Here is a 90,794-nt window from a genome sequence, read left to right as displayed (position 1 = left end):
ACGCGCCCGTCCTAAGGACGGCGATAGCCGTTTATCCTTGTCCCATATCCTCAAAGTTTGCTGCGTAACGCCAATCAACTTCGAAAAGTCGCCAATTCCGTACAGCTTTATTACATCACCTCTATATCATTTGGTATAGAGTATACTAAAGGTTTATAGATATTGAGTAGCGTATGTTCCCTCCTCCAGCCGTTAACGGCAATCTATAATAACGTGATGCGTACATAATGGGAACGTACATTCCCCTTTCATGAAATTGTAGCATAGTTTTGTGCGAAACGGCAATGAAATAAAACCGGTAAACAATGCCAGCAGGCCGGTTAAACTGCCGAGATGATACTCAATACATAATAAACGAGGGGAAGGGTACCCAGAGACAGTAATGCGGTCAGGCAGACGGTCATCGAAGCGAAACGCTCGTCTCTGCCGTATTGCCGGGCATAGAGGGATATGGTCGGAGCGGAGGGCATGGCTGACAACAGGACAGCGGCTGCCAGCACTTCGGCCCGAATCGGCAGCACAACAGCGGGAATGAGAAGGAGGGGGACAATCAGCAAGCGGGCTGTGGCGGCGATAAGCAGGTCCTTGTTCCCGAAATACTCACGCATCTCTTTCAGAGACATGTTCGCGACCATACTGCCGACCAGCAGCATGGACAGGGGAGTTGTCGAGGAGCCTATCGTCCAAAGCATATCGTGGATGATTCCCGGGAGGTTAAACGGAAGCAGGAAAATAAGAACCCCTGCGGCTGTGGAAACAATTCCGGGATTCAGCAGAAATTGTTTTCGGTTTGATTGGGGAGGCCGTCCGGCCACCAGATAGATGGCGTAGGTCCAGATTAGCAGAAGGTAGGGAATATTAAAAACGGCGGCATAGATTACTCCATTATCGGGCAGAACAGTCAGGCAAACAGCCAGCCCCAGGAAGCCTTGATTTCCAAATATGACGGCCCCTTGAAAGACGCCGCTGCGTACAGGAAGCAATTTTCTCCAACGGGCTAATAGATAGGCCAGCCATGCCGCCGCTCCCAGGACTGAACAAGAAAGCAGCAGCAGCCAGCCAAAATCCCCGAATAGTTCTGCCGAATATGGCAAGTCCAAAGAAACGATGATCAGGGAAGGGAGGGTGATCTGAAGCAGCAGCCGGACCACTGCCAGATCGACAGAATCGTTGATGATTCCCTTCCGTTTGGCGGCATAGCCTACAGCCGCAATTAAGTAAAGCATGGCCAATGACTCCCAGAACCCGCTCATACTCCCGACCTCCCGATGCTCCAGCATATGTCGGGGGCGGCTGGCAGGTGTCTGGTGCAGCCGGTTTATTCATTCCGGTCGGTCGTTTCTTCCGCGGCTTCTTCCTCCTGCCCATCATTGTTGTCCATGTCTTCGGATTCGGGGGCTTCCTTAAGGAGAAGAGCTTTAAGCAGCCATTCCTGCTTCAACTCGGCCCCTCCCTGTAAGGCGGGGAGAGGGGAAGTCCACGGCTCGTCCCAATTGCTCGAGAAAGCTTTCAGAATATGGAGCAGAGCCGCTCCCCATTCGTCTATCTCGTTAATAATCGGGGCAACCCGAGGATAGTAGTGAAGATAGGTTTCCCTCATGATCGATTCCGCAGCGGCCACAATATTAGGGTTCATTTGAGCTTCAATCTTCTGCCTCTGCTCCTTGGTGAGCTCTCTCGTTTCCGCGGCTCCCCCCTCCTGGGTTTCGATAAGGCCGTGATTTTCACCCCACCATAGAATAACCCATTCGATCAGAGACTCATAAGGCTTGGGCAGGTTCAAGTCTAATTTGGGCTCCGGCTTCTGGAGATTAACGACGAAGGAATCGCCGAATTTGATCAATTTGACATTTCCGGTCGTACCGTGCCAATGAAGGGCGATCAAGGCCCGGGTCTTCGTTTTGTTAGAGGCTGCTTCACTGCGGCATACCCGTCTCAGCATCTTCTCGGCCCGCAAACCTGGAAAGTAGGTTAGCATACGGACGCCCAATTCCATAGACTTGGGCTGATTCATCAACGGTTCTATCAGGTCGTAAATCTCATCCGGTTTCTTCTCCATGATCCAGTCCAAATAAATTTTATGGTCCGCGATCTCGGCTACGGTAGGGGGCTTGGGCTGCTCTTCCTTCGTACCCTTGGATTCATTCTTGGCGATCATTTCCTCCAGGTCGGAGATCATATGCATAAGCATCTCGCGGTCCTTCTCTTCCGCCTTCTCGGAATAAAGCTGCAGCCATTCGGCCAGTGCATACGGATTATGCCTGTAGGCGCTGAGAGCGGAGCCAATCAGCTCCTTCACAAACGGCAGGTCCCGCTTGACGTATCGGGCCAACAAAACTTGCTGCTCGGCCGTTTCCTTCATAATTCCCAGTCCAAATATGAGACTCACCCATGATTGGTAATGTCCGGGATCAAGCAGTATCGTCCGGTAGAACAAATTAGATGCCGCACCCAGTGCACCGCGGCCTATATAGTCCACAGCCAGATTAAAATGAAAGCTGATCGGATTTTCTCCCATGATTAAATTCCCTCCATCAACGAATAAACTGTGCAAGTCTACTTTACCAGATGAACCTTAATAACAAAAGTAAAATAACCTCCCACCGTCGGAGACCGTCACCCAAATAACAGAAACGGATGCTCTTCGGATCTGCAAATCTCACACTCCGAACAGGGGCAAGAAGATATAAAAACAAGCGGCCGCTGCGACCTATCCGATGTCGTACAGGAGCCTTTGGCACACGTTACCCCAATTTTGGATCATGACAGTAACGGAATTTGCGAAAATTTTACAAAAATATGAATGGGCAATGTGTTTCGCTGCATATGATTTGGGGTAACTTCTTATTGGAAGTATAACTCCTATAAAGGCGGTGTTAAAAATGACGTGGTTATGGATACTGCTAATTGTGGCCATTATCGCTGTAGTCATTTGGAAATCGCGGACCGGATGGACAACGGTATTTGTTGGAACCGGTGCACAGATGGAGGATGCGGAGTACAAGTACAATTTGCTCAAGGAACAAGGAATACGCTGCAAACTGAGATCAACGGATCCGCAAGGAGCCGCAGTCGGGATGGCCGGACCGGCAGGGCCGTCAAGTCAGGGACAGTATAAAATATTAGTCCACCCGGACGATGTGGAGAAGGCAAGGGAGCTGCTGCAGCGCAAAGCCGGCGCCATTGTCTGATGTTTTCCACAGGAAACAAGTGTGCCCGCATTTCGTCCACTGGCCGGAATGCGGGCATCTCTATGAAATTCCCAGTTTTACTAATGAAAGCGAATTATTTAGGTAAAATGGTAGATTTATTTAAAAAAATAGTATAAAATAGCAAAAAAAGCAAGTTTTTAGAACAGGACATTGGCATGATCCGACAAACTCGGACATGTTCAAGAGCTTTTCGCTAGAAAAACATGGATTTCTCTATAGCTGATAGAAGGAAATAGTCATTCTGTGACGAAATATGTTAGGAAGGACATGCGGCAGTGACTAATCCTTTGCTATTGAGGTAATTAACTTATGCGAAAAGGTCTTTTACATGACACACTCAACCATCAAGAACGTCAAACGGTCAAGCTGTTTCTGTTCTTATTTTATTTAATCAATATTTCTTATGATGCTTCCTATTATTATCTTCTTCCTATGATTATTAAAGACCCGAAATTCGGATTTGAGAATTATTGGGTCGGATTTGGAGATTATTTCGTCCAGATTGTTCTTCTTGTGATCGCCATTTATCTGCTGCGGCGGAATGAACCGGAGAAGATCAAGTACATATTTTTTATTGCTTACATGTTAAGTGCAGTGATTGGCGAAATCATTATTTTCTCAGACTCTGAAGCAGAGTATACCAGCGGCAATGTCGTAGAGCTCTTTCTGGTCTTGTTCTCTCCAGTATTCATCAACAAGACCTTCTGTTGGGTTGTTTCGGTCGGCACGATTATGAAATATCTTGTCGTCGGGGTTATCCTTGGAAATCCTGAAGTTCTGCTTCCCATTCTGTTGGTTGTCTGTTTAACGGTCATTGCGTTCATTCTGCTCAACCGTTTCGAAGGGTACGTTCAAGCGATCAGGCAATCTTACAATAACCAGTTGGAAGAGATCGTCAAAGGAATTATAGCTGCACTGGAATTGAAGGATCCCTATACCCGAGGACATAGCGAACGGGTTGCCCAGTACGCCAACCTGTTTGCACGCAAGATGGAAATTTTCAGCGAGGAAGAGCTGAAGAGTTATTATTATGCTTGCTTGCTGCACGATGTCGGCAAGGTACATATACGCGATGATATCTTGATGAAGCCGTCCAATCTGACGAATGAGGAATACGAGATTATTAAGAAACATCCCATTGTTGGAGCAGAGGCTGTCAAGAATATAGAGGGCTTGCAGGAGAGTATTGACGTCATCCGGTATCATCACGAGAGATGGGATGGCAAGGGATACCCCGATCGTCTCAAAGGCGAAGAGATTCCGCTGCTGGCACGCATTGCTTCGATTGCGGACGCATTCGACGCGATGACAACCGACCGCTCATATCGGCCGGCCTTATCCTTGGATATGGCTTATCAGAGAATATTGCAAGGTAAAGGCTCTCAATTCGATCCGGGACTTATCGATATATTCGTTGAGGTTTATCCTTCGTGGGCGTCTCATTACTACGCCCAGACGAAGATGAACATAAAGTAAGCCTTCTTATGTATAGGCTTCCAATAGGAACCATTTCGAGGAGGTGAAGCAAAGTGAAAATCCGTAAGCTTTCCAGAATCAAGTTGACTTGTTGGTGGTGCGGTTGGAGAAGATAAGGGATCATTGTGAAAAAGGATGCTTCTGTTGCAGCGGCATCCTTTTTCTAATTCATAGAGGATAAGGTTTCAGGGGAAAGGAGCGGGAGCATGGAGCTGACTCCGGATAGCCGGATGAAACTACGGGCGATCACCATTCATGAAAAACGCAAAAATTATACCGTGGAGGAGCCGGAAAGCGGGGATTTCTACGAGATGCCCGTTGTCTGTGTAGAGGCTATACAACTATTGGGAGAAAATAGGGCGCTGGGAGACATAGAACAGCTGCTGCAGAGCAAATATCCTTCCGAGGAAGTGGATATGATCGCCTTTGCCAATCAGTTGCTGGAGCTCGGGCTGGTTCAAGAGGTGGATGGCCGGCAGATTGAATCAAGCCGCAGGATTGATGATACGGGTCAACGGTTAATGATTTCCGACAAGGTGGGGAAGCTTTTTTTTAACCCGTTCTCGCTTGCCCTATATGCTGTGCTGTTCGTAGCCGTTATCGCGATATTCGTGATTCGGCCCGATTTGTTCCCCCACTACAGAGATTTTTTCGTCAGTGATTGGATGCTGGTGAACTCCGTTGTATGGCTTGTCATGTCTTTACTGGTCGTGTTATTCCATGAACTTGGGCATTTTCTCGCGGTAAGGGCGGAAGGGCTGAGTTCCCGACTTGGAGTAGGGCATCGCTTGTTTCTCGTCGTCTTTGAAACCGACATGAATGCGGTTTGGAGGCTGCCTGCCCGCAGGAGATATGTCCCTTACTTGGGCGGGATATGCTTCGATACCGTGTTATTGTTTGCCGCTCTAATGGTTCGCCTGCTGTCGGGAGACAGCTTGCAATGGCTTTCTGCCGTCATGGGCACCGTGGCGTTCTACATTTTCATTACTATCGTATATCAGTGCCTGTTCTTCATGAAGACGGACTTGTATTATGTCATTGAGAATGCATTAGGCACCTATAATTTAATGGAGAACAGCCGCGCATGGCTAAGCCGTTACCTTCCTTTCCTGAAGGAGGACAAGTCGGTCGTTTACGGAGACGAGGAGAAGGTGGTGAAGGGCTATGCCTGCTTCTATGTTGCCGGATTAGCCGTTAGCCTTCTTCTGTTTGCCGTCTATTTTTTCCCGCAATTCATTTTTGCTTTTGCACTAAGCTTGCCCAAGTTGGGCGAACCGTTCACCAGCGCCGCATTTTGGGATGGAGTATTCTTCATGGCCGAGGCCGGCCTGATGGGCGGGCTGCTGCTCTTCTCCTGGATACGCAAGTACGCCCCTCTGCAGCGATCCGGTTAGAAACGGGTGAAATAGGGTATTACAAAGTATAGAAAAAATAAACAAATCATAATACCTTAGCAGAGGAGGATGAGCAATGGCCAGAAGAATCCAGGCGTATTTCAGAACAGAGGACGACGCGGAGAGTGCAAGAACGAAGCTGCAAACCTATTCCGTCTCCGAAATGGAAATCGGAGAGCTTCCGGAAGGGAGGGAGAATAGTGCGCGATTGCTTGCCCCATTCGCACTAGGCGCAGGAACGACAGACGGCACGGTTATGGGGTCGGGAGCCGGAGTATCCGGTGCTGATCGAGGGATTGGCGCGGCCATCGTCTGGAAGGAATTGGGCCGGAATAACGAGATAGATTCAACTGCGGAAGCTAACGGCACAGATGAAAATTCCTTGGAAGGTTACAAATATGTCCTCTCCTGTCTGGCGGCGGAGGAGGATTATGATGAGGTTATCGATGTGATTCGGCGAAATGAGGGCGCAGTAGAGATAATGGAGTAAGAGTGCCTATCTGCCGGAGTGAGTACGTATATCCGTAGAGCCATTGTCCGGCAGAGAAGAAGGAATGACGTCAGCGAAGAAGGCATCCGGGGATGCCTTCTTTTTGCGTATAAGTTTCACCTTATCGGTAAACGCGACTCTCCAAAGGCGGCGATAGCCGTTTATCCTTGGAGGGATTATTCAGCTGTTTCCGTACGATGATCATCGGCAACTTTATTAAACAGTGTAAATGCATAGATCGCTGCAATCCCTACAATCACGTAAATGATTCTGGATAAGACGCTATCCATGCCGCCGAAGATTCCCCCAACCAGGTCCCATTGGAAAAGTCCGAAAAGCAGCCAGTTCAACCCTCCGACGATCAGCAAAATTAAGGACAATATATTTAATGTTCTCATGGTCAGACCTCCATTTCATTGATATGTCCGGAAATAGTTAGATGGATCTATACTTATATTGGTAATGATTTTGTTTTTTTATACATGAAAGGAAATTTAATGAACTTTGGTAAAAAACAGTTATACTCAAATATTCCGGCTTAATTAGCGGGCAGGTATGCTAGAATAATAAATCTCTCTGTAGGGAGCATTTCAATTTTGAAACGCAAATATAACTATAAGATCAAGAGGATGCCTGAATTCGATGTCCGAAGGCATAAGTTTATTGCGTGCTGAATAACTTCAAATTCTATTGGCGATAAAAACATCCTTTAAACGCGGTCGCTCATCCATGAAATACTCCAATAAGTTTTTCTCATACGCTAGATTAAAGGAACATATGTTTGTTATAATGAAATTCTAACAGACTTTTTTATGCAAAAGGCCCGGAATCAGGGTTGTTTGGGACTCCGGGGAAATTCGCCTGTCTATTTATGATATGAGGTGAGGGAATGTCGTTCGTTATTAAATTGCAATGGTTTTTTAAGCAGCAATGGATGAAGTATGTGACGGCTATCTCTTTAATGGCTTTAATCAGCCTGGGAAGTATGATTCCGCCTAGACTGGTCGGCCAGCTGATTGACTCGATCCGTGTCTCGTCATTAACCCGCGAGGGGCTCGTCACCATGGTCGGCCTACTGCTGGGGCTGGCCGTTATTACCTATGTGGTCAATTATATTTGGATGACCACCTTGTTCGGCAATTCGATTCTGTTGGAGAAGACGATGCGCAGCCGATTGATGAGGCATTGGACACGAATGACCCCATCCTTCTTCCAGCGCAACCGGACGGGAGATTTGATGGCGCTGGCAACGAACGATGTCTTGGCCGTCAGCCAAACAGCGGGCTTCGGTGTCCTTACTCTGGTTAATACCGTTGTGGGAATAACGGTAGTCCTGGGAACGATGATCCTTTTTACCAGCTATAAGCTTATGCTGGCAGCACTTATTCCGATGCCGTTCCTGGCGTTTGCGATCAGTCGGCTGGGGAAGGCTATGAGGAAGCGGTTTCTTGCCTCGCAGGAAGCTTTCGGAAGGATGAACGATCAAGCGCTTGAATCGATTTCGGGTATGAGGGTTATCCGTTCCTATGTGCAGGAGACGCATGATGCCGCCTCCTTCCACCAGGTTACGACAGACGTTATGAACAAGAACCGCAAGGTCGCTTTCATTGGCGCCATGTTCCAGCCGGTCATTTCGACCATTGTCGGGATCAGCTATTCGATTGGGATCGGTTATGGCTCCTATCTTGTTTTTCACGGAGAGCTGTCACTGGGGCAGCTGGTGACGTTCAATATTTATTTGGGGCAGCTTGTCTGGCCGATGATTGCGTTCGGTGAGTTCATTAACATTCTTCAGCGCGGCAATGCTTCCGTAGACCGTCTGGAAGCCTCCCTCGGGCAGAAAGCCGATGTCCGCGAACCGGATCAGCCGCTTGAAGTTGCGCAGCCTCTCGGTTTGGAGATTCGGGGTCTGACCTTTCGTTATCCGGACTCGAATGCCGACAGTCTGAAAGGGATATCCCTTCGGGTGGAACGGGGAGCGACGCTGGGTGTGGTAGGCCGTACAGGAAGCGGCAAGAGCACCTTGCTGAAGCAGCTGCTTCGCCTTTATCCCGTGGATCCGCATAAGGTATTCATCTCCGGGGTGCCCATAGAACAAATATCGATAGAGCGGATTCGCAGCTGGATCGGTTATGTGCCGCAAGAGCATATGCTGCTTTCCAAGACGATAGCGGAAAATATTGCGTTGGGCAAGACGGAGGCGACGGAGGAGGAAATTCGCAGAGCCGTTGAGATGGCCTCATTCGCGGGCGATGTGGAACAGATGAAGGACGGGCTCCAAACCATTGTAGGAGAGAACGGGGTTATGCTCTCAGGAGGACAGAAGCAGCGGTTGGCGATTGCCAGGGCTCTGCTTGTAAATCCGGAAATTCTGCTCTTGGATGATTCCTTGTCGGCTGTCGACGCCAGGACGGAAAGCGCTATTCTTAACAATCTGCGCAGGGAAAGAGCAGGCAAAACGACCTGGATCTCCACCCATCGCCTTTCGGCCGTTAGCCATGCCAATTGGATTATTGTTCTGGAGGAAGGGCGTATTGTGGAGGAAGGAACACATGAACAGCTCATGAATCTGGGGGGCTGGTATAGACAGCAGTACGACAAGCAGCAGTTGGAAGCCAGTTTGATGGGGGAAGGGAGAGAGGCAGATGGCGAATAAACCGAAGCCGGCTTTGGCCAGGCGGCTATTCCGGTATGCCCTTCTTTACAAGAAAACCATTCTGTTCGCTTTATTGATTCTGTTTGCGGCCACGGCGGCGCAATTAGCAGGGCCCTACATTGCCAAGGTTATAATCGACCAGCACATTCAGGGGATTGAGAAGCCTTGGTATGCGGCAGATCCCGCCACGGTTCCGGAAGGAGTCCAGGTTGTCCAATACCAGGATCGTTCCTTCGTGCGGAGCGATTGGCTTGAGAACGGGCAAGAAATTCCGCAGCAATGGGAGAAAGCCAGCATATCGGCCATAGGGGCTTCCTTCTATCTCATCGTCGGGGACATTCCGCCGGGTGCCGCGTGGAGTCCGGTATCCGATGATCGCGTCGAGGTGGTTAGCGACGGTCAGACACAGTCTTATCCCGCCGCGAAGCTAACGAAGGAGGAAATTATACAATTCTACAGCTACGACTTCAAACCGGTTCTATGGCTGATCGGTCTGTATGTTATCCTGCTGCTGGCTTCGAGCGGCTTTACCTTTATCCAGTCCTATCTGCTGCAATCGGCCGCTCTTGGCATTATCCAAAAAATGCGCACCGATGTCATGAATCATATCCAGCGGATTCCTATTCGTTATTTTGATAATACTCCTATCGGTGCCGTCGTATCTCGGATAGCCAACGACACGGAAGCGATTAAGGAATTGTTCATGAGCTTCATGGCAACGTTCGTTGTCAGCGGCGTCAATATGATTGGAATTATTGTGGCTCTCTTCATTCTGGATATGAAGCTCGCTCTGCTTACGCTGCTGCTTATCCCGGTCTTTGTCGTCATCATGGTTGTTCATCTGCGCTTCTCCAAGATTTACGTAACGATCATGCGGGCGCGGTTAAGCGATATGAACGCCAAGCTGAACGAATCGATTCATGTGATGCCGATCATTCAGGCCTTTCGCCGGGAGAAGAAGACCATTGAAGAGTTTGAGGTACTGAATGAGGACCGCTACGTCAATCAGAAGAAGCAGTTCCGGGTATTCTCTTTGTCGTCCAGAAATGCCGTCAGCCTGATCATCGGTTTGGTTACAGCCGGAGTGATCTGGAAGTTTGGAGGCGATTCGCTGCAGGCTGCTATTTCATTCGGGGTGCTGTACGCCTTCATCGATTACTTGAGCCGCTTCGCCCAGCCGATTATCGGTATCTTCGATCAATTGCTCAACGCCCAACGCGCCTTCGTCTCCGCCGAACGGGTATTTCACCTGATGGACCAGCCGGCCGAGAATGAAATTGTAGAAACGAGTAAAGAGACCGTCAAGAGGCCGGAAGGCCATGTGGAGTTTGATCGCGTGTCCTTCGCATACACCGGAGAGGAATATGTGCTCAAAGAGATTTCGTTCGAAGCGAAGAAAGGCGAGACGGTCGCTCTAGTTGGACATACCGGCTCGGGTAAGAGCTCGATCATGAACCTTCTGCTCGGTTTCTACGAGGTGAATTCGGGGTCGATTCGGATTGACGGCCGGGAAATTAGCGAGTACTCGAAGCAGGAATTGCGTAAGCATATGGGAATTGTGCTGCAGGACCCGTTCTTGTTCACCGGCGATATTAAATTCAATGTGAGCTTATATGACTCTTCGATCGGGCCGGAGCAGGTGAAGCAGGCTCTAAAGGATGTCGGGGCGGCCCCCTTCATCGAGCAGCTTCCGCAAGCCTATGACACACCTGTTGTAGAGCGGGGAAGCACTTTGTCGGCCGGTCAGCGGCAGTTGATCTCGTTCGCGCGGGCTCTCGCTTATAATCCGGCTATCCTCATTTTGGATGAGGCCACCGCAAGCATTGACAGCGAAACGGAAGGGCTGATTCAGCAAGCGCTCAAGGTATTGAGCGAAGGAAGAACGACCTTCATCATCGCTCACCGGTTGTCTACGATCAAGGATGCCGATCAGATACTGGTCCTGCACCGCGGAGAAATAGTCGAACGCGGTACACACGACGAACTGATGAGTAAGCAGGGGCGCTATTACCGAATGTATCAGCTGCAAACCGGCGAGACGGGAACGGCCCGCTCCGGTTCACTTACTTCCGTTCAAGCACAGGGAATTTAACGGCTTTATGGAATTATGAAAGAGATCCTAATAGTCTTGCATAATAGATAATTTTTATGTTCGTCCAATTTAATCAAGCTCCTTTTACACGCGCCCGCAAGGGCGCGTGTTTTTTCGTTGTAGACGAACTGCCCAAAACGGTTTGCGAGAAATACTTGTCGTGGCTTTCTCCGTCTGACGTAGGGGAGAGCTTTGTTTATGTTTGGAAATGTCCATAAGAGCAGAATCGGTTAACCATTTGCTAATTTAGGCTAAAGCCACTCCTTATTTTATCCATTACTATTTGAAGCATAACGATATGGATAGAGGAGGATTTTAATGCAGCCATTTAACGGTCTTGGAATGGGGATGGGCAATTTGTCGAGGTTATCGCCGGCGAAGACAAGATCCATCAGCGCGGAGAACTTTACCGGTGACAAAGGAAAGGGAGGTATGGCAACCGAGGGAACCGGAAAGGATTTCGCGCGGGATTTGGGCCAGGGGTGGAAAATTTCCCCGTCCGTACATATTCCGGCTAACACTACATTTACGGTGGCGGAGATCGAAGGGCCGGGCGCTATTCAGCATATTTGGATGACCAGCTTTCCGACGACCTGGAGAACGTGGATTCTTAGAATGTATTGGGACGGTGAAGATAAGCCTTCCGTGGAGGTTCCTCTTGGCGACTTCTTCTGCAATGGGTGGTGCGAGCGCAGCAACGTGATTTCGCTCCCGGTTGCCGTTAATCCGGCTGGAGGCTTCAATTGTTATTGGGAAATGCCGTTTAAAAAGTTGGCCAAAATTACGATGGAGAACCGGTCGAATGAGACGGCGATTTTATTTTACCAAATTGACTATACACTGACCGAAGTACCGGAGGATGCCGGATACTTCCATGCGCAGTGGCGCCGGAGCAATCCTCTGCCTTACAAGGAAGTCCATACGCTGCTGGATGGCGTGCAGGGGCAGGGGCATTATGTAGGAACCTATTTAGCCTGGCAATCCAATAACACCGGCTGGTTCGGGGAAGGGGAAATCAAATTTTACTTGGATGGGGATGAAGAATACCCGACCATTTGTGGAACGGGAACGGAGGATTATTTCGGAGGTGCCTGGAACTGGGAGCAGCCGCAGGGGGAGTACGGCATTTACTCCACGCCGTTCCTTGGAATGCATCAGGTCATCAAGCCGGACGGCCTGTATCGCAGCCAGCAGCGATTCGGCATGTACCGCTGGCATGTGCTCGATCCTATCCGGTTTGAGCAGGATTTGCGGGTAACTATACAGGCGCTGGGCTGGCGCTCCGAAGGAAGATATCTTCCGCTTAAGGATGATATTGCATCCACGGTATTTTGGTATCAGTCGAAACCATTTACGAACTTCCCGCCTCTTCCGGGGAAAGACGAGCTGGAGGTTATTTAACCACATTAGAAAGTTTAAGTTCATTAAAGCATTAAAATAGAACAACTTTCTAATTGGCATAAAAAGCTACCTCTAATACCGGGTTATTCATCTTCGAAGAGTCTTCGTTAGGAGTTTTTTTTATTTCTTGATGCTGAGACGCCATGAAAGTGAATTTAACATTGGAAGGGTGGGATGTGTGATCACGCCATCTTCCTACCCGAGCCGCAAGCGCGCCTGTCGGCGCGCCTTGCGAAACTGAAAGCTTAGCGCGAGTAAGTAGGAGGTTCACTTATGCGACCACTCGCCAAAACTGAAAGTGAAACAAACGATTACGGATGGCACGCGTGTCTCATCCCGAACCTCCTTTTCTTAAGGTCGATCCTATCAATTGCCGGTTCCGCAGGCTTTTCTCCATTCAATTATGCCTTTTAGAGCCGGGAAGGACATGAACAACAAGGGAAGGAGGTGATCATTGACGTTTTCCCGTTTGCTTTGAAAGCGAATACAAAACAAGGAGGTTTTGCAATGCGAATAAAAAAAGGATGGTATTCTGCCGTAGTTTGTTGTTTGGCAATAGTGTTATGGTGGGGAGGCAATCTGCCGGCTTCCGCACAGGAGGGGCCGACTTCAGGACCGATTAACCTCGCTCACGGACGAATTCCCGAGGTGGTGAAACCCGACGCCAATATCATGTATCAAATGAACATCCCGGACTACGGTTCCCCGTTGAATGAATTGTACAAGCTGACGGACGAGATCCCCGCCAATAGGAATGACTGGGGAGATTCCACCTGGTTTAAATTTTACCGGGATTCCAAGCGGGAACTAATCTTTGACCTGGAGCAGCTCAGCACGATTAACGAGCTATCGATAGGCTTCGGGCAAAGAAGCGATGTCGGGATTGCTCCTCCGCTTAATGTCAGATATTATGCTTCCGGCGATGGGGAAAATTACGTCTTTCTGGGCAAGGCGGAAGCCGATGTTCCGCTGTACTTTGAGAATGTGAAGCCGGCCCCTGATAAAGATATTCATCTGAAAAAATACAAGCTTGATAAAGTAGGCACAGAGCCTATGAATATCCAGGCGAGATTTATTAAAATCACCTTCGTGGTCGATGTGAACTGTTGGGCTGACGAAGTCGAGATTTCGGGGTATGAGGGAATTGTGAACGGAGCTCAACCCCCCAAGGCTCAGCCCGATCCGGACAATCCTGAAGTGAACCGCTTTCCGGCTCCGGGATCACAGGAAACCGCCTATATGTCCGATCAATTTCTGTTCCCTACAGGTGCTTATAAAGATCCGGAAATTACTAATTGGACCAAAGAAAAGGTGCTCAGCGTCCTGGGATACCAGGATCTGAAGGGGAATTATACCGATTGGCTGTTCGATGATATTCTTTTTTCGACGGTGGCTGCGATCATCACGCCTTCCGGGTTTGATTCCAACGGCTTCGGCATCTTTGCAACTCAGGCCGATTACCGTTCATACTTGGATTTCGTTTTTCAGGAAGACACCCAGCTCGGAGCCATTAACAAGGCGGCCGGCGAATTAAACGCCCTTCTGGGCACGGATAAAAAAGTAAGAATAAACTTTGCCATTCCGAAATTGACAGCCAGCTCCGATTTTGGAGATCTATACGGAGACGGTCGTCAAGTCAGCCTTAAACCACAGGATTTTGCCGATCAGGTGAGCGATCCCGATAGCGAAGCAGGCAAGATGGAAATGGCGCGGCTCGCACTGGAGAACAAAAAAGCGGCCATTCGCTGGTATATTGACGAAGTCGAGAAAAGGTTTGCACAGGCAGGCTATAACAATCTGACCTTAAACAGCTATTACTGGGTCCCTGAAAAAATATTTGACATGGGAGATTTTGAAGTGATTAGGGGCACGGCAGATTACTTGAAGAGCAAAAATTACTTTTTCACATGGGTGCCCTATCTGCAGTCGCAATCCCCTTATCTGTGGAGAGAGCTTGGTTTCACGGCTGCATCCATTCAGCCCAACTATGCCTTTAACTTTTACAAAAAGGGGGTTCTGCCGGCCACGGCCGATATTGCCCGCAAGGTCGGCGCTTCCGTTGAGGTAGAATATAATGATTATCATACTCTGGCCCAATATTTGAACTATGGCATTACAGAAGGGCATATGAAAGATACGTTCAACGTATATTATTTGGCTACGACGCCGATCGTGGACGGGGCCAACGCCTATCTTCCGCTCCAACCGGACAAAGCGGCCGATGCGACATCGATCATTAAGCGGACCGTCTATGATCGAATCTATGAATATGTGAAGGATTCGTATGTTAGAAGGTTTACTATGACGCTTGCAGCAGATCTAAGCCAGCCGAATCGATTGTCGGTTGTGCCGAAGATCACGCTCGCCGATCATTTCACAGAGGGCCATTTTACCGTTATATTTGATCCGGATAAAGTCGATTTTCAATCGTATGAGCTTCCCGCTTCTCTTGTCGATAAAGCACAGGTCACTGTGACAACCGACGTTCCCGGAGAGGTGAGGGTGGCATTTAAAATGAATCGGCCGGAGGATGCGCTCTACAGCGATTTGGCCAAAAAACAAGACCCTGTCTCGAGTGCCATAGAGATGGCCAAGCTGTATTTCAGTGCCAAGGACGGAGTTCCCGGAGAAGAGATCAAACGAGGCTTCCGGAGACATCCGCGAACCGCTGCTGCACAAGCTTCGCAACCGACTTGAGCAAGCGGAACATCATGACAGTAAAGGGCATGGGCCGCAGGCGGTCAAGTCGTTAAATGATTTGGTAAAACACCTGGATATGAATTCTAATCGCAATCAAGTCTCTTCTGATGCTAAAGAAACACTGGATACGGAGGTTCAACAATTGATCAGTCTCTGGTCCGGCTTGACTCCTTAACGTTTGTTATATCGATTACAAATAAAGGCTGGATTACGACAATCGAGACTAGATACAACAAACGAAGATAGCTTGAACTGACATCAGAAACGTACTAGAAGAATCAGCTGAATAGCACGTACTAGGCGCTTTCTCATATGAAGGCGTCTGTTTTTGTTTTTACAAAAGTATCGAAATAATTTTCATAGCCAATTGATGCCCTTGAAGACGTTCTGTTATCGTTTTCTGGGGTAATTGCTTAGGATGTCAGTTCATGTTCTAAATTTGATCAGCATTTGTTTTCATGATGCTTTTGACTATTATCCCATAGACTCAGATTATGAAAAATGCATCCCTTTGTTGCGCATGTTGTTGCAATCATCTTTAGATATGTAACTATGCGCTCGCATTTTTGTGTCATACACGAGCTTATATTATGTTGTCGCATATAAGGTTTTCATTTTTGTTACCGTAACCTAACCCGCAATATTCCTTCCCTCATGCTTTTGATTGTTATCCCCTTAGCTCAGAAATAAGAAAAAACCGGAATTTCATGGATTTGGGGGGATTTTCAATTCGCTAACTGATTTCGTAATATCCTTATACAAGCACGGGCGAGACGATCAAAAATCGGGACGTTCTGCAATTGTAAATTCAGACGAAAACAGAATTCATCCAGGTAATGCTGTAAATACTTCGGTCCGATCCCGTTAAATACTCGATTGGTCCAGGCTCTCGCTTTGCGCAAATAATTCCGCAGGGAAGGAACGCGTTGATAATGGTAGCGCCTTGTCTCGATATCCACGTCTATTGCATCCGGGCTGACATGCTCCTTGATGAAGTGCTCGCCCGCAGACCGATAGATTCTGCCATCCTCTATATCTTCCGGACGAACGGTTTTGATTTTGACCTGCTGAGGTACAGTTCCATTGCCCAAGGAAGCAACGACGAATACAGGCCTCTGTTCGGGATAGAGCCCTAAGACCGATGCAGCGCTGCGGAAAGGGCGATGAAAGGCTGTGCCTCCCTTCACTACACCGGTTAACGGATTAGCGTTATCAGCCTGAGACAAAGCTTGGCGAATCTTGTGAAGGATCGCCCAGGCGGTTTTATAAGTGACCTGCAGGAACGAACTGAGCTGAACGGCATTCGTGCCTTGCTCGGTATTGGCAACGAGATGAAAAGCGAGAAACCATTTGCACAGTGAAGTCCGGCTTCCTTCCATCACTGTACCAGTGATCAGGGAAGTCTGGTGTCGGCAGCTTCGGCACTCATAGAGCGGCAGCCGGCGGGAGCGGATGACATACGCCTGCCTATGCCCACAACGAGGGCAGGAAAAGCCATCCGGCCATTTCGCTTGATAGATGAACTGCATACAGTCCTCCTCGGTTTTAAAGCGATCCTGAAAAGCTTTTTCCTCTTGCCGAAAAGCCTCCTCGTCCCATTTAGAGTACCGATCCATAGACAGATTTAACAATAGATCCTGAATAATCTTCGAATCTACACTTCGACTCACATTCGCTTCTGGCTCTCGGTGCAAATCCGAACGGCAGCCTACCATATTTCCATGCAAAGCTGATTGTAAATTTATATCTATCATTCCACGTAAATTTGAACGGAAGCTTTCATTTGTCTTTACATGTAAATCCGAACCGAAACCCTCTTCATACTTTCCATAATGATCAGAGCCAACATTGCTGGCCAGATTTCGATCCAAACCTGAATTGAAATTCATACGTCGATTTGTATACAAAGCCTCTGAAGCAAATGTCGACACAGCATTCACCCCGAAACAGAACGTTTGTTTGCTATTATTATACAGAATGTATGTTCCTATTTCAAGCTGTATTAAAGAGTGGTGAGAAGTACTGATCGAAAGGGATAACAGTCAAAAGGTGTGGGGAAGAGATACAGGCGCGGCCGCAGAGGAACAGAGTGTAAGGGATGGCAGTCGAAGGATGTGGGAATGGAAGAAACTGATCCAAAGGGATAACAGTCAAAAGGTGTGGGGAAGAGATACCGGCGCGGCCGCAGAGGAACAGAGTGTGAGGGAAGGCATTCGAAGGATGTGGGAATAGAAGAAACTGATCGAAAGGGATAACAGTCAAAAGGTGTAGGGAAGAGATACCGGCGCGGCCGCAGAGGAACAGAGTTTAAGGGACGGCAGTCGAAGGATGTGGGAATAGAAGGAACTGATCGAAAGGGATAACAGTCAAAAGGTGTGGGGCAGAGATACCGGCGCGGCCGCAGAGGAACAGAGTATAGGGGATGTCAGTCGAAGGATGTAGGAATAGAAGGAACTGATCGGGGGATCGTCAGACAATAATTGGAATGCTGGTGAATCCCCTTATGTAAGAGAATTTATTGAATATAAACTATTTTTCATGATCGGACCATACGTTGTCTCAAGTGGATTATATACGGCTGCTTCATTGTTTTTGACTGCGGTAGAAGGACGGGGGAACGCCCTCCAATTGCTTGAAGGCCCGGCTAAATGCATGGATGCTCTGAAAACCGACCTCTTCCGCAATTTCGGTTAGCGGGATGGAGGTGAATTGGATCATTTCCTTCGCTTTCTCTATCCTCACCATCTGATGATATTTGATAGGAGAGCTTCCGAAGGCTTTTTTGAACAGGCGGATAAAGTGGTTATTGCTCAGGTTTGCCATCTCCGCCAGCTTGTCCACGTTCACCTCTTCGTTGAAATGATGGTTCAGAAATTGCTTGACCTTGGTCAATTGCTCCCAGTTGGAGTGGATGTGGCTGTTCTGATTCCAATGGTGTTCTCTCAACAGGAAAATCCAAAGCTGAATGAACAAGCCCTTGACCGACGCCTGACTGAAGGGCAGTCCCATATTGAATTCGCGAATGAGATCGAGCAGCAGCTTCTCGAAAACAAGCGGGTTCCGCAGCCGAAAATGATTCGGTAGATCAAATGGAGGCACGGAACAGTCGTCTTCCCGAAACCAGGCGTGTTCCTGTGGGGACATTTCTTCAATGGGTTTAAAAGAGACTTTGACCTCCGGGCTGTCGGGCCGGTAGAACAAATCAAAATGGATATGGGGTTGACGGAGAGGGATGCTTCCTTTCACGGCAATGGAGTGTCTTTGTCTCGGCTTAAATAGAAAGATATCGCCCGGCTGGCCGTTGTACACCTGATCCAAAACCGTAATGATGGCTTCACCTTCCTTAATATACAGCAGCTCGTAGTCAAAAAGGTCCCTCTCTTTAACTTTCCAGGTTGGAACAATGACGTTATCCAACGCTACCCGGATATAAGGAGATAAGGCGTTCAAATCCATGGAGCAACCCCCGTTTTCGCTGATTAAAAACATTGTAGGGGACAGGCGCCAAATTGGCAATATGCGTTAAATGATTAATATTCCAAGATAAATACCTCTGAATCCGGGGGCGTTATGATGATAGAGAAGGATGATCAGGAGATGTGAATAAATGGTGCGAGGGGAATCGATGCGTGAGAAACCGGTGCTAAGGAATTAATGCGTCGAAAATCGGGTGAAAGAATCAACCTGGCCAAGGGATCAAGAGAAGGGGATTTTTGTAAGTCAAGCTAATTGAAGAATGATGTGAAGAGAGTTGAAGCGTTAGATGTGAGTAAAACGAATGGCAGAGAACGATGTGGAACGAAGGGCGGGAGAAATCGGTGAATGAAAAATTAGAATGGCTGAGGTCCTGGGTTCAGATAAAGAATTTGCCGGATGGTTATGAACTTATAATAAACGGGGAAGAGACAGAAATCGCCGCAGAGGAGGGTAGAACCAAAGCGGCTTCACTGGAGCTCATTCGAAAAGGAGCGGCCATCACCACAGACCGGGCGGGGGTGGAAATGATGTTGGCCGATCCGCAAATGGAATGCATCTGGAAGCCTCATTTGGCGCCGGAGGAGGATTTAGTGATCGGGGACATGGTATTTCGTTCTCCGGCGATTGTTTTTGTCTGCGGAAGCCGGATGTTTGCTCTTATTCCGGATCTTGACGAAATAGAGAGAGAAAGGCGCGTTCCTCATAGGATGGACTATGTGGAGCCCGACCGCACCCTGTATTACGAGCTGGGGTATTATGTAAAAATAGAGCATGTGTATCACCGGAAGATACAGGAACGGTTTAGGCTGGAGCAGGGTCAACGCTTGTTTCGCTTCTATTTGGTGGAATGGGACGGCGTGAACGGAAAACGGAACTTGGCCCCGGTGGCGGACTTTATGTGGGAGAAATTTGCCAAACGACGCATGTTAGCGGAATCCTCCATAGTGTCCGATGATAAAGCCTTGCTGTCCGGAATGGAAAAGTACGCGGAATACACTTATGATTGGGCTTTTAACCGATGGGGGAGCATCGTTTGGCAGCAGTTCAGGCTGAAGGACGAGGAGGTGGGCGGATGTGTATTTATTGTACGTGCGGCCCAGACACCCGGCGGCGGTCTGGAGAATCATTGGCGGGAACGCAAAAGTCTGTGGAACCAGGCTTGGTTCTGCAGTCTGAGAAGCGCCTACGGTTACCGTTTGTGGGGGGAGCACTGGCGATCCTGTGGCGGGCGTTTGCCTTCCTGCGATTTAGTGGCCAAGGCCGCTTTGGCTAAAGCCTTTGCCTTGTCTGCACCTCAGCGGGACGGATTATTTCCCAATGTTTATTCGGCGGATAGTTCGTACCGGTGGGAGAACGGAGAATGGGGCTTCTCCAATCGGAGGCCTCCCGGCCATGAGCATTATGCCCATTTGCTGGATATGTCCTGGACCTGTTATTGGATGCTGAAATGGTATGAGGATCTGGAAAGGGATGAACGGCTCCTTGGCTATACGATTAATTATGTAGAGAGGCTCCTGCGGTTGCAGGCGCCGGACGGAAGCTTCCCGGCCTGGGTTCATATCGATAGCGGAGAACCTTCGCCTTATCTGCTGAACAGCCCGGAGACGTCTATGCATGTCTTGCTGTTAGCCAGGCTCTACAGAATAACCGGCAACAAGATGTACCTGGATTCGGCGGAGAGAGCAATGGCTTTTGTAAAGAGAGAGATTATGCCTTGCGGAAGGTGGGAGGACTTCGAAACGTACTGGTCCTGCTCGGCGGCTTGGGAAGGCAAGCAGCCCGGGGTGAAGGATAAAAGAAGCGGATTATACAATCAATGCACCTTCTCCATCTATTGGACGGCCGAGGCACTGAAGGAGCTGTATTGGGCCACCGAACATCGTCCTTATCTGGAGGACGGGGAAGCCGTGCTGGGAGAGCTTTCCCTGTATCAGGCGGTATGGGAGCCTCCATATATGACGGTCCCCACTCTCGGCGGGTTCGGTGTCATGAATTCCGACGATGAGTGGAATGATGCCCGCCAGAGCTTGTTCGCATTGACTTATTACGATTACTACAAGATCACCGGCAAAGAACAGTACCGGGCGCGAGGATTGTGGGCGATGCGGGCTTCCTTTTACATGATGTATTGCCCTGAGAATGCTGTCGTGAAGAAGCTTTACGAGAACCGTTTCCCTTATTTTGGGGCCAAGGAATACGGGTTCTCGATGGAAAATGTGCACCATGGCCCGGACAGCGAGCATATTGTAGGCGAGTTCACCATCTTCGATTGGGGAAATGGTGCGGCTTGCGCTTCTTTGGCCGAGCTACTGTTCAGAAAATAACGTCCGCAACATTATAGGCAACAAGTGAGCGAAACGGCCATGCAGAGCGGTACCATACGATGGCGTACGATTTGGCAAACGCATAGCCTAACTCTCTCGAATTATCGCAGCAACAGCGGGCCTAGTCGTGGACAAGCCCCGGCACATACGGCCGGGGCGTACTTTCAGCAATTGATTTTGCTAAGCTCCATCCTCACGAGGCTGGTCAATTCTTCTTCATAGCCTCCGGAAACTCTGTATTTTCGCATAAAGGTTTTAACAAACTTCGCAGGATCCTTCGGTTTGTAGATTCGGGTCAGTTCAGCCAGGCTCTGCTTCACTTCGTTGTTCCCCTTTGCTGCCATATCCCATCCCTCCAAATTGTCCGATTTATACAGCATACACAGTCTAAATGGTATTTAGTCCTGTTTTGCCCGCAGTATGGGCCTAAAACCTATATAAACCAAAAATCGGAGAGTTAAACATGAAATATGCTTCCTGGCCTCGACCCGGTTAGAGCAGCTTAATGCTTCTTCAGATCGGACTGGTCGGCTTCGGATTGTAATTGGCTGGCTTCCTTCTTGTTCCGGCCGGTCCGGTCGGCTACCGATTGCGCTTGCCGTGCTTTAAGCTGTTTGGCGGAAGGCTGTTCCCCTGACATTCAAACCCCTCCTTTCATCTTCATAAGCAGGAATTATTTTAAATCGGTGGAGTTTCCCGTATATAGATTTATTTATCGCCGCGATCCACATGAGCCCGGGGAGGCTGATGGTCGTGATGCTCCTCTTTAGCCGGTTCTTGCTCGGCTTTATAGCTGACCAGCTTCCACTCGGTAGTTCCCAACATAGGATCGGCGGGGAAAATATCTCCCCGGTTAAGAGATTCTATCCGTCCCCATTCGTTAGCGTACATCCCGTCCACCTCGATAGGTTCTCCGGATATCGGCTTCATATCTTTATCCTTCGCCATGTATACCCCTCCTTAAGAGTCGATTCATCCCATAGGTTGCCCCGGGACAGCCCATTCCATAATAAAACAGATGAAACTTATCGGGTGAGTTTTAAACTGCCGAGACAAAAAAAGACCGCCCCGGTCCATGATGACCTGCGGGACAGCCTTACATGGGTATATGGTTATGCAGAGCTTTCCTGTGTACCGGGTTGGGCGGACGAGGAAGGAATAGGGTCAGTTGACTGCCCCGATTTTTGGCGACCGCGTCCCATGTTGAATAATCCGTTCAAAAGAATGGCGGTGAAGCTTCCGGCTACGATGCCGTTGCTCGTTAAAATTTGGATGCCGGCAGGAAGATCCGAGAATAAATCCGGGGCAACAGTAACGCCGAGGCCAACTCCGATGGAGCAAGCTACAATCAGCATGTTCTCCTGCCGGTTCAGATCGACGGTGCCGAGAAGCTTGATGCCCGAGGAGACAACCATTCCGAACATAGCCAGCATCGCTCCTCCAAGAACGGGAGTCGGAATGATCGTGGTGGCGGCCGCCACTTTCGGCACCAAACCGAGCACGATAAGAATTCCGCCTGCCGCTACGATCACCTTGCCGGTTTTTACCTTCGTCAACTGGATCAGCCCTACATTTTGCGAGAAGGCGGTATAGGGCAGGGCGTTAAACAGTCCGCCAAGTACAGTGGCCAATCCTTCAGCCCGGTACCCTCCGGTAAAATCTTTCGAATTCAGATCCTTATCGCAAATTTTTCCGAGAGCCAGATAAACCCCGGTAGATTCGATCAGGCTGACAATGGCTACCAGAATCATCGTGATGATAGCCGAAATTTCAAAGGTAGGCCAACCGAAATAGAACGGCTTGACCATATGGAACCACTCTGCCTCCCCGACAGAGGAGAAGTCGACCAGGCCCAGGAACCAGCCTGCAACCGTGCCTGCGATAAGGCCGAGAAGAATCGAGATCGCCCGCAGGAACCCGGTGACAAACCGGTTCAGCAGCAAAATAAAGATCAGGACCCCGAAGGAGAGGAGCAGACTGACGGTTCGTTCGAATGCTGTTTCTCCTCCTCCCATGTCGGTAATCGCTACCGGAATCAGCGTAAGTCCTATGATGGTTACGACCGAGCCGGTAACAACCGGCGGGAAGAATCGGATCAGCTTCCCGAAGAACGAGGCAAACAGGAAGACAAAGAGGCCGGATGCAAGAATAGCCCCGTAAATAGCGGTGATGCCGTATTGCGAGCCGATGGCGATCATCGGACCGACCGCAGTAAATGTGCAGCCCAGCATGACGGGAAGGCCGATGCCGAAGAAACGGTTTTTCCAAACCTGGAGAAGGGTGGCCACCCCGCAGGTGAGCAAATCGATCGATATCAGATAAGATAATTGGGTAGTCGTGAGGCCGAGCTTGCTTGCAATGATAATGGGCACTATGACTGCGCCGGCGTACATAGCCAGTACGTGCTGGAGGCCGAGAGACAGCAATTTGGTCGGATTACGCATGACTGCCGTTCCCCTCCGCAGTCAATACGGCGGAATCTTCTACGAACCGGACCTGTCCGTCGGTCAGGGACTTGATTCGGGCAAGCGATTCTACGCGGAAGCCCGCATCATCGAGCTTCGCTCTGCCATTCTGGAACGATTTTTCAATCACGATCCCGATGCCCGCCACCTCGGCCCCGGCTTGCCGAACAATCTTCGCCAGACCGAAAGCGGCCTCCCCATGAGCCAGGAAATCATCGATAATAAGAACTTTGTCGCCTTCTTCAAGAAATTTCTTGGAGACCGTAATTTCATTGGTCATTTGCTTGGTGAAGGAGTGAACCTGCTCGACATAAACATTGTTCTGCAGGGTAAGCGACTTCTGTTTGCGGGCAAACAGAAGGGGCACGTTTAACAGCATAGCGGTCATGATAGCGGGAGCGATACCTGACGACTCGATGGTCAGCACTTTAGTAATCTGGTCCTGAGCGAACCGGCTGACGAATTCTTTGCCAATGGCCAGCATAAGCTGCGGATCAATCTGATGATTCAGGAACGAGTCCACCTTAAGCACCTGATCGGACAGGACGATTCCTTCGGCCTGAATTTTTTCCTGAAGCAGTTTCATGGAGAACCTCCTATAGTTAGCATTATTCCCAACGAAAAATAAAAACTCGAGCGAACGAAGCCTGACTCCGATGAGTCCGGCTTGTCCCTCGAGTGAATGACAAATAAACGACGCAAACGCCAATAGACGCATTCACTCGTAGTCCAGTCATTTCCGGTGACCGGGTAGAGACTCGCAGGCCAATTCCTGCCATTATACGAGGAATCATTCAATTTTTTATGGTGCTAGTATACTCTATCTTCGCAGAAAAAGGAAGAGGAATTTCATTGAAAACCGAACTATAGAAAATGAGCGAAACAAGAACGTTCGTTTTATTTTTATCGACATGTAATTGGTAGAAATGATTACGGGTGGCCGGACGTTTATACTTCGACCTTCGGAAATAATCGTGGTCGTTTCCAGAACTGCCTCTCGGAGGAAATCCTTCTGCGATACAAACCGGTTGTTCGGTCCTATTAGGCTGACCGAGGCTATCGCTTGGACAGCGGTGTCAAAAAACGGTACCACAATCGTGGGTGAAAGTGCCGGATGAGGCGAAATAGAAGTAGGAATGTATTTATTTCATGGTGAAAGTGCTAGATGGATCACCCGCGAAAATTCAGGTCTTCTAAGCGGGAAACCGCCAAACGTAGTAAAAGACGAGCAAAAGTGCAGGTCTTTAAGCGCGAATCCACCAAATGTGGTAAAGGACGAGCAAAAGTGCAGGTCTTTCACCGTAAAATCGCGAAAATTAGCAAAATGGGGTAATTTACCTGCACAATTGCTGGTCTTTGGCCGATTTCCACCAAAACCATGAAAAAAGACCTGCACAATTGCTGGTCTTTTTCAAAATATAAGTAAGTATAAACCTTACACCTGTTGTTATATTCCATCGGTTAACACGCCTGTCCAAAGGACGGCGATTGCCGTTTTTCCTTGACTTTAACACCTCTCGAGGACAAGACTGTCCAATTGTACGAACGGTTCGGCCACATTTACCGAACCGGATCTAAAGAAAGGGACGTTGTTGTCTCTGTCTAAGTCCCTATACGAACCACAACTGGCTATCGACTTGCAGCCGTGTAGGTTGTCTCCGACGGGAGCGCCGTGCTCGTGCTCGGGACATAGGATCGCTCGGGGAAATCGGGCCGCTCGGAGGCGATGCCGGTCGCAAGGTGATGTTGTCCAAGCAATTGGCGTTCGTCAGACACCTTTCCAGAAAGGGTGTTTTTTCCATATGCATGATTCTAAAGCAACTAATCAGGTTAAAAATTAAGTACTTAAACAAGCGGTTCAGCGAGGGAACGGTGACCGTTGATTACCGGCTTTACCGTTAGGATTCAACCAGCGCCCTCCGCCGGTATGGGCAAGGCTCCGAATAATCTTATTCCGGGAGGTAGTTAGTATGCCCCGATTTTATGACCATGAAGATTTAAAAACATTAAATCGTGTTCATCTGAATAAGCGGAAGGATGCTTCAAGCGCAACGGATGACGTGCTGAATGGGTCAATGGCCCCCGATATGGAAGAGATGAAGCGGCACGGACAAGCGATGGAACGGATGAAAACCAATACCCAGCTTCAGAAGGAAGGGCTGATTCCCGACCCTATTCAAAGGGAAGAGTAGCCTCTTCCGATATCCCGCCAATAAGGGTAACCCACCGGGCAGCCTATTTGGCCGCCGTCTGTGGATTCGTTTTAGAACATCCAGCATTCTTTTGGAGTGATTCTTCAGCGATGCGTAACTTTTGGAGGGCGGCATATTGAACTGAGCCAGACTCTATGGCGAGAAGCGATAAGAACGGTCTTTCTATAAATAGTATTATGGTCTTTAAATAACCGGGAGTAAAGCACTGGACGAGCTTCCAGGGACGGGAACGGCATCACACCTGAGTCAAGGGTATAACAGACAAAGGGGGATCGCACCTGAGTCAAGGGTATAACAGACAAAAGAGGCATCACACCCATAGTCACAGTAATACAAAGGAGGGGCATAAGTGTCTTTCCCTAACCCGGGATACCCAGGGAAGGAGATACGTACCATAGTCCCGGTGTTCTGCGGGAGGCGCTGATGCCTGCGAGGATCCCGACTTATCTATCAGGAAAAGTAACCCCTTTCAAGGTCCCGGTATGCGGGACGAAGGACGCTATGCCTAAAGCCCCTTTTGCCAAATGCACTCCAAACCGTGTAATATGAGGAGAGACGAATCAAGGAGGCAAGCTTGATGGAACTGGGGGCGCGGGTGCTTAAAACCGGTGTAGCGGTTACTCTTGCTCTATACATCTGTGCGCTGTTAGGTCTGACCCCGGCGATAATCGGGGCGGTTGCGGCTATATTTACGATGCAGCCCTCGATCTACCGGTCCTGGAGGCATATTCTGGATCAGGTGCAGACGAATGTGCTGGGCGCCGGACTTGCTCTTTTGGCAGGAATGTTCTTTAGCAACGAACCGATAGCAATCGGTTTGATTTGTATTGTCGTGATTATGGTTTGCATAAAGCTGAAGATGGAGTCGACGATAGGCTTGACGCTGGTGACCGTTATAGCGGTGATGGACGTTGCGGGTGACGCATCTGTTCACTGGCTGTTCGCCGTCAATCGTTTTCTGGTGATTATGATCGGGATCGGCTCGGCCTTTCTCGTCAATATCGCCTTTTTTCCGCCACAGCATGAGAAGCATTTTCTCAAGCAGGTTCGATTTGTATTTGGCCAGCTTTCGCTTCTGCTGCGCACCTCCATCTCTGTGGAGATGAAGGAATCGGTGTTTAAGAAGCAGCGGGAAGAGCTGCTTAAGGCGCTTCATAAGCTGGAGGACATCTACGAGATGTTCGAGGAAGAGCGCAAGAAGCTGGGGAAGCGTGGGAAGCGCACGCTCAGCGGGGTCCGTCTGCTCGTCGTTTATAAGCAAATGCTTAGAACATTGAGAAAAGGCTTGGACGTTCAAGAGACCGTCGGCCGTTACTATTTCCATGCCGACGATGGCAGGATGGATGACCGGTTTGACCGGCAATTGGAGGAGCTTATTAAGCATCACGAGCTCGTGCTGTTGAAATTTGAAGGCAAGCTGAAAGCGCACGGAACGGTTCCGAACCGGTCGGAAGAGAGCAGCGAGGCCTTTTTACAGGAAATGATGAGAAACCGAACATTGGATGAAGAGCACTCCTCCCGATTAATTCTCGTGGCCGCAACCATATATGATTACGGCTGTCAGATTACGAGGCTTGATCGGGTGGTCAACAATTATTTGGACAAGAACCAGTCGGGCCGCTCTAATCGGCCTAACCGGCGGAGGACTGCAGAGCGGGCATGATTACTGATGGGGTTGGACGGTTTTCTTGGAACGGAGGAAATCGTCGGCACCGGAACCGATAGGAGGATGATTATGGAATACGCCCAACGGACTGAGGCGGGCTTGTCACCCGGAAGATGGCTGCAGGAACGGTATAGAGATGTTCGGGAAACTACGGAACGGCTGGCCGACCCGCTGGAAGCGGAGGACTATGTGGTACAAGCCATGGAGGATGTATGTCCTCCCAAGTGGCATCTGGCGCATACGACCTGGTTTCTGGAGGCGGCCGTGCTGCAAAGATACGCCCCACGTTACGAATGGTACGACCATAATTACGCAGCTTTGTTTGCCTCCGGCGAATTCGGCGGGGAGTTTCATGCTTCCGTGCCGCGCGGTGTCGGCTTGCGGCCGACTATTGAGGAAATTTACAGATACCGCAGACATGTGGATGAAAGAATACTGGAGCTGCTGGAAAATGCCGACGAGGAGCGGCTCGCCCGGGTAACCCCTTATTTTGAGCTGAGCTTGAATCATGAACTGCAGCACCAGGAACAGCTTGTGGCGGATATCAAATACAATTACTTTGCCGATCCGCTTAAGCCCGTCTATCGGGAGCGCAAGGAGAGCGGACTGCATGTGCTTCCCTATTTGACCTGGCACAAGTTTGCTGAAGGCCAGGCCGAAATCGGCCATCAGGGCCCCGGCTTTGCCTTTGACAACGAGATGCCGAGACATAAAGTATGGATCGGGGGCTTCCGCTTGGCTTCCCAGCCGGTTACGAACGGGGAATATCTGCAATTTGTGGAGGACGGCGGTTACAGGCAGCCCCGGCTTTGGCTCGCGGAAGGCTGGAACTGCGTGCAAAAATACGGCTGGGAAGCGCCGCTTTATTGGGAGAAAAGGGACGGTAACTGGTGGTATTATACATTGTCCGGCATGAGAGAGCTGGAGCTGGACGAGCCCGTTTGTCATGTGAGCTATTATGAGGCGGACGCGTACGCCCGTTGGGCAGGCAGACGGCTGCCGACAGAGGCGGAATGGGAGGTAGCCTTCTCAGCGATCCGGCCGGAGGGCAACTTTGCGGAGTCCGGCTGGTTCCATCCGGCACCATCCGGAAGCTCGCATGGAGAACTGCTGCTGCAAGGATATGGGGATATCTGGGAATGGACGATGAGCCCGTATTTGCCGTATCCCGGCAATAGAAGGACCGAAGGTCCGTTCGGGGAATACCATGGGAAATATATGAGCAACCGAATGGTTTTGCGCGGAGGTTCCTGCATTACGCCGCGGGGCCTTATTCGCCCGACCACTCGACATTACCTGCTGCCGGAGAAAAGATGGCAGTTCAGCGGCATCCGTCTCGCAGACGATCTGGAGGAGTAACCCTTGAGCAAACGCCACGACAGGTGGCGTTTTTTTGATCCACCCGATTGGCTTATCAAAGGATCGCCTTTCCTCTATTCACTTTCAGATAACGGTCTATCCAGGCATAGAGTAAACCGGCCAGGCCAAAAATCAAAATGGCGCTGTTCAAGTTTAAATTATATCCTTCTATAAAGTAACCATCGTGCCAGCCATATAATTTCTTAAAAATTAACATCCCACCAATTCCGCCTGCCACGGAAAAGATGATGGCCCTTCCAATAAAAGGAATGAATAACTTGCATAAAATTATAGTTAGGGGCAAAAAGGATACGGGATATAAAAGAAAGGCGAACGGCATCACTACGAGAAAATAAATTAAGCCCAAATCAAGCAGTCCCATATACTCTGTTGTCGTGATTTTATTGCCTTCCACCAATTCCAAACTAAAGGTTGCAAAAATAAACAATACCATAAAAGGAATCCACATAATGAAGTAATGCTTAAACCATTTCATCTGAATACCCCGCATATAAAAATGAATTAGTCAAGCTTGGAAAACCGCACTTGATTAGTGAGCGGACACTGAAAAATATCTGGCGAAGGCGATAGTCCTCCTCTGCCCCCTCACACATCCCCTTCAAAACGGATATCGGCAATGACCGTATCGGTTCCTTCACATTGGGCGGGAAGCCGGACGGTTTCGTGGAGTGAAGCCAACAGCAGCCGCATTCCGATGGGGGAAAGAAAGGACAGGCGTCCCGAATCCGGATCCGCGTCCTGGGGGAAGCAAATTTTGTAGGTTTTCGTCTCTGCCGGCTGCTGCAATGTGACCGTGCTTCCGATCAGCACTTTGTCGGGCAAGCAGGGAGATTCCCCCGCAAGCCCGGACACAATGTGCTCCAGCTCCGCTACGTAATGCTCCATCCAGGCAGCGGTGGATGAACGTTCCTCGGGCTCCGTGCAATAGGCCGGGAAGTAGGTATCCAGAACATTAAGCTGCTGCTCGTCAAAAAAAAGAAGCTGTCGGATCAAGCTTGTCCGAATTTGCTCCACGGTTTGGCCGTCCATCGATAAACTCGGCGTGAAAAACCCGTGCCTGCCAGGCATACGAGGAAACGCCTCTCCTTTCTAAAATATTATAAAGAGTGCATATCTTCTTCTATATTGAATTACCCGGAACCGGATCTAGTGATTCACCAATCAAGCGCCAAAGAGGCGTACAGCCTGCGTTTTTTTTCATCATACCACCTTTTGATATTCTGGTCGATAGTCCCGTTATTTGAAAAATATCAGGTGCAATAGTCTCGTTGTTGCGCCTTGTTTCGAGTTATTCCGCGCGAATATCTTCCCGCGGCTGATAGGAATATGGTAAACTGCAAGAGGGTCCTGCCAACGGATGGCGGGGGCCCTTAAATTTTGTCTGATTTCAAATTATACTGACCGTTTTATGGCTGACGGGGCCTGTTCGGGCTCTTCAATTTATGGAACGGACGGATCCGAATAAGGATTTTCTTAACGATGTGGGAGGAAATTTTACTTGAGTTCGCAGATGTTAGTTACTCTAGTCCTGTTAGGGGCAGCCTCTATCCTCTTTATTACGGGCAAAGTACGCTCCGATCTGGTCGCGCTCTGCGCTTTGGTCGCGTTGGTGCTCCTCGGCATTTTGACTCCGGGCGAAGCTTTATCGGGCTTCTCCAATTCCGTGGTGGTCATGATGATCGGTCTGTTTGTGGTCGGGGGAGGAATTTTCCAGACCGGGTTGGCCAAGATGGCCAGCCGGCAGCTCTTAAGAATGGGCGGGCGCCACGAAACCCGCTTGCTGTGGATGGTGATGGCGGTTACCGCCCTGCTCAGCGCATTTATCAGCAATACGGGGACGGTAGCGGTCATGCTGCCGATCGTGGTCAGCCTGGCCGCCCAGATCGGAATGAGCCCGGCCCGATTGTTGATGCCGCTTGCATTTGCCAGCAGCTTGGGCGGGACCTTGACTCTGATCGGAACCCCGCCCAATCTGGTTATCAGCGAGACGCTATCACAAAACGGCTATGAGAAGCTGTCCTTCTTTGCCTTCACGCCGGTCGGGCTGGTCGCTTTAATCGGCGGGATGCTTCTGCTCGTGGTTCTGACCAAGTGGCTTTTGAAAACGCAGAGCTCCAAGGCGGAAGGTGGAGAGCCGCGGCGCCGTTCGATGCAGGAGCTGGCGCAGCAATACCAAATCGCCCGGAATTTGTACCGGGTTAAGGTCGGAGAACATTCCGGCCTGAAGGATAAATCGCTGCTGGAGCTTGAGATTCCGGGGCGGTTCGGGATACATATTCTGGAGGTCCGGCGCCGGCAGTCGCGCAGAAACCCGTTCTTCAAATCGCTTGCCCAGGAGCTTCCCGGCCCTTCGACGATCATTAAGGAGAATGATATTTTGTATGTCCAGGGGTCGATGGAGCAGGTCAAGTTATTTGCCGATTCCTGCGGTCTGGAGCTGATGAACCCGCAGCATACGGAGCGGATGAACGGGCAGGATTCCGAACCTCTGTTTTCCCGTGAAGTAGGGATTGCGGAAGTGCTGCTGACCCCGGACTCCAAATTTATAAATCAACGAATTCAGGAATCCGGCTTTCGCGAGAAGTACGGTTTGAACATATTAGGTATTCTGCGGAAAGGAAAATATATTCTTCACCATCTGCATGAGGAGAAAATGCGTTTCGGCGATGCCCTGCTTGTGCAGGGAGCATGGGAAAAAATCCATTTGCTGTCCCGGGAAACGGCCGATTTTGTCGTCGTCGGGCAGCCTCTGGAAGAAGCGGGCAAGGTGACTTTAGATCACAAGGCACCTATCGCTGCGGGAATCATGGTGATGATGCTCGTTCTAATGACGCTGGAGGTCTTTCCGGCGGTCATTACCGTCATGCTGGCAGCCATTCTGATGGTGGCGACCGGATGTTTGAAGAATATGCAGGAAGCTTACCAGACCATTAATTGGGAAAGTATAGTCCTGATCGCAGGAATGATCCCGATGTCGAGCGCATTGGAGAAAACAGGCGCCGCCCAGTACATTTCCGAAGCTCTCGTTAGCGGAATCGGCGGCTCGGGGCCGCTCGTCCTGCTGGCGGGCATCTACTTTGTCACATCGTTTCTGAGCTTGTTTATCAGCAATACGGCGACGGCCGTGCTTTTTGCCCCGATAGCGTTTACGGCTGCGGTGCAAATGGGAGTCAGTCCTTATCCGTTCTTGTTCGCGGTTTCCTTGGCGGCCAGCCTGGCCTTCGCCACTCCGGTCGCTTCACCGGCCAATGCTCTGGTCATGGCTTCCGGCGGATATGCCTTCGGCGACTATGTCAAAGTCGGATTGCCCCTGCAGCTTCTGATCGGCATTCTTATGGTGCTGCTGCTTCCCGTCTTTTTTCCTTTCTGACGATGCGGTGGAATGGATGCTGTCGGACAATGCCTGGCCAATAATGCAGCTCGATATTGTTAACACGATGCCCTTATCCTGAGCTATTGAATTTAATAACGTTTTCAGTGATAATGGTCGCGGAGGGAATTGCCGTGAACATCATTCGTTTGTACCGATCCCGAAAATATTTGCGCCGGATTTTGCTGGCGGTGCTCACCATTCCTTTCGTTTTGGTGACGATTTTCTCTATGATTTTGTATATGAATTCCCGGGATACCGCTCTGAAAATTCAATCTGAAGCCGATCGGAAAATATTGGCACAGATTAACTATAATATTATGTCCATGAATGAAATGGTGGAGAATCTGGCCAAATCCGTTTATTTGGATACCGATATGGTAGCTTTGTTATACGGGCGGGATGAGAACATCTTCGAGCTGCCCTCCAAGATGCTGAAGCTGGAGAAGCTGGTTTCTTCCACCTCCTTTTTGCATTCGATTATTATCTATAACGCTAATACGGGAAAATATTATTCGACGGATTCCTTGTTCCAGCAGAATGCCAATGGGGAGAGAGAACGGCTCGATCGGTTCCTGCATACGAGCGATTCCGTCAGCCGCCTTCAGCTCATTCCTATAAGCTACGACCAGGATTCCAGCACGGAAGGCAACGTATCCAGCATCGATTTGTTCGGCTATTTAATGTACGGTTCGGAAGAATCCCCGGCGGACCACTCCTCCAGCATGGTTATCCTGGCCGTCAAGCCGGAATGGCTGTTCGATAATCTGCAGATGCTGAACGGATTAAGCGGCTACGGGGAGAACAGCATTGTGATCGTCAACGGCAAGGGCGAATATTATACCCGCAATCAACTTCCGCCGGCAATCGATCCGGATGAATTGGAGGAAGCCCTGCTGACCGATCAGCCGGGGAGCTTCGGGCAATTTGTCCGCAAGATCCAGGACAGCTCCCACCTGGTCAGCTACATGCATACGGACGTATACGGCTGGACCATTGTCAGCATACGGCCCTATGAGGCTGTGCTCGGCAGCATTTATCAAATGCGCGGGCATTTCATCCTCATCACCGTTCTTTTCCTGCTGCTATCGCTCATTGCCGCGTTTCCGGTTTCAAGGAAGCTCTACGGGCCTCTGGAGAACATTCTGAAGCAATTAAAGCAGGTTCCGCAGTCGATGTTTGCCGGAATGCGGACGGGGGTCCAGGACGAGATGAAGTATCTTTCTCAACTGCATACCCATGTTTTCCGGAAAATGGATGAGTATGAACGGGACCGGGATGCCAAACGATCGATCGTTATCAACTATCAACTGCGGAAGCTTATCCTGGACAGCACGGCCGAGAATGAGCAAACCTTCCGGCAATGGATCGCCGACGGCCGGCTTCGAATTGCCGAGTCCGGGCCTTATGTGCTTATCGTAATGAAAATCGACGATTACAAGCAATATATGCAGTTGTCTTCCGCCGACAGAAGGCTGCTTTCGTTCGCGGTCGGCAATATTTCGGAAGAATTGCTGTCGGTTCTGGCGCCGGTGGAATTCGTGGATATGAAGAACGATCAATTCACTCTGCTCGTCAGCGGGGCAGGAATCGAGCCTGAGCTTATGGACAGGCTGGTCCCTGTTCTCGAAGAGGTTCAAGAGACCCTGTACCGTCTGTACCGCTTGTCTCTGACCGTGGCGATAAGCCAGCCTGCCGCCGATTATAGGGAGTGGACTTCGCGGTATGGGGAAGCTTTGCGCAGTTCGGCCTACCGGATGGTATTCGGCAAGCGCTCAGTAATCACTCCGGAGCTGATCAGGGAGAAGGCGGGCAGCGATACCTTCCCGAATACGGCCGAATTGGAGAAGAGGCTTGCGGAAAACCTGAAGGCAATGCGAACAGAAGCTCTTGCCGCCGATTTGGATGGGCTGCTGGACCAGGCGGCCCGCTCCAACATCGAGAACATCCAGCACTGGATTCTTCACCTTCTTGTTGTCATTCGCGGCACAATTATGGAGATTAACAATAACCGTCTGCTTCCCTTCGATATGGACTGGCAGGACGGATATCGCCGGGTACTCGAGGCCGAAACGCTGGAGGAAGTCCGGGACCAGTTCCTTAAGATGTTCGCCAATCTGGAGGAGCATCGGCAATCCTCCAGTGAGGAGAAGAAGGATGCGCTGGTGGATACGATTTGCGAACTGATAGATATCCATTATATGGATATGGATCTCAGCCTGCAGAGCATCTCCTCCATGCTTAAGATGTCGTCGGCGTACGTCGGGAGGCTGTTCAAAGCCAATACATCCGTCACCGTAACGGAGTATATCCATAACGTGAGGCTGAACAAGGCTCTGGAACTGCTGGAAGGGGAAGATTACAGCATCAACGAAGTGATGGAGCGTGTCGGGTATCGCACCCAAAGTCATTTCTTCAAGCTGTTCAAAAGCAAATACGGAACGACACCGCGGGAATACCGCTTGAAGAGAAGCCTGCCCGGGCACCATTGAAGCCAGTTCCGTTAAATAGAATAAGAAGCCGTCCGGCCGTTTCGCCGGACGGCTGTTCCGGTTTCCAAGGTGCGATCAGGGGGCCGAATCAACATTAAAGGCTGAACATCGTCAGCCTTTAATGTCGATTGGTTTCGGGGCTCCCCGCAAAGTACCCGGAATACGCTTCGAAGGCTGTGCGTCACTTTGTGGGGTATTTTTTCCGGGCTGATTTGCTGCGCTAACGGTATATGACAAGCCGGTAAATTCCCTTGATATAGCTGGCTTTAAGCCCTTAATTGTTGCAATTGAGCAGTAAAGTACAAAATGAGCAGTCGTCTTCAGAACAAAAGTACGATCTTTCCAGTTTCGTTTTTCGGGCGGCTCCGATATAGTTCGTACAGAAGCTGAAATTTTGCTTATGACTTGGGGTGAAATTATGGATAAACCAACATCAGGCGGAACGCCGCAAGCGGTACCCATGCGTTCCCGACCCCGCGGCAAGCTGGCCCGAGAGTGGGAGCAGTTCAAGAGAAATAAAGAACTGTTTTTTCTTTCCTTGCCCGGAATTCTAATCAAGCTTGTGATCAATTATTTGCCGCTCATCGGCTTGATCGTTGCTTTTAAACAGTATCGCTTTGATCTCGGGATTTTTGGAAGCGAATGGAACGGCTTAAACAATTTCAAATTTTTCTTCTCCTCGGAGGCCGCCTTCCAAATTACCCGGAATACGGTTCTCTATAATCTCGGGTTCATCATTATTACAACCACGGCCGCACTTATTCTCGCCGTGCTGATGAACGAGGTGTCCGGACGGTTTGTGAAAGTGTATCAAACGGCTTTGTTCTTCCCGTATTTCTTGTCCTGGGTAGTTGTCGGATACATTACCCTGGCTTTTCTGGAGCATGAGAAAGGGTTCCTGTACCATCTGTTCCTATCCTTCGGGTGGGATCCGGTCCAATGGTATCAGGAGGCGGACAAATGGCCGTATCTGCTTAACGGAGTCCAGCTGTGGAAGGCGGTAGGCTTCTCCACGCTCATCTATTATGCGGGCATTATAGGTATCAATCCTACCTATTATGAGGCGGCGAAAATCGATGGAGCCTCCAAGTTCCAGATGGTCTTCCGCATTACGCTGCCGCTGCTGACGCCGCTCATTATCATTTTGTTTATCATCGCCGTAGGCGGGATGTTCCGGGCCGATTTCGGACTGTTCTATTTCATTCCGAACAACTCCAGCTTCCTGTATACGACGACCGATGTTATCGACACTTATGTTTATCGTTCGCTGCGTGATCTAGGCGATGTCGGAATGAGCGCCGCCGTTGGTCTGTATCAATCCGTCGTCGGGTTTATTCTCGTACTGTCGACCAACTATATCATCAAAAAAATCAACAGCGAAAACGCATTGTGGTAGAGGGGGGCTCGTGAATGTCGACTGACAACCCGAAATGGGCACAAGGAATCATACATTTGTTTTTTATCATCATTACCTTGTGCATGGTGGTGCCGCTCCTGCTTGTTGTCTCTATTTCATTCTCGGATGAAGAAGCTTTGATTCGCGGCGGCTATAAGCTGTTTCCCGAGCAGTTCAGCTTGACGGCCTATCAAACCGTCTTTAAATACCCGGCGCAGCTTCTTATGTCTTACGGCGTGACGATTTTCGTCACGGTCGTAGGTACGGCCGCGGGCTTGCTGCTGACCGCGATGATCGGTTATACGATTTCCCGCCGGGATTACCGTTACCGCCGGATTACGACGTTCTATGTGTTCTTCACCATGCTGTTTAGCGGCGGGCTGGTCCCGTTCTATATTATGATGACGAAGTACCTGCAGTTGAAAGACACGATATGGGTGCTGATCATCCCATACTTGCTTAATCCGTTCTATGTCATGATCATGAAGGGATTCATGGACAAGATGCCGCTCGAAGTGATCGAATCGGCCAAAATCGACGGGGCCAACGAATGGAAAATATTTTTCCGCATTATTCTGCCGTTGGCTACACCGGCGCTGGCTACCGTGGGGCTCTTTATCGGCTTCACCTACTGGAACGACTGGTGGCTGGGTCTGCTGTTCATCGACGACGAGAAGCTGGTGCCTCTGCAGCTGCTGCTGTATCGGACGATGAATTCGATCGAGTTCTTTGCAACGAATGCCCAATACATCAGCGGCAATATCGATTTGTCCCAATTCCCCAGCCTGTCCACGCGGATGGCCTTGGCGCTTCTTGGAGCCGGTCCTATGCTCTTCGTCTTCCCTTTCTGTCAGAAATACTTTGTCAAAGGGATGACGGTCGGATCGTTGAAGGAGTAGTGTTTCGAGGATGCTTTAAGTAACCGTAGGGGAAGCAGGAGCGGAGTCCGCGACAAGCCAAGGAGGTGATGATCGGAGACCGGATTCCGCTCGCAAGCTTCACTTTCCCAAACGGTATAAAAATATATAATTATTCAAGGAGGTCATAAGTATGTCTAACAGAAATAAATGGACTTCGGGATTGACTTTGCTGCTCTCCTCGGCTCTTGTGTTGAGTGCATGCGGAGGCGGAAAGCAGGAAGGAGGGGCTTCTTCCGGATCGGGCTCCGATTCGTCGGACCAGGAATTGAAACCGGTTGAATTGAGCTGGTACTATCCCCAATGGAGCACCCAGCCGGATCTTAAATCGGTAGAGGACGCCGTGAATAAAATTACTCAGGAAAAAATTAATGCCACCATCCGCATGAAGCCGATTGATGGCGGCAGCTATGGACAAAAGCTGAACACGATGGTCGCATCGAACGAGAAGTTCGATATTGCCTGGACATCGTTCTGGATGTTCGACTATGCGCAGAATGCCCGGAAGGGAGCTTTTACCGAGCTTGACGACAGCATGCTGGACAAATATGCTCCGAATTTAAGGAAGGCGCTTCCGGATGTCGTCTGGCAGGCACTGAAGGTGGATGGCAAAACCTACGGCATTCTCAACTACCAGACGATTACGAACAGAGAAGGATTCTTGATTCAGAAGAAATATGTCGACAAGTACGGCATCGATCCCGAAGCTATTAAAGAAGTGAAGGATATGGAGCCGTTCTTCGAGAAAATCAAGGCAGACGAGCCGGGAACGATTCCTTTCTCCATGACGCGCGGCGGCAAATTTGAAGTAATGAAAACATCCTTCAACAATCTGGAGTTTATCTCCAACCAAGCGCTCATTGGCATTTATCGCGACGACGCCGATCTGCGTGTCGTGGACATCGCGACGACACCGGAGTACAAAGAATATCTCGAATTGATGCACAGCTGGTATAAGAAAGGGCTGATCAATCAGGACGCCCCGATGCTCAAGAGCGACAAAGAAAACCTGAAGGTAGGCAAAGTGGCTTCCTTCTTCCATAACGTGCTGAAACCGGGTCGGGAGCAGGAGGAGAAGACGTCATTCGGCGGCAACGATGTAGTGGCGATTCCAATTACGGAGCCGTTCGTCGGAACGAATACGATCATCCAATCCATGCAGGCCATCAGCAAAACATCGGCCAATCCGGAAAGGGCGCTGATGTTCCTGGATCTGCTTAATTCCGATCCGGAGCTGCTGAATCTCGTCGCCTTCGGAATCGAGGGCAAGCACTATACGAAAGTGAACGAGAATACAGTTAAACCGATTCCTGACGGCGGGTACGATCCTAACCAAACCTGGGTGTTCGGGAACGGATTTATCGCCTACCTGAGGGAAGGACAAGAACAGGCGATTCGCGACCAGACGCTGAAGGAGAACGAGGCTGCCCAGCCGTCCCCGATACTCGGATTTACCTTCGATCCTCAGTCGGTGTTGACGGAGATCGCCAACATCCAGGCAGTAGCCGATCAGTTCGGACCTCCTCTGAATACGGGTGCGGTAGATCCGAATGAGAAGCTGGAGGAATTCATCAGCAAGCGTAAAACCGCCGGCATCGACAAGGTCATTGAGGAAGTTCAGAAGCAGCTCGACGAGTGGAAAAAGCAGAACAAACAATAAGGCGATAAGCAAAGCATAGCCTCAAGCAAGCAAGGGTAGTACCACACCGCAGTCGGCGGACAACCGCCGCTGCGGTTTTTTCATCGCAACGGGGTGAAAAAGAGGAAGACTCCCCAGTTCCCTAAATGAAAGTCATCCTGACCACACCATGGACAATAGTCGCGCTGTCTGGCGTATAATGACTACCCGGCAGTGACGGGATTATGGTAAACTTCATGCAGGTCCCCCTTCCAAATCGTGGGAAGCGGGGCTTTTTTACCGTATTATAAAAATTTGCGGCTCCCATCAATTCAATGCAATGGAGTGGAAGCAACATGAGAGGCATGAAGCCATTGTCGGTTAAGCAGAAATTAACCCTTTATTTTATAGTGTTCTTCTGCTTGCCGTTTCTACTGATTGGATTTATATGGAATTTCGAATCGACCAGGACGATCGAACAAAGTGCAATTTATTTTAACGAGCAGTTGGTCCAGCGGTTGAACAATCAATTGGACGATTATTTTAGAGAAATCAAAGAGGATACGCAGAATCTCCCGGGCCATCCGTTGATTCAACAGTTTATAAAGCTGGACCCAAACAATTCCTATGAAATGTATCAGATCAAAAAACGGATTAGTGATGAATTATACCCGGATATTAATTATAAGCGCAAAGATATCGTTTCTTTTCACATGTATTCTGTCAAAGGAGGCGTTTTTGGGGAGTCCGCTCGCTACAATCTGGATAAAAAAATTGTTGACCATTTGCAGGAAAGCAGTTTTATTATAAACGGCATTGTAAGCACGAACTGGAGTGTAGTGCCGGCTTTTGTTACGGTTTCCCGCCTCATATATGACAATGTCACGTATCAGCCTGCCGGTGTTATAGTGTTCGTATTAAAGATGGATCCGCTATTATCCATTGCAGATGTAGAAACATTCGGCAAGGAAGGCTATATTACTATAGTTGATGCCGAGAGCAAAATGGGGGGAAACCATTTCAGAAGAACGATTGGCTAAATTAACGTCTCCGCGAGGGCAATTTGTCGAGCATTCGAGCAATGGGAAGAAGAACATTGTTTATAACGTCTCCCGCTTTACTAAGCTGACCATAATATCCGAAGTATCACTAAAACATTTGATTGGAAATTTGGCGGATTTAAGGACGATTACTCTGTTGATCGCCGCCGTTATTTTAGTCTTGGCCTTTATTAACTTCAATAAGATGCTTCTCGAAGTTAAACGGCTTGTAGAAGTCATTCATATCTCCCGGTTGAAGGAAAAGGAGAGCGAGCTTAAGCATAGAGATGCGACTCTGCAGGCTCTTCAATCACAAATCAATCCTCATTTCTTATACAATACATTGGAAGTCATTAACTCCCTTGCCGTTATTGCCAGAAATCGCTCCATCAGCAGTATGACGGTGCGGCTCGCCAATCTGTTAAGATACAGAGTCGGAAACCCCCGGCAAATTATTCATCTGCGGGAAGAGATCGATCACGTAAGCAATTATATTAAAATACAGCAGGAACGTTATGAAAAGCTCGAATTCAGTCTGGAGATAGACGAGGAAATGCTGGATAGAGTGGCGTTGTTCCGCCTAACGATTCAACCGATTGTGGAAAATTCATTCTTGCATGGATATGAAAATCATGGACTTCCTTCTACGGGGATATATATAACCGGAAAAGCCCATGAGGACTATTATTCCCTGATCGTTGCGGATAAAGGTCGCGGAATGAGCCCTGAATGGATGGCAAAATACAACGAAGCTTTCGAATCGGTTTCGGAGCAGCAAATGCTGGATGGCCGGGTCAAGTTATTCTCGAATATTGGACTCTGGAATGTTCATAGCCGGTTGCGGCTAAGTTTCGGTGCTCCCTTCGGGTTGACGATCGTTCGTTCCGACGAGACGGGGACTGAAATAGAAATCAAGCTTCCATATTATTCTCATGCGAATCTTCAACAAAGAGGCGATAATCATGCTTAAAATTATGATCGCCGACGATGAGCGGCTGGTCAAAAAAAGTTTGCGGGTATTGATTGAAACGGAAAGCGAAGGCTTTGAAGTGGTGGCCGAGGCGGATAACGGGCTGGAAGCGCTCCGACTGGCAGAGCAATTCTCCCCGGATCTAATCATTACAGATATTCGTATGCCGAGTATGGATGGGCTCGAATTGATCCAACAGGTGGGAGCGCGCCGAATGAATGCCGAATTCATCATCATTTCGGGTTATAGCGATTTCGCGTATGCACAATCTGCCCTGCGCTACGGCGTCACGGACTATATTCTTAAACCGGTCGATTCCGATTATTTTCTTACGGTTCTGCAGAACGTTCGAAACAAGCTGCAGGACAAGCTTCCTACCCATACGGATGCGCTCCGGCTGGAAATAGAAGACCATCACTATCAGTCCATGATTAAGGAAGCCTTGGCATTCTTGGAGCAGCATTATGCGGAGCCGGAATTTTCCGTGAAGGATGCTGCCGCTTATTTTGGGATCTCTTCCAATTACTTCAGCACGTTATTCAAGAAGCTTACCGGAATATCCTTCACACAGTGCTTGACCCAGCTTCGCATTGAACAGGCCAAGAAGCATCTGCAAAAACCATTCATTAAAGTGTACGAAATCGGTCAGCTTGTAGGCTATGAGGATTACACCCATTTCTCCAAAACGTTCAAGAAATTAACGGGATGTTCCCCCTCTGAATACAGGAAAAGGTGGAAGGAGCATTAGGCTAAGAGCAAAACCCATAACTTCGGTATTAATTCCATGTTCACTGGTTCGACGGGTTGCTACAATTATTTCTACAAGGGCCTTTGCGATAATAGATGACATGGGAGGGGCATACAGAAGATATGGGACGTCGATCGAAATATATGCTGGTTACCGGATTGCTATCCGCTATGACTGTAGTGGCGGCTTGCGGCGGAGGATCCAACGGCCAGGCGGAAGGCAATACACAAGCAGGCAAAGAAGTGCCGGAGGGCACAAGCGAGAAAAGAGAAATCAGCATTCTGCTGTCTCATAACAATTATCAATTCGCGTCCAGAGCGCCGGAAAGTGAGAAAGAGCTTTATTATAAAGAGCTCGAAAGATTATCGGGATACAAACTATCGTTTGAATTTTTAGGCCATGCGGACGACTACAGACAACAGCTGGCTCTCCGCTTCGCTTCAGGCGAATTGGCTGATCTCGTACGCACAGCGAGTATCGATTGGGATGTGCATGCGGGCGCCGTGGACCAGGGGGTCTTCCTGGAACTAGGTCCGTTAATTGACCAGTACGCTCCAAATTTAAAGAAAAGCATCCCGGAAGTAGCGTGGAACAGTCCCAAAGTTTCGAAAAACGGAAAAATATACGGGATTCCTTTATCCATCGGAGTGCCGGCCGACCGCATCATCATGTACCGCCAAGACTGGCTGGACAAACTGAATATGGAAGTGCCGGAGACGCTGGAAGATTTCTTGAAATTTGCCGAGGCTGTCAAACAGAACGATATGAACGGAGACGGAGACCCCAACAACGAATATGCGGTTTCCCTTACGGATAACTTGGCCTGGAACGATGTTTTCAGCGGATCGTTCGGAGTACGACCAGGCGCATGGCATATGCGGGACGGTCGTCTGGAGCCGGATATCATTCAGCCGGAAATGAAAGAAGCGATCGCTTTTTATAAACAAATGTATGATGCCGGTTACATTCATAAAGATTTTATAACGAAAAAGCAAGCGGATCGCACAGGCGATGCCTACAAAGGGTTATATGGAACATGGGGAGCCGCAGTCTATCAGTACCCTGGAAACAGCAAGAAGGAGAACTACATTGATCAACCGGATGCCAAATTGACGATGGCCGCGCCGCCTAAAGGTCCGCGTGGAGAAAATTATCTGCAATTGGAAAACGATCAGATTTTTTTCGTGTTCGTCATTCCCTCTACTACGAAAAATCCGGAAGAAGTCATCAAGTTTCTGGAGTGGACCTACACGGACCCGGAAGCCGACAAGTTTTTTACCTACGGAATAAAAGATCATAACTATACAGAAGTAGACGGAAAAATTGTATTGGACCCGGAGGCGGAGGCTAATCAGGGAGGAACACTTGGTTTTGTCCGGGTTTCGCTCAATATGCGTGAACTCGGGGAAAACAGCGAGTCCGTTATTGCGATGCAGCCGGATAGCGATGTTTTAATGGCAGGGTACAAGCTATCGGAAGAAACAACTATTACGAATGATGCCTTGTACTTATCGAAACTGGACGCTTTTGACGGACGCCCAGAGCTGTCTGTAGGATTCTCGCCGGGCAATTTGTTCTATGATACGTTCGTCAAGATCGTTATGGGAAGAGAACCGCTTGATTCCGGATTTGATAATTTTGTAAAGGAATGGAAGAGCCGGGGCGGGGAAGCAGCGATTCAAGAAGCGACAGAATGGTATAACGAATTTCATAAAAAGTAATAGCAGTTTAAGGGAGGTCCTGGCCGAAGCAGAAAGTCGAGGCGGGGCTTCTTTTTATTTCCGTCATGAGAAAGGAGATTGGCAGATTGATTCGTAAACCTAAATCGTTGGATCCTTATGTATTATTCTTAATCGCACTCCCGGGCTTGCTGCATTTTATCGTTTTTAAGTATATTCCCATAGCCGGAAATGTAATCGCTTTTCAGGATTATAACTTATTCCAAGGTTTTATCCATAGCAAGTGGGTCGGGTTAAAGCATTTCATCTTTATGTTCGATTACCCTGAATTTGCCATGGTGTTTAGAAACTCGCTGAAGCTGGGCCTATACTCGATTCTGTTCGGGTTCCCGGCGCCGCTCATTCTAGCTCTGCTGCTGAATGAGATCAGAGTCAGTTGGTTTAAACGGACGACCCAAACGCTGCTCTACCTTCCGCATTTCTTGTCGTGGGTTATAGTAGGAGGAATTTTTACGGAAATTCTCGCCAACGGCGGAACTATAAATTCGTTGTTAAGCCGTTTTGGTTATGAACCTATTTCGTTCCTGACCGAACCGAAATATTTTCTCGGCATTCTGATCTCGTCCGGTATTTGGAAAGAAGTCGGTTGGTCGACGATTATTTATTTAGCCGCGCTTACCGGCATTAATCCAAATCTATACGAAGCCGCGATGGTGGATGGAGCGGGACGGTGGCGCCAAATGTGGAGCATTACGCTGCCCTTGTTAGTGCCCGCCATAATCGTTCTGCTGATGCTTCGCATTGGGAATTTGTTAGATGCAAACGTGGAGCAGGTGCTGTTTTTCCTCAATCCGTTAGTCAGAGAAGTAGGAGAAGTGTTTGATACTTACGTGTATCGGGCCGGATTGGCGGGCGGACAGTACAGTTATACGACGGCGATAGGTATTTTCAAAGCGGTCATTGGCATCATCCTCGTCGTTACTCTCAACCAGTTCAGCAAGAAGACGACTGGCGAAAGCATATATTAGGAGCGGAGGGATAGAACGTGAACCTGCATAAATCGGAAAAATCTTTTCAATTCACAAACGGAGTGTTTATGATCCTGCTCTGCTTAAGTATGATCGCTCCCATGATTCATTTGCTCGCCATTTCGTTAAGCAATCCTATCTATGCGGAGGCCAAGCTGGTTTATTTATGGCCTAAAGGATTTAATTTAGAGGTCTATAAAAAGCTTTTTCAAATGAATGACATGTGGCGGGCGATGGGGGTAAGTGTCCTTATAACGGTAATGGGGACCTTACTCTGCCTGTTGCTTACTTCTACTCTTGCATTTACATTGACCCGGCCGCAGATGCCGGGACGCAAATGGATTTTACGGCTCATCCTGTTAACGTTCATCTTTCCGGTGCCTCTGATTCCGAGCTTTCTAGTTGTCAAGTCGCTGGGAATGATGGACACGTTATGGGCATTAATCGTGCCTGGGGCTCTGGGCGCTTACTTCATCTTTATTACGAAAACGTTCTTCCAGGGAATATCATCGGAATTGATCGATGCAGCCAAGATTGATGGAAGCGGTGAATTGGGTATTCTTACACGCATCATCCTTCCCTTATCCACGCCTGTTCTCGCCACCATTGCGTTGTTTCATGCGGTAGGCCAGTGGAATGCGTATTTCGGCGCTTTGATCTACATTCGATCGGTGCACTTGTATCCGCTGCAGTTAAAGCTGCGCAATATGGTGCAGAACAGCGTGGCTGATTCCGGCTTGGACGGCGGCGGTTATCAGTTGGACACAAGTATGATGCAAACTCCGGAAATGATGAAAGCAGGCGCTATTATTTTTTCTACCATCCCCATCCTGCTTGTCTATCCATTTTTGCAAAAGTATTTTGTGAAGGGAGCTTTCCTGGGATCATTGAAAGAGTAGCGGCATAGAGCAGCCGGGGCAGAATAGGTGCCCGTTGTGGCGCTATGACGTTCTACGATGGTCGACTGTAATGCAAGTGAAGCCCACCGCGCAAGGTTTCCGCACCTCGCGAGACTCCCGGCGGCCGGTGATTGGCGTCGGATGACGTTGGCGGTCAACCACATGCCTAGCGGTGGCGGAAAGGTAGCGTGGCTCATGGGCGGGGAAAGCTTTTGGCGGAAAGAGGGCTTTTGACTCAAAGACGAGCAAAAGTACATTTGAATCCGGCCTATATTCAAAAAAACCGCGAAAGACGCTCAAAAGTGCATGTCTTTTTGACAAAATGGAGCGATTTCTCCCGAAATCGCTCCGAAGACCTGCACAATTGCTTTAGAATAAGGCATGACGGCGCTTTTTCGTAAAAAGACCTGCACAATTGCTTTAGAATAAGGCGTGACGGCGTTTTTCCGAAAAAGACCTGCACAATTGCTTTAGAATAGGGCATCGCGCCGTTCGGGGCTTCATTCGACCGCCTAACAGTAGGCGACGCTTGGTGCGATATTTAGGCATGCGATGGTCATATTTTCCAAGTTGTCATGTTCGGCCGCAGCTCGCTGAGTCCATTCATATATTTGCGGAGCGCCTTGGGAAGGTAGACGCTGCCGTCCGCTCTTTGATGATTTTCCAAAAGCGGGATGAGAATGCGCGGCGAGGCAACCGCCGTATTGTTTAGGGTATGGCAGTAGCGCGCCTTCCCATCATCGTCGCGATACCGGATATTCGAGCGCCGCGCTTGGAAGTCCAGCAGGCTCGAGGACGAGTGTGTCTCCCCATAGCTGCCGCGGCTAGGCATCCACGATTCAATGTCGTACTGCTTATAATTTTTCTGGCTCATATCCCCGGTGCAAACAGCCACGACCCGGTACGGAATTTCCAGCAGATCCAATAAATCCCCCGCATTCTTCGTCAATTCCTCTAACAGCTGTTCCGAAAGCTCCGGATCGTTGCGGCATAGGATGACCTGCTCCACCTTGGCGAACTGATGAACGCGGTACAGCCCTCTGACATCTCTGCCTGCAGAGCCCGCCTCCTTACGGAAGCAGACCGAGACTCCGGCAAGCCGAATCGGCTCCGTCACATCGATAATCTCATCGCTGTAGTACGAAATGAGAGGAACCTCCGAGGTGCCGACCAGCCATTTGCCCTCCGATGGGATTTCGTAGGTCTGATCCTGACCGAGTGGAAAAAATCCCGTATTCCGCATCGTCTCCTCCCGGACGATAAGCGGTACGTCCATAACCGTGAAGCCGCGCTCCATCAGCAAATCAACGGCAAGCTGCTGAACGGCCCGATGCAGCAGAAGCCCCGCGCCTTTGAGAAAATAATTGCGGGTTCCCGCCACTTTAACCCCTCTGGGCAAGTCGAATAAATCCAGTTCTTCTCCAAGCGCGACATGGTCCTTCATTTCAAAGTCAAAAGCAGGAGGGCTTCCCACTCTTCTAAGCTCCACATTGTCCGCATCGGACAGGCCGTGCGGCGTATCGGGCGATACCGGATTCGGGACGAGCATCAGCAGCGATTGATACCGCCGGTCGAGCTCCGACCAGACGGCTTCCAGCTGCTTTAACTCGAGATTGATCTGTCTGACTTCCTCTTTCAACCGCTCTGCCTTCACTTGATCGCCTGCTTTCATGCAGACGGCGATTAGTTGGGAGCGTTCATTTCTTTCCTTCCGGTTATTTTCAAGTTCCAGCAGCTTTTGCAGCCTCTGGCGGTCTACGTCCAACAACTCGTCCAGGGAAAGCTTAATCCCTTTCTGGTCTGCGACTTGCTGAAGCTGGGCGGCATTGTCCCTAATGTAACGAATGTCCAACATCATTCATCTCTCCTTTCGAAAAAAAACAAAAAGCGCCCTCATCTTTTTGGGACGAGGAGCGCTGCTCGCGGTGCCACCCAACTTGACCGGCGTCCAGGGACGGCCGATCCGCTTGGTTCCGCGGTAACGGCGCGGGAGCCGGTTTACTTAGAGAGGACAAGAAGCGGCTTCTTGCAGCTAGCGGGTTGGCTTCTAGCGGCTAGGTGACAGCGGGTGAAGCCCGAATCTTCAAGCGAGTGGCTCGGCCTTAACGGCTTTGCCTTCGAGTGAAGCACTGCCCGACGCTCATAGATCTTGTCGCTCCGGTCATAAACGCCTCCGAGTTGGATGCTCTTCATTGGCATGATTCCGATCTTGAATTTTTTCTATTATATAGCATAACCAGTTTCCTTGACAATATAGCTAAGTAAAACGTCAGAAGACAGCCATAAATCATAGACCGATCGAAATATATTTCGTCTCCAAGTATTCTTCGATTCCTTCCCGGCCCCCTTCGCGGCCGAGCCCGCTTTCCTTGAACCCGCCGAATGGGGCTTGCGCGGTGGAAGGAGCTCCGTCATTGATGCCGACAATCCCGTATTCCAGTTGCTCGGCGGTCCGGATGGCACGGGTAATATTGGAAGTGAACAAATAGGCGGCCAGTCCGAACCGGGAGTCGTTAGCCTGGGCAATGGCCTCCTCGTCCGCTGTGAACCGGATTAAAGGGGCGACCGGACCAAACGTCTCCTCCTGCATAATCTTCATGTCCGGAGTCACCTCGCCGAGCAGGGTGGGCTCATAGAAGAAGCCGCGGGTCTGATCCGGTTGAACGGGCCGTCCGCCGGAAACGAGCCGGGCTCCTTTGGCAACGGCCTCCTCGACCTGCTCCTTCACTTTGTGCATAGCGTGCTCGTCAATTAAAGGGCCGATGCTTGTTCCCGGCTCCCGCCCGGAGCCAACCTTCAAAGCGGCGATCCGCTCCGCAAGCTCCCGCTCGAAAGCGTCATAGATGCCGTCCTGTACGTAAATCCGGTTAGCGCAGACGCAGGTTTGTCCGGCATTGCGGAACTTGGACGCGATCGTCTGCTCTGCGGCGAGCCGAAGGTCGGCATCGTCGTAGACGATCACCGGCGCATGGCCCCCCAGCTCGAGCGACACCGCCTTGACCGTATCGGCCGCACCTCGCATGATTTGCTTGCCGATTTCGGTCGAGCCGGTGAAGGTCACCTTGCGCACGCGGCTGTCCTGCATGAAAGCATCGCTGATCTCGCGGGCGTCGCCTGTGACCACGTTGAACACGCCGGCCGGCAAGCCCGCTTCCTCGGCGAGCTCGGCCAGCAGCAGCGCGGTCAGCGGCGTCTGGCTCGCCGGCTTGACGATGCAGGTGCAGCCGGAAGCGAGCGCGGGGGCCGCTTTGCGCGTGATCATCGCGGCGGGGAAGTTCCACGGAGTGATGGCGGCAACGACCCCGATCGGCTGGCGAAGAACGAGGATTCTCTTCGCCGAGCTTCTGGCCGGGATAGTTTCGCCATAGATCCGCTTCCCCTCCTCCGCGTACCAGCGCACGAAATCGGCCGCGTACTCCGCTTCCCCCCGCGCTTCCGCCAGCGGCTTGCCCTGCTCCATCGTCATCGTCTCGGCGATCCGCTCCCGGTTGTCCATCATGAGCTGATGCCAATGGAGGAGAAGCTCCGAGCGTTCGTAAGCGGAGCGGTCTCTCCAGGCGGGGAACGCTTGGCTGGCAGCATCGACCGCGGTAGATGCGTCTGCGCGGCCGCCCCTGGGCACGGAGGCGACAATTTCCATCGTCGCCGGATCGGTTACTTCGATTGTGTCGCCTGTCATGGACGGAACCCACTGGCCTCCGATGTAATTTAGCTTATGTTCCATAGCGCAATTCCTCCAGGTTTAGGTTTCTTACCGCAATAGAATAAATGAGCTTATGCTCCCTGAACAGTATCTGATTGACGAGCAAGGAGTTTTCCCCCATCCAGCGTTTCAGCAGCGCTTTAACCGGGTAATCATCAGAGATTATGGACACCGCGCGAAGGGTGAGGTGCCTCGCGGCATGGCGCGCCGCATCGTTATCGTTCGAGCAGGTGGCGGTGAATAAAACTTCTCACTCGCTGGCTGTTATGGCGGTTGACGTTATGCCCTCCGAACGGATACACTCCGATCTCCTTATCGGTAGAGGCAATCCGGTTATAGGCGGCGAAGATCGTCTCCGGAGGGCAGATGGTGTCCTTCAGTCCGACGCTCATGAAGACAGGCATCGTCAGCCGCTCCGCGAAATGGACGATATCGAAATAGCTTAACGTTGCAAGGATAGAATCCAGCTTCTCCGGGAACAGATCGGCGAAAGCCGCCAACTCGGTAAGCGAACCGGTAGAATACATGATGCCGTAATCCATGTGGCACATATTGGGGACGCTCGCCGCGCATACGGCCGCCTTGCCGCTCAAGGCCGCCGTGATTAGTGCAAGTCCTCCGCCTTGGCTGGCTCCGGCAACGGCAATTCTCGAGCGGTCGATTTCCGGCTGCTCGGCGACCCAATCGACCGCTCGGATGCTGTCCACGGTGATGGCCTTATAGTAGCTCCGATCCCGGTCTGCGACCCCTTGGCTCACCCAACCGCTGGTCATTCCCGTGTCGCTGGGAAGAGTGTTGCCGGTCTCTCCACCTTGCCCCCGGACATCGACTGCGAAGACGGCCAGCCCCATCATTAACCATATGGCGTACTCCTCCGGCATGCCCTTGCTTCCGTGATACCCGTGGAATAAGACGACACAGGGAACCGGCTTGGTATCCCGAAACGGGGGAAGCAGGTACCAGCCGTGAATAGGGGTATCATCGAATCCGTTATATTTGACTTTATATACTTCACAATGAGGCATGAAGGGAGAATCCATTCTGGTCTTCTGTTCGTTAAACGGCTTGCTGCGAACTTGCTCCAGCGTATTCTCCCAATAATCATTAAGATCGGAAGGGGCATAAGGCTCCGATAAATATTGGTGGAGATCATTAAGTCTTCTGTTCAGGGCATTCATACAAAATCTATCACCTTTCTTATCATTTATCATTAGTGCTATTTACCATTCATCCTAATAATTTCTTTACACCTTAAAGAATTCCTTCCCGCAGCAGTAAAAGGGCGAAATTAGCCGAAGGAGCGAGCGTGGACAGAGGCTTGCAACCTGAGTTACACTTTACATAATACCGAAACCGGACTCTATTAACGTACAGGAGTGCGGCGCTTCGGGGTCCAACAGGATCTTGAATGGAAGTCTGATCACGCGATAAAGGAGTTTTCACCTTATGAGCATTCTGATCGTAGACGATAATCCGATCAACCTGATTGTGATTGAGAAAATATTAAAGAACGAGGGCTATCCGGATTGTATTAAAGCCCATTCCGCTCAGGAATTGTTCGATTATTTGCGGATCGATTCCGACGAGCCGATGGAATCGGAGGTCGATCTGATTCTGCTTGATTTGATGATGCCGGAAATCGATGGTCTGGAAGCATGCCGGCGGATCAAGCAGGTGGACCGGCTTAAAGACATCCCAATCATTATCGTGACCGCTCTCGGTGATTCGAATAAGCTGGCTAAGGCCCTGGATCTGGGGGCCAGCGACTATGTCATGAAGCCCATTAACAAGGTGGAGCTGATGGCACGCATTCGGGTAGCTCTGCGGCTGAAATATGAGATGGATTGGCACATTGAGAGAGACCGCAAGATCCGTTATGAGCTGGATTTGGCGAAGCAGGTTCAGCAGAGCGTTCTCAGTCAGCCCATTAACGACGAGAAGATCGATATTCGGGCCAATTATTACCCTTCCTCGGAACTGGCGGGGGACATGTATTCCTGGTTCAAAATCGATGAACACCGCTACGGCATCATTTTGTTGGATACGATGGGCCACGGTATTTCCTCTTCTCTGGTCTGTATGTACATTTCATCCGTTCTGCAGGATACGATCACCGAGCTGACGGATCCGGAGAAGGTCATTCATGAGCTTAATCGCTATATGAGCCAGCTTCATAATAAGGAACATTTTATCCATTACTATTTCACTGCGATTTATATGGTGATCGATACGAAGAACAAGCAGATCGAATATGTCAATGCGGGGCACCCGCCTGCCGTAGTGTTCCGCGATTCCGGACAGGTGACGATGATGGACCGGGGCTGTTGTGCCGTCGGTTTTTTCGAGAAGATCGACATCCGGAAATCCGTCATCCGGTATGAGGAGCAGGCGCGTATTTTTATGTTTACCGACGGATTGGCGGAGGTTCTCGACACGGAAGGGACAGACGGGCTGCAGGAGTTGACCGGGAAGCTCAAGCGGCTCCGGAATCACGAGGTGGAAGATTATGTACCTCTGCTGGTGCCGGAAGAGCTTCGCGCGGATCACGAGGATGATATGTGCCTGGTGATCGTGACAACGAAGTAGCCGTAGGAGATCCGACAGAAGGGGGTAGGGCCATGAAGATAAGGACGAAATTATTCCTCGGGGTAGGGGCTATTATTATATTAATGTTCTCTTTGGCCGGGATCGGCATTAACCGGCTTTCATCGATCAATCAGAACATGAATGAAATATATCAAAACCGTTACAGCAAGGTGAAAGTGACCTCCAGCACCCGTAACGAAGTGTCCAAGATCAACAATTTGCTGGTGAACCTGATTCTGAACGAACCCCGGGACCGGGAGGGCCTGATCCGGCAAATTGATGAATCCTCGAACAGAGCGCTGGTTTATTTGCAAGAGCTGGAAGAGCGCTCCGAACTGGCGGAGGAGAAGCAGCTGCTGGAGGAGGCGGCCGGGAGCTTCGATGCTTATTCAGGCTACAAGAAGGAGGCGATCAACCTCGTCACTTCCGGCAAACGGGGAGATGCGGCGCAATTGCGCGAAGCGGAAGGCAACCTTATGCTGGATACCCTTCAACAGAAGCTGGATGCCTTGGCCAAGTATCATGAACAGAGGATGGATGAACATTTTCTGGCTTCCCGGGCCAGCAATCGTTCCACACTCACCTTCACCTTGATTCTAAGCATAACCGGCTTATTACTGGGCCTTGTCATCATGTACTGGATCATCTCCAGTATAACGGGCGGCCTGAATATGTTGTCGCGGATGATAGCCGGCTTTGCCAATGGGACCGTCGATGCGAAGGAGCTTAAGCGCATCACTCCGAAAGGCGAAATCGGGGAAGTGGCCGATGCCTTTACCACGATGGCGTTAGATTTGCAGGAGAAGACGAAGCGGGAGAGGGAGATGAACCGGGCGAATGAAGAGCAGGCTTGGTTAAAAACGAACCTGGCCCAGATGACTACGCATCTAAGGGGGCTCGGCGAGCTGGAGGAGGTGGCCCAGAAATTTATCGGCGAGGTGACCCCCATGCTCGGAGCCAGCTACGGGGTCGTCTATTTGCTGGAGGGGGAGGAATCCGACAGACGATTGCGAAGGGGCGGCGCTTATGCCTATAAGGAAGGGCTTCATCCGAGCGGAAGCATCCGGATAGGGGAAGGGCTGGTCGGACAATGCGCTCTGGATAACGAAACGATCCTTCTTAAAGATGTTCCGGCCAATTATATTAAGATCAACTCCGGACTCGGCGAGATTACTCCGGTCAGCCTCGTCTGCCATCCCATCCGTTACGAGAATGAACTGATCGCCGTTGTCGAACTGGCGTCCCTGGGGGAGTTCACTCCCATACAGCTGCATCTGCTGGAGCAGTTGGCAGACCATGTCGGAACGGTGCTTAAAGATATTATCGGACGGAAGAAAGTGGAGGAATTGCTCCGGGTGTCCCAGAGCTTGACGGAGGAGCTTCAGGCTCAGTCCGAGGAGCTGCTTTCCCAGCAGGAGGAATTAAGGGCGTCCAACGAACGGCTGGAGGAGAAAACACGGTCGCTGCAGCGCTCCGAGGAAATGCTGCAGCGGCAGCAGGAGGAGCTGGAGCAGGCCAACGACGAACTGCTTCAGAAGACCCGCCAGCTGGAGCAGCAGATCGAGCAAACCGAGCAGGTGAACAGGCAAATTCAACAGACGAAAACCGAGCTTGAGCGGCAGGCGCTGCAGCTGGCGCTCACCTCCAAATATAAATCGGAATTTCTCGCCAACATGTCCCATGAGCTGCGCACTCCGCTGAACAGCATGCTCATTCTGTCGCAGCTGCTGGCGGATAACCGGGAAGGAAATCTGCATGAGAAGCAGGTGGAATTCGCAGACACGATTCATTCCTCGGGAACCGACCTGCTGCGGATGATAGACGAAATCCTCGACTTGTCCAAAGTGGAGGCAGGACGGATGGAGGTTCAGATCGAGCCTTATCGGGTACGGGATCTGGAGGATTTCGTCCGCCGCAATTTCGCTCCAATGGCCAGGGAGAATGGACTGGGACTGCATATTGTGGTGGAAGAGGATGTTCCGGAACGGATGAACACAGATCATTACCGGTTGGAGCAAATATTGCGCAACTTGCTCTCCAATGCGTTCAAATTCACCAAGAAAGGGAGCATCAGCCTGCATGTCAAAATGGAGGAGAATCATCCTCTTGTTGAATCCGGACAGTCCGGGGAGCCGATGATCGCCTTTGCGGTGACCGATACGGGGATCGGAATTTCCGAGGAGAAGCAGGAGTTCATCTTCGATGCTTTCCGGCAAGCGGACGGTACAACGAGCCGTAAATATGGAGGAACGGGGCTCGGGCTGTCCATCAGCCGGGAGCTGGCCCGACTGCTGGGGGGAACCATTACCCTGGAGAGTGAGGAAGGACGCGGCAGCACCTTCATCCTGTATTTGCCGGTCTCGTCCTCGAGATTGCCCGCATCGGGGCATGAGGATATCGTCGACAGCATGATCAGAGAAGTGGCGATCTCGCGCGGCCATGCGGAGACTTCCGACTTGCCCGCCGAATTAATCATCCCGCAGGTAGAGCTATCGGATCCGAAATTGCTGAATTCCCCGGACGTTGAAGATGACCGCGAACGTATCGAGCCGAACGACAAGGTGCTGCTGGTCATTGAGGATGATGTTCATTTCGTGAAGATCATTATGGATATGGCCCGTCAGCGGGGATTCAAAACGATTGCAGCCCTGCGCGGAGATCAGGGGCTGGCGCTGGCCCGCATGCACAAACCGGATGCCATCATTCTCGACATTCAGCTGCCGGTGGTGGACGGTTGGACCGTTCTGAACCGGTTGAAGGAAAATCTGGAGACCCGGCACATTCCGGTGCATGTTATGTCCGTAGTCGATGAATCCTGGCAAGGCCTGACCATGGGGGCTATGGCCTATCTCAAAAAGCCGGTCAGCAAGGAAAATCTGGAGGAGGCGTTTACCCACATCCAATCCTTCCTCGACAAGAAGATCAAAAACCTGCTGATCGTAGAAGACGATAAGGAATTGCTTCGCAGCCTCGTGGAGCTTATTGGCTACGAGGATGTGGAAATCACGGCGATTTCCAGCGGGAAAGAAGCTCTGGAGAAGCTGCAAGGCTGCCGTTATGACTGTATGGTTCTGGACATCGGCTTGTCGGACATCTCCGGGTTCGAGCTGCTGGAGGAGATTCGCGGCCAAGAGCGGCTGAAGGACTTGCCGATCATTATCTATACGGGCAAGGAACTGGATAAAGCGGATGAAATCCGACTGAAGCAATATTCGGAATCGATCATTATCAAAAACGTCAAGTCGCCGGAAAGACTGCTCGATGAAACCTCCTTATTCCTGCATCGGGTAGAGGCCAACTTGCCAGAGGACAAGAGGCAGATGCTCGAGAAGCTTCACAATAACGAGAGCGCCTTCGAGGGCAAGAGCATTCTGCTGGTCGATGACGATATTCGGAACGTATTCGCTCTATCCAGCGTTCTCGAAGCGTTCCATATGAATGTGACCTTTGCGGAGAACGGCATCGAAGCGCTGCAGGTTCTGGAATCCAATGCCGAAATCGATCTGGTGCTGATGGATATCATGATGCCGGAAATGGACGGCTACGAAACGATAAGACGGATCCGCAGCCAGCCCCGGTTCGAGAAGCTGCCGATCATCGCGCTGACCGCTAAGGCGATGAGAGAGGATCGGAATAAGTGTATTGAAGCGGGAGCATCGGATTATATTACCAAGCCGATCAATACCGATCAGCTGTTATCCTTGCTAAAGGTGTGGTTGTACGGATGAGAGGGCATGAATTCATTCTGCAGAAGCATTCTCCAAGTGATTGGCCATCGGGGGCAGAACGATCGATGAGCCATCTGGATAATCGGGAACGAATTGAGATCGAGCTGCTGTTGGAAGGGATTTACAAGCTTTATGGGTACGATTTTCGTAACTACGCCTATAATTCCTTGCGCCGGAGGATTTGGCACCAGGTTCATGCCATGAAGCTGGGGTCCATCTCCGCGCTGCAAGAGAAAGTGCTGCATGACCCGGCCTCTATGAGACAGCTGGTGAAGAGCATAATGATCCATGTGACCGAGATGTACCGCGATCCCTCCTTGTTTTTAGTCTTCCGGGAGAAGGTGGTTCCTCTTCTGCATACGTACCCTTTTATCCGGATATGGCATGCGGGCTGCTCCACGGGGGAGGAAGTGTTCTCCATGGCCGTTCTTCTCCACGAGGAGGGATTGTATCACAAGTCGAGAATCTACGCGACGGACGTCAGCGAAGATATAGTCAATCAGGCCAGAACAGGGACCTTCCCGCTCAGCAAAATGCAGAGCTATACGAAAAATTATATGCTGGCCGGCGGAACCGGCGCTTTCTCGCAATATTACTCGGCTTCGGGGAGCAAGGTCACCTTTCACCCGTTCTTGAAGGAAAACATCGTGTTCGCCCGGCATAATCTGGTGACCGACCGCTCGTTTAACGAGTTTCACGTCATTTTTTGCCGTAATGTACTCATTTATTTTAATAAATCGCTGCAGGATCACGTTCACCATCTGTTCTACGAAAGTCTGGCTCCTCTGGGAGTGCTGGCTCTCGGCAATCGGGAGTCGATCAATTTCTCGAGGCATGCCGACGGCTACGAAGCGCTTGACTGCCGCGAAAGGCTCTACCGGAAGGTCAGGTAGTCATTTAGCCAAGCGGTTTTGCTGCGTATGGAGAAACATTCATTATCTGTCATTTAAGGCCCGGCCGATCCAGATTAATAAGTTCTGGGACTCCCCGCAAAGTACTCGGAATACGCTACGAAGGCATGTGGGGTTATTTACCCGGTCAGGCATAGACCAACCGATACAGGAGGAAGCCGATGGAATATACGGATCCCATCAACATATTGCTGGTGGATGACCATCCCGAGAATTTGCTCGCCCTGGAGGCGGTGCTTGCCGAGGAAAACTATAATTTGGTTCGTGCAAATTCGGGGGAAGAGGCCCTTCGCTGTCTCCTGAAGCAGGAGTTTGCCGTTATTGTCATGGACGTGCAGATGCCGGGCATGGATGGCTTTGAAACGGCGCGCTTTATTAAAGCCCGGGACCGGTCCAAGGATATACCGATCATTTTTATTACGGCGACGAGCAAGGAAGCGGAGCATTTTTTTACAGGGTATTCCGTTGGAGCGATTGACTATATGGTCAAGCCGTTCATTCCCCAGACTCTGAAATCGAAAATCGAGGGCTTCGTCAATTTGTTTATCAGCAGCAAAAAGCTGCAAAAACAGGCCAAATTGTTGGAGGAGCAGACGAAGAAGCTGGAGAAGGCCAATAAGGAGCTGCTGCTGACAACACTCAGCCTGACGAGGGCGGAGGCCCAGGCCAGAATGATCGGGGAGACGTCGATTGATGCCATGTTTACCTTCGATGCCCAAGGCATCATCCTGACGGTTAACCCTGCCGCCATCAGCATGTTCGGCTACACGGAGGATGAGCTGGTTGGCGAGAACGTTACGCTGCTTATACCCGATTTGCGGGCATTGGAGAACAAGGAGCGGAACGGGGAGGGAGAAGGCCGCTACGTAACGGGGAAGATCAGTGAGATGAAGCTGCGGAACAAACAGGGCTCTGCCTTTCCCGCGGAAATCCAGATCGGCGAAGCTTACATCGGGTCGGATCGTCTGTTTGCCTGCACGGTCAGCGACATAACAGAACGGAAGAAGGCGGAGCAGGAGCTGCTGGCGGCGAAGGAGGCGGCGGAGATTGCGTCTCGGGTCAAATCGGAATTTCTGGCGACGATGAGCCACGAAATTCGGACTCCGCTTAACGGCGTGATCGGGGTGACCGATCTGCTGATGCAGACGGACCTTAATCCGGAGCAGCGGGAGCTGACGGAGATTATCCGCAAGAGCGGGGACGCCTTGCTGGCGGTCATTAACGACATTCTTGATTTCTCCAAGATTGAGAGCGGCAAGATGGAGCTGGAAGAGGAGCCCTTCGAATTGCGGAGCTGTCTGGAAGAAACCTTTAATTTATTTATGGCCCACAAGAAACAGTTGGAAATGGAGTACCGGGTCGATCCCGAGCTTCCGCAATATTTGTTGGGCGATGTTACCCGGCTGCGGCAAATTCTGATGAATCTCGTTGGCAATGCGGTCAAGTTTACCGAGCAGGGTGGGGTATACGTCTACGCTAACAAGCTGGGAGAGGAGGATGGGCGGCTGGAGATCGAATTTGTCGTCAAGGATACCGGAATCGGGATCGCGGAGAGCAAACGCAGCCAGTTATTCCAGCCCTTCTCCCAGTTGGACTCGTCCATGACCCGTAAGTATGGGGGGACCGGCTTGGGCCTGGCCATATGCAAAAAGCTGGTGGAGCTTATGGGCGGCTCCATTCGGATCGAATCCGGCGATGGCCCGGGGGCGGTATTTATTTTTACGGTCAAGGTTTGTCCATTCGACCTGACAGACATGAAGCGCTCCTATTAGAAGAGAATTTTCGCACGGATCGCAATCGCGGTCTTGGCACCGGTTATTGGGACGGGAGTATTGCGATGGGAGCGGCTGGATCAGCTACTTGATCAGGGATTCCGCTCCGTTTATGTAAATCTCGGTTCCCGTAATATGAGAAGCCATTCTTGTCTGTTGAAGAGGCAGAATTGTGAGTCATCATACATTCCTCCTGTTTCAGGTTATAGCGTCCTATTAGCCGGTGAAAGGTGAAAGTAATTATCTAAGTTGATTATAGGATTGTTGCAGCGCCCTGCCAATGATGGCGGAGGCGCTTTTTCATTAGACGGAGATCTATTCATATTCGACGCAGGGAGTTTGGACAGACCTGTTCTGGACAATAATGGAATAATGAACTAACGCTGCAGGCCTTACGGCTAATGATCAAGGAGGATTATGAATCATGCTCGGAATATTATTAGCGGCATTATTCCTTGTTGCACATGTCTATGAAACGGTATGGGTTTATCGGGACACTCTGAAATATAAGGGACCCGGGGCAGCTGTGGAATCAGCCCTGCTCGTTTTTCTGCTGCCGGTGGTCGGGTTAATCTTTCTAATGTCCGCGGCTGAGAGCGCGCAGAGGAAATCCGCTTCTGATATGCCGTCCGACGGGACGCCGGAAACTCTTTAGTCATTACTGAGCAAGGCCGCGGGGAAAGTCCACCGCGGTTTTTTCCATTTAACGGCGGCCTATTCTGGTTCTGACCAACAGTCTTCCGGTTTCATCCTCCCGGCTATTTTTCGGCTCAAGTTCTATAAACCTATTCCTCGCTCCGCAAGCTTTTGACTAATATCCCCTTTGCTCAGGCTGCCCCGAAATTGAAGGCGATACTGATTACCCTTCCTTTAGCGGAATGACTATCCAAGAACAACCGTCAATGAGGGGAGGATATTTAACGGTTCGGTTCTGCCGGGAATGGCTCACCATCCTGAGGCTCGCATCATTTCGCCCATCATCCGATATCTTTCTGACGAATAGGGATAGTAAAACAATAGAATTTAGGTTTGCCCATTCGCCCATTCGCCAAGTGAGGAAAATTGATCATCGCTCCACTAAGTCGGGCCGTCCCGAAAAAACCGCCTCCCCTTAAATCCCCCGGCAGTTAGCCACATCCGAATCGTGTTAGCATGCACTGTTCACCCGATTCGTTGCTTGAAGCTTCGGAGCTGCCTTCCTTCGAGCGGACTGGATGGTTATTATAGTCAATAACTGGTAAAGGTTTCTTTGGCGTGGGCCGGATTCGCAAAAAAGATCAAGTCTTAGCCTGAATGAACATGATAAGCTATGAACTATAGGAGGGGGGAGCTGTGGGTGGTCTATGACGAGCATGTCCGGGCGGTCAAGCGATCCATCCGGTATATAGAAGAGCATCTCAAGGGCGACTTGTCTTTGGAGAAAGTGGCCGATCAGGCGGCCTTTTCGATGTATCATTTCCACAGGATGTTTCAGGCCTATGTCGGAGATACCCTTGCAGACTATATCCGCAAGAGGAGACTGGCCTGCGCCGCCGGGGAATTGCTCAGCACCGAGAGACGAATTCTGGACATTGCTTTGGAGTACCAATTCGAGTCTCAGGAGGTTTTCACCCGGGCGTTCAAGAGGATCTATTATATGACGCCGGGCCAGTATCGAAAATATGTTCAAACCTTACTCACGAGAAAGGAGAGAAGGGGACAAATGGAACCGATCAAGCAGGAGCCGTACGGATGGAAGTTGACAGGCACTCATCCGCATCTTTATACAATGGGGGTTGATAGGCTGGTAACCCATCAAGGGCGGGCATCCGGATATTTAATGTCCGAATCCGAGCAGTTGGAAGGCTTCGCTACTATGATGCAGATGTTTAAGGCTGACCGCTACTTGGGCAAAAGATTGAGATTGACCGGCTTCGTCAAGTCCGATGACGTGAAGGGCTGGGCGGGCTTATGGATGAGAATAGACGGTGCGGACGAGGATATGCTCGGCTTCGACAATATGGGGAATCGCCCGATTGGAGGAACCACACCCTGGAGCCAGTACAGTATTGTATTGGACGTTCCAAAGAGCAGCAAAGAAATAGCAATCGGCGTGTTGTTGTACGGGCCGGGGAAAATTTGGGTCGATAGTTTGCGGCTTGATGAAGTCGACGAGAAGATCCCGACGACAAATATTGACCTGATGGAAGAAATTCCGGAAGAACCCGTCAATTTGAGCTTTGATGAAGCACCGGAGGACCAATGACGCGAAGCATATCGGGAGTCGATAAGCGTTCCAAAGCAAAGCTGCTAAGCCGCTGCCCGTTTAACTTGCGAATCATCTTGACATCTCATTCACATAGATTTATATTATAATCACATACTTAAAGGTTAATGAATATAACATTATGTGTCCAGGATATGAGGTTGGAAAGCATGATTACCCATGATCAAATCAGGGAAGCGGCCAGGAAGCTTGCTTCCGGCAAGGCATATGACAAAATAACGTTTGCGGATGTCGCGGCCGCTGCCGGAGTCCATTGGACATCCGTCAGACGATGCTTCGGCGGCAAGGAGCAAATGAGAAAATGGCTGGCAGACATTCAGGAGGAGGACGGGGCCGGATTCGCGGATACCCGCTCACGGATTTTGGATGCTGCTGCCGAAGTGTTCACCCGATCGGGATTCGCCGGGGCGACCCTGGATCAGGTAGCGGCCGCGGCGGATATGACCAAAGGGGCCGTGTACTGGCATTTCTCGGGCAAGCATGAGCTGTTTCTGGAGCTGTGCGAACGAAGCCTGGCTGCGCAGCTCAGAGTCCTGCCGGCACAGGCCCATTCCGCCCTCGCTTCGGAGGACCCGATTGAGTCTATAGCCTTATGGTTGATGTCGCAATTGGAGTGCGGACATTCCGGCAAGGATGAGCAGGACCCTTCCATGTTATTTTTTGAATTCGTTGTCTCAAGCCGTGATCCTTCGGTAAGGGAGATGCTGAACCAAGCATACAGCAGCATTATCGAGGGGACGAGCGCCATATTTCAGGAGATGCAGGATAACGGTTTGTTGAAGAGGAATATAGCTCCGCAGGCTCTGGCAACTCTGTTCCAGGCTCTTATTTACGGCATGCAGCTAACTAGAATTATTGACCGGAATCCGGACCGCTTGCGTTCCGGTGTAACGGCCGCTTCTCAGGTTCTGTGGCAAGGACTGGAGCCGGAATCGGGCTCGTGATGAAGCCCGTATTATTACGGGTTTTTGTTTGAAATTAACATACCTATGAGTATGTTAATCGAATATTTAACAGTATGTATTTTTGGCGAAAGGAGGGAATTGAATGCTTTAAATAGACTTACCAAAGGTTGTAACTGTATGTCCTTGGACAAGGACGGCGACAGTCGTTTCTTCTGGATTACCCATTCCCAATCTCAGAAAGGAAGGATCACTGTGGTATGGATATTAACGGGCATCGGTCTGTTGGCGGCAGCCGCTTTGATGGGATATAGCCGGCAGCGGGTTCGGCGGGCCGAGTCGGAATTTCCTCCGACAGGGGAATTTGTTACGGTCGAAGGGATTCGGCTTCATTATAACAGCAAAGGCCGGGGCCGGCCTATCGTATGCCTGCACGGGGGGATGCTGTCGTCCGCTGATTATTCGGGTGTCATGGAGCTGGCGTCCTCTCAATACAGGGTGCTGGTATTCGACCGGCCCGGATACGGATATAGCGAGCGTCCCGGCAAAGGGATAATGACGCCGCAAAACCAGGCGAGGCTTCTCCATGAAGCGTTGAAGAAGCTGGGCGCAACAGAGCCTATTCTCGTCGGGCATTCCTGGAGCGGTTTGCTCGTGCTGTCTTATGCGCTGCAATATTCCGATGAGCTTGCCGGAATCGTTCTGCTGGCTCCCGGAGCCTATGGGGGTAAGGCTTATCCCGCGGGTATCGCCGACCGGATACTCAATGCGCTCGTTCTCTCTCCCTTCGTAGGCAAGCTGCTTCTCCATACTCTGCTAGTCCCGCTCGGGGGTCTGGCGGTCAAATCGGTGACCGACGCCACCTTTGCCCCGGACCCTGTTCCGCACGATTATCGCAGACTGGCGCAGGCGGTCTGGCCCCGGCCGGCACAGATCCGGGCGAACCGGGAGGATATCGAAGGCTTTATCCGGAATGCGGATGCCGTCAGCAGCAGATACGGGGAACTGCGGCTTCCTGTTGTTATAGCGGTCGGTGACTCGGACCCGTTCCGTCCCGAGCTGCAGGCTTACAGGCTGCATCGAGAGATCCCCCACTCCAAGCTGCTGAAGATCGAGCACACCGGCCATATGATTCCGCAGGCAAGGCCTGAGGCCGTTCTGCAGGCACTGAATCTGCTGGAGAAAGAAATAGCTGCGAGAGAAGGCCAGACAGGGCCGCGAACGGCTAACGGTTGAGTCCCGGCGCCGCTTGGTCGTATCCTTGACGCAGGCTGTCGGCACAGCCGGTCCACCGGCACAATAAAACAGGCGGTGAGGTCCGCCTGTTTTATTGGTTGGTCCGAAATTCACCGGAACTACGGATGAATTTCGGTTATTTCAAAAACGCATCCAGCATCCATTTATGCTTCTGCAGTGAGCCTTGGATGGCAATCATCATGTCTCCGGACGGCTCGTCCCCTTCTTCTTCGGCCGCTTTGATGCCTTCCTGCAGCTCGTTGATCATCGTCGCAAAATCCTGGGATACGGTGCGGATCATATCGGTCGGCGACTCGGAGCCGGTTGCTTCCTTGATGGAGGATAGCTCCAGGCTTTCCTTTAATGTAGCTACCGGCCTTTTGCCCAAAGACAGCAGTCGCTCAGCCAAATCGTCCAAATACTGGGCGGCCTCGTCATAAAGCTCTTCCAGTTTGACATGGAGGGTGAAGAAATGGTCTCCTGTAATATACCAATGGTAATTGTGCAGCTTCATGTACATCACCGACCAGTTGGCAACTTGCTGGTTCAGTACCGTCGTTACGGATGTCATCGTTTTTGGCATCTTTGTACCTCCTTGATAAGCTATATTGAACTTGCTTGACTGTTCTTTATTTACCCCAAAAACCGGTTTTTTAACCAAACCAGGAATCTTTAAGTTCTTTATTCGTGTTAATAAGATTGCGGGCTGCTGTCCCTTTTTACCAAAATTTCTTAAATAAAAAGAATGGCATGAAGAGTGAGAATGATTGACGAACCAGCTATAATTGAAAAGGAGGAAGAAGGCAGAAAATTACTATAAAAATTTACAGCCGCCCTGTTTCAAGCGACGTGAAATTCGTGTATATAATTATTGTCGGATTGTTTTGACGAAGGGAAATTTTTCAAGTGCATTAAGATGAAAAGTGTGGGGAAACAAAACTTCTAGCGGCATGGGAGGAAAACAGGCATGTATCCAGAGAAGAAGTTTAACATTTACAAGGAAGTGATGGCGGACGAAATCGTGGTGTACCTTAGCGGAGAATTGGATTTATCGGTAGCTGCGGAGATGCGTTCCGATCTGGAGCCGTTCATTAATCAGACCAAAAGAGCACTAACATTAAATCTTAAAGATTTAAAATATATCGACAGCACCGGCATAGGAATTCTGGTTTCCATCTTAAAAACCCGGGATGCGCTGCAAGCTCCTTTCGGAGTGGAGGAAATCCCGCCGAAAATTAATCGGTTGTTCGATATTACGGGAATTTCACAATATATTCACCCGATAGAGGGATCATCGGAAAGGAAAGAAGAAATCATATGAGCGACTTCCAAAATCACAGCGTCAGTTTAAAAGTTCCGGCAGACGCGGAATTTATAGACATTGTCCGGCTCACCCTGTACGGAATTGCATCAAAATGGGGATTTTCTTACGAAGAAATCGAGGACATGAAGGTGGCTGTGGCCGAAGCCTGCAATAATGCTGTTCTGCATGCCTATCAGGGAGAAGAGAAGGGGCAGATGGAAATCAGGTTTGAAATGCGGGAAGACGGCATTCGAATCAGCGTCAAGGACGAAGGAAGCAGCTTTGACTATGAGCAGAAAGAAAGCCAGGCCGAATCTCTGCATGACAAACCGTTAAGCGAAGTTAGCGAAGGGGGCTTGGGCATCTTTATGATGCAAGCACTCATGGATGAGGTCCAGGTGCATACACAATCCGGAACGGAGGTTATACTGACCAAATTTCTCCAAAGGAAAGAGGAATTGGCATGAAGCCAGAGCAAGCCACGCAAGACCCCAACAATAAAATAGCGGCTATACTTCAATACCAGCAGACGGAAGACAACGAGATAGCGACTGACCTGCTGCTCCATTACGAGCCTATTGTCAAGATGGCCGCCGGGAAAATGTCCCGGAACCGCCCCGACCTGTATGAGGATTTGTATCAGGTTGGGCAGATGGCTTTGCTGCGACTTTTCAAGCAGTACGACAGCACGCTCGGGATCCAATTTGAAGCCTATGCGATGAAGAGTCTGATCGGACATATGAAAAATTATTTAAGAGACAAGTCGTGGTACATTCAAGTTCCCCGGCGGATTAAGGAAAAAGGGCTGATGATTCAACAGGCGGTTGATGAGTTGACTATGAAGCTGGAGCGATCCCCGAACGTAGATGAAATTGCGGAATACTTGGAGCTGACGACGGAGGAGACGATTGAGGTGCTGGCCGGAAGGGAATGCTATAATTACGTTTCGTTGGATACTCCTCTGGCTAACGATGAAGGAAGCGCAACCATCGGTGATTTGATAGGCAGTGATGCGGACGACTTCGGAATGGTCGAGAAAAGGCTGGATCTGAACGAAGCGCTGCTTCTTCTGAAGGAAGAAGAGAAGAAGGTGCTGATGCTCGTCTTTAACGAAGGGCAATCGCAGAGGAGTATCGCCCAGGTGCTGGGAATCTCCCAGATGAGCGTATCCCGCATTCAGAAGAGAGCGATAGAAAAGCTGAAACAATATTTGAACGGACATCAATCATTGGTGGACAAGTAACAAGACACGTCATGGGGGAATGGCGTGTTTTGTGTTTTTTTGCACTGTTGTGGGGATTTACAGAGTTCCCTGCATGCGACTGCAGAGAAAAATGGGTGAAACAGATTCGACGAAATCGATTATAATGGGGATAAGGCTTTCAAGGATCCGATAAATACCGATAAATACTATTCATTCTGTCTATAATAGGAATAAAAATCCGGATCTGGCAAAAGGGCCGGTTAAGAAAGGATGTTGCTTCAATGGGCGTTAAATTCGGCCGAGAGTATGAGGAGATTATTGAAGAATTGACCGGAGCCATGTCCGGTGTAAGAAACTGCAACGAGCTGTTCGAGATGAGCGAAGAGGATTGGCGGGAGATGGACGAGCAGGAGCGGAAGGATTGTATAACGACATTAGCCGATGATATTTTTTATGGCTTGGGCGCGGAGCCGACGATGAGCTTCGGTTCCTGTCAAATTGTCTACGACCGGGACAATCACCTGATCAAAATTGCCGCAGAGGAAAAGGTCGTTCATATTATCCGGTTAATTTAACCGTTTACCGGGATGAGAAAAAGGAAGCCTAGTCTTCCTTGCTGCGGATGACCAGAAGCTTCCCTTCGGTAAGTGTAATGCGACCGGTATCAGCGGTCAGCACATTGCTGATTCCTAACGACTGGCCGGTCTTAAGCTGCGCGTCACACAGCGGGTACAGAAACCCTTCGAGGGTGATGCCTCTTACTTCTTCTGTGAAAGGAATAAGGGAAAGATAGGCGTATTCATTGCGATGGACAATCCATTCATCGTCTATAAGCGTGATTTCGTTATATGCATCCACGATTTTGCAAGGAACGCGGGCTTCCAGCCCTTTGGCCAGCAGTTGAAGGTTGGCCATGGAATGGTCAAGACGGGAACCCATGACGCCGACCAGGACGATTTCTTGCGGGTGAAGAGCCAGCGCTTCGTTGAAAGCCATCTCCGTATCGGTATAATCCTTCATGACCGGATCACATTCTACCCAGCGTTTGCTTGATTCACGGATCCGTCCGATCTCTTCGGGGCGAACGGAATCGAAATCGCCGATCGCCAGATCCGGGCTGTACCCATGCTGTACCAGGAAGGCCGCTCCCCGGTCTGCTCCAATCAGAATGTCTCCGCGTCCAATCTCGCGAAGGGCCCAGTCCCCCAAGCTTCCGCCGCTTACGATAACAACAATTCCGCCTGTCTTAGAAGATATGGCGTTCACAGCGCACCTCCTTCTGACCTTGATTTTCACTGAAACTAACGTATCATACGAAGGAAGACTTGAAAAGTGCCAATAAGGCTGGAGAGAGTGTTCCCGCTTTATTGCAGGCTGGACACCACTTAGAAAGATTAAGCTTGATAATATATACGAGTTGTTGTATGGTTATTACCAAGTCGCATTATTCCAATTGAATAAATGGGAATAGGTGCTTGTAGGCTATGCCTTGCAAGCTTAAAAGGGAATTCGGTGTAAGTCCGAAGCGGTCCCGCCACTGTAACAAGGAAGTCGCAGCAAGAACGCCACTGGTCGACAGACCGGGAAGGCAGCTTGTGATGATGATCTTGAAGCCAGGAGACCTGCCTGTTCCAACAACACTAAATGAAACCTACGGGAGATAGGCGGGTGTTAATTAATGTCCAGTTACCTGACATAGCTGGGACATTTTCGCCATTCATTCTTTTTCATTTAGGCGGGAATGTCCTTTTTTTGTTGCATGGATACGCGTTAGAAGGGATTTGAAAGTGAGAGAGGAGAAGAAGACGATGAATACGGAGAAGAGAAATGGGCTGACCAGCGGAAACCTCGGTTATCCGCGGATTGGCGAAAACAGGGAATGGAAGAAGCAGTTGGAGGCGTATTGGGGAGGCAAGCTGGAACAGGAAGAGCTGCTGGCTTCGATGAAGGAGATCCGTCTTAACCACTTGCGCAAGCAGCGGGAAGCCGGGCTGGATTGGATTCCGGTTGCCGATTTTACTTTATACGACACTATGCTGGATACCGCCGCCATGTTTGGGCTTGTGCCGGACCGGTTCGATTACACGGGGGGCCCCGTTCCGCTGGAAACTTATTTTGCCATGGCACGGGGCAACCGTTCGGCGGCAGCTTGCGAAATGACGAAGTGGTTCACTACAAACTATCATTACATCGTCCCGGAATTCGGCGAGCGCACACCTTCGCTTGTAGATAACCGGATTCTTGCCCTCTATAAGGAAGCGAAGGAAGAGCTGGGCATCGAAGGCCGGCCGGTTCTGATCGGTCCCTATACCTTCCTGAAGCTGTCCAAGGGATATGACCGCACTCGATTCCAGGAGGTTATGCAGAGCCTGCTACCGGCGTATGCCCAGCTTCTGCAGGAGCTGGAGCAGGAAGGAGTGCAGTGGCTGCAGATGGATGAACCGGCCTTGGTTATGTCGGTGACGGACGAGGAAATGCAGGCCGTTCGGGATAGCTACCATTATCTTCATTCGGCGGCGCCCCGGTTGAAGCTTCTGCTGCAAACCTACTTCGATTCCGCCGAGCGTTACTCGGAATTGGTGGCCTTGCCGGTACAGGCGATCGGACTGGATCTGGTATCCGGCCGCACCCGGCATTTGGACGCTCTAGAGCAATATGGATTCCCGGAGGATAAGCTTCTCGCTGCGGGTGTTGTAGATGGCCGGAATATATGGCGCACCGATTTGGATGACCGGCTGCAGCTGCTGGAATCCATCGCCCGCAAGGTGCCTTACGAGCGGATGATCATCCAGCCGTCCTGCAGCCTGATGCATGTGCCGATCAGCCTGGCGGCAGAGACGGCGCTGCCCCCGGAGCTGAGGAATGCGCTGGCCTTCGCCGATGAGAAGCTGGAGGAAATTGCGCTTCTGGCAAAAGCGATATGTCTGGGGGCGGAGCAGGAAGAGGTGAAGACTCGATTGCAAGCGAGCCGTGAGGCTCTGCGGGCATTGAAGGCATCGCCTCTGAGAGCGGCTCGGGCCGGTCAGCCGGCGGAGGCGATTCTTGCAGCGAAGACAAGGACGCCGTTCGCGGAACGCCGGAAGGAGCAGCAGAAGGCTTTTAATCTGCCGCTTCTGCCGACGACTACGATCGGCAGCTTCCCCCAGACGGCGGAGGTTCGCAGGGGAAGACGACTGTGGCGCAAAGGTGAGTGGACGAAGGAGCAGTACGACCGGTTTATCCGTGAACAGATTCGCGAATGGATAGCCATTCAGGAGGAGATTGGCCTGGATGTGCTCGTACACGGGGAGTTCGAACGAACCGATATGGTGGAATTTTTCGGCGAGAAGCTGGCCGGCTTCGCCTTCACCGCCAACGGCTGGGTTCAATCCTACGGCTCGCGCTGTGTGAAGCCCCCGATTATCTGGGGCAATGTCGATTTCGTAGCGCCTATGACGGTGGAAGAGACGGTCTACGCCCAATCTCTAACCTCCAAGCCGGTTAAAGGCATGCTGACGGGGCCGGTGACCGTGTTGAACTGGTCCTTCGTGCGTGACGATATTCCGCGCAAGGAGGTAGCCGAACAACTGGCATTAGCTTTGAGAAGTGAGGTCGAAAGTTTGGAACAGGCCGGTATACGCATGATCCAGGTCGACGAGCCAGCACTCCGCGAAGGGCTGCCGCTTAAGGAAGAAGACCGCGAGGAATATTTGGAATGGGCTGTGGGGGCATTCCGGCTGGCGACATCCGGAGTGAAGGACAGCACTCAGATTCATACCCATATGTGTTACTGCGAATTCAGCGATCTGATCGATGCTATCCGCCAGTTGGACGCTGATGTGATCTCTATCGAAACCTCACGCAGCCACGGAGAGCTTCTCGAAGCGTTCGAGACCGACACATATGATAAAGGAATAGGGCTGGGCGTCTACGACATCCACAGTCCCAGGGTGCCATCCGTTGACGAAATGACCGGCCTGATTGAGAAAGCTCTGCGGGTGCTGCCCGCTTCGCTGTTCTGGATCAACCCGGATTGCGGGCTGAAAACCCGGGCCAAGGAAGAGACGGTCCAATCCCTGAAGCATATGGTTCAGGCGGCCCGCCAAGCCCGCGAAGCTTTGTAGCCTATTCATTATTGCGCCGCAGTTCCAGCCGTCGGCATCAGAAAAATAACGAAGTCTTCGAAGGTGCTTCGAAGACTTCAACGGCTTTTATCAGCAGCGAGCAGCGGGCTGGTCCACAAATTATTCTCACATGCCTTTGGCAGCTATCCCTTTCGCTCAGTCAGATGTGCGGCAATCTATACTTTGTTCTCCCGCCCATTTGACTGTTATCCCTTTCGCTCAGAAAGATGTGGCTCCCATCCCCACACCGCTTTGCCGGTCGGACTTTATTTAGGCCGGGAAAGCAGCCGCAATTTGCATAAAATCATAAGATTGATGGTCGCCTGCTCTTTACACTCCGAGTCGACTCAATTACTTTTTCTGAGTTGAAGGGATAACAGTCCAAAGGATGGCAGCAAAGATATATGCACCTGAATTGTAGAATGTGGTTAAAATACGTGGAAAAACGGCACGTAGAACCGAGTTTTTTTGCTTAGCTGTAGGTTTTCCGGTAAGTTTTAGTCTTTGCCCTTAGAGGAGCAAACTAGTTGTATGATTTCCGTTAGACGATTATGACGCCGGGCCCTGTTATTTAAAAAAATCATTCACTTTATTTTCATCTTCAAAGTATTTCTGAGTGAATTTACTGAGTTCATCTTCGCTTTTAAATTCGCTTAAATCTTTTCCGTACCAGGATTCTAATGATTCCCTCGTCACCCTATATTCTTTTTCAACGAATTTAAAATCAACCCAATCCGCATTTTTAACCAACGCAAATATAAATGTAGCATTGTATAACGCAAGCTCTTTGTAGTCCGCTGCTATTTGATCTGTTGTTTCTGCAGGCACATAATTCAAAACAATTCCATAAGGCGGTTCTGTCGTTTTCAGTTCCAACTCACTTATTTGTTCGCCTGTTGGACTTGGTAACTGTTTAGTAATATTGCCAACTGCACTGTTATCGCCAACGTAAGAATCTTTATATTGGAATAGATCTTCGTTTACGACGCCATTGGAATTAGAATTACATCCACTTAGGAAAAGAAATACCAATAATGAGATGAAGAATCCGGTTGTTATTTTTCGCATCAATTAATCCTCCTTAAAAATCGCCAGGCCTGACTACCGAGCCCCCTTATTAACATTGTCTGCTTCGTTGTTTGTACAAGGGCTGAATAATATTTTGGGTCAGGGGAAACAATCCGAAGTTATTTGTCATGTCAAATCCAATTGATATTTTCAAATATCATCTAAATAGTCTAACAGAACGTGTGTCAAAAAAACAGTTATTGTGCGGAAGGGCGAATTTTCGAAATGCTTACGCTCGAAAATCGTTTTTTTTGAAACATAATGTCGGGTAACACGTATTAATTTACAAGAAACGATCAACGACCCGCATAATATGTTCTGGAAAGAAGGGTTGATTATGCTGGAATTGTACTGGGGCTGCCTAATCTTCGGGCTGCTGTTTGCCCTCGTGACCGTTCTGCTGGGTGATGTGATGAGCCACGCTCTGGATGGACTGCTGGATTTCCTGTCGGTTGATTTTCTGCAGCCGATGGTGATTGCCGGGGGCGTAACCATCTTCGGAGGAGCGGGCATTCTGCTTACCCGGTATACCGGATGGGCGGTCTGGGCCGTATTGGCGCTGGCCGTTGGACTGGCGATTCTCGGAGGAGCGGTTATCTACCTCTTCTATGTGAAGCCTATGAACGAAAGTGAAAACTCCATAGGGTATTCCATTTACGATCTGAAAGGAAGTGTTGGCGAGGCTATCATTTCCATTCCGGAGGATGGATACGGGGAAGTCGTTCTTAAGGTAGGAGCCGGCGTAAGCAATCATACAGCAGCGAGCTTCGACGGAGAGTCCATTCCGGCAGGGGAGAAAATAGTTGTTGTGGAGGTGAAGGAGAGAACGCTGTTTGTTTCCCGATTTGACGCTTAACCATCCAGATGAGAGGAGAAGAAGCTATGGAGAATCTTCCAGATTTCTTAGTAATACCGGGTATTATTTTGGCGGTTATTGTTATTCTCGGACTCGCTTTCTGGGCCCGGTACAAAACGGTAGGACCCGATCAGGCGATGATTGTAACAGGGTCTTTCCTCGGATCCAAAAACATTCAGATAGATGAATCCGGGCGCAAGCTGAAGATCGTCCGCGGCGGGGGGGCCTTCATATGGCCGGTGTTCCAGAAGGCCGAGTTCCTGTCGCTGTTGTCTCACAAGCTTGACGTATATACTCCTGAGGTATACACCGAGCAAGGAGTGCCGGTTATGGCTGACGGGGTTGCGATTATCAAGATTGGCGGTGCAATTGAAGATATTGCTACGGCAGCCGAGCAGTATATGGGCAAGCCTATCGAATCCCTTAAGGGGGAAGCCCAGGAAGTTCTCGAAGGTCATCTGCGTGCCATTCTGGGAACGATGACGGTGGAAGAGGTTTATAAGAACCGGGAGAAATTCGCCCAGCAGGTTCAAGCGGTTGCTGCTAAGGACCTGATGAAGATGGGGCTGCAAATCGTCTCCTTCACCATCAAAGATTTAAGGGATAAACACGGATATCTGGAAGCTCTCGGTAAGCCCCGGATTGCGGCGGTCAAGAGAGATGCCGATATTGCCGAGGCCGAGGCGATCCGCGACGCCCGTATCCAGAAGGCTAAAGCCTCGGAAGAAGGACAGAAGGCCGAATTGCTGCGCGATACCAATATTGCGGAGGCGGAGAAGGAACGGGACCTGAAGGTGGCCTCCTTCAAACGGGAGCAGGATACGGCCAAGGCGGAAGCCGATCAGGCTTACTTCATTCAGGAAGCGAAATCCAAGCAGGTCGCTGTGGAAGAGCAGATGAAGGTAGAGCTTGTTAAGAAAAACCGGGAAATTGATCTTCAGGAGAAGGAAATTCTCGTTCGCGAGAAGCTGTATGACGCGGAAGTGAAGAAGAAAGCCGATGCGGACCGGTATGCGGTCATCCAGGCTGCTGAAGCGGAGAAAGCGAAGAAAATGCGCGAAGCGGATGCTCTTCAATACAGAATTGAGGCGGAAGCCAAAGCGGTTGCGGAACAGAAGCGGATGGAAGGTCTTGCTATCGCTGATGCGGAGCGGGCTAAAGGTTCGGCCGAGGCCGAAGTAGTCCGGCTGAAAGGTTTCGCCGAAGCGGAAGCGAAGGAGAAGCTGGCCGAGGCGTTCCAGAAATTCGGCGAGGCGGCTGTCCTTGACATCATTGTCAAGATGCTTCCGGAGTTGGCCGGCAAAATTGCCGAACCGCTGGCTTCGATCGATAAGCTGACGGTGGTGGATACCGGCAATGGCGAGGGAGCGACCCGTGTAAGCAATTATGTGACCCAGCTTATGGCTACCGCACCGGAGATGCTGAAGGATGTCTCGGGTATTGATTTGAACCAGCTTGTTCATCAACTGACCCACAAGAAGTCGGACAGCGCAGAAACCAAGCCGGTGCTGCCGGTTTCCGAAGCTCCGAAGTTCGATATAAATCCGACGGAAGACAAGTAGAGACGGAATCATTAGAATAAATCAAGATCGACGATGTATGAAAAATAAGCAACCTTAGCCCGGTTGGATTCCGGACTAGGGTTGCTTATTGGTTTGTTGCCTAGTTTAATGTATCCAGCATCCGCAGCAGCATCACTACAGCTTCTGCCCGTGTCGTATGTTCATTCGGTGCAAATTGATTGCCGTCCCGTCCACGGATGATTCCTTCCTGTACGGCTGCGGCTGCGTATCCTTTGGCCCAGCCGGGGATGTCGGCATCGTCGGCAAAGGACGTAGAATGGTCGGACGGTAATTCTACGTTCAGTGCGCGGATAATCATGGCCGCCATCTCCACGCGGCTGATCTGCGCATCCGGACGGAAGCTGCCGTCCTCATAGCCGTTGATTATACCTGCTTGCACCGCCAGGGAAATGGCCGGCTGCGCCCAGTCGCCAATCTGATTGCGGTCGGCAAAGGCCAGAGGCTTGGCATTGCCCTCCAACTGAAGCGCCCGTGCCAGCATCAACGTAAATTCCGCCCGGCTGACCGTCTTATCCGGTTGGAAGGTATGGTCGGGATAGCCATTGATTAGGCATTGCTGGACGGCATCTTTAATATGTTTATCTGCCCAATGTCCGTTGATGTCCGTAAAATTAACATCGACGCAGGCCGGCGCTTCAATTACCGGTTCCTCAACAGTCTTCTCAACGGCGAACACTGCGAATTTGGCGAAGTGATCGACTTCCGCAGTCACTTTTCCATCGTTCGCCGTTCCGCCAACTTCAACCCATTCACGTTTATCTTCATCGAAATAGAAGATAGACGGCATTTGGTTCTCGCCAACTTTGCTTGGATCATAAGCGATTGTAAGCGTCACTGGCTTCTTGAAATTGCCTTCAACATCCTTCACGATTTCGAAGACGGGACTGACGAGCTTATATTCAGGCATAGATACGTTTAACGGGGAGTTCCATTTCCGGATCGTTAATAATAAGTCTCGATCAAACGCGCCTTCCGGAAGGATAATGGATACTTCCTCACCGAGGCTGGCTGTTCCGCTGCTGCCTGCTTTCAACGTCACCGTGCTCGATGGCGGCAGATGGACAGCGCTCCAACTTCCGGAGCTTGCTCTTACGATGACGTTAACTGCGGCTTGGATATGATCCGGATTGTCAACACCTTCCGGCAATTTCAGCTTGCCTACGAACACATATGTGCCGGCTTGATGGCCGTCATAGGCCGGGGTACCGCCATCCCAAATCACGGTTGCCTTCGTCGTGGATTCATCATTCAAAGTCACCATGACACTGGAAGGCAGCTTCAAATCGGTTATTGCGGTTCCATAGTTTACAGAAATATCATCCAGTTTTTCTGCTTTCTTCGCATAGACAGGGCCGGCTTTAACAATGACACGCACTATCGCTTGAATGTTATCCGGATTGTTGACTCCTTCCGGAATATCCAATGTGCCCGAGAATACATACGTGCCCGCTTGATTGCCGTCATAAGCGGGAGTACCGCCGTCCCAAGTCACCGCGACAGCTGCTTTAGTATCGTCGTTGAATGTGATTTCGACGCTGGCAGGCAGCTTCAAATCGGCCAACACAGTTCCGTGGTCTACAAAAATGTCGGCAAGCGCGGCAGCTTCTTTAACGATAGTCTCAGTCTCCCGGGCCTTAACGATCACCCGCACTTCTGCCTGAATTTTCTTAGGATTTTCAACGCCATCCGGCAATTCCAATTGGCCTGCGAACACATAGGTGCCGGCTTTGTGGCCGTCATAGGCCGGAGTACCGCCATCCCAGGTCACTTTGAGACTTGGCTTCGTACCGTCGTTTAAGGTCACTTGAACGGTTTTTGGTAAATCCAAGCTTTCCAATGCTGTTCCATATGCTGCAGAAATGTCGGACAATTCGGCGGCTTCTTCCACAATGGCTGCTGCTGTCGCGGTTACCGTCCTTGGTTCACTGAATTCACTTTCATTATGCAATCGGTCAACCGCTGTTACCGCATAGGTATACGTCTTGCCCAAGGTCACATCCCGGTCGACATAGGAGGCCAGATCGGACTTGCGCATTGTAGTTAAAATATGAGCAGGATTATTCCTGTCCGGCACTTGATCGCCGGAAGCACGGTAGATGACATAATAGGCCGTGCTGTCATCCGTATCTGTCCAGTTCAACTGAATGCCGCTCAGAAGAGAGAACGCTTCTATAGCGGGTGCTTCAGGCGCCTCTGTTTCCAACCAGGGCATGACCGGAACGAGTGACGGGTATTTATAGACCTCGGCGATCTTATTCCTTAAATCCGGCTTTCCTATCAAATCCCTTGTCGTAAAGTGGATGCTGCCCTTTACTTGCTCGTAGTTTAAGTTATAAATCAATTGATTCGGGATCTCGTAAGGATCCGTAAAGTTAGCGTCCGAGCCTACTTTATAATCGGCATGACCGATATAAAGATGAGTATTGGCGTTATGCTCCTCAATGAGTTCACTCCACCAGTCCACCAGAATTTCATACGCCGCAGGGGCAAACCCGAAGCTCCAATAGATTTGCGGAGCAACATAGTCTATCCAGCCTCCAATAACCCACTTGCGAATATCCGCATGGAGATTATCGTAGCTTGGCTGTCCGGCGTTCGTGTTCGATCCGTCGGGATCTACGCTTTTATTGCGCCATACACCGAACGGGCTAATGCCAAATTTCACGTAATTCTTTTCCTTCTTAATTTCCCGGCTCAGGTTATAGATTAGAGTATCTACATTATGCCTGCGCCAAGCATTAATATCCCCGGGATAATCCTTTCCGTACTTGTCATATGTCGCTTGGTCGGGGAAGCCTTCTCCGTCAAATCGATTCGGATAGAAATAGTCATCGAAATGAACGCCGTCGACATCGTATTTTTTTACGACTTCCATGACGCTATCCGTTATATATTGAATGGCCTCCGGGACGCCCGGATCGTAATACAATTTGCCGCCATAGGACATGACCCAATCCGGGTTCTGGCGTGCCGGGTGGTTTTCGACTAATTTGTCAATATCCGTATTCATGCTGATCCGATACGGATTGAACCAGGCATGGAATTCAAGATTGCGCTTATGCGCTTCCTCAATCATAAACGCTAACGGATCGTACCCGGGATCCTTCCCTTGGACTCCGGTGATCCAATGGGACCAAGGAGCCAGTTCCGATGAATAGAAGGCATCGGCCGTCGGTTTCACTTGTACGACCACCGCATTCATGCCAAGCGATTGATGAAAATCGAGCAGGTCGATGAAATCCTGTTTTTGCTGCTCAGGATCGTTTGATTTGGGCCAGTCGATCCTTTCTACGGTCGAAATCCAAGCGGCCCGCAGCTCTCTTTTGGGCGGCTGAAGATCGGGATTGTTTACGACGACGGTATAAGTGGCGTTCTTGCCGCCATACTTTGCGGTAATGATGGAAATGCCCAGCGATTTTCCTTGAATCCATCCGTTTTCGTCAATGGCGGCTACACTTGGGTTGCTCGAAGTAAAGGTGACGCCCTCCTTAAGCTCAACTTCAAAAGGTTCGATATTGTAGGTTCCTATCACCTTGGCTTGTTTCGAATCGCCAATCTCCATAGCCGTAAGTCCGGTTAACTTGATACTTTGCAGAATTGGAATCGGTATTCCGACGCTAAGCTCGAGAGTATCCGATTGGTTTCTGTAGGATGCGGTTAGAGTCGTTCTCCCTATGGAATGGGCCTCTATAAGCCCATTCTCATCGATCGTTGCCACTTTCTCATCGCTGCTTGAATATGTGACTCCGGTCAGAATTCGCACAGGCTCGGACACCCCCCTGAAGGTAGCGAACAGCTCCGTTTGAGCTTGCTCAAACATCTGCAATTCGGCGGCCCCGATCAAATCAAGATGTTCCACAAACGGGTCATCATCGGTTACGATCAATTCATAGGTTGCGTCAAAAACACCATAGGACGCTGTAATGGTCGTTACCCCCTTGCTTATCGCAGTAACGGTCCCATTCTCATCCACGATGGCGACATTTTCGTCACTGCTTGTGAACACTATCGGCCCCTGAACTAATTGAGGAGCGGTATACCCTTCACGTGTCTCGAAGACTTGTGCGGTTTGAGTTTCGCCGGTCTTCATCGGAGTCAATCCAAGCAGATCTAATCCGTATAACCCTCCCGTATCGCCGTAGAATACGCTTACACGATCGAAGTAGGCGGTTCCCACCGTTTTATTCAGATCGTTGGTTTGTGCTATATAGATCCGGCGAAGTTTAATCGGATCTGTAAATTCCGGTTTGGTCAGCTGTTGGGGGATGTTGACGATCACGTATTTCCATCCTGTCCAGTTAAAACCTGTGGTTGATGTAAAATCGGCAACGTAACCCGTATTGAACTCTGCACGGAGCCAATGTTTATTATTGCCGTCTCCGTATACCCACAGGCCCAGCTTGGTCGGCTTGCCTTCTAAAGTTCTGGAATCTGAAGTTCCAGGATCCAAGAAGTTTACATATGCGGCTGCCGTACCGCTTTCTTGGACCAGGTTATAGGTTAGTTTGGCCGAATGACTGCCATAGAGAACCGGCTCCGGTCGGCTTGCCGATTCTAATTTTCCCGTGGCTTTTATAAAAGAAGCTGTGACGTTCTCATTCCCGAAATCTTCGACTACTCGAACAATTGAAGGAGTGGGTTGGCCGTATGTAGTCTTGGTGACCGATTCCTCATCGGCTGTTTGCGCCAGGCCGTATGTAGCCATAGTAACTGAATCATCATTGGTGGATGCGGAACTAGCTGCAACAAAATTGGCACCGCTTACAAAAACGGAAAGTAAAAGTACTGAAACCATAACAAGTGAGATCGTACTTTTGGTTTGATGAAACCACTTCGCCAATGCTTATTCCCTCCCCATCTTTCACTTGTGCAGTTATTAAATTTAGTTAACTGCATAAAATTATGAAACATTATTTCACCCCTTTGTTAGAATATAGTATATAAAACGGAAGTATTCAATCGTAAATTTCAAAATTATCCAATTTCTAGAATGAAGAATTTTACATGAAACAGTCGGTTCAACACCTTCAACGTGGAGGTACAGCTTTCTAGAATGGCTGCTGATTTATTCTATAAATGTCGAAAAGAAAACCTTAATGGTGGAATAAGAAGGATTTTGTAAAATTGTGTCGAACAATGCACATATCCACTTAATCTAATCGATGCTTTAAACCCATTATCATCTGTATGAGACGGAGTCCCCGAAATGAGACGATGGAGTAAATTTATCCGAATATTCATTTTATTTGCCGGTGTGGTTTGCATTGGTTTCTTGTTCATACGGGCAGATGCTGAAATAGCAGATCGCCTTCCATTGACGGAGTGGGAGTATTACTGGGGGGATTTCCCCATTGGCTCTGATGGAGATTTACAGTGGGAGAGCAGTGCGGATCAGGAAGGAATCCACGATAGCCATTGGCTCCCCGCTCAACAGACGATGAATCTTCCCGGAAGAGGGGACTGGAATGTACTATGGCTGAGAACGACACTTCCGGCCATCTCATGGAAAGATCCGAGTCTGATTATCCAAATATATGAAAATTTCAAGGTTTACGTCAATGAACAGCTGGTATATCAGTATGGGGACGTCGATAATAGAGGCTATAACGCTTATCAAGGGACTCCGGAAAGGGTAGTGCTGCTCCCGGCGGAGCAAGAGGGTGGAACACTTTATATTAAGATATATTCCGGGTCGCCCAATATAGGAATGCTGGATTACCCCGAATTGACGGGTTATTCGGATTATATTCTCTCACTGCATAAGCAGCAGGCGGCCCGCTTCATACTTGGCTGCTTTTACATCATTGCCGGGCTGCTGTCGCTATATCCGTTCTATAAATTGCGGCTCAAGCCGTTTCTGTCCTTCGGCGGGTTCGCGATCAGCTTCGGCCTGTATACGATCTGCCGGACGACGATTATTTATTTTTATTACGATAACCCTCAGGTATGGATGTATCTGGAGCTGGTTTCCTTGATAGCCGGAATGGCCTCGGCCATCATTCTAATTATTCAGTTGTTTGAGGATTCCCAAAGCGTCCGGCCCATGAAATGGCTTTGGAAGGTCCACCTGTTATATGGTCTCGTCTATATCTCATCGGCTTATATAGGGAAGGTGCATTTGCTGACGGGGCTGTTTTACTATCAGTTGTTATTGTTCGTCACTATGGCGGTAACTATTGTATACTTGTCGATTCTTTCCTTCAGGAGAAACAGGGAAGCGCAGATTGTGCTGCTGGGAACGGTGTGCTTCAGCCTGGCAGGAAGCATAGACATCTTGGACAGCATGTTTTTCGGTATGAATATTCCTTCGATTTCCTATCTGGGAATGCTGCTGTTGGTTCTATGCCTCGTGATTGTGCTGATCCGCAAATCGTTCCACATGATTAACCGGCTGAGATATACCGAGAAGCTGTCTCTGGTAGGCCAGTTAGCGACCGGTATAGCTCATGAAATCCGGAACCCGCTGACAGTCATCTCCGGAAATCTCCAATTGATGAACAAGCAGCCCAACAAGAGGGATACGGTGCCTCTAATGCTGGAAGAGGTTAATCGGATTAATGAAATTTTAAGTGAATTGTTATACTTGTCGAGAACGCAGCCTCCTACTTTTGAGAAATATGATTTGATTCTTGTGTTGAAATCGGTCGTTGCTTTATTCCGGAGCCAGTCCACGGAACAGCCCATCCATATTCATTTCCGGAATGAGGAGGAAGAGCCGCTATTGATTTGGTGCGATGCCAATCGGCTCAAGCAAGTCTTCGTCAACATTCTTAGAAACGGGATCGAGGCTATGCCCGAAGGCGGCAATATGGAGGTAGCGGTCCTCCGGGAACGGGATGGGGTACAGATCCAATTTATGGATGAAGGAGTCGGGATAGACGCTAATGATTTGCCGAGTCTCGGTATGCCCTTCTTTACGACCAAGGCTAACGGTACAGGATTGGGACTGGCCATCAGCCATAAGATTGTAGAAGAGCACGGAGGGGAGCTCGGTATGTTCAGCCGCCCCCAACGAGGGACAATGGTCGTCATTAAACTGCCGCTTCGCAGCAGAGTTAAAGAAAAGCAGGGAAGCTTGCCGATAAACGGAAGAACCTCGCAATCCTGAATCAGGAAACGAGGTTCTTTCTGTTTATTCACCGATAAACGCGCCTTTTCAGGAAGGCGGCAGCCATTTATCCTTGCTGCCAATATGAGCTTGGGGCGTTCGGTGATTATGCAATATACCGGTTTTCCAGCTCGCGGGTAGAGATGGCGATAATTTTCGGAACCAGAAGCTCATTCTTGGTTCTTAGTCTATCCCGGCCTTGCGGGTGAAGAACATACATCATAAATTTAAGATAGTATTGCGTAGCAAAGGAGAACATTCCTTTGGGCAGATCAATGACGGTAAATCCAAGCTGGCTGGTGCCCCGGTGAATGAGGCTTATTCCGTACAGCCCTTTGACGTCTTTATATTGAGGATCATTTTGTAATAAGTACAGAATTCTCGGAAGCATCGCTTCTGTCCGCCGGATCATTTGGATAGCCAGATGCACCGAGCTCTTCGACTGGCTGGTCAATTGAACGAGCAAATCGTTATTGAAATGCAGTTCGGCGATCCGGTCCCCTTTGGAAATAATAACGCCATCATTCAGCTTGATCGGGCTGCCATAGTATTCTCGGCAGCGCAATTGGAGGAGAGAGTCCTCCTCGGAAACAGGAACAATATGAAATAACCGGACAAAGCACCGCTCCCACAATAACCAGGCGGACAGCATCAGGCGTCTGATGAAGCCGAGCTCGCCGGCAGCGGGGACGGCCTTCTTCGTTTCGGGAAACATCTGATCCACTCGAACGAATTCGAAGGAATGATCCCACTCCGCCAAAGTCTCCTTCAGTGCCTCGAGCATATAATGCGGTGCCTCTTCATCGGCTCCGAAGGTATCACCGCTGTCATGGAGCAGGATAACCGATCCGTCCGTCACCCGGGTGAGCAGCAGCTTCTTCAATTTCTGCTTGGCCGCTTTGGCATTCCAGTCGCGGGCCATTAGCGACCATAAGACAATCGAGTACTGCCGGCGCAGCAGAAAGTCGCCCAAGTTAAGAATCCCCCAAGGGGGGCGGTAGTAAGTTGGGCGAACGCCCGTAATCCGCTCAACAATGTCGGCGGAACGATCAACGTGGTCTTTTCTTACTTTGTGGGGGGTCATCAGCCAATTGGACTTATGGGTATAGTTATGAATGCCAATTTGATGTCCTTCCTGATGAATTCTGCGGATCAAGTCCGGATTTCGCTCCGCTTTGGAGCCCAGCACAAAGAATGTGGCCTTGATATTGTACTGGTTCAGCAGATCCAGTAGCTTGGGTGTGTAATTAGGATCGGGACCGTCATCAAAAGTCAGGGCCACCTGCTTAAGCTTGCTGCCCTTGCGGTGGATTCCCCAACCGAAGACGCGTGATATGATCCATGGCAGGATCATATACAGTCCAAGGAAGGTTAACCCTACCCACAATATTTTCTCTCTCATTTCCCTTAACCCCTTCACTAAGGAAAATTAATACAGTCAGCGGACGGCGTAAACGGCTTCCGGAGGCTGATAAGCGTTCCAGGAAGTTTCCGTCCGGAGAATTTCATCCACGGCGTTAAGCGCCGCATTCTTGGCTCCGAACGTTCCGGCTTTAATCCGCATGTCCCTTAACAGCTGCGGATGGCGGAGAACGTGGGACAGCTGGGCATGCAGCTCGGCTTCCTTCCTGGCAAGAATCGCCACTCCGGAACGAACCCAGTACGCCGCGTTGTCCTGTTCTTGTCCCGGAAGCGGCTTATACAGCAGCATTGGAAGCTTCTGTGCTACCGCTTCGGATGTGGTCAGTCCGCCTGGCTTCGTTATGACAATATCGGATAGAGCCATCAGTTCGTGAACATAGTCGATATACCCGGTTAACATAACCCGATGAGGGGAATGAACCGTTTCCGACTCCAAATACTGCCTGAGCTTCTCGTTATGGCCGCAGACGACGATGAATTGGACCGGGCCGGGATGCAGTAGGTCAGACCATAGAAGAGAGGTCGATTCCTTACCGATCATACCCAGTCCTCCGCCCATAATAAGAACCGTCGGAATCGATGGATCAATTCCATATTTACGTCTTAATTCCTCCCGGTTCATCTCCTGGGAAAAATGAGGGCGAACGGGGATGCCGGTTATCGAGATTTGATACTCATGCACATGATGCCTCAGCAGGGCATCGCGCACTACATCAGAGCCTACCAGATAACGGTCGGTATACGGATGGATCCAATAGCTATGATCCGTATGATCCGTAATTGTCGTAACGGTGGGTACCTGGGTCAGACCGTGGCTTTTCAGCAATGACATAGCCGCAGCCGCCGGAGGAAATGTGCTGACTACTACCGTAGGCCGCTCCTCCTCTAACAATTTTATCATACGATTGAGATCAAACAATTTGATTTTCTTAAATAATTGCGACAAAGAATTGTCCGTTCGTGTTTTTTGAAAAAAGAAGCCGTATACGTTAGGGAAATGTTTGACCCATTGCGCATAGCAAAACTTGCCGATGTTATGAAGTTTTGTGTAATTCCATTCCATAAAATCAACAATCTTCACCTGTACATCAGGGCCGTAAAGTCGAGAAGCTTCCAGAATGGCTTTAGCGGCTTGTTTATGTCCATCTCCGAACTCGCCGGATAATATCAAAATTCTATGCTGTTGTTTTCCGTTCACTTCAAGAACACCCCATTTGCAACAATTCTCATTGCACTTATTGTAAAATACTTTTGGATGTCACGGTATTGACTTAAGACCATTTATAAACCTAGACTTAGGTCGGGTTGCCATGATGTGGACGATCAATAATTTATGTGGATGAGACGTTTGTCAGCCCCAGCGGTTTAAATTTCACATCTAAAGCTTAAGTTCAATATTAAGAAATGATTCGACGGTTCCAAAAGGAATCCTAGATACTTGATGTACACTATATAGTTCGGGAGTTCCCCGTAGATGATATGAATCAAAGGCCTCACGTCACTTCGTGGGGTAATTGTATTCTTCTACTTCTTATTTTAATACAAAATGTTAAACGAATTGCCTATCAAATCCTAAATTTTTTCTTAAGTCCATCATAAGCGGCAGGAAATTGAGGAAGGCTATTGTCAATTATTTCAAAAAAAGACCTCGATTATACTGGTTATTCTACCATAATTCCAATTATTAGGTTGAGATTCTTTTTAAACACCCGTTTGAAATGTTGGTATTCAACATTATTGTCTTACGCATGTTGCTTTTTTCCGGATGTTTTCGTTAGGGCATCTATACTAATCTTGGCTAATTTATGCCGATTCCCAAACTTAAATTATCTTTTCTTTGTTTACTGGGCGGCATGGTTTATAATGTAGTCGTAACTATTAATCATTATTAGAATAGGAGGTACCTATGGATAAGGTTCGATTTGGCATTGTCGGCATCGGGAATATGGGATCTTCCCATGCGAAGTATTTAGCCCAAGGAACCGTACAGGGAGCGAAGCTGACCGCTATTTGTGATAACAGACCGGAACGGCTGACCTGGGCCAAGGAAAATTTGGGCGAAGAGGTCCGTCTGTTTGACAATGTAGAGGCTATGTATGCTTCCGGAGAAATTGACGCCGTCCTGATTGCGACTCCGCATTATGATCACCCGACGCTGGCGATTCAGGCATTTCAGCATGGGCTTCATGTGCTGTGCGAGAAGCCGGCAGGGGTTTATACCAAGCAGGTTCGCGAGATGAACGAGGCGGCAGGGAAGACCGATAAAATTTTCGGGATGATGTATAATCAGAGAACGAATCCGCTCTATCAGAAGCTGAGAGACTTGGTTACTTCCGGCGAGCTGGGCGAAATCCGCCGTACGAATTGGATTATTACCAATTGGTATCGCCCGCAGAGCTACTACGATTCCGGCGGTTGGAGAGCAACTTGGGCCGGGGAAGGCGGCGGAGTGCTGCTGAACCAGGATCCGCACCAGCTCGATTTGTGGCAGTGGACGGTCGACATGATGCCGGTTCGGGTAAGGGCCTTCTGTGCCTTCGGCAAATACCACAATATCGAGGTAGAGGACGATGTGACGGCTTATGTGGAGTACGATAACGGAGCTACAGGCCTGTTCGTAACAACTACAGGCGAAGCGCCGGGAACGAATCGTTATGAAGTAACGGGAGATCGCGGCAAAATCGTTATTGAAGACGGCACTATGACCTTCTGGAGATTACGGGTATCGGAACGCCAGTTCAATGCGGAATATAAAGGCGGCTTCGGACAGCCGGAATGCTGGAAATGCGAAATTCCGATCGTCGGCAGAGAAACCGGGCATAGCGGCATCACCCAGAACTTTACCGATGCCATTCTGAAAGGAACGCCACTGTTAGCCCCCGGAGTCGAAGGAATTAAAGGATTAACGCTATCCAACGCAATGCATTTGTCCTCCTGGCTTGACGATTGGGTTCAACTGCCCATTGACGAAGACTTGTACTACGAGAAGCTGCAGGAGAAGATCCGCAACTCTAAATTTGTCAAGGTTACGAAAGAAATGACTATGAACACCGACGGAACTTATTGATTCCCAATTATAGTTAGTCTTCGCTTAAAGGGGCATTACGGCGATATGCCGTTATGGTTGCTTCCTTTTCTCATCAATGTTAACGTGTGCAATAAAATCGATTGTCCATTTTTTCATTTATCAGACCGATTCCTAATAGGAACCGGTTCTTTTTTTTGACAAAAGAAAAAGGAGCAATTTGCATTAATAGATTGGGATTCTCACTGAATGGATGGCAAATGAAAAAGGCGTCCGCGGACGCCTCTTACCGTAAGTTATTGTCTATAAGACGATTGACCGTAATAACGGGAACCCGCCTGCTGAGTGCTGTACGGCTGGTTCACCTGATTGATGCTGTGCATCACTTGTTCCAGCTCATTGCAAATTTGTTCAATGTGCTGCATTTGCTGCATTGCGGTATGGTGTCCTTGCAGTGCTGTTTGAATCATCTGCACCGCTTGCCGTTCTTTCTGGGCAATTTGCTCCAATTCTACAGCATTTTGCTGCTCCTGCTGAAGGAGCTGCTGATACATCATGCTGGCTTGCTCGGTTTGATGCATCATTTGACGAACGGTTTGACGACAATGGTTAAGCTGCTGGCCCGCTTGGAACGATTGCATGTAAGAAGCCTCCTAATAATATGATTGGTCCTTAGCTTGGTTAATTAACGATAACCGTTTGTATTATGGAGTGGAGCCCGTCAAAGTATACTGGTAAACGATGCCTGAGCCTTAAAAGCGGAACCCCGCAAGGTGTGGATCAGCTTCACTTATTGGACGGCTCTTCAGCGGTGTGCTTCTTGCCGTTAAAAAGCGTCTCCGTTAACGACATTAATTTCTCGGCTATTTTTCCGTAACCCAAGCCTGCCAGGAAAGCAACGCCGATTCTGGCTTTTTCGTCCGGCGATACCAGAATGGGGAGAATACCGCTCTCCAGCAAAAGAATGACAAAAACAGCCGTGCCTGCACAGAGTAGAGGGCGGGAAAAATACCATAGAAACCATTGCATAGTCGATTGACAGCTATGAAATTGATGCAGCATCCTCACAGCATATAAAGTTCCTCCGTTCGCGCCGGCCCAGGCATAGATCAAATAGCTCCGGATTTCGGGAAGGCTGAGTCCCAGCCATTGCCCCTGCGGCGCTTTATTCCCCATCCAATAGAGCAGCCCGTACAAGCTGCCGGCAAACCATAGCAGAAGATAGACGAATAAGATGAGCTTCCATTTGCACCCCGTTTGAACCATCTTGTCCAACCCCCTCTTGCTATCATATTTATGATAGAGAACAAGCATTGGAATGGGGCTAGTGTCCAGCCGCAAAAAAATTAGCACACTGTAAAATGGCATGGGGGATGATCAACGTCACAGCGCCGTAAAGCGGGTCGGGAGAGTTCCGCTTTGAGCAAGAAAAAGAAGCAGCATAAAATCGGCAGGAAATTCGAATGCTAAGATTGCGTCATTATCCATTTCTCCAAAGAAAAGGGGGAAAGCAAAATGAATAAAAGCAATCGCGGAGGACGATGGCTGAAGGGGCCGATTATTCTTGCCGGCTGCCTGTGTTTATTGGCGGCTTGCTCGAGTTACCAGCAAAGTCATGGATTCAACGGATATCGGGGCAGGGAATTCAAGCAGGAGATCATGCAGGAGAATATCCGTAAACGACAAACTCCACGCATGAATGAATTAAGAAGAGCCCAGGGGGAAAGATCGGGAACCGGGCTGATTTCGCCTCATACCAATACGAGAATGGAATGGAGTCCTTATCTGGACGAACAAATTGCAGCTATGGACGAGGTCGATAACGCTAAGTCCGTCGTTACCGATAGATATGTCTATGTCTCTGTAGAGCTTAAGGAAGAGGCCAAGCGGATGGATGCGGGAACGGCGGATGGAGGAAGCGGTATGCTGAATCAGAGGGAAGAACCGTACCGTGAGCAGGTCGGCCCGGAGATACGCAGCGGAATTGCGGGCAACGGACATGACCTGGATACGAGAAGCTCCGGCTTTTCCAGAACAGGGAACCTGACCGCACACCCGCATGGCGAGCTTCATTCTTCCAGCTCGGACGCAGATTTATCCAATATGCCGGTAGCCGTTAAACAAAAAATTGTCCAACGGGTGAAAGAGCTCAGCAGTCCTTCTCTTCATCATGTATTTGTATCGGCGAACGATGAATTTCGGGCGCAGCTCATCAAGCTTCAGGAGATGGAACAACAGCAGGGACAGACCAAGGACCAAATTGTGCCCGCCCTGAATTCTTTAGCTACTCGGTTCTTTCCGGACACGGAAGGGACGGGATCTTACGGTGGCAGTTCCAGTGGCGGTAAAATCGGCCGCCCGATTACAGGCAGTGACGGAATGTACAGTCCCAGCACAGGAGTCAGACAAAGATAGCTTTGAGCGAGAGCATCCCCGCTTCATGGGTGAAGGGGATGTTCTTTTCTTGCCCGGCTTTCGTTCTAGGATTAAACCTGAACCTGCAATCATGCTATACTACTAATTGCAGAATGTTAACTTTCCTGGCATGACTGGCAGGCGGAACCGTTCATACACGACCGAAAATATAAAGCGGGGAGACTTATGACAGACAATCTAAATGACGACAATCTATATCGGCTAGCCGTTGAGTTGATCCATAATGAAACACTCCTCCAAGCCACATTGAGCAATAAACGGAGGAAGGAGCCGCAGCATGCGGATAAAGTGAAGATGAAGCCGGTTATTCTCAAGGGAGAGCGGAAATACCAATTCACATATCAGGTCGGACCGAAGGTCATACATGAAAACCGGAATGCGGATCAAGCGGCAGACCATCTAGCGCAGCTTCTTCGTGAACAGTTCAAGCAAGGCTTGTGGCAAACAGCAGAGGCGGACTATCAAATTTTGGTGAATAAAAAAGGCAAGGCCGCTATTCTTAAAAAGCCGGCTACCAAACAGACGATAGAATTATCTCATAACCGGAAGAAAAAATATTTGTTGGAGGAAGGAACGCCCGTTCCTTATCTGGTTGAGCTGGGTGTGATGAATGCCCAAGGGAAGGTTCTTGCGGCGAAATACGACAAATTCCGGCAAATCAACCGCTTCCTCGAATTGGTGGATGATGTTGTCAGTGAGCTGCCCCGCAACCGGCCTATAACGGTTATTGATTTCGGCTGCGGCAAATCTTATTTGACCTTTGCCATGTATCATTATTTAACCTACATAAAGAAATTAAATGTACGTGCCATCGGTCTTGATCTTAAGGAAGATGTCATTGCGCACTGCTCGGCTCTGGCGGCTAAGCTGCAGTATACGAACTTAAATTTCTATGTCGGCGATATCAGTCAATATAACGATATTAATGAAGTGGATATGGTCGTCACCCTTCACGCCTGTGATACGGCGACCGATGCCGCTTTGGACAAAGCTGTCCGTTGGGGAGCCCGGGTCATCCTGTCCGTGCCCTGCTGTCAGCACGAGCTGTTTAAGCAATTGGATAACCCGGTGCTGGCTCCCATGCTGGAGCATGGGATCATTAAGGAGAGGCTGTCGGCTCTGGCCACCGATTCCGTAAGAGCCAGACTGTTGGAGCTGGTTGGCTACAAATCGCAAATTGTAGAGTTCATCGATTTGGAGCATACCCCCAAGAACCTGCTGATTCGGGCGGTGCGGCAGGCTGTCTCCGAAGAGAGTCTCCGGAAGCTCGCAGCGGAGTATAAGCAATTCAAGCAGTTCCTGCATATTGATCCTTACCTGGAAAGAGCCTTGCAGGATCGTCTGCAGGGCCTCCTATAGGCGAAGGCCGGAGCAAGCTCCGGCCTTTATGTGCTTCCACGTCTTTTTGGAGAAAACCGCGGAGTGCCCTATTCTAGAGCAATAATGCACGTCTTTTTGGAGAAAAGCCGCCACATACCTGATTCTAGAGCAATAATGCACGTCTTTGGAGCGATTTTTGCGAAATGGCCCCATTTTGTGAAAAAGACCTGCACATTTGAGCGTCTTTCGCCTTCTTTTTGGAAAAAGGCACGATTTTAATGTATTTCTGCTCGTCTTTGCGATGTCTTTACTGACCCGGATGCGACGTATAGCTTTCCCTCAGGGCTCCGATAGGAGTTTTTCTCATAGTATAAGTTTTCGTCTATACCTGTTCTTATATTTCATCGGTAAACGCACCTGTTCTAAGGACGGCATAGCTGTTTATCCTCATAGTATTCCTTCGTCGTTTGCTTTTTTGGCTGCCTGCATCCGATCACGAACATCCATCTTGGAATAGATGCTGGAAATATAGTTCTTCACGGTGCCCTCGGACAAAAATAGCTTGACGGCAATTTCCCGGTTATTCAGGCCTGCGGAAATCAACTGAAGCACCTCCAGCTCCCGTTCACTAAGCCCGTAAGAGAGCTTGGGCAATTCTTGCGGCGCTGGCTGCAGTTGGGCGCTATGGCTTCCGTGTGAATCGGTGGCTGAGCTGTTTCTGCCTGCTTCGGCGGATTCGCCGTTTTTGATCTCTTTCACCAGCATTTTTGCAATATCCTGCGGAATGAGCGTTCCCCCGCTATGCACCCATTTGATGCCCGAGACCAGCTCCTTCGGATGAATGGCCTTAAGCAAATATCCTTCCGCTCCCGCATCCAGCGCCTGAACGACATAATCGATTTCCTGGAACGTAGTGAGGATGATAACCCGGATATCCGGCCACTGCTTCTTAATCTGCCGGGTAGCTTCCACTCCGTCCATCTCCGGCATATGAATGTCCATCAATACGGTGTTGGGCTGCTTGCTGGAGCACAGGTCCACAGCTATCCTGCCATTCTCGGCGAGCCCGACGACTTCGATCTCCGGATCCATGTCCAGTACGATATGGAGACTCTCGCGGATTAAATCCTGATCGTCAACCAGAAGTAACCGAATCTCTTTCATCTATGGTTCCCCCTTGTGATTTGATACCGGCCCGCGAATACGGGATAGTGCAGGTGACGGTCGTCCCCAGCCCTTTATGAGAGTGGATCTGCAAATTCCCCCTCCAGGCGGCGAGCCTTTCCTTCATGCCGTTCAGACCGAACCCCGTATGGATTTTGTCCGAGCCGAGGCCGTCATCCTTCACCTTCAAGGAAATTTGTTCATGGAGATAATTGATTTCAATGAGCACGGATGCAGCTTGTCCGTGCCTCTTGGCATTCGTAAGAGCTTCCTGTAAGCAGCGGATAATGGTCAGCTTCAGCTGCTGGGGGAATTCCCCTTCCTCCCCGGACGTATCTACTCTGACCGAGGTTCCGGTATGAACCGCGAATTCGTTGGCCAATCTGGAAATTTGCTGAGTCAACGGCGCGTTATCTTCCAGTGGAGCAATCTGGTGGATACTCTTGCGGACTTCGTCCAATCCGTTGCGCGTAACCTCCCGCAGCACCTCCAGCTTGGCCTTGGCTTTGTTCGGATCCAGCTCGATCAAATAGGATACGGCATCCATCCCCATAATGACAGAGGTGAACGTATGGCCTACCGTATCGTGAAGCTCCCTGGCCAAGCGGTTGCGTTCCTCCAGCAGGGTCAGGTTTTCCACCTGGCGGGCATACTGCTCCAAGGCTTTGTTTTGCTGGCGGATGAGATCGTATTGCTTAACGTTCTCTCCATACAACTGCTTCATTCTCAGGTGGGAGGTCAAGATTCTTTGAATCCCCAATCCCATCACAAAGCTTACTCCATAGGAAGTGAAAATTTGGAGAATAGCCAGCAGCCCGGGCTGATCCATCAACCAAATCGATATAGAAGGGTGAATGACGAGAAAGCAGGGCACTGTCCACCAAATATTCAACCGGTTAGAGAGAAATCCGACGATAATGAGCGGATAGGAGAGCAGGTCAATCATTTCCAGCTTATTGAAGTATAAATAATGCTGAAATCCCCCTACTGTCAGAAGAACGGTTAGGGGAAACCCCAGCATATGCACATAACCCGGTCTCCAGAAGAGAAGCGGGAGCATAAACAGGGTGAACAGCAGCGATGCATACTCCCAGGGCCGAAGCGTCGACATACTGCCCTTATCGAACATGAAGCATGTAGTGATACTGCCGATCACCCATACAGCGTAAAATCCGAGCATAATCCATTCGGACCAGTGCCATCTTCTGCGTTGAACCATTTCCTGAGCCATAAGCTGAACCACCCGAAGAACCGTTATTTCCTTTATTGTACTCGAAAAATAACGGTGGCCATAGTGATTCCGGTCACAAATCGTTTTCCTCCGTCATATGACTTTCGTGGCCAAAGAAATGCCGGGGGTTACCCGGCTTCCGCCCTTTTCTTCTCTTTGACGACACTGAACAAGGCTAGTATCAGGCAGGCTCCGTAGCCAATGGCACAGAAGAACCTAATCCAGGGGGAGATATAGGAGATGGTCATACCGAGTATTAGTAACAGCATAGAGGAGAGAATCGAAATATTGGTCACTCTGATCCAATAACCAAGCGGCTTCGGAGGCTTGCCCGACCGGTTATTCCGCTGGTCCGCGGTTGACGATTTGGATTGGGATGCCGTCTGTGGAATCGGAACCGACGGATGCCGCTTCGCAAGAAAAAACAGCAGCAAGAACAACAGAGGCTGCACGACAATGACGTAGGCTGGATACGAGTAAAAGGTGAACCGGCCAAGCTCGACAAAATTAGTGAAGGTTATCAGTATGGTCAGCAGCAGAAACCATCCAGTCGAAAGAGAGAGCAGAGTCGGGTCGTTCTTGGAGGTAAAGGCGCTGATCCCGGTAATAAAAGCAGTAAAGGAGACCACGACGTTAATGATCGCTGCCGGGAAATAGATGCTGAAGGCAAATACATCTACCCGGTCCATGAAGTCCGTAATGTTGATCTGGGCGACCAAAGAGTATATCGGAAAATTCAATCGGGCCAAAATATCGGCCCCAAA

70 protein-coding genes and 2 riboswitches (1 of these 72 only partly in view) are annotated in these 90,794 nt (G+C 49.9%); of the genes, 43 read left to right on the top strand and 27 right to left on the bottom strand.

Features of this window, described 5'->3' with window-relative positions:
* The 3 genes from ACTHRH_RS09605 to ACTHRH_RS09595 form a co-directional block, all read right to left on the bottom strand.
* Positions 1-96: MerR family transcriptional regulator (locus ACTHRH_RS09605; RefSeq protein ID WP_440415290.1), on the bottom strand; the 96-nt coding region annotated here is incomplete at its 3' end.
* A 224-nt stretch (positions 97-320) separates the two neighbouring features.
* Complete coding sequence (locus tag ACTHRH_RS09600; protein WP_186328484.1) at positions 321-1,253, bottom strand: AEC family transporter; 933 nt, start codon at positions 1,251-1,253, stop codon at positions 321-323.
* A gap of 65 nt (positions 1,254-1,318) precedes the next feature.
* Complete coding sequence (locus tag ACTHRH_RS09595) at positions 1,319-2,518, bottom strand: hypothetical protein (RefSeq protein ID WP_379291791.1); 1,200 nt, start codon at positions 2,516-2,518, stop codon at positions 1,319-1,321.
* A gap of 364 nt (positions 2,519-2,882) precedes the next feature.
* Between ACTHRH_RS09595 and ACTHRH_RS09590 the strand changes: the two genes are divergently transcribed.
* The 4 genes from ACTHRH_RS09590 (at position 2,883) to ACTHRH_RS09575 (ending at position 6,572) form a co-directional block, all read left to right on the top strand.
* Positions 2,883-3,191: a hypothetical protein gene (locus ACTHRH_RS09590; RefSeq protein ID WP_144940952.1), complete on the top strand. Its 309-nt coding sequence runs from the start codon at positions 2,883-2,885 to the stop codon at positions 3,189-3,191.
* Positions 3,192-3,521: 330 nt separating this feature from the next.
* Positions 3,522-4,688, top strand: coding sequence for an HD-GYP domain-containing protein (locus ACTHRH_RS09585; RefSeq protein ID WP_144940955.1), 1,167 nt, complete (start codon positions 3,522-3,524; stop codon positions 4,686-4,688).
* Positions 4,689-4,894: 206 nt separating this feature from the next.
* Complete coding sequence (locus tag ACTHRH_RS09580) at positions 4,895-6,082, top strand: hypothetical protein (protein WP_440415275.1); 1,188 nt, start codon at positions 4,895-4,897, stop codon at positions 6,080-6,082.
* Between the two features lie 76 nt (positions 6,083-6,158).
* A complete protein-coding gene (locus ACTHRH_RS09575; RefSeq protein WP_440415273.1) occupies positions 6,159-6,572 on the top strand; it encodes a hypothetical protein in 414 nt (137 codons plus the stop codon).
* 176 nt (positions 6,573-6,748) lie between these two features.
* On the opposite strand, the gene ACTHRH_RS09570 is transcribed toward ACTHRH_RS09575, so the two are convergent.
* Entirely contained in the window at positions 6,749-6,970 is a 222-nt protein-coding gene (locus ACTHRH_RS09570; protein WP_144940963.1) for a DUF378 domain-containing protein, read from the bottom strand.
* Between the two features lie 491 nt (positions 6,971-7,461).
* Here ACTHRH_RS09570 and ACTHRH_RS09565 point away from each other — a divergent pair, with 491 nt between their 5' ends.
* The 5 genes from ACTHRH_RS09565 to ACTHRH_RS09545 all read left to right on the top strand — a co-directional run bounded on the left by ACTHRH_RS09565 (position 7,462) and on the right by ACTHRH_RS09545 (position 15,596).
* Entirely contained in the window at positions 7,462-9,228 is a 1,767-nt protein-coding gene (locus ACTHRH_RS09565) for an ABC transporter ATP-binding protein (RefSeq protein ID WP_379291797.1), read from the top strand.
* Positions 9,218-11,320 (top strand): ABC transporter ATP-binding protein, encoded by a 2,103-nt coding sequence (locus ACTHRH_RS09560; protein WP_440415270.1) that lies wholly within the window; start codon positions 9,218-9,220, stop codon positions 11,318-11,320. Before ACTHRH_RS09565 ends, ACTHRH_RS09560 begins: the two co-directional genes overlap by 11 nt.
* 318 nt (positions 11,321-11,638) lie before the next feature.
* The gene (locus tag ACTHRH_RS09555; RefSeq protein ID WP_440415268.1) at positions 11,639-12,721 is read left to right on the top strand and encodes a glycoside hydrolase family 172 protein; all 1,083 of its coding nucleotides are present in this window, start codon (positions 11,639-11,641) and stop codon (positions 12,719-12,721) included.
* Between the two features lie 507 nt (positions 12,722-13,228).
* Positions 13,229-15,418 (top strand): DUF4855 domain-containing protein, encoded by a 2,190-nt coding sequence (locus ACTHRH_RS09550; protein ID WP_440415266.1) that lies wholly within the window; start codon positions 13,229-13,231, stop codon positions 15,416-15,418.
* Complete coding sequence (locus tag ACTHRH_RS09545; protein WP_440415264.1) at positions 15,327-15,596, top strand: FIMAH domain-containing protein; 270 nt, start codon at positions 15,327-15,329, stop codon at positions 15,594-15,596. The genes ACTHRH_RS09550 and ACTHRH_RS09545 overlap by 92 nt, the downstream gene beginning before the upstream one ends.
* A gap of 550 nt (positions 15,597-16,146) precedes the next feature.
* Here ACTHRH_RS09545 and ACTHRH_RS09540 read toward each other — a convergent pair.
* Together ACTHRH_RS09540 and ACTHRH_RS09535 are read right to left on the bottom strand one after the other, a co-directional pair.
* Positions 16,147-17,037, bottom strand: a complete 891-nt coding sequence (locus tag ACTHRH_RS09540) for an IS1595 family transposase (protein ID WP_440415288.1) — start codon at positions 17,035-17,037, stop codon at positions 16,147-16,149.
* Positions 17,038-18,004: 967 nt separating this feature from the next.
* Positions 18,005-18,877, bottom strand: a complete 873-nt coding sequence (locus ACTHRH_RS09535) for an AraC family transcriptional regulator (protein WP_144940981.1) — start codon at positions 18,875-18,877, stop codon at positions 18,005-18,007.
* Between the two features lie 362 nt (positions 18,878-19,239).
* On the opposite strand from ACTHRH_RS09535, the gene ACTHRH_RS09530 reads away from it, so the two are divergent.
* Positions 19,240-21,222: a hypothetical protein gene (locus tag ACTHRH_RS09530; protein ID WP_144940984.1), complete on the top strand. Its 1,983-nt coding sequence runs from the start codon at positions 19,240-19,242 to the stop codon at positions 21,220-21,222.
* 164 nt (positions 21,223-21,386) lie between these two features.
* On the opposite strand, the gene ACTHRH_RS09525 is transcribed toward ACTHRH_RS09530, so the two are convergent.
* The 5 genes from ACTHRH_RS09525 to ACTHRH_RS09505 all read right to left on the bottom strand — a co-directional run bounded on the left by ACTHRH_RS09525 (position 21,387) and on the right by ACTHRH_RS09505 (position 24,273).
* Positions 21,387-21,566, bottom strand: coding sequence for a hypothetical protein (locus ACTHRH_RS09525; RefSeq protein WP_144940987.1), 180 nt, complete (start codon positions 21,564-21,566; stop codon positions 21,387-21,389).
* Between the two features lie 158 nt (positions 21,567-21,724).
* On the bottom strand, positions 21,725-21,862 hold the full coding sequence (locus ACTHRH_RS09520) for a hypothetical protein (protein WP_186328486.1): 138 nt from the start codon (positions 21,860-21,862) through the stop codon (positions 21,725-21,727).
* A 68-nt stretch (positions 21,863-21,930) separates the two neighbouring features.
* Positions 21,931-22,170, bottom strand: coding sequence for a hypothetical protein (locus ACTHRH_RS09515; RefSeq protein WP_144940990.1), 240 nt, complete (start codon positions 22,168-22,170; stop codon positions 21,931-21,933).
* A 164-nt stretch (positions 22,171-22,334) separates the two neighbouring features.
* Positions 22,335-23,666, bottom strand: coding sequence for a nucleobase:cation symporter-2 family protein (locus ACTHRH_RS09510; RefSeq protein WP_144940993.1), 1,332 nt, complete (start codon positions 23,664-23,666; stop codon positions 22,335-22,337).
* A complete protein-coding gene (locus ACTHRH_RS09505) occupies positions 23,659-24,273 on the bottom strand; it encodes a xanthine phosphoribosyltransferase (RefSeq protein WP_440415260.1) in 615 nt (204 codons plus the stop codon). The genes ACTHRH_RS09510 and ACTHRH_RS09505 overlap by 8 nt, the downstream gene beginning before the upstream one ends.
* Positions 24,274-24,392: 119 nt before the next feature.
* Positions 24,393-24,493: riboswitch (purine riboswitch) on the bottom strand.
* 1,164 nt (positions 24,494-25,657) lie between these two features.
* On the opposite strand from ACTHRH_RS09505, the gene ACTHRH_RS09500 reads away from it, so the two are divergent.
* The 3 genes from ACTHRH_RS09500 (at position 25,658) to egtB (ending at position 28,925) form a co-directional block, all read left to right on the top strand.
* Complete coding sequence (locus ACTHRH_RS09500) at positions 25,658-25,879, top strand: hypothetical protein (protein ID WP_440415258.1); 222 nt, start codon at positions 25,658-25,660, stop codon at positions 25,877-25,879.
* Between the two features lie 598 nt (positions 25,880-26,477).
* Positions 26,478-27,563, top strand: a complete 1,086-nt coding sequence (locus tag ACTHRH_RS09495) for an FUSC family protein (RefSeq protein WP_144934761.1) — start codon at positions 26,478-26,480, stop codon at positions 27,561-27,563.
* Positions 27,564-27,635: 72 nt separating this feature from the next.
* Positions 27,636-28,925, top strand: a complete 1,290-nt coding sequence (gene egtB, locus ACTHRH_RS09490) for an ergothioneine biosynthesis protein EgtB (RefSeq protein ID WP_379289645.1) — start codon at positions 27,636-27,638, stop codon at positions 28,923-28,925.
* A 55-nt stretch (positions 28,926-28,980) separates the two neighbouring features.
* Here the strand turns inward: egtB and ACTHRH_RS09485 are convergent, their stop codons facing one another.
* The gene (locus ACTHRH_RS09485) at positions 28,981-29,421 is read right to left on the bottom strand and encodes a hypothetical protein (protein WP_440415255.1); all 441 of its coding nucleotides are present in this window, start codon (positions 29,419-29,421) and stop codon (positions 28,981-28,983) included.
* Positions 29,422-29,531: 110 nt separating this feature from the next.
* Positions 29,532-30,014, bottom strand: coding sequence for a GreA/GreB family elongation factor (locus ACTHRH_RS09480; protein ID WP_144934751.1), 483 nt, complete (start codon positions 30,012-30,014; stop codon positions 29,532-29,534).
* 430 nt (positions 30,015-30,444) lie between these two features.
* Here ACTHRH_RS09480 and ACTHRH_RS09475 point away from each other — a divergent pair, with 430 nt between their 5' ends.
* The 11 genes from ACTHRH_RS09475 (at position 30,445) to ACTHRH_RS09425 (ending at position 45,103) form a co-directional block, all read left to right on the top strand.
* On the top strand, positions 30,445-32,316 hold the full coding sequence (locus ACTHRH_RS09475) for an SLC13 family permease (protein WP_379289649.1): 1,872 nt from the start codon (positions 30,445-30,447) through the stop codon (positions 32,314-32,316).
* A 134-nt stretch (positions 32,317-32,450) separates the two neighbouring features.
* The gene (locus ACTHRH_RS09470; protein WP_440415253.1) at positions 32,451-34,808 is read left to right on the top strand and encodes a helix-turn-helix domain-containing protein; all 2,358 of its coding nucleotides are present in this window, start codon (positions 32,451-32,453) and stop codon (positions 34,806-34,808) included.
* A 418-nt stretch (positions 34,809-35,226) separates the two neighbouring features.
* Entirely contained in the window at positions 35,227-36,204 is a 978-nt protein-coding gene (locus ACTHRH_RS09465) for an ABC transporter permease (RefSeq protein WP_379289653.1), read from the top strand.
* Positions 36,205-36,218: 14 nt separating this feature from the next.
* Complete coding sequence (locus ACTHRH_RS09460) at positions 36,219-37,103, top strand: carbohydrate ABC transporter permease (protein ID WP_144934742.1); 885 nt, start codon at positions 36,219-36,221, stop codon at positions 37,101-37,103.
* 151 nt (positions 37,104-37,254) lie between these two features.
* Positions 37,255-38,781 (top strand): ABC transporter substrate-binding protein, encoded by a 1,527-nt coding sequence (locus ACTHRH_RS09455; RefSeq protein ID WP_379289656.1) that lies wholly within the window; start codon positions 37,255-37,257, stop codon positions 38,779-38,781.
* 314 nt (positions 38,782-39,095) lie between these two features.
* Positions 39,096-39,779 (top strand): cache domain-containing protein, encoded by a 684-nt coding sequence (locus ACTHRH_RS09450; RefSeq protein ID WP_440415249.1) that lies wholly within the window; start codon positions 39,096-39,098, stop codon positions 39,777-39,779.
* Positions 39,772-40,749: a sensor histidine kinase gene (locus tag ACTHRH_RS09445; protein WP_440415247.1), complete on the top strand. Its 978-nt coding sequence runs from the start codon at positions 39,772-39,774 to the stop codon at positions 40,747-40,749. The genes ACTHRH_RS09450 and ACTHRH_RS09445 overlap by 8 nt, the downstream gene beginning before the upstream one ends.
* Positions 40,742-41,497, top strand: coding sequence for a response regulator transcription factor (locus tag ACTHRH_RS09440; protein ID WP_186328286.1), 756 nt, complete (start codon positions 40,742-40,744; stop codon positions 41,495-41,497). The genes ACTHRH_RS09445 and ACTHRH_RS09440 overlap by 8 nt, the downstream gene beginning before the upstream one ends.
* 122 nt (positions 41,498-41,619) lie before the next feature.
* Positions 41,620-43,218: an extracellular solute-binding protein gene (locus ACTHRH_RS09435; protein WP_186328285.1), complete on the top strand. Its 1,599-nt coding sequence runs from the start codon at positions 41,620-41,622 to the stop codon at positions 43,216-43,218.
* Positions 43,219-43,304: 86 nt separating this feature from the next.
* On the top strand, positions 43,305-44,204 hold the full coding sequence (locus tag ACTHRH_RS09430) for an ABC transporter permease (RefSeq protein ID WP_379289659.1): 900 nt from the start codon (positions 43,305-43,307) through the stop codon (positions 44,202-44,204).
* A gap of 17 nt (positions 44,205-44,221) precedes the next feature.
* Positions 44,222-45,103, top strand: coding sequence for a carbohydrate ABC transporter permease (locus ACTHRH_RS09425; protein WP_440415244.1), 882 nt, complete (start codon positions 44,222-44,224; stop codon positions 45,101-45,103).
* Positions 45,104-45,659: 556 nt separating this feature from the next.
* Here ACTHRH_RS09425 and serS read toward each other — a convergent pair.
* From serS to ACTHRH_RS09410, 3 genes are all read right to left on the bottom strand, one after another.
* The gene (gene serS, locus ACTHRH_RS09420) at positions 45,660-46,958 is read right to left on the bottom strand and encodes a serine--tRNA ligase (protein WP_440415286.1); all 1,299 of its coding nucleotides are present in this window, start codon (positions 46,956-46,958) and stop codon (positions 45,660-45,662) included.
* 432 nt (positions 46,959-47,390) lie between these two features.
* Entirely contained in the window at positions 47,391-48,827 is a 1,437-nt protein-coding gene (locus ACTHRH_RS09415) for an NAD-dependent succinate-semialdehyde dehydrogenase (protein WP_440415242.1), read from the bottom strand.
* A gap of 194 nt (positions 48,828-49,021) precedes the next feature.
* On the bottom strand, positions 49,022-49,984 hold the full coding sequence (locus ACTHRH_RS09410) for an acetylxylan esterase (protein ID WP_150960492.1): 963 nt from the start codon (positions 49,982-49,984) through the stop codon (positions 49,022-49,024).
* Positions 49,985-50,252: 268 nt separating this feature from the next.
* Here ACTHRH_RS09410 and ACTHRH_RS09405 point away from each other — a divergent pair, with 268 nt between their 5' ends.
* The 8 genes from ACTHRH_RS09405 to ACTHRH_RS09370 all read left to right on the top strand — a co-directional run bounded on the left by ACTHRH_RS09405 (position 50,253) and on the right by ACTHRH_RS09370 (position 62,207).
* On the top strand, positions 50,253-51,392 hold the full coding sequence (locus ACTHRH_RS09405; protein WP_440415239.1) for a PP2C family protein-serine/threonine phosphatase: 1,140 nt from the start codon (positions 50,253-50,255) through the stop codon (positions 51,390-51,392).
* Between the two features lie 32 nt (positions 51,393-51,424).
* Positions 51,425-55,120: a response regulator gene (locus ACTHRH_RS09400; protein ID WP_440415237.1), complete on the top strand. Its 3,696-nt coding sequence runs from the start codon at positions 51,425-51,427 to the stop codon at positions 55,118-55,120.
* 65 nt (positions 55,121-55,185) lie between these two features.
* A complete protein-coding gene (locus ACTHRH_RS09395) occupies positions 55,186-56,013 on the top strand; it encodes a CheR family methyltransferase (protein ID WP_440415284.1) in 828 nt (275 codons plus the stop codon).
* Positions 56,014-56,192: 179 nt separating this feature from the next.
* Positions 56,193-57,803, top strand: a complete 1,611-nt coding sequence (locus ACTHRH_RS09390) for an ATP-binding protein (protein ID WP_440415235.1) — start codon at positions 56,193-56,195, stop codon at positions 57,801-57,803.
* 424 nt (positions 57,804-58,227) lie between these two features.
* Complete coding sequence (locus ACTHRH_RS09385) at positions 58,228-58,458, top strand: hypothetical protein (protein WP_144934706.1); 231 nt, start codon at positions 58,228-58,230, stop codon at positions 58,456-58,458.
* A gap of 654 nt (positions 58,459-59,112) precedes the next feature.
* Positions 59,113-60,048, top strand: a complete 936-nt coding sequence (locus ACTHRH_RS09380; protein ID WP_440415233.1) for a helix-turn-helix domain-containing protein — start codon at positions 59,113-59,115, stop codon at positions 60,046-60,048.
* Between the two features lie 170 nt (positions 60,049-60,218).
* A complete protein-coding gene (locus ACTHRH_RS09375) occupies positions 60,219-61,013 on the top strand; it encodes a TetR family transcriptional regulator (RefSeq protein WP_186328284.1) in 795 nt (264 codons plus the stop codon).
* A 138-nt stretch (positions 61,014-61,151) separates the two neighbouring features.
* Entirely contained in the window at positions 61,152-62,207 is a 1,056-nt protein-coding gene (locus ACTHRH_RS09370) for an alpha/beta fold hydrolase (RefSeq protein WP_440415230.1), read from the top strand.
* A gap of 136 nt (positions 62,208-62,343) precedes the next feature.
* Here the strand turns inward: ACTHRH_RS09370 and ACTHRH_RS09365 are convergent, their stop codons facing one another.
* Complete coding sequence (locus ACTHRH_RS09365; protein WP_379288018.1) at positions 62,344-62,790, bottom strand: Dps family protein; 447 nt, start codon at positions 62,788-62,790, stop codon at positions 62,344-62,346.
* Between the two features lie 384 nt (positions 62,791-63,174).
* Between ACTHRH_RS09365 and ACTHRH_RS09360 the strand changes: the two genes are divergently transcribed.
* The 4 genes from ACTHRH_RS09360 (at position 63,175) to ACTHRH_RS09345 (ending at position 65,289) form a co-directional block, all read left to right on the top strand.
* Entirely contained in the window at positions 63,175-63,528 is a 354-nt protein-coding gene (locus ACTHRH_RS09360) for an STAS domain-containing protein (RefSeq protein ID WP_144934696.1), read from the top strand.
* On the top strand, positions 63,525-63,977 hold the full coding sequence (rsbW, locus tag ACTHRH_RS09355) for an anti-sigma B factor RsbW (protein WP_144934693.1): 453 nt from the start codon (positions 63,525-63,527) through the stop codon (positions 63,975-63,977). The genes ACTHRH_RS09360 and rsbW overlap by 4 nt, the downstream gene beginning before the upstream one ends.
* Positions 63,974-64,753 carry a sigma-70 family RNA polymerase sigma factor gene (locus ACTHRH_RS09350; protein ID WP_150960487.1) on the top strand — a complete coding sequence of 260 codons (780 nt, stop codon included), beginning with the start codon at positions 63,974-63,976 and terminating at the stop codon, positions 64,751-64,753. Before rsbW ends, ACTHRH_RS09350 begins: the two co-directional genes overlap by 4 nt.
* Before the next feature lie 242 nt (positions 64,754-64,995).
* A complete protein-coding gene (locus ACTHRH_RS09345; RefSeq protein ID WP_144934687.1) occupies positions 64,996-65,289 on the top strand; it encodes a hypothetical protein in 294 nt (97 codons plus the stop codon).
* A gap of 28 nt (positions 65,290-65,317) precedes the next feature.
* Here the strand turns inward: ACTHRH_RS09345 and ACTHRH_RS09340 are convergent, their stop codons facing one another.
* Positions 65,318-65,980, bottom strand: a complete 663-nt coding sequence (locus tag ACTHRH_RS09340; RefSeq protein WP_260982033.1) for a thiamine diphosphokinase — start codon at positions 65,978-65,980, stop codon at positions 65,318-65,320.
* Positions 65,981-66,166: 186 nt separating this feature from the next.
* Positions 66,167-66,358, top strand: a riboswitch (cobalamin riboswitch).
* A gap of 164 nt (positions 66,359-66,522) precedes the next feature.
* Between ACTHRH_RS09340 and metE the strand changes: the two genes are divergently transcribed.
* Entirely contained in the window at positions 66,523-68,817 is a 2,295-nt protein-coding gene (metE, locus tag ACTHRH_RS09335; RefSeq protein ID WP_440415282.1) for a 5-methyltetrahydropteroyltriglutamate--homocysteine S-methyltransferase, read from the top strand.
* A 567-nt stretch (positions 68,818-69,384) separates the two neighbouring features.
* On the opposite strand, the gene ACTHRH_RS09330 is transcribed toward metE, so the two are convergent.
* The gene (locus ACTHRH_RS09330; protein WP_379288013.1) at positions 69,385-69,885 is read right to left on the bottom strand and encodes a DUF4825 domain-containing protein; all 501 of its coding nucleotides are present in this window, start codon (positions 69,883-69,885) and stop codon (positions 69,385-69,387) included.
* Between the two features lie 337 nt (positions 69,886-70,222).
* Between ACTHRH_RS09330 and ACTHRH_RS09325 the strand changes: the two genes are divergently transcribed.
* Both ACTHRH_RS09325 and ACTHRH_RS09320 read left to right on the top strand, forming a co-directional pair.
* Positions 70,223-70,741 (top strand): protease, encoded by a 519-nt coding sequence (locus ACTHRH_RS09325; protein WP_144934681.1) that lies wholly within the window; start codon positions 70,223-70,225, stop codon positions 70,739-70,741.
* A 26-nt stretch (positions 70,742-70,767) separates the two neighbouring features.
* Positions 70,768-72,303 carry a flotillin family protein gene (locus tag ACTHRH_RS09320; RefSeq protein ID WP_379288010.1) on the top strand — a complete coding sequence of 512 codons (1,536 nt, stop codon included), beginning with the start codon at positions 70,768-70,770 and terminating at the stop codon, positions 72,301-72,303.
* Between the two features lie 100 nt (positions 72,304-72,403).
* Here the strand turns inward: ACTHRH_RS09320 and ACTHRH_RS09315 are convergent, their stop codons facing one another.
* Positions 72,404-77,029 (bottom strand): family 10 glycosylhydrolase, encoded by a 4,626-nt coding sequence (locus ACTHRH_RS09315; RefSeq protein WP_440415225.1) that lies wholly within the window; start codon positions 77,027-77,029, stop codon positions 72,404-72,406.
* 501 nt (positions 77,030-77,530) lie between these two features.
* Between ACTHRH_RS09315 and ACTHRH_RS09310 the strand changes: the two genes are divergently transcribed.
* On the top strand, positions 77,531-79,432 hold the full coding sequence (locus tag ACTHRH_RS09310) for an ATP-binding protein (protein WP_440415223.1): 1,902 nt from the start codon (positions 77,531-77,533) through the stop codon (positions 79,430-79,432).
* Positions 79,433-79,538: 106 nt separating this feature from the next.
* On the opposite strand, the gene ACTHRH_RS09305 is transcribed toward ACTHRH_RS09310, so the two are convergent.
* Together ACTHRH_RS09305 and ACTHRH_RS09300 are read right to left on the bottom strand one after the other, a co-directional pair.
* Positions 79,539-80,834, bottom strand: a complete 1,296-nt coding sequence (locus tag ACTHRH_RS09305; protein WP_440415221.1) for a polysaccharide deacetylase family protein — start codon at positions 80,832-80,834, stop codon at positions 79,539-79,541.
* Positions 80,835-80,870: 36 nt separating this feature from the next.
* Positions 80,871-82,052, bottom strand: a complete 1,182-nt coding sequence (locus ACTHRH_RS09300) for an MGDG synthase family glycosyltransferase (RefSeq protein ID WP_379288004.1) — start codon at positions 82,050-82,052, stop codon at positions 80,871-80,873.
* Between the two features lie 708 nt (positions 82,053-82,760).
* On the opposite strand from ACTHRH_RS09300, the gene ACTHRH_RS09295 reads away from it, so the two are divergent.
* On the top strand, positions 82,761-83,921 hold the full coding sequence (locus tag ACTHRH_RS09295) for a Gfo/Idh/MocA family protein (RefSeq protein ID WP_379288002.1): 1,161 nt from the start codon (positions 82,761-82,763) through the stop codon (positions 83,919-83,921).
* A gap of 254 nt (positions 83,922-84,175) precedes the next feature.
* Here the strand turns inward: ACTHRH_RS09295 and ACTHRH_RS09290 are convergent, their stop codons facing one another.
* Together ACTHRH_RS09290 and ACTHRH_RS09285 are read right to left on the bottom strand one after the other, a co-directional pair.
* Entirely contained in the window at positions 84,176-84,520 is a 345-nt protein-coding gene (locus ACTHRH_RS09290) for a hypothetical protein (protein ID WP_144934661.1), read from the bottom strand.
* 145 nt (positions 84,521-84,665) lie between these two features.
* On the bottom strand, positions 84,666-85,145 hold the full coding sequence (locus ACTHRH_RS09285) for a hypothetical protein (RefSeq protein WP_440415218.1): 480 nt from the start codon (positions 85,143-85,145) through the stop codon (positions 84,666-84,668).
* Positions 85,146-85,394: 249 nt separating this feature from the next.
* On the opposite strand from ACTHRH_RS09285, the gene ACTHRH_RS09280 reads away from it, so the two are divergent.
* Together ACTHRH_RS09280 and ACTHRH_RS09275 are read left to right on the top strand one after the other, a co-directional pair.
* A complete protein-coding gene (locus tag ACTHRH_RS09280; RefSeq protein WP_144934654.1) occupies positions 85,395-86,294 on the top strand; it encodes a hypothetical protein in 900 nt (299 codons plus the stop codon).
* A gap of 186 nt (positions 86,295-86,480) precedes the next feature.
* A complete protein-coding gene (locus tag ACTHRH_RS09275) occupies positions 86,481-87,674 on the top strand; it encodes a class I SAM-dependent methyltransferase (protein ID WP_440415216.1) in 1,194 nt (397 codons plus the stop codon).
* A gap of 408 nt (positions 87,675-88,082) precedes the next feature.
* On the opposite strand, the gene ACTHRH_RS09270 is transcribed toward ACTHRH_RS09275, so the two are convergent.
* From ACTHRH_RS09270 to ACTHRH_RS09260, 3 genes are all read right to left on the bottom strand, one after another.
* Positions 88,083-88,799, bottom strand: a complete 717-nt coding sequence (locus tag ACTHRH_RS09270) for a response regulator transcription factor (RefSeq protein ID WP_440415214.1) — start codon at positions 88,797-88,799, stop codon at positions 88,083-88,085.
* Positions 88,771-90,030: a sensor histidine kinase gene (locus ACTHRH_RS09265; RefSeq protein WP_144934644.1), complete on the bottom strand. Its 1,260-nt coding sequence runs from the start codon at positions 90,028-90,030 to the stop codon at positions 88,771-88,773. Before ACTHRH_RS09265 ends, ACTHRH_RS09270 begins: the two co-directional genes overlap by 29 nt.
* A gap of 128 nt (positions 90,031-90,158) precedes the next feature.
* Positions 90,159-90,794 carry the end of a GerAB/ArcD/ProY family transporter gene (locus tag ACTHRH_RS09260; protein ID WP_440415211.1) on the bottom strand. It continues 711 nt past the right edge of the window, so the window shows 636 of its 1,347 coding nt (coding positions 712-1,347); its start codon lies off the right edge, out of view — the gene reads right to left on this strand; the stop codon is at positions 90,159-90,161.

The organism is Paenibacillus sp. SAFN-117, assembly GCF_051966115.1.
GTDB classification, from domain to species: Bacteria; Bacillota; Bacilli; order Paenibacillales; family NBRC-103111; genus Paenibacillus_L; species Paenibacillus_L residui.
Note: the sequence above shows the minus strand (reverse complement) of the source record. Positions and strands in the feature narration are given on the sequence as shown.

Excerpts from the sequence above, each read along its gene's own strand:
- ACTHRH_RS09600 (WP_186328484.1), bottom strand. The coding sequence starts at position 1,253 with ATGAGCGGGTTCTGGGAGTCATTGGCCATGCTTTACTTAATTGCGGCT.
- ACTHRH_RS09595 (WP_379291791.1), bottom strand. The coding sequence starts at position 2,518 with ATGGGAGAAAATCCGATCAGCTTTCATTTTAATCTGGCTGTGGACTAT.
- ACTHRH_RS09590 (WP_144940952.1), top strand. The coding sequence starts at position 2,883 with ATGACGTGGTTATGGATACTGCTAATTGTGGCCATTATCGCTGTAGTC.
- ACTHRH_RS09585 (WP_144940955.1), top strand. The coding sequence starts at position 3,522 with ATGCGAAAAGGTCTTTTACATGACACACTCAACCATCAAGAACGTCAA.
- ACTHRH_RS09580 (WP_440415275.1), top strand. The coding sequence starts at position 4,895 with ATGGAGCTGACTCCGGATAGCCGGATGAAACTACGGGCGATCACCATT.
- ACTHRH_RS09575 (WP_440415273.1), top strand. The coding sequence starts at position 6,159 with ATGGCCAGAAGAATCCAGGCGTATTTCAGAACAGAGGACGACGCGGAG.
- ACTHRH_RS09570 (WP_144940963.1), bottom strand. The coding sequence starts at position 6,970 with ATGAGAACATTAAATATATTGTCCTTAATTTTGCTGATCGTCGGAGGG.
- ACTHRH_RS09565 (WP_379291797.1), top strand. The coding sequence starts at position 7,462 with ATGTCGTTCGTTATTAAATTGCAATGGTTTTTTAAGCAGCAATGGATG.
- ACTHRH_RS09560 (WP_440415270.1), top strand. The coding sequence starts at position 9,218 with ATGGCGAATAAACCGAAGCCGGCTTTGGCCAGGCGGCTATTCCGGTAT.
- ACTHRH_RS09555 (WP_440415268.1), top strand. The coding sequence starts at position 11,639 with ATGCAGCCATTTAACGGTCTTGGAATGGGGATGGGCAATTTGTCGAGG.
- ACTHRH_RS09550 (WP_440415266.1), top strand. The coding sequence starts at position 13,229 with ATGCGAATAAAAAAAGGATGGTATTCTGCCGTAGTTTGTTGTTTGGCA.
- ACTHRH_RS09540 (WP_440415288.1), bottom strand. The coding sequence starts at position 17,037 with ATGGATCGGTACTCTAAATGGGACGAGGAGGCTTTTCGGCAAGAGGAA.
- ACTHRH_RS09535 (WP_144940981.1), bottom strand. The coding sequence starts at position 18,877 with ATGGATTTGAACGCCTTATCTCCTTATATCCGGGTAGCGTTGGATAAC.
- ACTHRH_RS09525 (WP_144940987.1), bottom strand. The coding sequence starts at position 21,566 with ATGGCAGCAAAGGGGAACAACGAAGTGAAGCAGAGCCTGGCTGAACTG.
- ACTHRH_RS09520 (WP_186328486.1), bottom strand. The coding sequence starts at position 21,862 with ATGTCAGGGGAACAGCCTTCCGCCAAACAGCTTAAAGCACGGCAAGCG.
- ACTHRH_RS09515 (WP_144940990.1), bottom strand. The coding sequence starts at position 22,170 with ATGGCGAAGGATAAAGATATGAAGCCGATATCCGGAGAACCTATCGAG.
- ACTHRH_RS09510 (WP_144940993.1), bottom strand. The coding sequence starts at position 23,666 with ATGCGTAATCCGACCAAATTGCTGTCTCTCGGCCTCCAGCACGTACTG.
- ACTHRH_RS09505 (WP_440415260.1), bottom strand. The coding sequence starts at position 24,273 with ATGAAACTGCTTCAGGAAAAAATTCAGGCCGAAGGAATCGTCCTGTCC.
- ACTHRH_RS09500 (WP_440415258.1), top strand. The coding sequence starts at position 25,658 with ATGCCCCGATTTTATGACCATGAAGATTTAAAAACATTAAATCGTGTT.
- ACTHRH_RS09495 (WP_144934761.1), top strand. The coding sequence starts at position 26,478 with ATGGAACTGGGGGCGCGGGTGCTTAAAACCGGTGTAGCGGTTACTCTT.
- egtB (WP_379289645.1), top strand. The coding sequence starts at position 27,636 with ATGGAATACGCCCAACGGACTGAGGCGGGCTTGTCACCCGGAAGATGG.
- ACTHRH_RS09485 (WP_440415255.1), bottom strand. The coding sequence starts at position 29,421 with ATGAAATGGTTTAAGCATTACTTCATTATGTGGATTCCTTTTATGGTA.
- ACTHRH_RS09480 (WP_144934751.1), bottom strand. The coding sequence starts at position 30,014 with ATGCCTGGCAGGCACGGGTTTTTCACGCCGAGTTTATCGATGGACGGC.
- ACTHRH_RS09465 (WP_379289653.1), top strand. The coding sequence starts at position 35,227 with ATGGATAAACCAACATCAGGCGGAACGCCGCAAGCGGTACCCATGCGT.
- ACTHRH_RS09460 (WP_144934742.1), top strand. The coding sequence starts at position 36,219 with ATGTCGACTGACAACCCGAAATGGGCACAAGGAATCATACATTTGTTT.
- ACTHRH_RS09455 (WP_379289656.1), top strand. The coding sequence starts at position 37,255 with ATGTCTAACAGAAATAAATGGACTTCGGGATTGACTTTGCTGCTCTCC.
- ACTHRH_RS09450 (WP_440415249.1), top strand. The coding sequence starts at position 39,096 with ATGAGAGGCATGAAGCCATTGTCGGTTAAGCAGAAATTAACCCTTTAT.
- ACTHRH_RS09440 (WP_186328286.1), top strand. The coding sequence starts at position 40,742 with ATGCTTAAAATTATGATCGCCGACGATGAGCGGCTGGTCAAAAAAAGT.
- ACTHRH_RS09435 (WP_186328285.1), top strand. The coding sequence starts at position 41,620 with ATGGGACGTCGATCGAAATATATGCTGGTTACCGGATTGCTATCCGCT.
- serS (WP_440415286.1), bottom strand. The coding sequence starts at position 46,958 with ATGTTGGACATTCGTTACATTAGGGACAATGCCGCCCAGCTTCAGCAA.
- ACTHRH_RS09415 (WP_440415242.1), bottom strand. The coding sequence starts at position 48,827 with ATGGAACATAAGCTAAATTACATCGGAGGCCAGTGGGTTCCGTCCATG.
- ACTHRH_RS09410 (WP_150960492.1), bottom strand. The coding sequence starts at position 49,984 with ATGAATGCCCTGAACAGAAGACTTAATGATCTCCACCAATATTTATCG.
- ACTHRH_RS09405 (WP_440415239.1), top strand. The coding sequence starts at position 50,253 with ATGAGCATTCTGATCGTAGACGATAATCCGATCAACCTGATTGTGATT.
- ACTHRH_RS09400 (WP_440415237.1), top strand. The coding sequence starts at position 51,425 with ATGAAGATAAGGACGAAATTATTCCTCGGGGTAGGGGCTATTATTATA.
- ACTHRH_RS09395 (WP_440415284.1), top strand. The coding sequence starts at position 55,186 with ATGAGCCATCTGGATAATCGGGAACGAATTGAGATCGAGCTGCTGTTG.
- ACTHRH_RS09390 (WP_440415235.1), top strand. The coding sequence starts at position 56,193 with ATGGAATATACGGATCCCATCAACATATTGCTGGTGGATGACCATCCC.
- ACTHRH_RS09385 (WP_144934706.1), top strand. The coding sequence starts at position 58,228 with ATGCTCGGAATATTATTAGCGGCATTATTCCTTGTTGCACATGTCTAT.
- ACTHRH_RS09380 (WP_440415233.1), top strand. The coding sequence starts at position 59,113 with ATGAACTATAGGAGGGGGGAGCTGTGGGTGGTCTATGACGAGCATGTC.
- ACTHRH_RS09375 (WP_186328284.1), top strand. The coding sequence starts at position 60,219 with ATGATTACCCATGATCAAATCAGGGAAGCGGCCAGGAAGCTTGCTTCC.
- ACTHRH_RS09370 (WP_440415230.1), top strand. The coding sequence starts at position 61,152 with ATGTCCTTGGACAAGGACGGCGACAGTCGTTTCTTCTGGATTACCCAT.
- ACTHRH_RS09365 (WP_379288018.1), bottom strand. The coding sequence starts at position 62,790 with ATGCCAAAAACGATGACATCCGTAACGACGGTACTGAACCAGCAAGTT.
- ACTHRH_RS09360 (WP_144934696.1), top strand. The coding sequence starts at position 63,175 with ATGTATCCAGAGAAGAAGTTTAACATTTACAAGGAAGTGATGGCGGAC.
- rsbW (WP_144934693.1), top strand. The coding sequence starts at position 63,525 with ATGAGCGACTTCCAAAATCACAGCGTCAGTTTAAAAGTTCCGGCAGAC.
- ACTHRH_RS09350 (WP_150960487.1), top strand. The coding sequence starts at position 63,974 with ATGAAGCCAGAGCAAGCCACGCAAGACCCCAACAATAAAATAGCGGCT.
- ACTHRH_RS09345 (WP_144934687.1), top strand. The coding sequence starts at position 64,996 with ATGGGCGTTAAATTCGGCCGAGAGTATGAGGAGATTATTGAAGAATTG.
- metE (WP_440415282.1), top strand. The coding sequence starts at position 66,523 with ATGAATACGGAGAAGAGAAATGGGCTGACCAGCGGAAACCTCGGTTAT.
- ACTHRH_RS09330 (WP_379288013.1), bottom strand. The coding sequence starts at position 69,885 with ATGCGAAAAATAACAACCGGATTCTTCATCTCATTATTGGTATTTCTT.
- ACTHRH_RS09325 (WP_144934681.1), top strand. The coding sequence starts at position 70,223 with ATGCTGGAATTGTACTGGGGCTGCCTAATCTTCGGGCTGCTGTTTGCC.
- ACTHRH_RS09320 (WP_379288010.1), top strand. The coding sequence starts at position 70,768 with ATGGAGAATCTTCCAGATTTCTTAGTAATACCGGGTATTATTTTGGCG.
- ACTHRH_RS09315 (WP_440415225.1), bottom strand. The coding sequence starts at position 77,029 with ATGGCTACATACGGCCTGGCGCAAACAGCCGATGAGGAATCGGTCACC.
- ACTHRH_RS09310 (WP_440415223.1), top strand. The coding sequence starts at position 77,531 with ATGAGACGATGGAGTAAATTTATCCGAATATTCATTTTATTTGCCGGT.
- ACTHRH_RS09305 (WP_440415221.1), bottom strand. The coding sequence starts at position 80,834 with ATGAGAGAGAAAATATTGTGGGTAGGGTTAACCTTCCTTGGACTGTAT.
- ACTHRH_RS09295 (WP_379288002.1), top strand. The coding sequence starts at position 82,761 with ATGGATAAGGTTCGATTTGGCATTGTCGGCATCGGGAATATGGGATCT.
- ACTHRH_RS09290 (WP_144934661.1), bottom strand. The coding sequence starts at position 84,520 with ATGCAATCGTTCCAAGCGGGCCAGCAGCTTAACCATTGTCGTCAAACC.
- ACTHRH_RS09285 (WP_440415218.1), bottom strand. The coding sequence starts at position 85,145 with ATGGTTCAAACGGGGTGCAAATGGAAGCTCATCTTATTCGTCTATCTT.
- ACTHRH_RS09280 (WP_144934654.1), top strand. The coding sequence starts at position 85,395 with ATGAATAAAAGCAATCGCGGAGGACGATGGCTGAAGGGGCCGATTATT.
- ACTHRH_RS09275 (WP_440415216.1), top strand. The coding sequence starts at position 86,481 with ATGACAGACAATCTAAATGACGACAATCTATATCGGCTAGCCGTTGAG.
- ACTHRH_RS09270 (WP_440415214.1), bottom strand. The coding sequence starts at position 88,799 with ATGAAAGAGATTCGGTTACTTCTGGTTGACGATCAGGATTTAATCCGC.
- ACTHRH_RS09265 (WP_144934644.1), bottom strand. The coding sequence starts at position 90,030 with ATGGCTCAGGAAATGGTTCAACGCAGAAGATGGCACTGGTCCGAATGG.